The 110,245-nt window shown below is 71.6% G+C and carries 110 protein-coding genes and 1 pseudogene (1 of these 111 running past the window's edge); 62 read left to right on the top strand and 49 right to left on the bottom strand.

The genetic code is table 11. The features are described 5' to 3' along the window. Positions 1–173 precede the first annotated feature (173 nt). Positions 174–527, bottom strand: a complete 354-nt coding sequence (locus ACMATS_RS17590) for an ASCH domain-containing protein (RefSeq protein WP_414168409.1) — start codon at positions 525–527, stop codon at positions 174–176. 14 nt (positions 528–541) lie between these two features. Beyond that, positions 542–2,095 carry a tetratricopeptide repeat protein gene (locus ACMATS_RS17585; protein WP_414168408.1) on the bottom strand — a complete coding sequence of 518 codons (1,554 nt, stop codon included), beginning with the start codon at positions 2,093–2,095 and terminating at the stop codon, positions 542–544. A 339-nt stretch (positions 2,096–2,434) separates the two neighbouring features. On the opposite strand from ACMATS_RS17585, the gene ACMATS_RS17580 reads away from it, so the two are divergent. From ACMATS_RS17580 to ACMATS_RS17535, 10 genes are all read left to right on the top strand, one after another. After that, a complete protein-coding gene (locus tag ACMATS_RS17580) occupies positions 2,435–3,274 on the top strand; it encodes an aspartyl/asparaginyl beta-hydroxylase domain-containing protein (RefSeq protein WP_414168407.1) in 840 nt (279 codons plus the stop codon). Between the two features lie 51 nt (positions 3,275–3,325). Next, on the top strand, positions 3,326–4,222 hold the full coding sequence (locus tag ACMATS_RS17575) for a hypothetical protein (protein WP_414168406.1): 897 nt from the start codon (positions 3,326–3,328) through the stop codon (positions 4,220–4,222). Beyond that, positions 4,219–4,794: an LOG family protein gene (locus ACMATS_RS17570; RefSeq protein ID WP_414168405.1), complete on the top strand. Its 576-nt coding sequence runs from the start codon at positions 4,219–4,221 to the stop codon at positions 4,792–4,794. The genes ACMATS_RS17575 and ACMATS_RS17570 overlap by 4 nt, the downstream gene beginning before the upstream one ends. Then, on the top strand, positions 4,791–5,339 hold the full coding sequence (locus tag ACMATS_RS17565) for an orotate phosphoribosyltransferase (RefSeq protein ID WP_414168404.1): 549 nt from the start codon (positions 4,791–4,793) through the stop codon (positions 5,337–5,339). Before ACMATS_RS17570 ends, ACMATS_RS17565 begins: the two co-directional genes overlap by 4 nt. Then, the gene (locus ACMATS_RS17560) at positions 5,336–6,013 is read left to right on the top strand and encodes an HAD family hydrolase (protein ID WP_414168403.1); all 678 of its coding nucleotides are present in this window, start codon (positions 5,336–5,338) and stop codon (positions 6,011–6,013) included. The genes ACMATS_RS17565 and ACMATS_RS17560 overlap by 4 nt, the downstream gene beginning before the upstream one ends. 224 nt (positions 6,014–6,237) lie before the next feature. Next, the gene (gene alaS, locus ACMATS_RS17555; RefSeq protein WP_414168402.1) at positions 6,238–8,898 is read left to right on the top strand and encodes an alanine--tRNA ligase; all 2,661 of its coding nucleotides are present in this window, start codon (positions 6,238–6,240) and stop codon (positions 8,896–8,898) included. A gap of 126 nt (positions 8,899–9,024) precedes the next feature. Continuing rightward, on the top strand, positions 9,025–9,660 hold the full coding sequence (locus ACMATS_RS17550; RefSeq protein WP_414168401.1) for a hypothetical protein: 636 nt from the start codon (positions 9,025–9,027) through the stop codon (positions 9,658–9,660). Between the two features lie 38 nt (positions 9,661–9,698). Further along, on the top strand, positions 9,699–9,833 hold the full coding sequence (locus ACMATS_RS17545; RefSeq protein WP_414168400.1) for a hypothetical protein: 135 nt from the start codon (positions 9,699–9,701) through the stop codon (positions 9,831–9,833). Between the two features lie 403 nt (positions 9,834–10,236). Next, complete coding sequence (locus tag ACMATS_RS17540) at positions 10,237–11,211, top strand: amidohydrolase family protein (RefSeq protein ID WP_414168399.1); 975 nt, start codon at positions 10,237–10,239, stop codon at positions 11,209–11,211. A gap of 807 nt (positions 11,212–12,018) precedes the next feature. Next, complete coding sequence (locus ACMATS_RS17535) at positions 12,019–13,008, top strand: MBL fold metallo-hydrolase (RefSeq protein WP_414168398.1); 990 nt, start codon at positions 12,019–12,021, stop codon at positions 13,006–13,008. 177 nt (positions 13,009–13,185) lie between these two features. On the opposite strand, the gene ACMATS_RS17530 is transcribed toward ACMATS_RS17535, so the two are convergent. After that, positions 13,186–13,773, bottom strand: a complete 588-nt coding sequence (locus ACMATS_RS17530; protein ID WP_414168397.1) for a nuclear transport factor 2 family protein — start codon at positions 13,771–13,773, stop codon at positions 13,186–13,188. A 402-nt stretch (positions 13,774–14,175) separates the two neighbouring features. Between ACMATS_RS17530 and ACMATS_RS17525 the strand changes: the two genes are divergently transcribed. The 4 genes and pseudogenes from ACMATS_RS17525 to ACMATS_RS17510 all read left to right on the top strand — a co-directional run bounded on the left by ACMATS_RS17525 (position 14,176) and on the right by ACMATS_RS17510 (position 16,947). Further along, positions 14,176–14,331 (top strand): hypothetical protein, encoded by a 156-nt coding sequence (locus ACMATS_RS17525; RefSeq protein WP_414168396.1) that lies wholly within the window; start codon positions 14,176–14,178, stop codon positions 14,329–14,331. Positions 14,332–14,743: 412 nt separating this feature from the next. Beyond that, a pseudogene (locus tag ACMATS_RS17520) lies at positions 14,744–15,376 on the top strand (glycosyltransferase family 4 protein); the annotation flags it as partial. Positions 15,377–15,668: 292 nt separating this feature from the next. Then, complete coding sequence (locus ACMATS_RS17515) at positions 15,669–16,169, top strand: winged helix-turn-helix domain-containing protein (protein ID WP_414168395.1); 501 nt, start codon at positions 15,669–15,671, stop codon at positions 16,167–16,169. Positions 16,170–16,206: 37 nt separating this feature from the next. Then, positions 16,207–16,947 carry a thioesterase II family protein gene (locus tag ACMATS_RS17510; RefSeq protein ID WP_414168394.1) on the top strand — a complete coding sequence of 247 codons (741 nt, stop codon included), beginning with the start codon at positions 16,207–16,209 and terminating at the stop codon, positions 16,945–16,947. A gap of 52 nt (positions 16,948–16,999) precedes the next feature. On the opposite strand, the gene ACMATS_RS17505 is transcribed toward ACMATS_RS17510, so the two are convergent. After that, positions 17,000–17,632, bottom strand: coding sequence for a chorismate mutase (locus ACMATS_RS17505; protein ID WP_414168393.1), 633 nt, complete (start codon positions 17,630–17,632; stop codon positions 17,000–17,002). Between the two features lie 195 nt (positions 17,633–17,827). On the opposite strand from ACMATS_RS17505, the gene ACMATS_RS17500 reads away from it, so the two are divergent. Continuing rightward, positions 17,828–19,081 carry an FAD-dependent oxidoreductase gene (locus tag ACMATS_RS17500; RefSeq protein WP_414168392.1) on the top strand — a complete coding sequence of 418 codons (1,254 nt, stop codon included), beginning with the start codon at positions 17,828–17,830 and terminating at the stop codon, positions 19,079–19,081. 76 nt (positions 19,082–19,157) lie between these two features. Here the strand turns inward: ACMATS_RS17500 and ACMATS_RS17495 are convergent, their stop codons facing one another. The 8 genes from ACMATS_RS17495 to ACMATS_RS17460 all read right to left on the bottom strand — a co-directional run bounded on the left by ACMATS_RS17495 (position 19,158) and on the right by ACMATS_RS17460 (position 26,651). Beyond that, positions 19,158–19,391 (bottom strand): hypothetical protein, encoded by a 234-nt coding sequence (locus ACMATS_RS17495; protein ID WP_414168391.1) that lies wholly within the window; start codon positions 19,389–19,391, stop codon positions 19,158–19,160. A gap of 834 nt (positions 19,392–20,225) precedes the next feature. Continuing rightward, on the bottom strand, positions 20,226–20,891 hold the full coding sequence (locus ACMATS_RS17490; RefSeq protein WP_390776951.1) for a response regulator: 666 nt from the start codon (positions 20,889–20,891) through the stop codon (positions 20,226–20,228). Positions 20,892–20,996: 105 nt separating this feature from the next. Next, positions 20,997–22,148 carry a sensor histidine kinase gene (locus tag ACMATS_RS17485; protein ID WP_391152678.1) on the bottom strand — a complete coding sequence of 384 codons (1,152 nt, stop codon included), beginning with the start codon at positions 22,146–22,148 and terminating at the stop codon, positions 20,997–20,999. A gap of 70 nt (positions 22,149–22,218) precedes the next feature. Then, positions 22,219–23,817, bottom strand: a complete 1,599-nt coding sequence (locus ACMATS_RS17480; RefSeq protein WP_414168390.1) for a hypothetical protein — start codon at positions 23,815–23,817, stop codon at positions 22,219–22,221. Next, complete coding sequence (locus ACMATS_RS17475; RefSeq protein ID WP_414168389.1) at positions 23,814–24,632, bottom strand: septum formation family protein; 819 nt, start codon at positions 24,630–24,632, stop codon at positions 23,814–23,816. Before ACMATS_RS17475 ends, ACMATS_RS17480 begins: the two co-directional genes overlap by 4 nt. A 144-nt stretch (positions 24,633–24,776) precedes the next feature. Then, a complete protein-coding gene (locus ACMATS_RS17470) occupies positions 24,777–25,229 on the bottom strand; it encodes a GtrA family protein (protein WP_414168388.1) in 453 nt (150 codons plus the stop codon). Beyond that, positions 25,222–26,148: a decaprenyl-phosphate phosphoribosyltransferase gene (locus ACMATS_RS17465; RefSeq protein WP_414168387.1), complete on the bottom strand. Its 927-nt coding sequence runs from the start codon at positions 26,146–26,148 to the stop codon at positions 25,222–25,224. Before ACMATS_RS17465 ends, ACMATS_RS17470 begins: the two co-directional genes overlap by 8 nt. Then, positions 26,145–26,651, bottom strand: a complete 507-nt coding sequence (locus tag ACMATS_RS17460) for a phosphatase PAP2 family protein (RefSeq protein ID WP_414168386.1) — start codon at positions 26,649–26,651, stop codon at positions 26,145–26,147. The genes ACMATS_RS17465 and ACMATS_RS17460 overlap by 4 nt, the downstream gene beginning before the upstream one ends. A 266-nt stretch (positions 26,652–26,917) precedes the next feature. On the opposite strand from ACMATS_RS17460, the gene ACMATS_RS17455 reads away from it, so the two are divergent. The 9 genes from ACMATS_RS17455 to ACMATS_RS17415 all read left to right on the top strand — a co-directional run bounded on the left by ACMATS_RS17455 (position 26,918) and on the right by ACMATS_RS17415 (position 35,760). Next, positions 26,918–28,024, top strand: coding sequence for a hypothetical protein (locus tag ACMATS_RS17455; protein WP_414168385.1), 1,107 nt, complete (start codon positions 26,918–26,920; stop codon positions 28,022–28,024). Positions 28,025–28,174: 150 nt separating this feature from the next. Then, on the top strand, positions 28,175–29,299 hold the full coding sequence (gene wecB, locus ACMATS_RS17450; RefSeq protein WP_414168384.1) for a non-hydrolyzing UDP-N-acetylglucosamine 2-epimerase: 1,125 nt from the start codon (positions 28,175–28,177) through the stop codon (positions 29,297–29,299). A gap of 135 nt (positions 29,300–29,434) precedes the next feature. After that, positions 29,435–29,617 (top strand): LPXTG cell wall anchor domain-containing protein, encoded by a 183-nt coding sequence (locus ACMATS_RS17445; protein ID WP_390776942.1) that lies wholly within the window; start codon positions 29,435–29,437, stop codon positions 29,615–29,617. 6 nt (positions 29,618–29,623) lie between these two features. After that, entirely contained in the window at positions 29,624–30,358 is a 735-nt protein-coding gene (locus tag ACMATS_RS17440) for an archaeosortase/exosortase family protein (RefSeq protein ID WP_390776941.1), read from the top strand. Further along, positions 30,355–31,785 (top strand): glycosyltransferase, encoded by a 1,431-nt coding sequence (locus ACMATS_RS17435; RefSeq protein ID WP_390776940.1) that lies wholly within the window; start codon positions 30,355–30,357, stop codon positions 31,783–31,785. The genes ACMATS_RS17440 and ACMATS_RS17435 overlap by 4 nt, the downstream gene beginning before the upstream one ends. Beyond that, on the top strand, positions 31,778–33,049 hold the full coding sequence (locus tag ACMATS_RS17430; protein ID WP_414168383.1) for a hypothetical protein: 1,272 nt from the start codon (positions 31,778–31,780) through the stop codon (positions 33,047–33,049). Before ACMATS_RS17435 ends, ACMATS_RS17430 begins: the two co-directional genes overlap by 8 nt. A 212-nt stretch (positions 33,050–33,261) precedes the next feature. Beyond that, a complete protein-coding gene (locus ACMATS_RS17425; RefSeq protein ID WP_414168382.1) occupies positions 33,262–34,422 on the top strand; it encodes an esterase/lipase family protein in 1,161 nt (386 codons plus the stop codon). 519 nt (positions 34,423–34,941) lie between these two features. Continuing rightward, positions 34,942–35,379 (top strand): ATP-binding protein, encoded by a 438-nt coding sequence (locus ACMATS_RS17420; protein ID WP_414168381.1) that lies wholly within the window; start codon positions 34,942–34,944, stop codon positions 35,377–35,379. A 63-nt stretch (positions 35,380–35,442) separates the two neighbouring features. Then, positions 35,443–35,760: a WhiB family transcriptional regulator gene (locus tag ACMATS_RS17415; protein ID WP_414168380.1), complete on the top strand. Its 318-nt coding sequence runs from the start codon at positions 35,443–35,445 to the stop codon at positions 35,758–35,760. Between the two features lie 126 nt (positions 35,761–35,886). Here the strand turns inward: ACMATS_RS17415 and ACMATS_RS17410 are convergent, their stop codons facing one another. The 4 genes from ACMATS_RS17410 to ACMATS_RS17395 all read right to left on the bottom strand — a co-directional run bounded on the left by ACMATS_RS17410 (position 35,887) and on the right by ACMATS_RS17395 (position 40,714). Further along, positions 35,887–36,288: a hypothetical protein gene (locus tag ACMATS_RS17410; RefSeq protein WP_414168379.1), complete on the bottom strand. Its 402-nt coding sequence runs from the start codon at positions 36,286–36,288 to the stop codon at positions 35,887–35,889. A gap of 185 nt (positions 36,289–36,473) precedes the next feature. Continuing rightward, on the bottom strand, positions 36,474–38,672 hold the full coding sequence (asnB, locus tag ACMATS_RS17405; protein ID WP_414168378.1) for an asparagine synthase (glutamine-hydrolyzing): 2,199 nt from the start codon (positions 38,670–38,672) through the stop codon (positions 36,474–36,476). Positions 38,673–38,861: 189 nt separating this feature from the next. Further along, positions 38,862–40,055, bottom strand: a complete 1,194-nt coding sequence (locus ACMATS_RS17400) for a sensor histidine kinase (protein ID WP_414168377.1) — start codon at positions 40,053–40,055, stop codon at positions 38,862–38,864. Next, entirely contained in the window at positions 40,052–40,714 is a 663-nt protein-coding gene (locus ACMATS_RS17395) for a response regulator (protein ID WP_414168376.1), read from the bottom strand. The genes ACMATS_RS17400 and ACMATS_RS17395 overlap by 4 nt, the downstream gene beginning before the upstream one ends. A gap of 162 nt (positions 40,715–40,876) precedes the next feature. Between ACMATS_RS17395 and ACMATS_RS17390 the strand changes: the two genes are divergently transcribed. The 7 genes from ACMATS_RS17390 to ACMATS_RS17360 all read left to right on the top strand — a co-directional run bounded on the left by ACMATS_RS17390 (position 40,877) and on the right by ACMATS_RS17360 (position 50,854). After that, positions 40,877–41,209 (top strand): AzlD domain-containing protein, encoded by a 333-nt coding sequence (locus tag ACMATS_RS17390; RefSeq protein ID WP_414168375.1) that lies wholly within the window; start codon positions 40,877–40,879, stop codon positions 41,207–41,209. A gap of 341 nt (positions 41,210–41,550) precedes the next feature. Continuing rightward, positions 41,551–42,321 carry a PIG-L deacetylase family protein gene (locus ACMATS_RS17385; protein ID WP_390776930.1) on the top strand — a complete coding sequence of 257 codons (771 nt, stop codon included), beginning with the start codon at positions 41,551–41,553 and terminating at the stop codon, positions 42,319–42,321. Positions 42,322–42,364: 43 nt separating this feature from the next. Then, the gene (gene wecB / locus ACMATS_RS17380; RefSeq protein WP_414168374.1) at positions 42,365–44,536 is read left to right on the top strand and encodes a non-hydrolyzing UDP-N-acetylglucosamine 2-epimerase; all 2,172 of its coding nucleotides are present in this window, start codon (positions 42,365–42,367) and stop codon (positions 44,534–44,536) included. Then, positions 44,533–45,303: an HAD family hydrolase gene (locus ACMATS_RS17375; protein WP_414168373.1), complete on the top strand. Its 771-nt coding sequence runs from the start codon at positions 44,533–44,535 to the stop codon at positions 45,301–45,303. Before wecB (ACMATS_RS17380) ends, ACMATS_RS17375 begins: the two co-directional genes overlap by 4 nt. Before the next feature lie 119 nt (positions 45,304–45,422). After that, positions 45,423–47,396 (top strand): glycosyltransferase, encoded by a 1,974-nt coding sequence (locus tag ACMATS_RS17370; protein ID WP_414168372.1) that lies wholly within the window; start codon positions 45,423–45,425, stop codon positions 47,394–47,396. Positions 47,397–47,550: 154 nt separating this feature from the next. Continuing rightward, a complete protein-coding gene (locus ACMATS_RS17365) occupies positions 47,551–48,660 on the top strand; it encodes a hypothetical protein (protein WP_414168371.1) in 1,110 nt (369 codons plus the stop codon). Between the two features lie 130 nt (positions 48,661–48,790). Beyond that, positions 48,791–50,854: an ATP-binding cassette domain-containing protein gene (locus tag ACMATS_RS17360; protein ID WP_391152707.1), complete on the top strand. Its 2,064-nt coding sequence runs from the start codon at positions 48,791–48,793 to the stop codon at positions 50,852–50,854. Positions 50,855–50,862: 8 nt separating this feature from the next. Here ACMATS_RS17360 and ACMATS_RS17355 read toward each other — a convergent pair whose 3' ends face one another. Then, complete coding sequence (locus ACMATS_RS17355) at positions 50,863–51,657, bottom strand: peptidoglycan-binding domain-containing protein (protein WP_414168370.1); 795 nt, start codon at positions 51,655–51,657, stop codon at positions 50,863–50,865. A gap of 206 nt (positions 51,658–51,863) precedes the next feature. Here ACMATS_RS17355 and ACMATS_RS17350 point away from each other — a divergent pair, with 206 nt between their 5' ends. The 5 genes from ACMATS_RS17350 (at position 51,864) to ACMATS_RS17330 (ending at position 57,387) form a co-directional block, all read left to right on the top strand. After that, on the top strand, positions 51,864–52,550 hold the full coding sequence (locus ACMATS_RS17350; protein WP_390776923.1) for a response regulator transcription factor: 687 nt from the start codon (positions 51,864–51,866) through the stop codon (positions 52,548–52,550). A gap of 199 nt (positions 52,551–52,749) precedes the next feature. Beyond that, on the top strand, positions 52,750–55,014 hold the full coding sequence (locus tag ACMATS_RS17345; protein ID WP_414168369.1) for a nitrate- and nitrite sensing domain-containing protein: 2,265 nt from the start codon (positions 52,750–52,752) through the stop codon (positions 55,012–55,014). Next, entirely contained in the window at positions 55,011–55,442 is a 432-nt protein-coding gene (locus ACMATS_RS17340; RefSeq protein ID WP_390776921.1) for a roadblock/LC7 domain-containing protein, read from the top strand. The genes ACMATS_RS17345 and ACMATS_RS17340 overlap by 4 nt, the downstream gene beginning before the upstream one ends. A gap of 37 nt (positions 55,443–55,479) precedes the next feature. Beyond that, a complete protein-coding gene (locus tag ACMATS_RS17335) occupies positions 55,480–56,691 on the top strand; it encodes a sensor histidine kinase (RefSeq protein WP_390776920.1) in 1,212 nt (403 codons plus the stop codon). Positions 56,692–56,718: 27 nt separating this feature from the next. After that, the gene (locus ACMATS_RS17330; RefSeq protein ID WP_390776919.1) at positions 56,719–57,387 is read left to right on the top strand and encodes a response regulator transcription factor; all 669 of its coding nucleotides are present in this window, start codon (positions 56,719–56,721) and stop codon (positions 57,385–57,387) included. Positions 57,388–57,394: 7 nt separating this feature from the next. Here the strand turns inward: ACMATS_RS17330 and ACMATS_RS17325 are convergent, their stop codons facing one another. The 7 genes from ACMATS_RS17325 to ACMATS_RS17295 all read right to left on the bottom strand — a co-directional run bounded on the left by ACMATS_RS17325 (position 57,395) and on the right by ACMATS_RS17295 (position 64,478). Continuing rightward, complete coding sequence (locus ACMATS_RS17325) at positions 57,395–58,096, bottom strand: response regulator transcription factor (RefSeq protein ID WP_390776918.1); 702 nt, start codon at positions 58,094–58,096, stop codon at positions 57,395–57,397. Continuing rightward, positions 58,093–58,827 carry an RNA polymerase sigma factor gene (locus tag ACMATS_RS17320; protein WP_390776917.1) on the bottom strand — a complete coding sequence of 245 codons (735 nt, stop codon included), beginning with the start codon at positions 58,825–58,827 and terminating at the stop codon, positions 58,093–58,095. Before ACMATS_RS17320 ends, ACMATS_RS17325 begins: the two co-directional genes overlap by 4 nt. Before the next feature lie 332 nt (positions 58,828–59,159). Further along, complete coding sequence (locus tag ACMATS_RS17315; protein WP_390776916.1) at positions 59,160–60,476, bottom strand: ferric reductase-like transmembrane domain-containing protein; 1,317 nt, start codon at positions 60,474–60,476, stop codon at positions 59,160–59,162. Then, entirely contained in the window at positions 60,463–61,380 is a 918-nt protein-coding gene (locus ACMATS_RS17310; RefSeq protein WP_391152712.1) for an FKBP-type peptidyl-prolyl cis-trans isomerase, read from the bottom strand. Before ACMATS_RS17310 ends, ACMATS_RS17315 begins: the two co-directional genes overlap by 14 nt. Before the next feature lie 111 nt (positions 61,381–61,491). Continuing rightward, a complete protein-coding gene (locus ACMATS_RS17305) occupies positions 61,492–62,400 on the bottom strand; it encodes a hypothetical protein (RefSeq protein ID WP_390776914.1) in 909 nt (302 codons plus the stop codon). Between the two features lie 56 nt (positions 62,401–62,456). Beyond that, positions 62,457–63,533: an alpha/beta fold hydrolase gene (locus ACMATS_RS17300; RefSeq protein WP_414168368.1), complete on the bottom strand. Its 1,077-nt coding sequence runs from the start codon at positions 63,531–63,533 to the stop codon at positions 62,457–62,459. A 45-nt stretch (positions 63,534–63,578) separates the two neighbouring features. Then, positions 63,579–64,478 (bottom strand): peptidoglycan-binding domain-containing protein, encoded by a 900-nt coding sequence (locus ACMATS_RS17295; RefSeq protein ID WP_414168367.1) that lies wholly within the window; start codon positions 64,476–64,478, stop codon positions 63,579–63,581. A 281-nt stretch (positions 64,479–64,759) separates the two neighbouring features. On the opposite strand from ACMATS_RS17295, the gene ACMATS_RS17290 reads away from it, so the two are divergent. Continuing rightward, the gene (locus ACMATS_RS17290; protein WP_414168366.1) at positions 64,760–65,131 is read left to right on the top strand and encodes a WhiB family transcriptional regulator; all 372 of its coding nucleotides are present in this window, start codon (positions 64,760–64,762) and stop codon (positions 65,129–65,131) included. Here ACMATS_RS17290 and ACMATS_RS17285 read toward each other — a convergent pair. Both ACMATS_RS17285 and ACMATS_RS17280 read right to left on the bottom strand, forming a co-directional pair. Continuing rightward, positions 65,119–65,301: a hypothetical protein gene (locus ACMATS_RS17285; RefSeq protein ID WP_414168365.1), complete on the bottom strand. Its 183-nt coding sequence runs from the start codon at positions 65,299–65,301 to the stop codon at positions 65,119–65,121. The genes ACMATS_RS17290 and ACMATS_RS17285 overlap by 13 nt on opposite strands. A gap of 135 nt (positions 65,302–65,436) precedes the next feature. Continuing rightward, positions 65,437–66,048 (bottom strand): hypothetical protein, encoded by a 612-nt coding sequence (locus ACMATS_RS17280; protein WP_414168364.1) that lies wholly within the window; start codon positions 66,046–66,048, stop codon positions 65,437–65,439. Between the two features lie 73 nt (positions 66,049–66,121). Here ACMATS_RS17280 and ACMATS_RS17275 point away from each other — a divergent pair, with 73 nt between their 5' ends. The 3 genes from ACMATS_RS17275 to ACMATS_RS17265 are packed head-to-tail and all read left to right on the top strand — an operon-like array spanning position 66,122 to position 69,771. After that, a complete protein-coding gene (locus ACMATS_RS17275; protein ID WP_390776908.1) occupies positions 66,122–66,811 on the top strand; it encodes a response regulator transcription factor in 690 nt (229 codons plus the stop codon). After that, complete coding sequence (locus ACMATS_RS17270) at positions 66,808–68,220, top strand: sensor histidine kinase (protein WP_414168363.1); 1,413 nt, start codon at positions 66,808–66,810, stop codon at positions 68,218–68,220. Before ACMATS_RS17275 ends, ACMATS_RS17270 begins: the two co-directional genes overlap by 4 nt. A 60-nt stretch (positions 68,221–68,280) precedes the next feature. Then, positions 68,281–69,771, top strand: coding sequence for a cellulose binding domain-containing protein (locus tag ACMATS_RS17265; protein WP_414168362.1), 1,491 nt, complete (start codon positions 68,281–68,283; stop codon positions 69,769–69,771). Positions 69,772–69,773: 2 nt separating this feature from the next. Here the strand turns inward: ACMATS_RS17265 and ACMATS_RS17260 are convergent, their stop codons facing one another. The 7 genes from ACMATS_RS17260 to ACMATS_RS17230 form a co-directional block, all read right to left on the bottom strand. Then, entirely contained in the window at positions 69,774–71,279 is a 1,506-nt protein-coding gene (locus ACMATS_RS17260) for an MFS transporter (RefSeq protein WP_414168361.1), read from the bottom strand. Continuing rightward, positions 71,276–73,072 (bottom strand): IucA/IucC family protein, encoded by a 1,797-nt coding sequence (locus ACMATS_RS17255; protein ID WP_414168360.1) that lies wholly within the window; start codon positions 73,070–73,072, stop codon positions 71,276–71,278. The genes ACMATS_RS17260 and ACMATS_RS17255 overlap by 4 nt, the downstream gene beginning before the upstream one ends. Further along, positions 73,069–73,656: a GNAT family N-acetyltransferase gene (locus tag ACMATS_RS17250; protein WP_390776903.1), complete on the bottom strand. Its 588-nt coding sequence runs from the start codon at positions 73,654–73,656 to the stop codon at positions 73,069–73,071. Before ACMATS_RS17250 ends, ACMATS_RS17255 begins: the two co-directional genes overlap by 4 nt. Continuing rightward, the gene (locus ACMATS_RS17245) at positions 73,653–74,951 is read right to left on the bottom strand and encodes a lysine N(6)-hydroxylase/L-ornithine N(5)-oxygenase family protein (protein ID WP_391152728.1); all 1,299 of its coding nucleotides are present in this window, start codon (positions 74,949–74,951) and stop codon (positions 73,653–73,655) included. Before ACMATS_RS17245 ends, ACMATS_RS17250 begins: the two co-directional genes overlap by 4 nt. A gap of 38 nt (positions 74,952–74,989) precedes the next feature. Next, entirely contained in the window at positions 74,990–76,507 is a 1,518-nt protein-coding gene (locus tag ACMATS_RS17240) for a pyridoxal phosphate-dependent decarboxylase family protein (protein WP_414168359.1), read from the bottom strand. A gap of 277 nt (positions 76,508–76,784) precedes the next feature. After that, positions 76,785–77,630 (bottom strand): siderophore-interacting protein, encoded by an 846-nt coding sequence (locus ACMATS_RS17235; RefSeq protein WP_414168358.1) that lies wholly within the window; start codon positions 77,628–77,630, stop codon positions 76,785–76,787. A 7-nt stretch (positions 77,631–77,637) separates the two neighbouring features. Beyond that, complete coding sequence (locus ACMATS_RS17230) at positions 77,638–78,675, bottom strand: ABC transporter substrate-binding protein (RefSeq protein ID WP_414170742.1); 1,038 nt, start codon at positions 78,673–78,675, stop codon at positions 77,638–77,640. Between the two features lie 118 nt (positions 78,676–78,793). Between ACMATS_RS17230 and ACMATS_RS17225 the strand changes: the two genes are divergently transcribed. Genes ACMATS_RS17225 through ACMATS_RS17205 form a run of 5 tightly spaced genes read left to right on the top strand, consistent with a single transcriptional unit; the run spans position 78,794 to position 84,372 of the window. Further along, positions 78,794–79,861 carry a FecCD family ABC transporter permease gene (locus tag ACMATS_RS17225; RefSeq protein WP_390776899.1) on the top strand — a complete coding sequence of 356 codons (1,068 nt, stop codon included), beginning with the start codon at positions 78,794–78,796 and terminating at the stop codon, positions 79,859–79,861. Then, positions 79,858–80,886, top strand: a complete 1,029-nt coding sequence (locus ACMATS_RS17220) for a FecCD family ABC transporter permease (protein ID WP_390776898.1) — start codon at positions 79,858–79,860, stop codon at positions 80,884–80,886. The genes ACMATS_RS17225 and ACMATS_RS17220 overlap by 4 nt, the downstream gene beginning before the upstream one ends. A gap of 35 nt (positions 80,887–80,921) precedes the next feature. Further along, positions 80,922–81,755, top strand: coding sequence for an ABC transporter ATP-binding protein (locus tag ACMATS_RS17215; RefSeq protein ID WP_391152735.1), 834 nt, complete (start codon positions 80,922–80,924; stop codon positions 81,753–81,755). Further along, positions 81,752–83,833, top strand: a complete 2,082-nt coding sequence (locus tag ACMATS_RS17210) for a penicillin acylase family protein (protein ID WP_414168357.1) — start codon at positions 81,752–81,754, stop codon at positions 83,831–83,833. The genes ACMATS_RS17215 and ACMATS_RS17210 overlap by 4 nt, the downstream gene beginning before the upstream one ends. Continuing rightward, a complete protein-coding gene (locus ACMATS_RS17205) occupies positions 83,830–84,372 on the top strand; it encodes a GNAT family N-acetyltransferase (protein ID WP_414168356.1) in 543 nt (180 codons plus the stop codon). Before ACMATS_RS17210 ends, ACMATS_RS17205 begins: the two co-directional genes overlap by 4 nt. Before the next feature lie 206 nt (positions 84,373–84,578). Here the strand turns inward: ACMATS_RS17205 and ACMATS_RS17200 are convergent, their stop codons facing one another. Together ACMATS_RS17200 and ACMATS_RS17195 are read right to left on the bottom strand one after the other, a co-directional pair. Continuing rightward, on the bottom strand, positions 84,579–85,403 hold the full coding sequence (locus tag ACMATS_RS17200) for a hypothetical protein (RefSeq protein WP_414168355.1): 825 nt from the start codon (positions 85,401–85,403) through the stop codon (positions 84,579–84,581). 75 nt (positions 85,404–85,478) lie between these two features. Next, on the bottom strand, positions 85,479–86,141 hold the full coding sequence (locus tag ACMATS_RS17195) for a ScbR family autoregulator-binding transcription factor (protein ID WP_414168354.1): 663 nt from the start codon (positions 86,139–86,141) through the stop codon (positions 85,479–85,481). Positions 86,142–86,256: 115 nt separating this feature from the next. On the opposite strand from ACMATS_RS17195, the gene ACMATS_RS17190 reads away from it, so the two are divergent. Further along, positions 86,257–87,240, top strand: a complete 984-nt coding sequence (locus ACMATS_RS17190; RefSeq protein WP_414168353.1) for a ScbA/BarX family gamma-butyrolactone biosynthesis protein — start codon at positions 86,257–86,259, stop codon at positions 87,238–87,240. Here the strand turns inward: ACMATS_RS17190 and ACMATS_RS17185 are convergent. The 5 genes from ACMATS_RS17185 to ACMATS_RS17165 form a co-directional block, all read right to left on the bottom strand. Next, positions 87,230–88,000 carry an SDR family NAD(P)-dependent oxidoreductase gene (locus ACMATS_RS17185; RefSeq protein ID WP_390776891.1) on the bottom strand — a complete coding sequence of 257 codons (771 nt, stop codon included), beginning with the start codon at positions 87,998–88,000 and terminating at the stop codon, positions 87,230–87,232. The genes ACMATS_RS17190 and ACMATS_RS17185 overlap by 11 nt on opposite strands. A 126-nt stretch (positions 88,001–88,126) precedes the next feature. After that, on the bottom strand, positions 88,127–89,353 hold the full coding sequence (locus tag ACMATS_RS17180; RefSeq protein ID WP_414168352.1) for an FAD-dependent monooxygenase: 1,227 nt from the start codon (positions 89,351–89,353) through the stop codon (positions 88,127–88,129). 660 nt (positions 89,354–90,013) lie between these two features. After that, complete coding sequence (locus ACMATS_RS17175; protein WP_414168351.1) at positions 90,014–90,844, bottom strand: hypothetical protein; 831 nt, start codon at positions 90,842–90,844, stop codon at positions 90,014–90,016. Between the two features lie 234 nt (positions 90,845–91,078). After that, on the bottom strand, positions 91,079–91,261 hold the full coding sequence (locus ACMATS_RS17170; RefSeq protein WP_390776888.1) for a DUF397 domain-containing protein: 183 nt from the start codon (positions 91,259–91,261) through the stop codon (positions 91,079–91,081). After that, complete coding sequence (locus ACMATS_RS17165) at positions 91,258–92,052, bottom strand: helix-turn-helix domain-containing protein (protein ID WP_414168350.1); 795 nt, start codon at positions 92,050–92,052, stop codon at positions 91,258–91,260. Before ACMATS_RS17165 ends, ACMATS_RS17170 begins: the two co-directional genes overlap by 4 nt. 162 nt (positions 92,053–92,214) lie before the next feature. Between ACMATS_RS17165 and ACMATS_RS17160 the strand changes: the two genes are divergently transcribed. The 3 genes from ACMATS_RS17160 (at position 92,215) to ACMATS_RS17150 (ending at position 94,264) form a co-directional block, all read left to right on the top strand. Further along, positions 92,215–92,631, top strand: coding sequence for an ATP-binding protein (locus ACMATS_RS17160; protein WP_414168349.1), 417 nt, complete (start codon positions 92,215–92,217; stop codon positions 92,629–92,631). A gap of 7 nt (positions 92,632–92,638) precedes the next feature. Then, positions 92,639–92,956 carry a hypothetical protein gene (locus tag ACMATS_RS17155; RefSeq protein ID WP_390776885.1) on the top strand — a complete coding sequence of 106 codons (318 nt, stop codon included), beginning with the start codon at positions 92,639–92,641 and terminating at the stop codon, positions 92,954–92,956. 153 nt (positions 92,957–93,109) lie between these two features. Continuing rightward, positions 93,110–94,264 carry a serine hydrolase domain-containing protein gene (locus tag ACMATS_RS17150; protein WP_414168348.1) on the top strand — a complete coding sequence of 385 codons (1,155 nt, stop codon included), beginning with the start codon at positions 93,110–93,112 and terminating at the stop codon, positions 94,262–94,264. Here the strand turns inward: ACMATS_RS17150 and ACMATS_RS17145 are convergent. The 3 genes from ACMATS_RS17145 to ACMATS_RS17135 are packed head-to-tail and all read right to left on the bottom strand — an operon-like array spanning position 94,230 to position 95,999. Beyond that, entirely contained in the window at positions 94,230–95,039 is an 810-nt protein-coding gene (locus ACMATS_RS17145) for a GNAT family N-acetyltransferase (RefSeq protein ID WP_414168347.1), read from the bottom strand. The two genes, ACMATS_RS17150 and ACMATS_RS17145, sit on opposite strands and share 35 nt — an antisense overlap. Positions 95,040–95,058: 19 nt before the next feature. Continuing rightward, positions 95,059–95,136 (bottom strand): 50S ribosomal protein bL37, encoded by a 78-nt coding sequence (locus tag ACMATS_RS17140; RefSeq protein WP_390777382.1) that lies wholly within the window; start codon positions 95,134–95,136, stop codon positions 95,059–95,061. A gap of 38 nt (positions 95,137–95,174) precedes the next feature. Beyond that, positions 95,175–95,999 (bottom strand): SDR family NAD(P)-dependent oxidoreductase, encoded by an 825-nt coding sequence (locus ACMATS_RS17135; protein WP_414168346.1) that lies wholly within the window; start codon positions 95,997–95,999, stop codon positions 95,175–95,177. A gap of 523 nt (positions 96,000–96,522) precedes the next feature. On the opposite strand from ACMATS_RS17135, the gene ACMATS_RS17130 reads away from it, so the two are divergent. After that, entirely contained in the window at positions 96,523–97,596 is a 1,074-nt protein-coding gene (locus tag ACMATS_RS17130; RefSeq protein ID WP_390776881.1) for a type III polyketide synthase, read from the top strand. Positions 97,597–97,734: 138 nt separating this feature from the next. Here ACMATS_RS17130 and ACMATS_RS17125 read toward each other — a convergent pair whose 3' ends face one another. The 4 genes from ACMATS_RS17125 to rpmB all read right to left on the bottom strand — a co-directional run bounded on the left by ACMATS_RS17125 (position 97,735) and on the right by rpmB (position 100,178). Continuing rightward, positions 97,735–98,190, bottom strand: coding sequence for a tellurite resistance TerB family protein (locus ACMATS_RS17125; protein ID WP_390776880.1), 456 nt, complete (start codon positions 98,188–98,190; stop codon positions 97,735–97,737). A 103-nt stretch (positions 98,191–98,293) separates the two neighbouring features. Further along, complete coding sequence (locus ACMATS_RS17120; protein ID WP_336410713.1) at positions 98,294–99,325, bottom strand: rod shape-determining protein; 1,032 nt, start codon at positions 99,323–99,325, stop codon at positions 98,294–98,296. A 311-nt stretch (positions 99,326–99,636) separates the two neighbouring features. Next, positions 99,637–99,942 (bottom strand): 30S ribosomal protein S14, encoded by a 306-nt coding sequence (gene rpsN, locus ACMATS_RS17115; RefSeq protein ID WP_390776879.1) that lies wholly within the window; start codon positions 99,940–99,942, stop codon positions 99,637–99,639. Continuing rightward, a complete protein-coding gene (rpmB, locus tag ACMATS_RS17110) occupies positions 99,942–100,178 on the bottom strand; it encodes a 50S ribosomal protein L28 (RefSeq protein WP_390776878.1) in 237 nt (78 codons plus the stop codon). Before rpmB ends, rpsN begins: the two co-directional genes overlap by 1 nt. Positions 100,179–100,228: 50 nt before the next feature. Here rpmB and rpmG point away from each other — a divergent pair, with 50 nt between their 5' ends. The 5 genes from rpmG (at position 100,229) to ACMATS_RS17085 (ending at position 102,484) form a co-directional block, all read left to right on the top strand. Then, positions 100,229–100,393: a 50S ribosomal protein L33 gene (gene rpmG, locus ACMATS_RS17105; RefSeq protein WP_390776877.1), complete on the top strand. Its 165-nt coding sequence runs from the start codon at positions 100,229–100,231 to the stop codon at positions 100,391–100,393. Positions 100,394–100,398: 5 nt separating this feature from the next. Further along, positions 100,399–100,653 (top strand): type B 50S ribosomal protein L31, encoded by a 255-nt coding sequence (locus tag ACMATS_RS17100; protein WP_390776876.1) that lies wholly within the window; start codon positions 100,399–100,401, stop codon positions 100,651–100,653. After that, entirely contained in the window at positions 100,653–101,816 is a 1,164-nt protein-coding gene (locus ACMATS_RS17095; protein WP_390776875.1) for a CobW family GTP-binding protein, read from the top strand. The genes ACMATS_RS17100 and ACMATS_RS17095 overlap by 1 nt, the downstream gene beginning before the upstream one ends. 20 nt (positions 101,817–101,836) lie before the next feature. Next, positions 101,837–102,109 carry a 30S ribosomal protein S18 gene (rpsR, locus tag ACMATS_RS17090; RefSeq protein ID WP_390776874.1) on the top strand — a complete coding sequence of 91 codons (273 nt, stop codon included), beginning with the start codon at positions 101,837–101,839 and terminating at the stop codon, positions 102,107–102,109. A gap of 135 nt (positions 102,110–102,244) precedes the next feature. Then, positions 102,245–102,484, top strand: a complete 240-nt coding sequence (locus ACMATS_RS17085; protein ID WP_390776873.1) for a DUF397 domain-containing protein — start codon at positions 102,245–102,247, stop codon at positions 102,482–102,484. A gap of 110 nt (positions 102,485–102,594) precedes the next feature. On the opposite strand, the gene ACMATS_RS17080 is transcribed toward ACMATS_RS17085, so the two are convergent. Beyond that, the gene (locus ACMATS_RS17080; RefSeq protein ID WP_390776872.1) at positions 102,595–103,131 is read right to left on the bottom strand and encodes an ATP-binding protein; all 537 of its coding nucleotides are present in this window, start codon (positions 103,129–103,131) and stop codon (positions 102,595–102,597) included. Between the two features lie 331 nt (positions 103,132–103,462). Here ACMATS_RS17080 and ACMATS_RS17075 point away from each other — a divergent pair, with 331 nt between their 5' ends. The 6 genes from ACMATS_RS17075 (at position 103,463) to ACMATS_RS17050 (ending at position 108,955) form a co-directional block, all read left to right on the top strand. Beyond that, the gene (locus ACMATS_RS17075) at positions 103,463–104,326 is read left to right on the top strand and encodes a helix-turn-helix domain-containing protein (protein WP_390776871.1); all 864 of its coding nucleotides are present in this window, start codon (positions 103,463–103,465) and stop codon (positions 104,324–104,326) included. 87 nt (positions 104,327–104,413) lie between these two features. Then, positions 104,414–105,880 (top strand): aldehyde dehydrogenase family protein, encoded by a 1,467-nt coding sequence (locus ACMATS_RS17070; RefSeq protein WP_414168345.1) that lies wholly within the window; start codon positions 104,414–104,416, stop codon positions 105,878–105,880. Between the two features lie 116 nt (positions 105,881–105,996). Then, complete coding sequence (locus ACMATS_RS17065; protein WP_390776869.1) at positions 105,997–106,539, top strand: DinB family protein; 543 nt, start codon at positions 105,997–105,999, stop codon at positions 106,537–106,539. A 60-nt stretch (positions 106,540–106,599) separates the two neighbouring features. Continuing rightward, complete coding sequence (locus ACMATS_RS17060; protein ID WP_414168344.1) at positions 106,600–107,160, top strand: PadR family transcriptional regulator; 561 nt, start codon at positions 106,600–106,602, stop codon at positions 107,158–107,160. A 253-nt stretch (positions 107,161–107,413) separates the two neighbouring features. Next, the gene (locus ACMATS_RS17055; RefSeq protein ID WP_390776867.1) at positions 107,414–108,085 is read left to right on the top strand and encodes a DUF4232 domain-containing protein; all 672 of its coding nucleotides are present in this window, start codon (positions 107,414–107,416) and stop codon (positions 108,083–108,085) included. A gap of 111 nt (positions 108,086–108,196) precedes the next feature. Beyond that, positions 108,197–108,955: a MerR family transcriptional regulator gene (locus ACMATS_RS17050; protein WP_390776866.1), complete on the top strand. Its 759-nt coding sequence runs from the start codon at positions 108,197–108,199 to the stop codon at positions 108,953–108,955. A gap of 64 nt (positions 108,956–109,019) precedes the next feature. Here the strand turns inward: ACMATS_RS17050 and ACMATS_RS17045 are convergent, their stop codons facing one another. Beyond that, on the bottom strand, positions 109,020–109,388 hold the full coding sequence (locus ACMATS_RS17045; RefSeq protein WP_336410727.1) for a YbjQ family protein: 369 nt from the start codon (positions 109,386–109,388) through the stop codon (positions 109,020–109,022). Positions 109,389–109,599: 211 nt separating this feature from the next. Here ACMATS_RS17045 and ACMATS_RS17040 point away from each other — a divergent pair, with 211 nt between their 5' ends. Then, positions 109,600–110,245: the 5' portion of a DedA family protein gene (locus ACMATS_RS17040; protein WP_414168343.1), read on the top strand. It continues 47 nt past the right edge of the window; only the first 646 of its 693 coding nucleotides appear in the window; the start codon lies at positions 109,600–109,602; its stop codon lies beyond the right edge, outside the window.

The raw sequence follows: 110,245 nt of genomic DNA, 5'->3' as shown, positions 1-110,245 counted from the left end.
AGACCATCACATGGACAGGAGGGAATGGGAGCCCAGTGGCACTGGGCCGCGACCGATCACGGAACGGGTAGCAGGCCGGACACGCTGCTGGTTGCCCGACCCTCCGGGCAACACTCCGGCCCTTCAGCACGCGGCTGTGAGCAGGGACACGGTGAACTGCGCGCGGTGGCGCATCAGTCGGGGAGGAGCTGGAGGTGGATGGCGAGGACGCCGAGGGCTTCCTTCTCGGGCGGGTAGATGTTGCGGCAGGCGGACAACAGGTCGTCCCGCGTCATGTCCTTACTGCCGATCGTGGCGTTGTCCTCGGCGTCCAGCATGGCTTCGAAGGACCGGTACTGGTTGACCTTGGTGACGCGGGTGCGGACGGAGGTGTCGCCTGATGCGAACCGCAGCATCTGGCCCGGGGTCAGTTTGCGCATGCTGGGATAGCCGACGCGGACCTCGATGGTCTTGCGGCCTTCGGCGATCAGTTCCAGGTAGGGCTTGCGGATGTTGATCACGCGTTCGTCGGCATCCGGCTCGGCCATTGCGGGGCTCTCCTTCACTGGACGGCGGGCAGCGTGGAGCGGGTCGGCGGGGCTGTTGCGGTGAGGCGCTCGCGCAGGCCTTCCACAGCGGCCTGCTGGGGGTAGCGACGGGTGAGGAAGGCCGCGAGGTCACCGGCCCGGCCCAGGACGGAGTCGACGACGCGGGCGGAGTCCAGGGCCTGGTGCCCGAGGACCACGGCGTCGTCAGGGTCGCCGAGCTGGGCATGGGCAAGCGCGAGGTCGATGCGGGCGATGGCTTCACGGCTGGGTGAACGGGAGGCCGCGGGTGCCGATTCGTAGACGGCCAGTGCGTGTTCGGCATGGCTGCGGGCTTCCTCGGCCTGGCCGAGCCAGATGCAGGCGGTCGCCGGATACGAGGTGAGTGCGTACTCGGCCAGTGGGGCGATGTCCATGCCGAAGCGTCGGGGCGGGCGGGGTGGCAGCAGCCGATAGGCGTCCTCAGCGGCCTGGAAGGCCATGGTGAACCCGTCGGCATCGCCGTCGGCGGCGGCTGCGCGCGCTGCCTGGGCGTGCAGCCGCACGGCCAGTGGATGGTCGGCCGGGGCCTCGGTGAGGCCCTTGAGGGCGGCTTGGCGGGCTTTGACGGGGCGGTGTTGGTAGAGGTTGATGGAGGCGGCGGCGTCCATCGCCCACGCGCACAACTGCCCGTGCCCGGCCTGCTGGCCGTGAGTGAAGGCATCGGCGGCGAACGCCAGGCCGGTGCGGGCGTCGCCGAGGTCGTGAGCCAGCCAGGCAAGGAGTTCGGAGAGCCAGCCGGCGAAGGCGAACAGCTCGCGTCCCTGCCGATGGGTGTGGTTGCCCCGAAGCATGGCGTCGACTTTGCGGCGGTAGTCCAGCACGGCGTCGAACACCAGATGCGGGGGCTTGAGCGAGTAGGCGTGGTTGAACTCGGTGACAGCCAGGTCTAAATGATCGAAGGTGCCGGAGCCGAGGGCGGTTGCCTCTGCCTGGCGAGTGAACTCCATGGCCTCGGCGGCTGCCTGTTCCAAGATGAGTGCGGCGGCTGCCGGTGCGGCCAGGGCCAGTCCGGCGAGTTTCACCGCGTCACGACGCTTCGTCTCGTCCACCTCCGCCCCGGTGTTCGGGCTGGTTCCGCTGGCACTTGCCTGCCCTGCGGGGAGTGTCGCACTCGCTTTGGACCCGCTCCAAAGTGGATCAGTGGGCCTCGGTGAGTAGTCGTTGGCGAAGCCCAACTGCACGGGGTTGGTGGCGAACAGGCGGCACAGTAGGTCCTGATAGTCCGCACTGGGCGGGTGGCCGGCCTCCCAGTCCTTCCACGACCGTTCGGTCAGCCCGACCTTGGGGAGCCGTTCGCGTTCGACGAGGTCGTGGGCGGCCTCGACTGCCTGGGCGACGGTCCAGGCCATGGCCAGGCGGCGGCACTTGAGGTGGTGGTGCCCGCAATGGGCCTCGATCTCTACCGCGATGGCCGCGACCAGCTCGGGCGGCACCACTTCCGGCGAATCAGCCCGGCCGAGTGCGCGTTCCCGCAGGCGCTTCCCGCAGGAGACGTCATGGACCGGACTGCTCGGTGTCGTGCCTGTCACGTTGGCCTCCCCGCCGGGCGCGGACCAAGGTCCCGGACGCGCCGCCGAAGATTGCTTGCCTAACCCCTGTACTGGCCAAACCTTCCCGCTGCGGGCGGTCCAACCGCCCGCAGCGGGCGACAGCGCCGCCCATGAGGGGCGGGCACCTCTCACTACCAGCGCAAACGCGGCCGGACCAGTCTGATGCCCAGGCGCCGCGTCCGGCCGACGCACCTCCCCGCCGGCCGGGTTCCCTCCTACCGCGAGGCGAGGACACCGGCCGGATGCGAGCGCCCTCCACCCCCAATCTGCACCGCCCCTTGCCCACTGGACGGGGCGATGAGACGTGAGAGGGAAACGATGGGAGACCACCCGCCCACTGGGGCGCTGTCCGATCAGATCGCCCAGCTGGTGAGGCTGGAGCCGGCCCGGGTCGAGCGGCTGCGGCACGAGGCCCTGACCGCACCGGCGCCCTGGAAGGCCGAGTACGGCGACTACCAGTCGGGCGGCTGGTGGACGACGTCGCTGATGAACGCCTCCGGCCAGGCGGCCGACGTCACGATCACCGACTGCGCCGCGAAACCCACCGCTCTGCTGGAGCAGATGCCCGCCACGGCCGAACTGCTGGCCGAGCTGGGCCTCTCCTACATGTGGGTGCGGCTCGCCAGGCTGGAGGCGAACGCGTTCCTCTGGGAGCACCGCGACTACGACGAACTCACCCACGCCGAGCGGCACCGCCTGCACATCCCGCTGCACACCAACTCCTCCGCCTTCCTCGTCACCGGGGGCACGAAGGTCCACATGTCCGGCGGACAGATCTGGCGGCTCACCCCGACCTTCGCGCACGGGGTCTGCAACCTCCTGGGACCGGACCGGATTCACTTGATCGCCGACGTCTATGCGGATGACGCCTACCGGAACCTGGCCGGACCGGCCGAGCCGGAGACACCGGACGCCGAGGTGCTGCCGGAGGCGTCCCAGACGGTGCTGGCGGACCGACTCGCCGCCGCCCGACGACTGGCAGACCTCGGCTACATCGAGGCGGCCGAACGGCTGCTGCTGCGCCTGTTCTACTCCTTCGCCCTGCCCGAGGGCACCACGTACGACCTGATCGCCGAGCTGCACACCTGCCTCGGCGACACCGAGTCCAGCACCCGCTGGGCCCAGGCGAAGACCAAGCTCCTCGCGCTCACCGCCTGAACACGCGAACGGTCCCTTCATCCGCTGCACCCCTTCCTGGAAGGACTGCGCATGCCTGCCACGCTCATCACCGCCCCGCCCGACCTGCGGCTGGCCGAACTCGCCGAAGCCAACCGGCCGGCGCAGCTGCCGCTGGTCACCCGCACCGCCGAACTGCTGGTCGCCTCCCCGGCGGTGACCCACTTGCTGGTTCGCGGCTCGCTCGCCTCCGGCACTGCGGACCGGCTCTCGGACGTGGACTTCCTCGTCGGCATCCAGGACGGCGCGCTGCCCGCCTTCGTCTCGGCCCTGGACGACCTGATGGCCGTCGAGGTCGGAGCCTTGCTGCCCGGCTGGCGGGACAGCATCGTCGTGGACCTGGGCGGGATCGGGTTCGTCTTCCTGGTCCCGCACGACGGGAAACTGCACCAGATTGATCTGTATCTGGCCCCCGCGTCGCAGGTCCCCGCGATCCGCCGCCGCGTTGCCAGCGCGATCCTGTTCGAACGTGAGCCGTCGGAGACGACCACCTCGCAGATCCGTCAGGCCAGGGAGTGCGTTGCCGAGCAGAGGGCGCGGCCGAAGTCGTGCACCGAGCTGTTGATCGAGCACCTGGTGCTGGCGGTGCTGCTGCACAAGCGCATCCAGCGCGGTCAGCGGTTCATCGCGTACGCCGAGTGGCACCTGCTGCACACCGCGACCAAGGACCTCATCAAGGCCGCCCTCGCCCCCGCCTCCCGGTTCTGGGGCTGGTACCAGCTGCGGGAGGAGATCGCACTCACCCCGATCGGGCGGGCCTGCCTGGCCGACCTGGAGATGGCGGTCACCTCCCCGGCGGTCCCGGACGCGGCGGGCGTCGACGCCGCGCTGGACCGGGTGATTGCGCTGACGAAGCGGGCCTGCCCCAGTGCACTGGACGGCCTGCACGATGCCGTCACCGCGTACCGGACCTACCTGGAGCTGGCATGACACCCACACCGGAGGCGACGGGCAAGACGGCGGTGTTCTTCGGCGGGGTCGTCCCCGCGTCCGAGGACGAAGAGCGGATGGCCGAGGAGATCGGCATGGCCCTGGCCGGGGCCGGGTTCACGCTCCTGCACGGCGGCTACAACGGGCTGATGGAGGCCGCCGCCCGCGGCGCCGATGCCAAGGGCGGCCAGGCGATCGCGGTCACCCTGAAGGACAAGCACCCGGAGTGGGGCGACTTCAACCCGCACATCACCGGGGAAGTCCACCTGCCCGACCTCGGCGCCCGCCTGAACCACTACCTCGCTCGCGCGGACCTCGTCGTCGCGATGGGAGGCGGCATCGGCACCTTGCACGAACTGACCGCCGCCGTCTACTACGCGGGCAACATCCGCCCCGTTCCGGTCTGGCTCGCTGGCCCCACCGTCCTGCGCCTGCTGGCCTTCCTCAAGCGGGAGGGCTGGCTCTTCGAGTCGCCCACCAGGCCCCTGGGATTCCTCACCCCCATCGCTTCGGCGGCGCTGTTCGCCACTGAACTCGCCCACCTGTCCCCGTCCGCAAAGGGGAAAGCGTGACCAGGACCACGAGCATCACCGCTGCCCTGTCAGCTCGGATCGCCGCCGCCTGCGTGGACGGCCCCTTCACCCTCGCTGACGGCCAGGAACTGGACTCGTACTTTGACGAGTTCCGGCTCGCCAGCGACCCTCAGCTGCTACATGACGTCGCCAAGGCGATGCATGCCTTGGTCCCCGCTGGGGCCGAGGTGCTGGCCGGGGTCGAGCTCGGTGGCATCCCACTGGTCGTTGCCTTGTCGGCGGCCACCGGTCTGCCAGCTGCCTTCCTGCGGCGACTGCCCAAACGCTACGGCTCACAGCAGCAGATCGAAGGCACACAGATAGAGGGCCGCCGCGTCGTCCTGATCGATGACGTAGTCCGCTCCGGCGGCCAACTGCTGGTCATGGCCCGTGCCCTGAGGGCCGCTGGGGGCCATGTCTCCGACGCGCTCTGCATCTTGGAGCGGCCGCTGGGCGGCAAGGTCCTGCTGGAGGAGCACGGCATCGCCCTCGGCCCGCTGCTGCACGAAAGCGACCTGCCCGCCTCGACCGGGGCGGCGTCATGAGGCCCGTCGTGCTGTTCGACGTGGACGGAGTGCTGCTGGACAGCCGAGCAGCGATGCTGGCCACCCTGGCCGGAGTCGCCACCGCTGCGCTCGGGCGCCGCGTCACGGTTGCGGACCTGCCGCCGGATGCGATCACCACCCCGCGCGTCGAGGTCCTGTCCGCGCTCGGTGTCCCGAACCCGGACGAGCTGTGCGAGGTCTGGTGGGACCCGGCCCTGGCCACCGCCGCCGGCACCGCACTGTTCCCCGGAACCGTGGAAGGAATCTCTGCGTTGCGGGCGGCCGGGGCCGCCACCGGCCTGGTCACTCTCCAGACCAGAGGCCGCCTGCCCTGGCTCCTGCCGCCGGAGGTCTTCGAGCTGATGGACACCACCATCTGCCGCGAGGACGCCGAGCCCAAACCCGCCCCCGACGGCATCTTCCTGGCCCTGGCCCGCCTCGGCGCCACACCCCGCGCGGCGCTCTTCGTCGGCGACACCCTCACCGACCGGTGGGCTGCGTTCCAGGCCGGGGCCGCTTTCGCCGGAGCCGGATGGGGATACGCAGGCCGTCGCGCCCTCACCGAAGCGGGCTGTCCGGTGGTGCTGACGAACCCGGCCCAGATCGGCCCCGGCCTGCTCGACCTGATTCCCGCCGGGCGAGCCCCACAGCAGGTGACGACCGCATTCAGCTGAGCGATCTTGACTCCGTACCCGCTACAGTCGGTGGTGCAGCAGACCTACGTGTCTGCTGCACCACCTTGTGTGCGATGGATCTGGAGTCATGGTGTTCACCGTGGGGGCGCGAGCTATCTGCGTCGAGCTGGAGAACTGAGAACCCTCTCAGTCCCTGTTCTCGGCCCGGCTCGGCGTGTGATTTCCCCCCACCTTCCACGACTCTTCCGTGAGGCCATGCCGCCATGCGCTCGACGCAGATCCGCAGCACTTTCACCGACTTCTTCACCTCCCGCGGCCACCAGCAGGTCCCGTCCAGTCCACTGATCCCGGACGACCCCACCCTGTTGCTCGCCAACGCCGGGATGAACCAGTTCAAGCCCTACTTCCTCGGCGAGACCCCGCCCGCCTTCCCCCGCGCCACCAGCATCCAGAAGTGCGCCAGGACCTCCGACATCGACAACGTCGGCCGCACCAACCGGCACGCCACGTTCTTCGAGATGATGGGCAACTTCTCCTTCGGCGACTACTTCAAGGAAGACGCCATCGCCTTCGCCTGGGAACTGCTCACCCAGGGCTACGGGTTGGAGAAGGACAAGCTCTGGATCACCGTCTACGAGGACGACGACGAGGCCGAGCACCTCTGGCGCCGCATCGGCGTCCCCGCCTCCCGCATCCAGCGCCTGGGCATGGAGGACAACTACTGGTCCATGGGCGTCCCCGGCCCCTGCGGCCCCTGCTCGGAGGTCAACTACGACCGTGGCCCCGCCTTCGGCAAGGAAGGCGGCCCTGCCGTCGACGGCGAACGCTACGTCGAGATCTGGAACCTGGTCTTCATGCAGTTCCAGCGTGGCGAAGGCGACAAGAAGGGCAACTTCCCCATCCTCGGCGAACTCGCCAACAAGAGCATCGACACCGGCCTCGGCCTGGACCGCCTCGCCGCGATCCTCCAGGACGCCGAGAACGTCTGCACCACCGACCTGCTGCTCCCCACCATGGACACCGTCCAGAACCTGGCCGGCCGCGAGTACCCCGGCCAGGGCGAGGAGAAGGTCTCCTTCCAGGTCGTCACCGAGCACGCCCGCTCCATGGCCTTCCTCATCGCCGACGGCGTCCTGCCCGCCAAGGACGGCCGTGGCTACGTCCTGCGGCGCCTGATGCGCCGGGCGATCCGCCACGCCCGCCTCCTGGGCATCACCGGGCCGGTCCTCCCTGCCGCCACCGCCAGCGTGATCACCAACCTGGGTGACGTCTGGCCGGAGCTGGCCGCCCAGGCCACCCTGATCGAGCAGGTCGTCACCGCCGAAGAGGAGTCCTTCACCCGCACCCTGGCCCAGGGAACCCGGCTGTTGGACGCTGCGATCACCCGCACCCGTGAGAGCCGGTCGGCCGCCCTGCCCGGAGAGACCGCTTTCGAGCTGGCCGACACCTTCGGCTTCCCCCTCGAACTCACCGTCGAGGCCGCCCGCGACGCCGGCCTGACCGTCGACGAGGACCGGTTCGCCGTGCTGCTGGACGAGCAGAAGAAGCGCGCGAAGGCCGGAGGCAAGGCGAAGACCACCGAGGCCCTGCGGAAGATGGACACCTACCGCGAGCTGGCCGCACAACTGCCGCGCACCGAGTTCCTCGGATACGACCACCTCACCGCCGAGACCACGGTGAAGGGCCTGATCTCCGAAGGCACCGTCGTCACCACCGCCCCCGAAGGCGCCGAGGTCGAACTGGTCCTGGACCGCTCACCGTTCTACGCCGAGGCCGGCGGCCAGATCGGCGACACAGGCACACTCCGCACCAGCGACGGCACCCTGCTGCGGATCACCGACACCCGCTATGGCCTGGAAGGCTTCCGCGTCCACACCGCCCGCGTACTGGAAGGCGAGATCCGTACGGGGGATAGCGGTGAGGCGTCCGTGGACGCCGACAGGCGCAAGGGCCTGATGCGGTCGCACTCGGCCACCCACATCCTCCACGCTGTCGTCCGCGCGACGCTCGGCGACCACGCCGCCCAGCAGGGCTCACTGGTCGAGCCGGACCGGCTCCGCTTCGACTTCGCCCACTTCTCCGCCCTCAACCCCGACCAGCTCGCCCAGATCGAGACGACCGTCAACGGCCACGTTCTCGATGACCCGGAAGTGCGGGCCTGGCACGCCGACCGCGCCGAAGCCGAGGCCGCAGGCGCCATCGCCCTGTTCGGAGAGAAGTACGGCGACACCGTCCGCATCGTCGACATCGGCGACTTCTCCCGCGAACTCTGCGGCGGCACCCACGTCGTCCACGGCTCCCAGGTCGGCACCTTCCGCCTCCTTAGCGAGTCCTCGATCGGCTCCAACCTCCGCCGCGTCGAAGCCCTCACCGGCCACGACACCCTCCGCCACCTCGACACCGAACGCCGCCTGCTGAACGAACTCGCCGGCCTGCTCGGCACCACCCGGCCCACCGACACCCCCGACGCCCTGCGCAAGCGTCTCCAGGCGCTCGCCACGGCCCAGGAACAGTTGTCGAAGCTCCGGGCCGAAGAATTGCGGCAGCAGGCCGCCCTGCTCGCAGACCAGGCCGAGCCGTCCGGCCGAGGCTGGATCGTCGCCCAGCGTGTCACCGGTGTCGCCCCGGATGAACTGCGCGGTCTGGCTGCCGACGCGGTCGGCCGCATCCACCGAGGCCCCGCCGTCGTCATCCTCGGCACTGAGCACAACGGCAAGGCCCTGATCGTCGCCGCGATTTCACACAGCCTCCACCAGGAAGGCGCCGAGGCCAGCCAGATCCTCACCGACGCCGCCCGCACTGTCGGCGGCGGCTCCGGTGGACGCGGCCCCGTCGCCAACGCAGGCGGACGCCGCACCGAAGCCCTTGACCAAGCCCTCGCCATCGCTGCTGCCGAAGCCGGGCTGCTTCTGGCCGACGGCTGAGCCCCCGAACTCGTCAGGCCGGGGCGGGCACCCCGGCCTGACGAAGGACAGTGGGCGCTCATATACGCAGGTCAGCAGCAAATGCGTGATCATTGGTGAAGGGCGTGGGGTGCAGGAGTTCTGTTCATGGGTCGCCCCAACCGCGCCGTGCAGGCCGCCATCACGCAGCGTCGCACCGACGCCGTCGATCTCAGGGTCGCGGGCGTCGGCTGGCCGGCCATCGGCCGAAAGCTTGCCGCCGACCCCTCCATCAACTCCGACGGACGCGCCTACCCGCAGGGGTACGGCATAGACCGCTACAGGCAAGGGCTGACACCGCCCAGCGACAAGCGACTGATCGAGCTGGCGTGCAGGGACGTGACCAAGGCCCTTAAGGGGCGCGCTGCAGAGCTCAGCCGGAGCACCGACGAGCTACGGCAGCTGATGATGGAGCGCCTGGAGCGCCTGTTCTTCCCCATGTACCAGCTGGCGATGCGATCCGGGGACTACTGGGCCACGGACCGAGCGGTGCGCATCATCGAGCGCGAGTGCCGCCTTCTCGGCTTGGACCAGCCGGTCCGCGCGGAGCTGTCCGGTCCAGGTGGTACCCCGGTTCAGGTGGAGTCCGCGAGCATGGACGAGCTGGAACGCCTGATCGGCCTGGCCGGAGGTCTGCCGGGGCCTCCTCGCCAAGGGGCCTGCGCGCAGACCTCGTCCGCCGTGCGTTGTCAGGTCGCTGAGCGCGGGGGGCCATGTTGCAATGCTGGACAGCCGACCCGGTGAAGGTGGGGCGGCGGTCGTCGGGGGCGAAGGAGTTCGTCATGAAGTTCTCCCGACTCATGTGCGCGGCGATGCCACTTGCCCTGGCCGTGTGTGCGGCCGGTGCTCCGTCGGCCGGAGCGAAACCGCCCGTCGTGTCGCGAGGCGGCCCGGACAACCCGCTGATCGCCCTCTGACGTTCCGGGGAGCCTCCCGCTCAGAATCACAGCGGAGACACCGTCATGCGCATCGATCGGCTGGACCGTCTCGTCCTCACCGTCAAGGACATGATCTGGTGCCTCCTCCGACGAGTCCGATGCTCAGCCAACCGCATCGGAGTCGTCATCGCTGGCATCCATACCCCTCCTGACCTGCAGGAATTCAGGACGAAAGATCTCAATGTCCTGTGGCGGGTCTGCCCGCGCGTTTGCGAGCACCCGTTCGACGACGGAAGGTGGAGGACAAGGGGTGTCGCCCTGATCCACCGCCCGGCAGTGGGCAGCGACAGCCCGGTTGGTCCAACTAGCAGTCGCCCAACCTCTTCGTGATGCCGGGGAAAACGGGGCGGGGCGCGTCCTCGGCCAGCAAGGAGGCTCGGGAATGCAGAAGATTGCTCTTGAGGAAGCCATTGCCGTGCCCGGCCAGGACAAGCTTGAGCCCGGGGGGTCGGCGTCGTTCGTGTACCAGGCCCTGATGCCGGTGTACGACCAGCTCATCGATCTCACCGAAGAACGTCTGCGGCACATGGACGCCACTGGCATCGAGATCGCCGTGCTCTCCGTGACGTCCCCTGGAGTGCAGGGCCTTCCCGCGGACGCCGACGCCGCCGCGATCGCCGAGCAGTGGAACGACTACGTGGCCACGGCCATCGGCCTGCACCGTGACCGCCTCAGCTGCCTCGCGGTGCTTCCCATGCGGGACCCCGACGCCGCCATCACCGAGCTGCGCCGCTGCGTGAGCGAGCTGGGGTTCCCCGGTGCCCTGGTCAACGGCTACGACGACGGCGCCGGCACCCCCCTCTACTACGACGCACCCCAGTACCTCGACTTCTGGCGCGCCGCCGAAGAGCTGGGTGTCCCCGTCTACCTTCACCCGCGAACGGTCCCGCCGGACCGTGTCACCACCTACGACGGCTTCTTCCAGCTCGTCGGCGCCGCCTGGGGCTTCCACGTCGAGACCGCCGAACACGTGCTGCGCCTCATCCTGAGCGGGCTCTTCGACAAAGCGCCACGGCTGCAGATCATCCTCGGGCACATGGGCGAGCTGCTGCCCTGGTGCTCCTGGCGCCTGGACCACCGTCTCGCCCTCGATCCGGGTGACAAACTCCCGCTCGGCCGTACGGTGACCGAGTACCTGCGGCGCAACTTCTACGTCACCACCAGCGGGTACTTCCACACCCCCTCCCTGGAGTACGCCGTAGGCATCCTGGGTGCCGACCGCGTCCTGTACTCGGTGGACTACCCCTACGAATCCTGCGAGGAAGCCGGAACCTGGTTCGACAAACTGGACCTCCCCGAAGACCTCCTCCACAAGATCGCCTTCGACAACGCCGCCCGCCTCCTGAAACTGGGGTGAGCCGGCCCCAAACTCCTCACCCACCGCTCGGCCTGCCTCGAACACAGCAGTGGACTCCCCACCAGCGCAGGCCCCTTGGCCTGCCCCAAAGTCGGGCGCCTGCCGGAGGAACGGGAGGCGCCGCCGGAGCGGGCGGGGTGAGGGTGAACAGGCCGGGTTCGGGTACGCAGGCGGGCCGGTGCCCGGACGCCACAGGCGCAACGGACGGACTGGACCCATGACGACGGCGGGGGCGAGGGCCCCGGGGCACCCACCCCGTCGGACGCGCCCATATGCCCCGTCGCCCTGGGCAGGCACTCGCCGCATCGGGGGCCTCTCTCGCGCCGTGCGTCCATGGGGCTACTGCGGTCTCCGCCGCCCGCGTGGCGGCGTGGACCGGCCGGGGTGTCAGCCGTCGTTCAGCCAGGCGTGGGCGTCCTGGTAGAAGCGGGTGACCTCGTCGGGGCGATCGTCTCCCATGAACTCGGAGTCGACGGTGTGTAGCCGCGGCGGGAGTGCACGTAGGCCAGGAACCGGTAGGAGGGCCGCAACGGCGCGAGGTCTTCGGGGGCGGTGGGCATCCTTGGCGCCGGGTGGGCATCTCCGAAATGGTTGGTGTGTCCTTCTTGATCTGGTTCGCCATGCCTGGCCCAATGGCGGCAACATCTTGGAGGGCACCGTATGTGTGAAGGCCATGACACGGAGCTGTCGCGACGGTCGGTCCTGGGAGCGGGCGCGGGGATGACGGCGGCCGGGTTCGGACTGGGAACGCGGCCGGCCGGGGCGGTCCCGCTCAGGCACCGGCCGGGGGCGGGCAGGGGCCTGGACGTGCAGCTGATCACGCTGGGCGTGGTGGGCGGTCCGCCGCCCGTGGCCGGGCACTACGGAACCTCTTCCGCCCTGGTGGTCAACGGCAGGGCGTACGTGATCGACTGTGGCCGGGGCTCGGTATCGCAGTTCTACGATGCCGGGCTGACCATCGACGACCTCGGCGGCATCTTCCTCACGCACCTGCACGCCGACCACATCGCGGAGTACTACAACTACTTCATGCTGGCCGACAACCCGCTGGGCATGCTCGATGTCAAACCCCGGAAGATCCCCGTCTACGGGCCGGGGCCGGCGGGAGGACTCAGCAGGGACACAGCACTTGGGCAGAGGGCACCCGTGGTCGGCACCGACCCCACCCCTGGCATCAGGAAACTCACCCAGGACTGCGACAACGCCTACGCCTACACCGCGAACATCCTGGCCCGCGACGGACTGGACCAGATCCCCCAGGTACAGCGGGCCATCCACGAGATCGCGGTACCCCCGGACGCGGACTACAAGAACACCGCGCCCCTGGCGACACGGCCGATCCACGTCATGGAGACCGACGACTTCGAGGTCACGGCCGTCCTCGTCCCGCACTACAGCGTCTTCCCCTCCTACGCCTTCCGCTTCGACTTCGACAACAAGAAATCGATCGTGTTCTCCGGTGACACCCGCCGCAGTACCAACGTGGCGTACCTCGCCCACGAGACCGACATCCTCGTCCACGAGGCGTACGACCCTGACGCCATTCTCGCGGCCATCACGCCCTCCAACCCGCCGAAGGGATTCCGGCTCAATCCCGAGTACATGGAGATGTCCCACACCCCGTCGGCGGATGTCGGCAAAGTCGCACAGGAGGCAGGCGCCAAGCGAGTCGTGCTCAACCATCTGGCCCCGGTCACCGTGCCCGACAACACATGGAAGGCCAAAGTGGCACCGCATTACCGCGGACCCGTCCAGGTGGCCCATGACAACCGCCACTACCGACTGGAGACCGCCTGAGCCTCCCCCGGTATGCCGCACATAGGCATCTGACCGGGGCCGAGGCCTCACCAGACCCCCTCACTCTGTCGGCCATGCCAGTACGCGCTTGCGCCGGTCATCGAACCCTGATCACCCACACGAGTAAGAAGAGCCAATCCTCCACCCTCATATCCGGAAGACATTCCGGCCGGGGTATCAGCCGTCGTTCAGCCAGGCGTGGGCGTCCTGGTAGAAGCGGGCGACCTCCTCGGGGCGGTCGTCTCCCAGGAAGTCGGGGTCGATGGTGTAGCCGCGGCGGGAGAGCACGTAGGCCAGGAACCGGTAGGAGGGCCGCAACGGCGCAAGGTCCCCGGGGGCGATGGCCAGCTGAGTGCCGGGCAGCGTGGGAGTGAGGGTGTCGTGTGCGTACACGCCCTCCAGGTCGAGCACGAGCCAGCGGCCATCGCGCCGTACGACGCGGTAGTACAGGCGCGCGGCGGCGGCGAGATCGGCCTCGACACCGTCGATGACGGTGCGCATCTCGATCAGGGCCGGCAGTTCGACCAGGCCCCGGTCTCCGCGGACGTGGACCACGGGAGGGCTGAGCCGGTGGACAACGGCCTCACCCCGGCCGGACATCTTCTGCGACCCGGCGACGAAGTCCTCGCCACTGCCCTCGAACCAGCTCACATGCACGTGGGAGTCCTCGGCGAAGCAGGACCGTTCCTGGTCCCACCAGCCACGGTCACGCCCCTGACGCTCGTGCAGGACAAGCTGGGTGATCTCGGTGACGTCACTGCTCATGCCGTCCCTCTCCTTCTTCCTCTCGCCCTGCCTGTCTGCCGCGCAGGGCGCTACCCCGGTGAGGCAGGTTCCGTTTGCCGGGGTCGGCAGCGAAGCGCCAGCGGCGAGAGCGCCTGCCCAGCGTCCGAACCGTCGGGGGCGACGTGGCTTCTGCCGTGCCCTCAGTGGAGCAGGCAGCGCGGCCAAAGCTCATGAAGAACCGCTGGTCAGTCACCGGGTCGGGCCGCCACCACACGCATGAACCCCGTCGGCGGGCTCCGAGCGGGAGAGCATCCGCGAGTCGACGCGCGATGTGATCGATACCGTGGTCGGCAAGGGCACGCACTGCGCGGCCTCCGGTCATCGCCGACGGCATGTCGCACATCGTGCTCCTGCGCCATCCGTACGCTGCCGGTGCCTCGGATGGGAAGTGTGACGGCCCCGCCCAGGGCACTCGTACCTGGCATCCCGGTCGAAGAGGGCCCGGTGGAACGCGCCGGTGCCGCCGGCACCATGACCAGCGTCTACCTCCGTGACTCCGACAACAGCCTCATCGAGCTCAGCAGCTATCGCGAATGACCGTTCTGGCAGACCGGTGGCCTGGAAGCTGGTACGAGCGTTCCGGGCGGGAAGGCGCGCTCCGCTCAGACCCCTGTCTGTGCAGGTCAACCGCCCGTAAGCGTGAGCCCGAGGTGAGCCCCGTGTGAGCCCGGACGCCTTCGGACGGGCCGTCACCGCCTGGTCCCCAACGCACCGCCGCCCGGCGCTGACCTGCATAGACAGCCACCGGGCGGCATAGCGTGAACCCCCTCAACACGAGTGATCTTGAACTCGTAATGCGTAGGTCTCGGGTTCGAATCCCGAAGGCGGCTCTGATGAGGTCCAGGTCAGCCCCGCTGACCTGGACCTTTTTCGTGCCCGCGCAGACGCGCTGTCGCCGTGCGAGAGTTCGGGGGCGCACGGTGATGGGTGCCGCCGTCCCCTACGCCCCCGCCCCCTCCCGCAGGTGGGCGAGGACGGCAAGCGCGTGCTGGTGTGCGTCTCCCGCCTGGTGCAGCGCAAGGGCCAGGGCACCCTGATCAGGGCGCTGCCGCTGATCCGGCGTCAGGTGCCCGAGGCGGCGCTGCTCATCGTCGGCCAGGGGCCGGACGAGCGGCGGCTGCGCGGGCTGGCCCGGCAGTGCGGCGTCGAGGGGGCGGTGCACTTCGCGGGCGGGGGCCCGCACGCCGACACCCCCGCCTACTACGCGGCGGCGGACGTCTTCGCGATGCCCTGCCGCACCCGCAAGAAGGGCCTGGAGGCGGAGGGGCTCGGCATCGTCTTCCTGGAGGCCGCCGCGAGCGGACTGCCGGTCGTCGTGGGCGACTCCGGCGGTGCGCCGGACACCGTCCTGGACGGGCGCACGGGCCGCGTCGTGGACGGCGGTGACCCGACGGCGGTCGCCGGGGTGCTGACGGAGACCCTGCTCGACCCCGGGCGCGCCGCGGAGATGGGCGGCGCCGGACGCGACTGGGTGGCGCAGGAGTGGTCCTGGGACGGCTCGGCCCGGCACCTCATGGAGCTCCTGGAACCCGAGGGCGCCCACGGCTCCCGGCCGTCCCGCCCGCTGTCCGCCCGCCCCTGACGTCCCGCAGCCCCGCCGCCCGCTGCCCGCCGTTCTCACGCTCCGACAAGGAACCGCCGCCCGATGGCAATCTTCACCGAAATCCGCATCCCGGCCACCCGGCTGGTCGCCGGGCGGCACCCTGGAATCCCCGCAGAATCTGGCGGAGGCGCTGGAGCAATTCTCCGCGACGGCCGGGGAATGCGAGGGAAACGCCTTCTGTGCGGCGGCCGTCCGGCCCTACTGGAAGCGGATCGCGCTGAGCCTGGAAAAAGAGCGCACCGCGCGGGGCCGGGACGGCCTGGAGGGCGGGATGGCGTGCGCGCTGAACCGGATCCACCCCGCCGTCCGCTGGGAGGCGCCGGTGCTGCACGTCGCCGACGACGGCCCCGACCGCGAGGTGGAACTGCGGGGGCGCGGGCTCGTGTCAGTGCCCTCGCTCTTCGCCCGGCAGCCCCGGATCCTCGACCCCGCCCCGGGCCGGGACGGCACGCTGCTCCTCGTCTGCAACGTCGCGCAGGACGCCGCCACGGCCGCGTCCCTGTGGCAGGACCAGCCCGCGGACTCGGCGCTGCCGCCGCTGCTGGGACGCACGCGCGCGGACGTCATGGAATGCCTCCGCATGACGGGCACCACGGGCACCACTGGTGAGATCGCGCGCCGTCTGCGGATCTCCGACCCCGCGGTGAGCCAGCACATCGGAGTGCTGCGCCGGGCCGGACTTGTGGCGACGGAACGAAGACACAACGCGGCGGTGCATACGCTGACCCCGTTGGGCGAGGCGGTTCTGGGCCAGCGGATTCGCGCCCCGTGACCCAGGACGGCCCGCAGCCGAATCAGAAAGGGATCACATGCCCCCCAAGTCCCCCTGGCTGGTCACCCCCAAGCCGAATCCGGCGGCCCCCCGCCGCCTCGTGTGCTTCCCCCACGCCGGCGGAAGCGCCAGCTTCTACCGCACCTGGGCGCAGTACCTGGACCCGGCGGCGGTCGAGCTGCAGATCGTGCAGTACCCGGGCCGCGAGAGCCGGATCGCCGAACCGCTCGTCGGCTCCATGGCAGAACTGGCCCCCGCCGTGGCGGAGGTGCTGCGGGCGGAGGCCGGCCGCGAGACGGTCCTCTTCGGCCACAGCATGGGCGCGGCGGTCGCCTACGAGGTCCTGCGCATCCTGGAGGCGCAGCAGGTGCCGCACGTGAACCGGCTCTGCGTATCGGGCCGCAAGCTGTCCGGACACCCTGGGGAGGCCTCGGCCAGGCCCCTGTCGGACACCGAGCTCGTCGCCTCGATGAACGCGCTCGGCGGCACGCAGACCGGCGTCCTGGACGACCCGGACCTGCGCGCGATGGTGCTCCCCATCATCCGCAACGACTACCACCTGATCGACACCTACCGGCCGGACCCCGCCGCCGCCCCGCTCACCGCCGAGGTCGTCGCCCTGACCGGCGACGCCGACCCCCGGGTCGACGCGGCGCAGATGAAGGAGTGGGCCGGCGTCACCACCGGCGCCTTCTCCGTGCACGTCTTCCCGGGCGGTCACTTCTACCTCGCCGACCACGCCGCGGAGCTGGCGCGGATCGCCACCGCGCTCGGCTGACCTCCTTCTCCTCCCGCTCCTGCCTCACACCGCGTCGGGATGCCTGGGCGCTTCATGCGTTCCCGGGGCCGGGCGGGGGCGCGGTGCACAGTCCTGCAAGGGCGCGCCGCAGCCCCTGGGTGTGGAGGGGGTCGAGCTGCTCCTCCTCGGCCACGGTGTCGGCTGCACGGTCGCGGACGGCATGGCACTGGGGAGCGGAAAGGACGGGCGCGGCCTCGCCGATGGCCGTCAGCAGCTCGCCGTTGATGCGGTTGATCCGGTCACGGATTTCGCTCAGGTCCGGTGCGGTGGTGGGGGCGTCCTCGGGATTGTCCCGCCACCGGTCGTGAAGGGCGTACTGAACCAGCTTGTTCGCTTCCATCTGGTCCTTGAAGACGCGCTGCACCGTGGGGCGGTCGATGCCCAGTTCCTGGGCCTTGGCGTCCATGTCCCGCAGGACCTGCTCTTCTCTCGCAGGATCGTTGACGGGTGCGCCCGAAATCCACTTGGATGCCGCGACCAGGTCGGCGGTCATGACACGCTCGGCGGCCAGTCGCGCGAGCTGCAGGACGGCTGCTTCGGCGTGCCGGTCCGCATGCCTGCCGGTGAGCGAGGAGATCTGCGTGCCCGGGGACGTGACGGCGGCGTTGGCGGGGGAGGCGGCGATGACGGACGCGACTGCGAGGGCGGCTGCCCCCGCGGCCATGGTGAGTCGTCGGCGAGTACTGCGGCTGTGTCCGTTCGGGGAAGACAATCTTGACCCTCTTCTCTCGCGTCCCACGTCTCACGTCTCGGTTCCGAGTCTTCCCCACCGCACAGGGGGAGGCAGTCGGCAAAAGAAAGCTTGTTGCGGTCCTTTTGCCCGATGAGCCGGTGGCTGGATGCTGCTTAGGCTGGCCGAATGCTGAGTCCCGACGAGGAATTCGACGTCGTGGTGGTGGGTGGCGGCTCTGCAGGCGTTGCCGCCGCCGTGGGTGCGGCGCGCGCCGGCTGCCGCACCCGGCTGATCGAGAAGTACGCGTTCCTGGGCGGCGCCGCCACGGCCTCCTCGGTATCGATCTACTGCGGCTTCTTCGACCAGAAGCGCCGCCTCGTCGTCGGCGGGGTGGGCGCGAGCGTCCTGCGCCGGCTGCGGCAGCGCGGGGTGTACCAGGAGGGCTCGTTCTCCTGGAGCGGCAACCGGTTCGTCCTGCTGGACGTGGAGACCACGAAGGCCGTGCTCGACGAGGAGACGACCGCCGCCGGAGTGGACGTCCGCATGCACAGCGCCCTTGTCGGCGCCCGGCGGGAGGGCGGGCGCCTGCGCGAGATCGAGGTCGGCGACCCCGGCGGGCGGCGCCGCGTCAGGGCACGGGCCTTCGTCGACGCCAGCGGCGACGGAGTGCTGTGCGCCCTGTCCGGCGCGGGCGTGCGGGTGGCCCCGCTCGCCGACCGGCAGACCAGCACCCTCGTCTCCCGCTACGGCGGGGTGGCCCCCGATGCGGACCTCTCCCGCGAAGGCGTACGGGCCGCCGTCACCGCCCACAACCGCTGCTCGTCCCGGCCTCTGCTGCGCGAGCAGGGCGTCCTGGCCCGCCTCCCGGTCACCGGCGAGGTCGTCGCCCTCCTTGCCGACGAGCACGTCGACACCCTCGACGCGGCCGCGCTCACCGCAGCCGAGATCGACGCCCGCCGTCAGGCCGCGGACTACCTCGCCGCCTTCCGCGCGCACCTGCCCGGCTGGCAGCACGCCCATCTCCTGGCCACCGGACCCCAGTTGGGCATCCGCGAGTCGCGGCGGCTGCGCGCCCGCGAAGAGGTGCGCAGCGACGACGTCCTCACCGCCCGCAAGCGGCCCGGCGAGTCCATCGCCCGCTGCGGCTGGCCCGTCGAGGACCACGCGGGCCCCGGCGTCACCCGGTACGTCCCCATCGAGGGCAAGGGCTGGTACGACATCCCGTACGGCGCGATCTGCTCGGCGGACACGGACAATCTGTGGGCCGCCGGCCGGCTTACCGGTTCCGACGACGACGCCTTCGCGTCACTGCGGGTCATGGGCACGGCCTTCGCCACCGGCCACGCCGCGGGGGTGGCCGCGGCCCTCTACGTGCAGGGCACGGAGCACGACGTTCGTGCGGTGCGTGTGGAGCTGCTTCGCCAGGGAGCCCTGGTGTGAGGACGGCACAGCGGTACGTCAACTGCGGGCTGGTCGTGGCTGTTCGCGCAGTTCCCCGCGCCCCTTTGGGGCGCGATCACGCACCGCACTTCGCCAAGCCCGCCCAGGAGGCTTCGAGGCCGGTGGAGGCCCCGGGCTCGGCCGGCTCCTCCGACTCGGCCGGCTCCTCCGATGTGGCGGACTCGTCCGCCTTGGCAGGCTGCTCAACCGCCTCGTCGGGCTTCTCCGCCTCGGTGGCGTCCCCTTCCGCAGGCTCTCCCGTCTCGCCGACAGCCACCTGCTGCTCGGCCTGTGCGTTCCGCTCGGCCATCAGCCGGCCGTACGCCGGCGTGTCACTCGGCACAGTGTCCGGGGCGGCGGCTTCCGGGGCGGCTTCCGGCGCGGTGTCCGTGGCGGTGTCCGTGGGGGCCTCCGGCGCGGTGTCCGGCGCGGTGTCCTCCCGCCCGTCCGTGTTCCGCTTGGCCCTGACGTCGTGTCAGTTCGGCTTGCCCCCACACTCTCCGGCCGCCGGCCCGGAACTCGTCCAGGGAGATCTGGTCCAGTTGGCAGCCGCCTGCCGGGTGATCTGGAGAGCCTGCTCCTGACAGACCTCGGCCCGGCTCTTGCGGAGGGTGCCGAGTCGGTCGTCCAGGGCCTTCCGGGTCTCCGCTGCCGACGTTCTGATGCGGTTGCGCTCCTCGTCGGAGGCGGCGTTGCCGAGGGCCTTCTCGGCCGCCCTGTCGACGGCGTCCTTGTGCGCCTGGCCACCGCTTGTTCCGCTCGGCCAGCAGATCCTGGGGAGCCCGGTCCAGCGTGGCCCGGTCCTTCTCCAGCCGGATCTCGGCCAGTTGCCGCTGCCGGTAGGAGTCGTAGACCGCCTGTGCGCCCTGGTCCACCCACAGCAGCGGTTCCGTCACCGGCGACAGCTCCGGTGCCGCGACCGTGGCGCTCTGGAGGCCGGTGGCGACGCCGTCGAACACCGCGTCCCCGTATTCGCCCGATTCGATGTCCTGGTCCAGCGCGGCCGAGCTCGCCGCGATGCCCTGCCCATTGCCCCACCGATTTTCCGCCGCCGCACAGGCCGGGGACGGGCCGGAAGTCAGCAGTGTTCCCCGACTCAGGTCGTGGCGTACTCCCGGCATCGGTCGGGGAGCGCCGCCGGGGTTCAGCGTTCGAGTCCGGCGCGGTAGGCCAGCCGCGCGGCCTGGACCCGGTTGTCGGCGCCGAGTTTCATCAGCAGGCGGCTGACCTGTCCCTTCACCGTGCCCTCGGTGATGTGGAGCAGCCTGCCGATGTCGGCGTTCGACAGGCCTCGTCCCACCAGGCGCAGGACGTCCAGTTCCCGCTCGGTCAGCGAGGCCAGCGCCTTCTCCTCCCGGGGGTCCAGCCGGGGCGCCTGGTGGGCGAGGGCGTCCAGGACCCTGCCGGTGACGGCCGGGTCCAGCGTCGCTCTGCCCGCGGCGACGTCGCGGACCGCCCGGATCAGGTCTTCGGGCTGGGTGTCCTTGAGGAGGAAGCCGCTGGCGCCTGCGCGCACGGCCTCGTCCACGTACTCGTCCTCGCCGAACGTGGTGAGGATGACCACGCGCGGCGGATGCGGCAGCGCCCGCAGTTCGCGCGTGGCCTTGAGCCCGTCCATTCCCGGCATGCGGATGTCGACCAGCGCGACGTCGGGCGAGTAGCGGCGGGCGGCCTCCACGGTGCTGTGCCCGTCCCAGGCCTGGGCCACCACGTGCAGGTGCTCGCTGGTTTCGAGCACGTCGCTCAGCCCACGACGCACGATCTCGCTGTCGTCGGCCACCAGGATCTGGATCACCCTCGCGGTGTTCATCGCCGAGTCCCCGTCTGTCGTCGCACGGCCGGTCCCGCCCTGCGGAGCTGCGTTCCACGGCCTACGCTACGGCTCGCCCGGCGATCGATCGAACGCACCGGGCTTTCACGGGTGCGGCGGAATGCGGGCCTCGACCTTGAAGCCGTTGCCGTGGGGGCCGGCGGTGAAGGTGCCGCCGAGCAGGGCGGTGCGCTCCTCCAGGCCGATGAGGCCGTTGCCGCCGCCGGGGGGCGCGTCGGGAGTGGCCGCCCGGGTGGGCGGGCCGTTGACGACCGTGATGCGGACGCCGTCGAGCCGGCAGCCGACGGTGACGGTGACCGTGGCTCCGGGGGCGTGTTTGGCGGCGTTGGTGAGGGATTCCTGGGCGATGCGGTAGATCGCGCGCTGGACGGGGGCGGGCAGGGTCTCCGGGTGCCCGTTCACCTCCAGCCGGGCGTCCTGGCCGCGGGAGGCGGCGCGTTCGACGAGCCGGCCCAGCTGCGAGGCGTCGGGGGCGGGCGCGCGGGGAGCGCGCCTGCCGTCCCGCTCCGGGGTGAGGATGCCGAGGATGTCGCGCAGTTCCTCCAGCGCGTGGTGGCCCTCGTCGCGCACCTCCTCGGCGGCGCGGGCGACCTCGGGTGACGAGCTGGCGGCCGGACCGACCTTGAGGGCACCGGCCGAGAGCACGATGTTGCTGATCCTGTGCGCCACGATGTCGTGCATCTCGCGGGCGATGCGGGCGCGCTCGTCCACCTGCGCGCGCTCCACCAGCAGGTGCTGCTCGCGTTCGAGTCCTTCGGCCTTCGCCCGGGCCTCTGCCGCGAGGTCGCGCCGGACGGCGACGGTCTGGCCCAGGACCAGCATCCCGAGGACCAGGGACAGGACGTACAGGGTCTCCCGCAGGCTGCTGGGCGGATGGCCGGTGAGCAGGACCAGGAAAGCCGCGGCGCACGCCGCCAGGGCGTACAGGACCAGGGTGCGTACCCGGCGGTAGGCGGTGCCGACGGTGTACATCGCCACGGCCAGCGACGTGGGGGTGAAGGCGATCACGAAGCCGACCATGACCGCCACGGCCACCGGGCCCGGCAGGCGCCGCCGCCACCACAGCAGGGTGCCGACCGCCCCCGACACCGCCGCGATGACGGCCGCGGGAGCGTGGCTGAGGAGGCCGTTGCTGCCCTTGACCCAGCTGTTCAGGACGCTGACGGCCACGACGGCGGCGACCAGGACCGCATCGGCCGTCCGCGGTGACCAGCGGGGATGTCTCTCGTGCGCCACCAGACCACCGTAAGGCGAGCGCACGCTGCGCGGTGTGCGGGACCGCGTCCGGACGTATCGACGAGGAGGATCACGAGCGACGGGCACGGGCCAGGGCGCCGCACATGGCGGCGAAGACCGGGATGCCGAGCATCATCATGAAGCCGATGAAGATCAGGTGCTTGTTGAGGTCGGACTGCCCCATGGTCAGCATCTGCATCCAGAACTGCCCGATGCAGCCGCCCGCCAGGAGCAGGGCGAGGACGCCGAGCCCCCGGTCGGCCGTGGGGAGATGGCGCCGGGTGGCCACGACGGCTCCCGTGGCACCCATCAGCAGTCCGCCCAGGGGTATCACGATCAAGACGTTGCCCAGGGCCTTGAACAGCCAGCCGCCCAAGGGCCAGCGGTGCTCCTTGGCGTGTTCCGGGTGGCCGGAGTCTGGTGGGTAGCTGCCCAGGAAGTCGAGTTGGAGGCTGACGACGCCCACCAGGCCGCGGCGCTGCTTGTCCAGCAGCGAGGCCGGGTCGGTGAGCTGGGCCAGCACGATCTTCAAGGGGGTCACCTTCTTCCGGTAGTCCTCCCAGTGGGGCGAACGGGCCGCGGAATCAGGAGAGATGATGTTGGTGTTCGCAGCGTCCACCAGTGACGGGTCCGCTCCCAGGGCCTTCAGCTTCGCCTCGGGATCCTTGCTGTGGGGCAGCATCTCCATGAACACCGCGTCGTACCAGACCATGTCGTTGAGGCGCTTGGGCTGCTCGGCGGTGAACCACAGGGCACACATGCCGAGAACACCGCACAGCAGCAGTGCCGGTACGCGGCGTCGGAGCGCGGCGCCGAGCCGGGCGGTCCGGGAGGGACGCTCGTCCGCGGCCGCGTCGGATGCCGGCGCTTCCGCCGGGCCGGGGCCGGGGAGCCACAGCATGACGGCCATGACGAGGGGGAGGAACACCATCAGCTGGGTCTTCGCCATGGTGGTCCACAGGGCCGCCGCGGTGAGCGCCAGAAGGGCGCCCCAGGTCGCGCACCCCTTGCGCGCCAGGTGGAGGACGGCCACGCACAGCGCGAGGATGCCCAGCAGACCGCCGGGTTCGCTGTAGGGGGACACGAAGAATCCGGCGAAGAGGGAGTCGCACATCACGAGGCCGACCGCGCAGACAAAGGCGGCGCGGACCCAGAGACGTCCGGTGAGGACGGCGCAGAGCAGTCCCAGGAGCACGCCGACGGCGACGGCGTGGACCACGCCCAGGGCTTTCAGGTCGAGCCCGTCCCCCATCCCCAGCACGGGAGTGAGCTGCTTGGCCAGCCAGAGCGGAAGCAGCTGGGAGGAGGGGTAGGGCTCGCCGGAGCCGGCGGCCCCGCAGGCTTCGCCCGGCATCCGGTAGGGAATCCAGCGGGTGTAGACGTAGCCGGTGGTGTCCGAGGCCCACGGCCGGTCGTTGCCCACGCCGAGTTGGCAGACGAGCCGGTTGCCGTCCTGCTGGTCCGCCAGACCGATGGGGCCACCGGCAAAGAGGTGGACGAGCATGAGCCCCGTCCACAGTGCGCCGAGGGCGAGCGAGACGAACGCCGTTGCGCGCCGGGTCGGTTGTGGACGGCACAGTGCCGGAGACAGCCGGGGCCGGCCTCCGGGAGGGAGGAAGCCCGGCTTGCGCGAGTCCGTCGCGCTGCGGCGGGCCGTGCGGGTGCTCATCGGGTCAGGCCTCCCTTGAGCGTCCCTTCGGCGGGTTTTCCATCGGCCGGGGACACCCCGCACTTGACGACGTGCTGTCCCTTGTTCCACTCCGACTCGTCGGGGATGCGCGGCGAGTTGGCCGCGTCGGTGCCGGACAGGTATTTCTCGACGAAGGGTGCGCACTTCGACTTCGCCTCCTTCGCCAGGCGTTCGGCGTCGTAGCGGCCGCTGAGTGTGAAGGCGGCATTGACCGCTTCCCAGGTATGCGTCCGGGCGCAGGACGTCTCGGCTCCGTGGATCATGCAGAGCCGGACCTCGGCGCCGGCCTTCGTCTTCGCATAGTCCTTCCACGTGTGGGTCACCAGCGTGTTGCCGTGGTCGTCGGTCCTGGGCCCTACGAGATCGCAGCGCACGGTGCGCACCCCGAGCTCCCATTCCGCGCGGGTGGGGATACGGGTCCACACGCTCATCCCGTGGATCACGTCCACGTCGTCCTGCCCCAGGTAGTTCCGCAGGTCCTGTCCCGCCTCGTCCGTATGGCAGAGATCGACCGCCAGTTGCTCGGGGTCGGGGCGCGCCGAAGAGCGGGCGAGGGGCCCGGTGACGGTCTTCCGGGCGAAGGTCTCGGCCTGGTGCGGGCGTTCGCAGGACACCGGGGCTCCGATGTCGCTCGGCTGCACCATCTGCTGGTCGGTGAGGAAGAAGTGGCAGGTGCCGGGCTTCTGGTCCACGGTGGGGACGGTTCCGGCGTATGCGTCCGTGGTGACCTGGGAGCTCATGACGGTCAGGGTGCCCAGGGCGACGGAGACGAGGGCGGTCAGGGCTCCACCCACGGTGAACGAGCGTGTGCGGGCCGGGAGTCCGGGGTCTCGGGCCGGTCCGGGACGTCGCTGCGGTTTCGGGCGTGGAGGCATGGGGTGTCCGTCGGTCGGGGTGTGGGGGCGGTCGCGGGGCGTCGGGCCTGGAGCCGTGGTGGCTCAGGTGTCGGGCAGGGGGCGCGGGGCCGTGCGGCGCACGGTCACCGCGTGCCGGTGGATCAGGAAGGTGAGGGGCATGGTGATGATCACGGCGAGTTCCGGGGTGACCGACGGCGGTGTGCCGAGGAGGCGGACGCCGCTCCACGCCAGCGCGCTGCTCAGCACGAGGGAGACGCCGCTGCCCGCGGTGAACCGTACGAACCCCTGGCCGTGGGGCTGTACGTGATAGGTGAAGCGGCAGTGCAGCAGATAGGTCACCACGAGATTGAGGCAGAAGGCCGTCACGTGGGCCCGGAGGCAGCCGAGCGAGGTGCGCAGGAGGAGGTAGAGGGCGCAGTAGACGAGGTAGGCGGTACCGCCGACGATCACGAAGCGTACGGGCGGGGGGAGTCGGCGCCGCTCCGCGCCTGCCGGCGGGGCGCCGTCGGCGGGTGCCCCGGACGGCTCAGACACCGAACGTCCCCAGCGCGAAGAACACGAGCCAGCTGCCGCCGAGGGCCAGCAGGCCCCGGTCGTGGAGCACCACGTCTTCGGGGGCCTGGGCGTCGCCGCGGTCGATGTGCATCGCGTAGGCGAGGGTCGCCAGCAGGAAGGGGACGGAGGAGAGCCGGGGCCACGGGGCGCTGAGGCCCTCGGTGTCGAGGGAGAAGGCCCACAGGCAGTACGCCATCAGCACGCTGCCGCACGCCACTTGCCACAGCATGCGCAGATAGCTCGCCGAGTACGATCCGAGCGAGCGTCGGGTGCGGGACCGCCCCTCGCCCTCCTGCACCGATTCCGAGTAGCGCTTGCCCGCCGCCATCATCAGGGCCCCGGATCCGGCGGTGACCAGAAACATCGGAGTGACGTCGATGCCGGCCGCGGCGCCGCCCGCGATGGCGCGCAGCGTGAAGCCCGCGGCGATGGCCGCGAGGTCGTACAGCGGCTCGTGCTTGATCCGCGTCACGTAGAGGATCTGGACGAGGAGATACGCCACGAGGACCACGGTCAGCGTGCCGGTGCCGGCGAGGCAGGAGACGAGGACGGCCGTGGCGGCGCCGAGCGCGCCCGCGGTGTACGCGGCGGAGAGCGGGACGACTCCGGCTGCGACCGGCCGTCGGCGTTTGACCGGGTGGGCGCGGTCGGCCTGGACGTCCAGCGCGTCGTTGACGAAGTAGACGGCGGACGCGGCCAGGCAGAAGAGGGCGAAGGCCAGCGTCGCGCGGGCGGCCACGTCCGGCCGGTTGAGCTGCCCTGCGGCCAGGGGCGCGGCGAAGACCAGGACGTTCTTGACCCATTGGCGTGGGCGCGCGGTGCGCAGGAGCCCCTTGAGGCGGGCGGACGTGCCCATGGTGTCCGCGGCGTCGGAGGGGCCCAGTGCGGTGGGGTTCATCGCCGGTCACGGCCGCGGGGTCGTCCCGCGCCGCCCACCAGGGTTCCGAGGAGGGCACCGGCGACCACGTCGGAGGGGTGGTGGGCGCGCAGCGCCAGGCGCGACCACATGACGCCGCCCGCCACGGCGGCGACCGCCGGTGCCGGCAGCAGCCCGCGGAAGGCGACGGCCGCCGCGGCGGAGGAGGCGCTGTGGCTGCTGGGGAAGCTCCACGTGCCGCGGACGGCACGCGAGGCGGCCGGACGGGGGCGGCGTACCACCTGCTTGACGGCGGACGAGCCGAGGTGGGCCGCCCCGACGCGGGCGACGGCGGCCGCCCACTCGTGGCGCCGGCCGGGCTGCAGCACCGCCCCCACGGCACCCACGGCGATCCACACACCGGCGTGTTCCCCGAGGAAGGACAGGGCGCAGGCCGCGGCCCGGACCGGGCGGGAGCGGGGGTCCCGGCACCACGGGCGGCCGGAGCCCTCCGGCCCGGGGAATTCCGACGAATTGCTCAGCATGCCCACACCGTAGGCGCCGGTGAAATCCCTCCGGTCGCCCGAAAGTTGAGGACGCCGCATCCGGGTTGTCGGACGGCGGGCGGAAAGTTGAGATTGGCCGTCGTACCGGTCCGTCGGGTGGGCCGGGCAGGCCATTGGGACAACCAGGGTGTCATCTTTCGGAATTGGCAGTCGACATTGCCCCGGAGGAACCGGGGCCGTCGGTCCTCAGACTCGTCTCAGACGCGGCCGTGACCGCGATGATGCGAACCGAAAGGAACCTTCAGGTGAGTGTGAAGTACCGACGGACGCTGATGGCCGGTCTCGGCGTCGCGATGGCAATGGGCTCACTGGGCCTGACCAGTGCGTCCGCAGCCGTGGCGGACACCTCCTCCGGATCCGCCAAGACGAAGGGGGCCGCCGAGGACGTCATCACCCTCGGTTTCTCCAACCGGCCCAACAGCCTTGACTCCGAATTCCGTTACGACGGCATCGTCACCGCCCCCAAGGGCGTCGGCATCCAGGGGATCCGGTACTCCTTCAACGGTAACGGAATCGCCAATGTGCAGGCGCGCGAGGTCTCCCGCGGCAAGGGGGGCATGGGCGAGGAGTACGAGATCGTCGGCACGACGACCGAGGGCGGCAAGGACAAGATCGACTTCACCCTGCGCGGCGACTTCGGGCCCGGCGGCTCGAAGTGCCCCACCACCGAGTACCCGGTGCGGGTGGAGATCACCCTGACGGACGGCACCAAGCAGGTCGTCACGCCGGTGATGGACATGCGGTACTTCAACAAGTGCGACGGCCAGAGCACCGCGGAGGGCGGCCGTCCCGTGGCCCGGCTGCCCTGGGACAACGCCTGGCGCAGTCCGAGCGGCAACAGCCAGGACGGCTGGGGCTACATCACCGACACCGGCAAGGTGCCGGGCGACAGATTCATCATCGACGCCTCCAACCCCCGGTACGGCAGCGGCCTGCCCTGCGACATCACCGACAAGGTCTACTACCAGTGGGTGAAGTGGAACGGCGACGGCACGTACTCGGCGACGCAGCTCACCCCCAAGCCGGAGCCGCTGAACGTCACCCCGCACGGCAACGACTGGACCAAGAAGATCGAGTTCCAGAACGCGACGGACTTCACCAAGGACGGTGAGGGCTACTACAAGCTGCTCGCCTGGCCGCAGGCCAGCAGCAGCAAGGGCCAGGCCTGCCAGGCGAGCTGGGACTACAACGACCAGGCCCAGGGCTTCCAGGTGGGCAGCGTCTTCTACAAGTCCTCCAAGGGCACTCCGCTGGCCGACCCGCTGATCCTCGGCGGGGCGGCGGCTGCCGCCGCGGTCGGTGGCGGCGCGGTGTGGTACATGCGCCGGCGCCGCGCCGAGGCGTCCGGCTGAGCGGTGATCCGCATGGCGTTCGGCCCGAGCGCCGGAAGGGCCCGGGCCGTTCGCCGTCCAGCGTTCGGTCCGGGCCCCGCGGGGCCGTGATCACCGCTGTCGACTCGTCGTCTTTTTCCGTGTGTTGAATGAAAAGGGAAGGGGACTCGCGTGCGCGAGGTCGTCCTCGTGGCCGGAACGCGGCCGGAAGCCATCAAGATCGCACCGCTGGCGCTCGAACTCGCCGCCTCCGACTGGGCGCGCCCGCGCGTCGTGGTCACCGGACAGCACGGCGAGGTGGTGCTGAACACCCTCGGCCAGTTCGGTCTCACGCCGTCGGACTCCCTGGGTGCCGGTCACGAGGGCGGGCTGCCGGGGCTGGCCGGCGCGGTGATGCGAGGCCTGGGAGAAGTGCTCTCGCGGCGGCCCGCCGATCTCGTGGTGGTCCAGGGCGACACCGTCTCGGCCGCCGCCGGGGCCTACGCGGCGTTCCTGCAGGGCGTACCGGTCGCCCACCTGGAAGCAGGCCTGCGCACCGGCGACTTGACCAGCCCGTTCCCGGAGGAGGGCAACCGCCAGCTGATCGCGCGGATCGCCGCCGTCCACCTGGCGCCCACGCACCGGTCGGCGGCCCATCTCGTCGCCGAGGGCATTCGCCCCGGTACCGTCCACGTCACCGGCAACACCGTGGTGGACGCGGTGCGGTGGATCGCCGGTCTGCGGGCGCCGTTCCCCGACGGATCCGCGGCGCGGGTGATCGCCGGCGGGCGCCGCATCGTCCTGGTGACCGCCCACCGGCGGGAGTCGTGGGGCGAGCCGATCCGCCGTGTCGCCCGCGCCGTGGACACCCTGGCCGCACGCCATGGCGACACGGACTTCGTCGTGGCAACGCACATGAACCCGGCCGTACGGGAGGCGGTGGCCGCGGAGTTGAGCAGCCGGGAGAACATCCACCTGCTCGGCCCGCTGCCGTACGAGGTCTTCGTGCGGCTGCTCTCGCTGTCCACGCTGGCGATCACGGACTCCGGCGGCATCCAGGAGGAGGCACCGGTGTTCGGCGTCCCCGTGCTGGTCACGCGCGAGACCACCGAGCGCATGGAGGCGGTGGAGGCCGGGGTGGCCGCCCTGGTGGGCACGGACCAGGACCGCATCGTCACCGAGGCCGGGCGGCTGCTGTCCGACGAGGAGGCCCACGCCGCCATGGCGCAGGCGGCGAGCCCGTTCGGCGACGGCACGGCCTCGACGGCCTGCGCCGCGGCCTTCCACAAGTTTCTGGCCGGCCGCCCGGCGGTGTGAGGCGAGGGGCCGGCGCACCGCGCAGGCCCGTCCGTCACGCGGGGCCGTTCGCAAGGGCGCCTCGCCGCGCGAGTGCGCCCACGTCGGCGCGAGGCGGCGCCCGGCCGCCTCTCAATCCCCATGGAGGTCTTGGACATGTATGGTTCCGGTTCTGTCTCGGGCGGCATCGCCGCCGGCGGCGGCGGAGTCGCGACAGGCGCGGTGCTGGCCCAGACCGGTGCCGGACCGGCGTTCGCCGTACTCGCCGGCGCAGTGGTGCTCTGCCTGACCGGTCTGCTGCTGTACCGGCGCGGCCGGGTCAAGAACTCCCGCGGCTGACGGCCCATGAACCACTCCGCCGACCTCCCGGGCCCGAACTCCACGGACCCGTACGAGCGCCGCACCTCGCCGGCGAACTGGGCGGCGGTCCTGCTCTTCCTCGGTACGGCCGGGTGGCTGATCGCCGGCCAGGAGCAGGTCCGCCACCAGGAGGCCCGTCTGGCGTCCGTGCTCTCCCAGTTCTTCCTCGGGACGGGGACGAAGTGGGAACAGGGCACCAGCATCTTTGTGTTCGGCCTCGGGACGCACCACGTCCAGGGCCTGAACATCACCTTCGGGTGTTCCACCGTCCTGCTGCTCGTCCCCCTGCTGCTGGTCGCCGGCGGTTTCGCGATCACGGGGCGGGCCCGGCCGGGACGGCTGCTGGTCGTGCTGGCGGTGAGCTCACTGCTCCTGATCGGGGTCAACGCGGTGCGGCTCGTGGGCATCACGGGCTTCACCCTGCACTGGGGCATGAAGGGCTTCGGCTGGTCCCACACGGTGCTCGGCTCGCTGTGGGTGCTCTTCGGCCTGGTCGGGACCCTTGTGCTGTTCGTGCGCTGGGTGACCGGAGGCAAGAAGGGCGGTGGGCGCACGGGAGCCAGGAGGAACGGCCGGAGAGCGGACCGCGGGCGTGGCGGCCGACACGCCCCGGCCGGTGGACGGACGGCCGGACACCGCCGCTCCTCCGGAAGCCGCAAGAAGGGCCGCCGCAAGGCGGGTTCACCCATCACCGCACGCGAACACGGGCAGATCCAGTGACCTTCACGACGATCCTCGGTATATGCACCATCGTCTCGCTCGTCATGAGCGCCTCGTTCCTCGCCTACGTCGTGGCGATCATCGTCCCCTTCGTGCGGGACAAGCCACTGCCCGAAGGGGACCCGGGCCCGTTCTTCTGGCACTTCGTCGTGCCGTGCCGGGACGAGGAGGCGGTGATCGGCGGCACCGTCGACTACCTGCGGAAGACCTTTCCGCAGGCCCACGTCTGGGTGATCGACGACGACTCCGACGACGCCACCGCGGCCCTGGTGCTGGAGCGGGCCCGGCGCGACGAGGGGGTGCACCTGATCCAGCGGCGCCGCCCCGAGGCCAGGACCGGCAAGGGCGACGCCCTCAACCGCGCCTACCGCGACCTGGACGCCTGGATGCCCGGCCACGTCTCCCGCGACCGGATCGTCGTCTGCGTCGTGGACGCCGACGGGCGGCCCTCGGAGAACCTGCTGAGGGTGTGCGCGGGTCCGGACCTGTACGGCGATCCGCGCATCGCGGCCGTCCAGGTCGAGGTCCGCATGATCAACCGGCACGACCGCAGCCCCCTGGACTCCGGGCGCAGAGTGGTCTCGCGCCACAGGGCGGGCGGCAGCAGGCGCCGTCGCCGCGGCCCGTGGCAGCGGGGCCGGAACCTGGTGGCCCGCACCTTCGTGCGGATGCAGGACCTGGAGTTCCGTGGCCCCATCTCGGCCATCCAGACCGCCCGCCGGCACAGCCGTACCGTGAACATCGGCGGCAACGGCCAGCTCACCCGGCTCTCGGCGCTGGACGAGATAGCCGGGGCGGACAAGGCACCGTGGCGCGGCTCACTGCTGGAGGACTTCGAGCTCGGCCTGCACCTGCTGCTGGCCGGCTGGCGCAACGGCTACACCACGGCGGCCTGGGTCGACCAGGAAGCCCCCTGGAACCTCGCCCGCTTCCTCACCCAGCGCGCCCGCTGGGCCCAGGGCACGATGCAGTGCATGCGCTATCTGCCCCGGATCTGGCGCTCCACCAAGCTGGGCAACCTCAGCGTCCTGGAGATCACCTACTTCCTGATGCAGCCCTGGCTGCAGATCCTGGGCACCCTCATCTACCCGCTGCCCATCCTGGTGTTCGCCAACAACGCCTTCTACTACCCGGAGTTCATGGCGGACTACCTGCGCTCGGGCGGGGCCGTGGCGATCGCCCTGTATCTCGTCGTGGGCACCGGCGAGTTCACGATCTGGGGATTCCTCTACCGCAGCAAGTGCGAGGCGGGCGCGACCCGTCGGCAGGCCCTGGGCTGGGGCCTGTCCTTCACGGCGTACGTCTTCTTCACCTACGTCATCGCGTGGAAGGCGTTCGGGCGGCTGGTCACCGGCCGGTCCGGGTGGGCCAAGACGCGCCGCAACGCGGAGACCCGGTCCATCGGGGCGGTGGCGCTCGATGCCTGAGCCGGCGCCGGTGCCGCCCGGCCGTCCGGGCCCCTGTCCATCGTGCCACGCCTCCGCGAGCGCCACGGACCGGTGGATCTGCCGGTGGCGCACGTGGCTGCGGCCGGGGTGGCTGTGCGGGCTGGCCGGGACGGAGCCGTGGGAGCAGGTCCGCAGGGCCGGCAGCGGTACGGAGGAGCCCCGCGCCCCCGGCCGCGGGCGGCTGGTGCTGCTGCTCGTGGTCGGCGTGCTGGCGGGCTCCCAACTGGTGCTGCTGGCCACCGGGTTCGTCGGCGGCGTCACCTCGCTGTTCGGCTCCGGCCAGACCCCGGCCGGGCAGCGGTACGCCCCCGCGCCCGCGACGGGCCTGCTGCCCTTCCACCGCGACGGCCGCACCTATCTGCTCAGCGCCGGAGAGGCGGCCCCCTCCCTCGGCGGGAGCTACGCCGATCCGGGTGCACCCGACGCGCGCTCGGGCTCGGTCGCCTACTCCGCCCCCGGCCTGGCCATGATCGGGCTCGGCCCGGCCGGCGCTCCGCCGCTGCTGCGCATCGCCAACGGGGACGAGGCGGCCCTTCCCGGCGGGCGGCCCGCCCTCCCGTCGCCCGCCGTGATCTCGGCGGCGGCCACCGGGACCGCCCGGCCGGACGGCGGCGCCGACCTGCCGCGCGGAACGCTGCTGTGCCGGTCCGGCGTCTCGCAGCAAGCCCGGCAGGGCCCCGGTTTCGGCTGCGGCGAACTCACCGAGGACTGCACGGCCGAGTGGACCGAGTGCCGGCTGCGCACGATGCGGCCCGGGCAGCCGGTCGCCGGCCCGGGTGATGTCTCCGGCCCGGTGTGGCAGCCCATGGCCGACGGAACGGTACGGGCCGTGGGCGTCGTGCGGCAGGCGGACGGGAACCGGGACGGCCGGCCCGGCGGGCTGCTGAGCTTCGTCCCCGTATGGGAGTTCACGCGCATGCCGTGGGGCCCGGAGCAGGTGGCGGGGGGCCACCCGGCAGGCGCCGGCGGTCTCCCCGTCACCGCACCGCAGGCGCCCGTGGATGTGACGGTACGTCAGGACAGGGCCGGTGGCGTCGTGGTGGAGTGGGCGGCGGGATACGAGTCCCCGGCCGACCCCGTGATGTCCTTCCGGGTGTACCGGGGGAAGGAACTGATCGGCTCGCCCGGCCCCCGGCAGGGCTCCCTCCGCGACCCCGCCGGGCGGACGGACGAGACCTACCGCGTGGCCGCCGTCGACGGCTGGGGGGTCGAACGCGGCAGCCCGGCCAGGACCGCGCACTGACCGGCCGCATCGTGCACCCCCGGCCTCCTGCCCGGGTCGGCCACGCCGGCACAGGGAACCGTGGATTCTGCCCGTCGGCATCTCAAGACGTCGGAATCCAGCGGCGTTTGTCAACTCTCGGCACCGGGGGGCGGGGTGCCGTCCTGCCTACGGTCCTGGGGCGGGAGCGTGCGCTCCCGCCCACCGTCTGCACTTCCGCGAATCGAGATGCCATGTCCACCTCGCCCGCCGCATCCACGTTCCCCCGGCACAGGCCCCGCCTGCGCCGGGCCGCCGCCCTGACCGTGACCGGCCTTGCCGCCGCGGCGATGACCCTGCTGCCGGCCGGCTCGGCCACGGCGGACCAGAAGCCGGCCGTCGACCGCGCGAAGGCACTGGCACTGCCCGACGTCAGCAGCGACATCAACGACTGGTCGTGCGTTCCGTCCGGCGGACGGAATCCGGTGGTGCTGGTGCACGGAACGTTCGGCTTCAAGAGCGGGCTGCTGGCGGAGGACCGCTGGGGCGCAATGGCCCGCCGACTCAAGAGCGACGGGTACTGCGTCTACGCACTCGAGTACGGCAAGAACTTCTTCGGCACCCCTGCCACCGGCGACATCACGAAGTCGGCGGGGCAGCTCAACACCTTCGTCAACGGGGTGAAGGCCGCGAGCGGTTCCGGCAAGGTCGACCTGGTCGGCTTCAGTCAGGGCGGGCTCGTCTCCCGCTACTACCTCAAGAACCTCAACGGGGCCGCTTCGGTCGACAGGATGATCGGCCTCGTGGTCCCCAACCGGGGCACGGAGGTCACCAGGGCGTGGTGGGGTTCATGGATCTACGACGCCGTCGACCAGATGCTCCCGAAGTCCGACTTCCTGCGGAAGCTCAACGCCGGGGGCGACCTGATGCCGGGGGTCTCCTACACCATGCTCGCCACCCCCGACGACGACACGGTGCAGCCCTACACCAGCGCCTACCTGAACGGCCCGAAGGACCGGCTCACCGTCGCGGACGTGCCGGGCATCCCCGGCAGCAAGGGGGACCCGCACGAAGAGTTCCCCTTCAACCCGGCAGCCATCGCCTGGGTGCGCGAGGCCCTCCGCTCGAACGGGCCTGCAGACCCGTCGTTCGAGCCGGGAAGCAGCAGTGGCGCAACGGGCGGCGAGAACAGGCCCGTTGAGCATGCGAGCGACCGGAATGACCAGCCCGCCGAGCCTGACGCGCCCGCCGCGCCCGCCGACGAGAAGCAGTCGTCGGTCGGTGAACAGGTCTCCGAGATCGAAACCCCGCTCACCGGTCCGTACGTCTTCGCCGGGGCGGCGTCGGTGCTTCTCGCAGGCGGGGCCTTCGCATACGTGCGCAACCGTCGGCGCCCGCGCGGGGAACGCCCCTGACAACGCACTACTTTCGTCGGGAACGTGCCCCGACGAAAGGGCGGCGATCCGTCGACCCTCCCTGCGTCACTGACCACTTCCGGCAATGCCCTCGGCCGGGCGGGATTCCTAGGTTTGAGCCATGAGGAAGCGACGACACCTGGTACGGATGGCGACCATGGCGGGCGCCGGCCCGGAGGCCCGCACCACCTACGACCGGGTCCTGAAGTACTGGGACACGATCCGCGACAAGCACCAGAGCACCGTCGCCGACCTCCAGTCGCGCTACACCCCCGCCACCGGACTGCTGCCGGACCAGGACGGGCTACCGGCTGGACGGCACCGCCCTCCGGAACGGTTCCTCGGCCGCCTTCATCGCCCCCTTCGCCGTGGCCGCCGCGACCGACCAGGGCAGCCAGGCGTGGCTGGACGCGCTGTGGCGCAAGCTGAACACCCTGCCCCTCGACGCGAAGAACCACTACGGCTCCACCATCCAGCTCCAGGCCGTGATCGCGGCCGGAACCCCCGGGAGTCCTGCTCATGTGCGCCGTCGACTTCACCAGCACCCGTGCCACCGTCGTCCTGCTGCGCAACGCGCGTGCCGCGGCGCAGGCCCGGCGCGTTCTGGCAGCCGTCTGTACCGGGGACGCGTTGTCGGAGGACGCTGCGGCGCTGCTGCTCTCCGAGGTGGTCTCCAACGCCGTGCGCCATGCGAAGGGTTCCACGATCAAGGTGGTCGTCTCCCGTGACGAGGTCTGCGGCTCGGTCACCGGGGCGGTGTTCGATTCCACGGCCGGGATGGGGGAGGGGCAGCGCCGTGGCGACGGGCCGCTGGACGAGCTGGAGACGGGCCGTGGCCTGGACATTCTCGACGCGCTGGCCGACGAATGGGGCGTGACCAGAGTCGGTGGGAGCGGCAAGTGGGTCTGGTTCCGCATCGCCGGCCGCGGCCGGTCCCGGACCGCAGCCGCCTCTTGACCCAACGGAGTCCCGGACGTCCGGAGCGCCCCGCAACTCCGTGATCAAGGAGGTCACTTCGTCATGAACCGTGCTTCGCCCGCGAGCAGCGTACTCGCGCAATCGGCCCCGGTCCTGTTCCCCGGGATCGATCCCCGCCGGCTGCCCTGTACGCGCAAGCCCGACCTGTGGCACTCGACCAGATGCGGGGACAAGGAGCGCGCCCGCGAGCTGTGCGGGCGCTGCCCCGCCCTCGTCCAGTGCCGCCAAGCCGGCCGCGAAGGCCGTGAGTTCGGTATCTGGGGCGGCGAGGACGAGAGAGACCGCAACCGGCTGGGCCGGGCACCGCTCTGCTGGCGCCCCGGCAAGTACGACATCGACAGGCGCGGGCTGCCTCGGTGATCTCTGAGGAAGGAGCACCTCGCCGGGGAGGAGAAGGAGCTCGAACAGCTCTGCAGGACCCGGCAGTAGCCCGTTGCGGCGCGGCCCCGGCAGGGGCCGCGCCGCAACGATTCACCCGCGCGTCCGTCAGTAGCGCGGCCGTTGGTTCTGGGCGGCGCGGTCCACTTCGTCCAGCTGCTTGGAGATCTGTGCGCGCCGCTCCGGGCTCTGGCTTGCGAGCCACTTGAGGATCTCGGCGTCGGAAATCCCCCGCTTCGCGCGGCTGTTGGGCTGCGAGCTCTCGCCCTGGACGGACTCGCCCTCCGCGACGAACGGCGCTCCGTAGGCCGTGGCCTGGTTGGCGCCGTAGGACAGAACGTCGAACAGCCCGCCTCCGCCCTGGCCGGCAGCGCTGTGGGCGAGACTGTCGGTCGGCACCTCGGCGGCCGATGCGCTGCCTGCGACACCGAGAGCGATGACGGGCACCGCGGCGAACGGCAGCATGCGCAGGGCGGTCTTGTTGGTGCGGGGACGGGCATGTTTGGCCATGGATTCCTCCTGGTGCGCCGGTTGGCTGTGATCTTGAGAAAGAGCCTAGGAACGCCCCGGGCTCCGCACCGGCTGCAAAGGACGGAGTCCACTGGCAGAACGTTCAGCCTTCCGGGCCCGGGAGTTGACCCCGAAAGTAGGGGCGCGGGCGAGACTTCCTGCCACACCACCGCGGCCCGGCGCTGTCAGCGGTCCGATCCGGCGTCCGTCAGCAGCCCGGCCTCCAGCGCATCGGCCACCACGTCCTCCAGTTCCGCCAGCTCCACGTCGGCGTCGGCCGCCACCTCGGCGAGCGTGCGCCGGCCGTCCAGCGCACGCAGCAGCGCCAGCCAGTCGGCGTCCTCGACCGGGTCGATCACGTACGTCAGGGTCCGGTCCACGGCGACGAACCACGCGCCGCCCGCCTGCGGTGCGTTCAGCAGCAGGACGTTCTCCGCCCGTGCGAGGACGGCCCGTTGACTGACGGGGGCGTCGTGCAGGACGGCGTCCTCGATCTCCTCGGCCTGGCCGTCCCAGTCGGTCACCGGAACGGACCGCGGCAGTGCCGCCCGCGGCGCGTCCGCGTGCGGGCCGGGCAGCTCGCGGCACATGGCGTCGAGCAGACCGAGGTTGACGACGCCGAGCAGGAACTCCACATCCCCGCTGCCCGGGTCGGCCTCCAGCCCCCGGAGCGTGCTGCGCACATGGTCCGCGTCCAGGTAATCCCGGGCGCGCGGACTGCTCAGGGCCTCCTCCACGAGCGCGTCGCCCTGCTGAGCCAGCATGGCGGCGAACGACCGGCACGTATGGCGCAGGCCCTTCCCGAGAAAGAAGGGGATCTTGGGACGGGTGATGAACTCGGGGGGCAGCACGCCGGCCAGGCCCCGCCGCAGGATCTGCTTGTCCCAGATGAGGGACGGCCGCAGTTCCTCGGGTACCGCGGCGGTCAGTTCCACCAGGCGGTGGTCGAGGAACGGGACCCGGGCCTCCATGCCGTTGCCGGCCGCCGTCCGGTCCTCGTGCCAGCAGTTGTACATCTGCAGCTCCCGGTACTTCCAGCGGAACAGCCCCTCGTACGGGTCCGGGCCGGTGCCGCCCGCGGCCGCGCGCAGGGCCTCCGTCCGCACCAGCGACGGCCCGGACCGGTCCCACCAGGCGCCCATCCCGGGGGCCAGCCGCCGGTCGGAGCGGACGCCCCTGCGGTGGAGGCCGGCCATGAAGTCCGCCCACCGGCCGCCGGGGGCGAGCATGTGCGAGTAGCCGCCGTTGAATTCGTCGGATCCGATTCCCAGCAGCATCGCCTTCATGCCGGGGTATTGGGCGCGCGCGTACCGGTACAACTCGTGCTTGTAATAGGCCTCGGGGCCCGCCAGCGGTGTCTCCAGCAGCCACAGCAGGCGTTTCCACTCCGCCACGCCGGGTACGGCGGCGGTGTCGAAGAGCACCTGGTGGTTGTCGAGACCGGCGAGCCGGGCGAAGCGGTGTGCGTACTCGGCGTCGGTGTTGAGCAGAGTGCTGCCGTTGAGGGCGGTGAAGGTCGGCAGCCTGCTTCCGGCGAGCGCGGCGATCGCGACGGAGTCGATGCCGCCGCTGAGGAAGAGCCCGATCCCGGCGTCTCCCGTCCGGCACTCCTGCACCGAGGCGGCCAGGATCCCGGCGTAACGGCCCACCAGTTCACTCTCGGAGCCGGTACGGGCCCCGTCGAAGGCGGGGAACTCCCAGTAGCGATGGACCGTACGCGCACCGGTGCCGAGGTCGAAGACGAGGACGGAGGCCGCCGGGACCGGCTCGACGCCCTTGAACCACGAGTGCGCCGGGCTGTCGTCCAGCACCGGGTCGCACGTCATCATCTGGTCGGCCAGCGCCTGCTCCCAGTCGAGTTCGCGCGGGCAGTCCGGGTCGTCGAACAGCGCCTTGATCTCGGAGGCGAGGACGATCCGTTCGGCGTTCGCGTGGAAGAAGAGGGGCTTGACGCCGAACCGGTCGCGGGCGACGACGAGACGGTTGCGGTCGCGGTCGAAGAGGACGACGGCGAACATGCCGCGTACCCGGTCCAGGAAGTCCAGCCCGTCGCGGCGGTACAGCTCCAGTAGCACCTCGCAGTCGGAGCCGGTACGCGGCCGGGCGCCCGCCGGCAGCCCGGCCGCGAGTTCGCGGTGGTTGTAGATCTCCCCGTTGGCGATGAGGACGAGCGAGCCGTCCGGCGTGCTCAGCGGCTGCCCTCCGCCCTCGGGGTCGACGAGCGCGAGCCGCACGAATCCCAGCCCCACCGGGCCGGTTCGGGCGTACGCCGTCTCGTCCGGGCCCCGGTGCGCCAGCGTGCCCGTCATCCGCCGCAGCAGCCCTTGCGACGATTCCGGCAGCTTCCGCCCGCCGATCGCCGCGATTCCCGCCAGCCCGCACATGTCAGCCCCTCTCCAGGTTCGCTTTACGCCTGCTCAGCGTAGGAAGGGCCGGGGAGTCGTCCTTGCGCGTCCGGAGGACAATCGGTCGCCATCCGGGCAGAGTTGCGCCCCGTGGATGTCTCCGTCCGGCTGTCACCGCCATACTTTCGAGGTCCGGGGGAGCAGCCAGTCCTGTCATGCCGACGTCGGTCAGGAATCGGCCGGTCCCTTTGCAGGGGCCGTGCCGGCGCCGTGGGGGATGGCGGCGCTGGTGCGGAAGCCGCCCTCCGGTGTGGGGGCGGCGGTGAGGGTTCCGCCCAGGAGGCGTACGCGCTCGGTCAGTCCGATGATTCCGGAGCCGCTGCCGGGGACGTCGGCGTGCCCTGCGCGCCGGGGCGGTCCGTTGGTGACGGTGGCGACGACGGTGCCGTTGCCGATGCGGACGGTGATGGTGACCGGCGCCCCGGGGGCGTGTTTGATCGCGTTGGTCAGCGATTCCTGCACGACGCGGTAGACGGTCCGCTGCAGGGTCACGGGCAGGGCGGCGACGCCGGGCTGGACGGAGTGGGAGATGTCCATCTGCCCTGCCCGCCCTGCGGAGTCGATCATGCTGGGCAGATCGTCGAGGGTCGGCTGCGGGGCCCGGGGAGCCCTGCCGGACGGGCCGGCGGCGTTGAGGACGCCGAGGATCTCGCGCAGTTCGGTCAGCGCCTGCTGCCCGTAGGAGCGGATCTTGGCAGCCTGGTCGACGACGTGGCCGGGCTGCCGCCGGGCGGTGACTTCGAGGGCGCCGGCGGTCAGCACGATGTGGCTGACGCGGTGGGAGACCACGTCGTGCATCTCCCGTGCGATGCGCCCGCGTTCGTGCTCCCGCGCTTTCTCGGCCGTCAACCGCTGCTCGCTGTTGAGGCGTTCGGCTTCGTGGCGCAGGCTCTCCGTCAGGTCGTGGCGCAGCCCGGCGGAAGAGCCGACCGCCAAGGGCCCGATGACGAAGGCGAGTGTGTAGGCGGTGGCGCCGGGGTCACCGGCGCAGAGGGCGACAGCGGTCAGATGGACGGCGAGGCCCAGGACGGCGGCGGCCGACAGGGCGAGCCGGTGCCGGCGACAGCGACGGCCCAGGGTGTACATGGCCACCACGAACGCCGCCGGAGTGAAGGCCAGCAGATGAGCCGCGCCGACCGCACACCCCATGGCCAGGGGGAGGACCCGGCGCGCGACGACGACGGCGCCCGCCAGCCCTCCCACGGCCACCGCCGCGGCGTGGTGGTGCGTGAGCAGTCCGTCCCGCGTGCCCCCTATCCCGTCGAGCACACCGACGACGGCGCAGACCGCGGCCACGGCCACGTCGGTGGTCGCCGGACGTGAGGCGGCGAGCGCGGTACGCGACCGGGACGGGAACGTCATGTCACCGAGTCCCTGGCCAGCCCGGCCCTGTACGCGATGATGGCGGCCTGCACCCGGTTCTGCACCTCGAGCTTGTCCAGGATCCGGCTGACGTGCCCCTTGACCGTGGCCTCGCCGAGGAACAGCGCGGTGGCGATGTCCGCGTTGGACCGCCCGCACCCCAGCAGCGCCAGTACCTCCCGCTCCCGTAGCGTCAGCGATTCGATGCGGGACCGGTCGTCCGCGTCGAGCACCGGCACCTGCTCCGCGAAGGCGGAGATGAGCCGTCGCGTCACGCTCGGTGCCAGCAGTGCGTTCCCGTCCACGACCGCCCGCAGGGCATCGATCAGCTGCTGGGGCCCGCTGTCCTTGAGCACGAAACCCACCGCGCCGGCCCTCAGCGCCGCGGCGACGTATTCGTCGAATTCGAAGGTCGTCAGCATGACGACCTTCGGACGGTGCGCGAGCCGGCCGATCTCGCGGGTTGCGGCGAGACCGTCCATCCCGGGCATCCGGATGTCCATGAACACCACGTCCGGCTTCAGGCGCTGCACGGCGGCGACACCGGAGGCACCGTCGGTGGCCTCGGCGGCCACGATCACGTCGGGAACCGATTCCAGAATGGCCCGCATGCCCTGTCGGACGATCGCATCGTCGTCGACCAGCACCACCTTGATCACCGGTTTCTGCCTCTCCGCGAGAAGGGAACGCACCGTGCGGCAGCCAGCCGCCTCGTTTCCAGCCTGACGGTCGGAAACGGGCGCCCCGACCGTCTTTGGTCGGGTTGCGGCCCTGACGAAAGTGGGGTGTTTGCACAGAGCGACGGCTCCTGGCATTTCCGTATGGAATCGCGTTCACTCGTGCTCGGCGGTCCTCCACGGCCCGCCCCGGTGCCCCCGCCTTGCCGGCGTACCGAGGCGCTCGCGGGCCTCGGGGCCTCCACCTCCGTGGGGCTCGGTCCGGTCCCGCCCGGTCTGCCCCCGGCCGGCATCATGGTGATCCTGTTCGTCCACTGCCTGCGCGACATCCCGCTGACCCGGCCGCGCGCAGCCGCACCGCTGGGGGCCTTGGCCGTCACCCTCGGGTTGCACCTGTGGCGCCGTAACGCTCTGCTGAGCATCCTCGGCGGATCGGCCGCCAGTGTGGCCCTGGCCGGCACATTCTTCGCCTCCTGACGCCGAGTTGCCCGGCGGCGACGGTGAACCACCGCCCCGGCACGGCTGAATTCCGTTCCGGTGCTTCTCCGGTGCCGACCAGAAGGTGGATTCCGTTCTAGACCTTGGTCGATCCTGCTGTGCGCAAATTACGGCAACTGCCCTGCGGGACATGCCTAGAGTGAGCAATGGCGCTGCCAGTGGTGTCCCGCGCTTCCGGTCCCGCTCCCCCGGCGGGTGCGCGGTCGATGCCGAGAGAATTCGCGATGGAGTCCCGAACGGGAACATCCGGCCGCCATCGGCCCTTCGGTGAGGGTTCCGAATTCATGAATCACTCCTGCAGGGCGGAAGAAGGGCTGGACATGCTGGTCATTCCCGGTGCGGCACCGCACGGCCGGAACACCGCCGACGGCGATCCGGAGCAACGCACCGTGCTCGCCGTCGGCGCCCACCCGGACGACATAGAACTGGGCTGCGCCGGAACGCTGGCGGCTCATGTGGACGCGGGCGACCGCGTGGTGATGCTGGTGATGTCCGCGGGCGAGCGCGGGCCCGGCGCCACCGTGGCGCAGCGCCGCGCGGAGCAGAGCCTGGCCGCGCGCATCATCGGGGCCGAACTGTACTGGGGCGACTTCCCGGACGGCCGGATCCCGGACGGTGCGGACACCATCGGCACGGTCGAGCGGCTGTTGGCGGAGACTGCACCGGACGTCGTCTACGTCCATGCCCCCGAGGACTCGCACCAGGACCACCGGGCCGTGTCCCGGGCCGTCGAGTCGGCCGCCCGCGAAGTACGGACCCTGCTCTTCTACGAGTCGCCGACCGGACTCGGCTTCACGCCCACGGTGTTCGTGGACGTTGCGGGGACGGCCCGGCGCAAGCTTTCCGCCCTCAAGGCACATGCCTCACAGGTCGCCGCGAGCCGGCGCGTGGACCTCCGGGCGGTCGAGGCGCTGATGCACGTGCGCGGGGCGCAGGCCAGGTGCAGTCATGCGGAGGGGTTCGCCGCGCGGCGGCTGGTGCTGCCGACGGCCGTGCCGGCCGCGCCCGGGCGTGCTGTCCGGACCGACTCCTGCTCCCGCCTGGCTGAGCTGTCGGCCATCGGCACCGTGGTGCGCCCCTCCATCGGTTAGGCGACCGCGCGGCAACTGCACGACGAGAGAGAGAACGAGACGAATGGCGAGGGTCCTTGTGACGGGCGCGGGCGGGCCTGCCGGCGTGGCCGTGATCGAGCACCTGCGGGCGGGGCACCACATGGTGGTGGCCGCCGACGCGGAGCCGGACACCGCAGGTCATCGCATGGCCGATGCGGGCGCGCACCTTCCCCCCGGAGACGATCCGCTGTTCGGGGAGGAAGTCCTGCGGCTGGTCGTCGACGAGCGCATCGACGTCCTGGTGCCGACGGTCGCCGAGGAGCTCCTCGCCCTGCACGCGCAGGCCGGGAGGCTGCGCGAGGCCGGGTGTCACGTCCTGCTGCCCGGCCCCGAGGCGATCGCCCTCTGCTGCGACAAGTACGCGTTCGCGCAACTGTGTACGCAGCACGGCATACCGGTGCCCGGGACGTCGCTTCCCCATACGCCGATGCCGCCCGGCCCGTGGATCGTCAAGCCGCGCGAGGGGCGCGGATCGCGCGGTGTGCACCGGGCGGACGCCGCGGCGCAGGCCGGCCGGCTGGCGGCCGAGTCGCCCGGCAGCATCGTGCAGACCCGCCTGACCGGGCGGGAGTTCACCGTCGATGTGCTGTGCGGCCCGGACGGCGAGGTCGTCGTGCAGGTGCCGCGCTGGCGCGAGCAGGTCCGCGGTGGCGTCTCCACCGCGGGAACGGCCTTCCGGGCGCCGGGGATCGAGCAGCAGGTCGAACGGCTCGTCAAGGCGCTGGGCTACCGCGGAATGGCCAATGTGCAGGGATGCCGGACGGAGGACGGGACCTTCGCGTTCTTCGAGATGAACCCGCGGTTCTCCGGCGGGCTGCCCATCTCGCTCGCGGCCGGGGCCGATTTCGTCGAGGCCTACATCGCCCTGGCGACGGGGCGGCCGGTGCCCGGAGAGCTGCGTGCGTGGGAGCCGGGCCGCCGTGTGGTGCGCTATCTCACCCAGACCCCGGGTGCCCGGACCCCCGTCCGGCAGCCTGTTCCGGTGTCGACAGGACCGGAACAGCCCTCTGCCCCCGCCGCCCCGCGGCGCATCCTCGTCCCGCTCGGCACCCGCCCCGAGATCGTCAAACTCGCCCCGGTCGTCGCGGCACTGAGCCCGCGGCATGACGTCCAGGTCGTGTTCACCGGCCAGCACGTCTCGGCCGGACTCGGCGACGCGATCCTGGCGGAGTTCGGGATGGAACCGGCCGAGCGGTGGGACGTCCGCACGGCGGCCGCCGGGTCCGGCGCCGCACGCCTGGGCACGCTCATGGCCAACGCGGCCCGGAGCCTGGAGCGTTGGCGTCCGGATGCGGTTCTGGTGCTGGGCGACACCCACACCGTGCCCGCGTTCTGCCTGGCCGGGGTCGATGCCCGGGTGCCCGTGGTGCACCTGGAGGCGGGCCTGCGCTCGTACAACCCGCTCTCCCGCGAGGAGGCGAACCGGCGCGTGGCCGCCGCCCTCGCCGCCCTGCACCTGGCGCCGACCGGCCGGGCCGCCGAGGTCCTGCGCGCCGAGGGAGTCCCGGGCGACCGCATCGAGGTCGTCGGGAACCCCGGGCTCGATCCGCTGCGCGCCCTGGGCGTCCGGGCGGTTCCCGCCGGGGAGCGGCAGGGCGTGCTGGTCACGGCGCACCGGCCCAGCACGGTGGATTCGCCCGAGCGGCTCGCCGAGGTCGTCCGTATCGTGGCCGCGCTGGTGCAGGGGGCCGGGCCGGTGGTGTTCCCGGTGCATCCCCGCACAGCGGACCGGCTCCGGGCCTTCGGCCTGACGGACCGGCTCGCCGCCACCGGCGCCGAGATCCTCGGCCCGCTGCCGTACGCGGAGCTGCTGGAGCGGATGCGGCACAGCCGGGCGGTGGTCACCGACTCCGGCGGGCTCCAGGAGGAGGCCGCGTGGCTGCGTGTCCCCACCGTGGTGATGCGCGGCTCGACGCCCCGCTGGGAGGGGATCGAGGACGGACTGGCCCGGCTGAGCCCCGTCCGGCGGGATGCGGTGTGCCGCGCCGTCGCCGAGGTCACCGCCCCGGGACCGGTGAGGCGCTTGCTCGACAGCGACTGCCCGTACGGCGACGGCCGCACGGCCGGCCGGGTCGCTGTGATCCTCGGCCGCGAGAGCACCTGGCGGCGGATCCGGCTGCGCGAACCGGACTTCACCGACGGGCGGGTGCCCTCGGTCCGGGCGTCGGCCGGGGAAGGGGCGATGGCCGGATGAACGGGAACCTGTGCCCCGACTGCGCCGGGACGGACGTCGAAGGGTTCTTCGCGGCACCGGGAGCACCCCGGCTCGCCGCCGTCTCCGTCGATCTGGACGACACGCTCTACCCGCAGGAGGCGTGGCTGGACGGTGCGCTGCGGACGGTGGCGCACGAGGCCGCACGCCGGTTCGGCCTCCCGGCGCAGCGGCTGTACGAGGCGCTGGCCGGGCAGGCCGGCCGGGGCAGCGACCGGGGCGGGATCATCGACCGGGCCCTGGCCGGCATCGGTGCCGACGTGCCGGTGGAACCGCTGGTCGAGGCGTTCCGCTCGCACCGGGTCGGCTGTCTGTCCCCCTATCCCGGGGTGGAGGCCGCGCTGCAGAACGTGCGCCGCGCCGGAATTCCGGTCGCCGTGGTGACCGACGGATTTCCGCCCCAACAGCGGGACAAGCTGGCCGCGTTGGGACTCGACCACCTCTTCGACGCGATCGTGGTCTCGGACGAGCTCGGTACGCGGGAGCTGCGCAAGCCCCGCCCCGAGCCGTTCCTGGTGGCCGCCCGGCGGCTGGGCGTCCCGCCGCGCGGGATGGTCCATGTGGGAGACCGCCCGGAGAAGGACGTGGCGGGAGCGCGGGCCGCCGGTCTGCTCGGTGCGATCCGGGTCCGCACCGGGGAGTACCGGCACCGGCCGTGCGGCGCGCCCGGGTTCGGCTGCTTCCCCGACGCGGCGTCGGCGCTGGTCCACCTGACGTGGGCGGCGCGCGTTCCCCGGCACCGGCCGTGAGGGCCGCCCCGCCCCGGCGGCGAGGCGGCGCAAGTGCCGGTGCCGGCCGGCCTGTTGCCGGCCCGGACTCCGAACACGGTGTCCGGCCGCCCGGCAGACGGGCGGCACCCCGCGCGGCGGTGGGCGAACTCGGCCTGTGGGCCTTGAGCGCCGTCCTGGTCACGGTCCTCGGCCTGTGGCTCATCGGCCCGGCAGGCCCGCTGACGATCGTCCTCGCCGTGTGCCTGTTCTGCTTCGCCGTGTCCGGGCTGCGCACGCTCACCCTCGTGAACGCCGCCACCAAGTCGGCCGTGCGACGTGCCGGCCGGCGCCGCTCCACACCGGAGGCACGGCACCGGGTGACCGTCGTCGTCCCGTGCCACAACGAGGCGGCCGTGGCGGACCGGATGGTGCGCAGCCTGCTGGAGCTCGACTACCCCCGGGAGCTGCTCCAGCTGATCGTCGTCGACGACGGCTCGCAGGATGCGACGTACGAGATCCTCCAGGGCTGGCGGCGCCGCCACCCGGACCGGCTCCTCGTGCTGCGCCGCACGGCGGGCGCGGGCGGGAAGAGCGGCGCGCTCAACCACGCCGCCCGGCACGCCACGGGCGACGTCATCGTCGTGTACGACGCCGACCACGCCCCGGAGCGCAGTGCGCTGCGCTACCTGGCGGCGTGCTTCGACGATCCCCGGGTCGGCGCCGCCCAGGGCCGGTGCGTCATCGCCAACGGCGACGACAGCCTGCTGGCCCGGCTGGTCGCGGTGGACTACCTCGGCGGCTACATCGTCGGCGAACAGGGGCGCAGCGCGTACGCGGGCATGCCCTCCTACGGCGGCGCCAACTGCGCGGTCCGGCACAGCGTGCTGCGGGACATCGGCGGCTGGAACGAGCGCTCGCTGACCGAGGACACCGACCTGACGCTGCGGGTGCTGCTCGCAGGCCATCAAGTGCAGTACGAGCCGGACGCGTTGGACTACGAGGAGGCGGTCACCACCGCCCGGGCCTACTGGCGCCAGCGCCGCCGCTGGGCCATGGGCCACCAGCAGGTGTGCCGCGACTACCTCCGGCCGATCCTGCGGCACAGGGGGATCTCCCTGCCGCGGAAGACCGAGCTCGTCTACTACCTGGTGATCTACCACCTGCCCCTGCTGAGTCTGCTCGGCCTGGTCGGCGGCACGTTCCTCACCGCGTATCCGCAGGAACTCGTGCCGATCTCGGTCGCGTTGTGGCCGGTGCTGTTCTACGGACCGCTGATCCAGCTGGGGGTGGCGCTGGTGGCCACCCGTGCACCGGCCCGTCGATACCTGCTGCTTCCCGCCTATTTCCCGCTGTACGTCTTCGGCCTGCTGGTCGTGGCGAAGGCGTGGTTCGACGGGGTGACGGGCCGGGCCGGCGGCTGGGCGAAGACCGCCCGGGTCGATCGCGGCGGGCAGGGGCAGGAGGGCCCGGGTGACGAGCCGGACGACGGTGTGCCGATGCAGGAGGCGGGCGTTGCGGAACTGCCGGCCGCGCCGCGCGGGGAGCTGCGGGACCGTTTCCTGCGGGCCCACGGGCGGCAGCCGGGCAACCGCTCGCGGGCGGGCCTCGCGTCCAGCGTGCGCTGGGCGCCGGTGGCGACGCTGGCGCTGCTCGGCGTGGGGCTGGTCGCCTACTTCCTGACGAAGGATCCGGTGCGCGAGTTCGAGGGGGCGGTGAGCGTGTGGTTCGCCCACCTCTTCGCGCCGTCGCTGGACGCCTGGGTGGAGGGACCGGGGCTCTTCGTCCGGCGCGACGCGGATGCGGGGTCGTCCTTGCTGTACTTGCGGATCACCGCGAGCTGTTCGGCCGGACCGCTGTTCATGGCGGCGGCGGCCATCGCGGTGACGATGCGCAGCATCGTCCGCCCGCCGCGGCTGGTGCTCGGGGTCCTGGCCTGTGCCGTCCTCATCCTCACGGGAAATGTGCTGCGCATTTCCCTTCTCGCGCTGCTCGCCAGAAATTTGCCGACCCGTGACGTGGTCGTGATTCACGATACCGTGGCCTCGCTCTTTTCCTTCGGGTTCGTATTGGCGGGCCTGCTGGTGCTGTTCGTGGTGAGCGGGCCCGGCAGCCGGGTCCGGCTGGCCTCGTGAACATTCCCCGGCGGGCCGGACGGCCGATGCGGTACTTGAGTCTATTCCGATGTCACCCTTGAGGAATTCTGATCCACTTTGCCGAGGGACGCGGGCGGCCGGGAGCCTGCAGGATTCACCTGTCGCGAGAATGTGAATCGAAAGGATCTGGCACATGACTGTCAAGCTGCGGCGGTCGCTGATGTCCGGTGCGGGCATCGTGGTGGCGGTCGGCTCCCTGGCGCTGGCCGGCTCCCCCGCCGCTTCGGCCGCGGACGCACCGGCCTCGAGTGCGTCGAAGGCCGGGACGCGGGGCGCGGCCGAGCCCGTCTACACGCTGGGTTTCTCGAACCGGCCGAACAGCATCGACTCCGAATTCCGCTACGACGGCATTGTCACCGCGCCGAAGGGGGTGGGAATCAAAAGTATTTACTACTCGTACAGCGGCAACGGAATCGCCAATGTGCAGGCGCGCGAGGTCTCCCGCGGCAGGGGTGGAATGGGCGAGGAATACGAGATCGTCAGCACGAAGACGGTCGACGGTCAGGACAAGATAACCTTCACGCTGCGCGGTGATTTCGGTCCGGGCGGAACGGGGTGCCCCACCACGGCATATCCGGTCAGGGTCGAGATCAATCTGGCCGACGGCACCAAGCAGGTCGTCACGCCGACGATGGACATGCGGTGGTTCGACAGGTGCGACGGGGCCGGCAAGGAGGGCGGCCGCCCGGTCGTCCGGCTGCCGTGGGACAACGCCTGGGGCAGCCCGGACGGGAACAGCCAGGACGGGTGGGGCTACATCGCGGACAACGGCAAGGTGCCCGGGAACAAGTTCATCATCGACGCGTCCAACCCGCGCTACGGCTCCGGCCTGCCCTGCGACATCACCGACACCGTCTACTACCAGTGGGTCCGGTCCGACGGCACTCCCTCCCGGCTGACGCCCACCCCCCAGCCGCTGAACGTGACGCCGCACGGCAACGACCGGTCCAAGAAGATCGAGTTCACCCAGGAGACCGACTTCACCCAGGACGGCCCGGGCTACTACAAGCTGCTCGCCTGGCCGCAGGCCAAGAGCCTCAAGGGGCAGGCGTGCCAGGCAAGTTGGGACTACAACAAGATGTCCGACGCCTTCCAGGTGGGCAGCGTCTTCTACGGTGAGGCCGACGAGGTCGACTCCCCGATGATGTCGGCCACCGCGATCGGTGCGGCCGGTGCCGCGGCCGCGCTGGCCGGCGGCGGGGTCTGGCTGGCCCGGCGCCGGCGCGGGGCACAGGCCGGCTGACCGCCCCTCCGGGCACCCGGTCGTCCTCGTCTCCCGCCCCCGTCGGGGTCCGAGGGCGACCGGGTCCCTTCATGCATCACGTCCTGCCGTGCGAACACGTCATGCGCACCGCACTGTTGAGAGGCTGCACGTGTCCGATTCCTTGCTCGTACCATCGGCGGCACGGGACACCGTCCCCCCGGCCGCCGGGCGGGCGCTGGTCACGCGGGTGGGAAGCGCGGCGGACAACGACGTCGTCGTGCCTTCCGGCGCCGTGGGCCGCCACCACGCACGGCTGTGGCGGGCGGCCGACGGCACGTACGAGATCGAGGACCTGGACAGCCCGGGCGGCACCTGGGTCAACGGCCGCCCGGTGCGGCGTGCCAGGGTCGGCCGGCGCGATGTCGTCCACATCGAGCACGCCGAGTTCCGGCTCGTGGGCGGCCGGCTGGCCCGGGTGGTCCGCAGCGCGGGGGACATCTGCCTCACCGCCCGGTCGCTGAGCACCTCCCTGCGGCAGTACGGCAGGCGCAAGACGCTCCTCGACGACGTCACCCTGAGCCTGCCCGCCAACTCCCTGGTGGCGGTGATCGGTCCGTCCGGTGCGGGGAAGTCGACCCTGCTGCGTGCGCTGACCGGATACGAGCCCGCCGGCCAGGGCGAGGTCCGCTACCAGGGCCTCGACCTGTACGAGAACTTCTCCGCCCTGCGCCGGGAGATCGGTTTCGTGCCGCAGGACGACATCCTGCACACCCAGCTGACCGTGCGCACCGCGCTGCGGTACGCGGCGGAGCTGCGCTGTCCGAGCGGCACCAGCAGGAGCGCGCGTCACCGGCGCGTGGACGAGGTGCTGGCCGAGCTCAGCCTCACGCACCGGGGCGGGACCAGGATCGACGCCCTCTCCGGGGGGCAGCGCAAACGGGTCTCGGTCGCCCTGGAGCTGCTGACGAAGCCGTCCCTGCTGTTCCTGGACGAGCCGACGTCGGGGCTCGACCCGGGACTGGACCGGCAGGTCATGCAGATGCTGCGGGACCTGGCCGACGGGGGCCGCACGGTGGTGCTCACCACGCACTCCGTCACCAACCTGGCGCTCTGCGACCGGCTCCTCGTCCTGGCGCCCGGCGGGCGGACCGCCTACTTCGGCCCGCCCGCCGAAGGGCTGGAGTTCTTCGGCAGGGACGACTGGGCCGACGTCTTCCAGGACCTCGAACTCTCCCCGAACCGCTACTGGGCCGACGGCTACCGGGAATCCGCGCAGCACCGGATGTACATCTCCGAGGCGGCGCGCGCGGTCGCGCCGCAGGCCGCCCTGCGGCGGAGCGAAGGCGGCCCGCGGCCGCCCCGCTGGACCTCCCAGGTGCGCACCCTCGTGCTCCGGCACCTGTCCGTGATCGCGGCCGACCGCGGGTACGCGGTGCTGCTGGTCTGCCTGCCGCTCCTGATGGGCGTCCTGAGCTGGGCGGTTCCGGCCCCCGACGGGTTCATGACGGCCAATCAGGACGGCATCGACGCAAAACTCTGCCTGCCGCGTTTCAACACGGACGCCTCCCGCGTGGTGGTGATGCTGGCCATCGGTGCGTGCCTGACCGGAATGGCCAACTCGGTACGGGAGTTGGTGCACGAGCGGGTCATCTACCAGCGGGAGCGTGCGACCGGTCTGTCGCGCTCCGCCTATGCGATGTCCAAGGTCGTGGTGCTGGGCACGATCACCGCGCTGCAGGGGCTGTGCATCGCCGGGATCGGGCTGCTGGGGCGTCCCCTGCCGAAGAACGGGGTGGTGCTTTCCTGGCCCACGGCCGAGTTGCTGCTCGTCATCGCGATGCTCTCGGTGGCCTCGATGATCCTGGGGCTGATGGTCTCCGCGCTGGTGCGCACCGTGGAGAAGACCATGCCGCTGCTCGTCGTGGCGACGCTCTTCCAGATCATGGCCACCAGCGCGGTGTTCCCGATATTCAACCGGCACGTGCTGGCGCAGCTGGCCTGGTTCGCCCCCTCCCGGTGGGCCGTCGGGGCGCTGGCCGCGACGGTGGATCTCGGAAAGGTCGGTCCCCCCGCCGATGCGGCGGATCCCGGGCTGGCGGACACCGTGTGGAAGCACCAGGCGGTGCAGTGGTGCCTCGACTTCGGCATCCTCTTCGCGATGTGCGCGGCCGGTGCCCTGCTGGTGGTCGGGATGCTCCGCCGGCATGAGCCTGCGGCGCTGCGGAGGAAGTAGTGGCCTCCCTACGCGGCCGCGACCCGCTCCAACGCCCGCCGGGTGGCCGGGCCGTAGACGCCGCGCGGATCCTCGCGGCACTCGGCGGCCACCGCGCTCCACTCCTGGAACTTCTGGACCGCGGCGGTGGTGTCCGCGTCGTAGGTGCCGAAACGCCAGCCGTGGTAGATGCCGATGCCGTAGAGGAGTTGCTGCATCGCGGTGACCGCGGAGCCGCTGTCGCCCGGGCGGAGCGCCGGGTCGGAGGGGGTGTCGGGGACACCGTCGTTCGGGGGGTCGGCCGGCGGGCGGCCGGTCTCCGGGGCGGACGGCGGCGGTGGGGGGTTGTTGCCGTTCCCTCCGCCGTTGCCCGGCGCGGTCGTCGGGGCCGAGGGGTTGCGGTCGCCGGGCGGCGCACCGGAGCCCGAGCCGGAGTCGGAGCGGGAGCCGGAATCCGAGCCCGGGCCCCTGTCGGAACCGGAACCGGAGTCGGAGCCGGGGGTCGCCGTCCCGCCCGGTGACGCTTCGGGAGACGCGCCGCTTCCGGGCGAGGAGGAGGCGGACGGACCGGAACTTCCGGGGCCGGCGGCCGTGTTGCGGCCGTCGCCGCCGCCCGACAGGCCCAGGAAGTCGGCGGCGCCCGCCGCTCCGGGCAGCCGTGAGATCAGCCCCTGGGGGCCGCCCGTCCCGAGCAGGGCCACGACGGACAGGGCGCAGCATGCGACGCCGCAGCCCACGAGGACCCAGGTGCGGCGCGCGCGGCGCCGGGCGGGCTGCTCCGGGAATTCACCGGAATCCGGCCGTTCTTCGGTCTGGTCGCGCACGGGACAACGCTCCGATGAATTTCTTGCGGACGGAATCCCCGGAAGTCTAACCGGCAGGAACGTGATCTTCTGCGGACGCGGACTCCGGCCGGCTCCGGCGGCTTAATCGTTCCTTATGGTTCGGCTACGAGGCCGTTAAGTGCGGTCGTGGCAGGTTGGACGTGTCCCCGGAACCCCCGGCAAACCCGCCCAGGAGAAACAGCCTCATGACGATTTCCGTGTTGATCGCCGATGACCAGGACATCGTCCGCTGCGGCCTGCGGGCGCTGGTGGAGGCCTGCCCCGGCTTCACCGTCGTGGCCGAGGCGGCCGACGGCGCACACGCGGTGTCCCAGGCCCGGCGCCACCGTCCCGACGTGGCCCTGGTGGACCTGGACATGCCGTACGTGGACGGGATCACGGCCACCGTACGGCTGCGGGCCCTGGACTCTCCCGCCGCGGTCGTCGTCCTCACCGACGGCAGTGCGGTGGCCGACGCCCGGGCAGTCGACGCTTTCGACGCCGGGGCCAGCGGGTTCCTGGCCAAGGAGATGCTGCCCGGGCAGCTGCGGAGCGCCCTGCGGGCCGCGGCCGCCGGCGGGATGGTGGTCTCCCCGGAGGCGCTGGACGGCATCGTCCGCACGATCACGGGGCCCGGCGCCTCGCAGTTCGCCGACGCGTGCGCGCTGCTGCCGGAGCTCAACGAGAGCGAGTCGAAGGTGCTCACGCTGCTCGGGTCGGGCCTCTCCAACCTCGACATCGCCCGGCGGCTGCACCTGTCCTCGGCCAGTGTGAAGACGTACGTCTCGCGGCTGCTCGGCAAGCTGGGCCTGGAGAACCGCACCCAGGCGGCAATTCTGGCCTACGAGGCCGGCCTGGTCGGAGGCGGGCGCATCCTGGAGCCCGCGGCCTGAACCGGGCTACGGCGGCCGCGAATTCTATTCGACCGTACGCCGGTTTCTCCCCCCTACGAACGTCTTGCCCGTGCGGAGAAAGTGTCTACTTTGGTAGCGGAAGAATCAGTCTTTCTCCGCGATTTGGTCGACCCTCTTTCTACTAATGTTTACTGCAGGAATGCGGTCCGAGAATCACGCAGAGGCTGGTGAGTGGGAATTGGATCCCGAATCCGTGGGCGGGCCGCGCCGCCGCCGTGCCTGGCGGCTGACCACGCGGCTGGCCGTGGCGCTCGCCGTCCCGGCCGTCCTGTGCGCCTCCCTCGTCGCCGTCCACGTCGCCGACGCCCTGGCCCTCGCCGACCGCAAGGCCGCGGCCGAGCGCAAGACACGGCTCGTCTTCTCCGCCACGGTCGCCGCGCACTCCCTGCAGAACGAACGCGACGTCGCCGCACTCTCCTCCGGCCGCACCACCGACGACGTGACCAAGCACCGCAACGCGACGGACGAGGCGCTGCGGGACTTCCGCGCCAAGGCCCGGGCGGTCGGCGGCGGGCGCGAGTTCACGGAGCGGCTGGCCGCCGTGGAACGGGCTCTGGACGACCTTCCCGCGCTGCGGCGCGAGGCCTACGGTCCGCACTCCGGGCCCGTGCGGACGCAGCGCTCGTACGACGACATCGTCACGCCGATGCTGGCCCTCGACACCGAGCTGGACTTCGGGGACGAGCAGCCGATGGCCGAGGGCTGGGCGCTGCACGCGCTCTCCATGGAGAAGGCGGCGCTCTCCGGGCAGCGGGCCCTGCTGAACGCCGCACTGGCCGACGGCGGCCTCAAGGCCGACGAGGAGGCGGCGGTCCGGGAGCTGAGCGGTGTGCAGCAGCGTTCCCTGCAGGAGTTCCGCTTCCTGGACCTCGGTGAGGACCGGGCCAGGTACGACCGGATCGTCCACGGCGCCGAGGTCGGCAAGCTGCTCGACCGGGTGCTCGCCGACCGGAAGAAGGCGGGCGGGGTGACCGTCCAGGAGTGGCACCGGGCCTCGACGGCGATGATCGACCAGATCCACGAGGTGGAGACCGCTGCGGCCCAGAGGCTGCTGAACCATGCGGCCGAAGGGAAGCGGTCCGCCGAGCGGGCGGCCGTCACCGGTGCGGCCGTCGCGGTCCTGGCGCTGCTGGCCGCGATGGCGGTCGCCGTGCTGATGGCGCGCACCCTGGTCCGGAGGCTGAAGCGGGTGCGCGATGCGGCACTCCAGGTCGCCGACGTCCAACTGCCCTACCTGGTGCAGCAGATATCGGACCGGGGCGGCGCGCAGCCGGTGACGCTGGAGGCCGCGCCCATCGATCTCGGGGTCGGGGACGAGATCGGGGACGTCTCCCGCGCTTTCGACGCGGTCTTCCGCGAGGCCGTGCGGCAGACGGCCGAACAGGCCGTCCTGCGCACCAGCATCAACGCCATGCTCGTCGCACTGTCGCGGCGCAGCCAGGGACTGGTCCACCGGCAGCTCGAGGTCATCACCGCGCTGGAGAGCACGGAACGCGAACCGGCGACCCTGGCCGAGCTGTTCCGGGTGGACCACCTGGCGACCCGCATCCGCCGGCACGGGGAGAACCTGCTCGTGCTCGCCGGGGAGGAGCCCGGGCGCAGGCGGTCCGAGCCGGCGCCGCTGGTCGACGTCGTCCGGGCTGCCGCCGCGGAGGTCGAGCAGTACACCAGGATCGTGCCGGTCGGGATCCCCGAGGTCGCCGTGTGCGGTCCCGTCACCCATGACATCACGCACCTGCTGGCGGAGTTGCTGGAGAACGCGACGCAGTTCTCCCGGCCCGACACCCCGGTCCAGGTCTCCGCCGCCGGGGCACCGGACGGCGGGCTCGCCCTCGAGATCCACGACAGCGGCGTCGGCATTCCGCACGAGCAGCTGGACGCGCTGAACTCCCGCCTGGCGAGGGACGCGGCGGTGGACATGGCCGTCACCCGCTGCATGGGGCTCTACGTGGTCAGCCGGCTCGCGTCCCGGCACGGCATGCAGGTCCTGCTGCGCTCGGGCCACGGGGGCACGACCGCGGAAGTCCTCCTGCCCGCCCGCCTGTTGACCTTCCCCGCGCCCCCGGCGCCGCACGTTCCGCGGCCGTCGCCACAACCGGTGACCCCGGCCTGGGCGGTCGCGGAGCAGCCGCCGCCGACGCAGCCCGACCCGCCGGCCCCCGAGGCCGCTCCCACGGTGGCGGCCGGTCCCGTCCCGGCTGCCACCGGGCAGCAGGTCGCGCCGTCCGGCCTCCCCGTACGGGTGCCCAAGGCCGCACTGCGGCCGGGTTCGGCCGGAGGGGCGGCGGCCGGGCCGGCCGGGGCCGCTCCGGTGCAGGCGGACGAACTGCGGCAGCGGGCGGCGAGCTTCTGGCACGGCGCACGGCGGGCCCGGGACCCCCACCCGCCCCCGGACACGCCCCGCCCCCCGCACCGACCGGAGCCCCAGGAGGAACCCTCATGACCGCGGCCATGGCCGCCAACGTCGGTTGGCTGATCGCCGAGTTCGCCGAGCGCACCCCCGGGGTGCGGCACGCGCTCGTGGTCTCCTCGGACGGACTGGAGCTCGCCTCGTCCCCGGGGCTCGACCGGGCCGGCACCGAACAGCTCTCGGCCGTGGCCTCGGGCCTGGTGTCGCTGACCCGGGGCGCTGCGGAGCTGTACGGCTGCGGACGGGTCAACCAGACGATGATCGACATGGAACAGGGCTGTCTGTGCCTCATGGCCATCGCCGACGGATCGTCCCTGGCCGTGCTGGCCGACGCCGGATGCGACATCGGGCTCGTGGCCTTCGAGGCGGCGCGCCTGGTCGACCAGGCCGGCGCCGTCCTCACCCCCACCGTGCGGGCGGAGATGCGCAAGAAGCTCCTGGAGTGGCACCAGTCGGCATGAACCAGGGTGCGAGGCAGGCGAAGTGAAGGACTGCAGAGTGGCGTGGCACAAGGCCCTCCACGCGCTGGGGCCGCCGGGCTCGCAGCGCCGCGAGCGCTGCCTCGACTGGCTGATCGTCGTGCTCACCGCGGGGGCCGCGTGCCTGGTGCTCCTCGACCATTCGGTGGCCAGCACGGGTCTGGTCATGAGCTATCCGGCGAACTGCCTCATCGCCGTGCTGGCCTCCGGGACCCTGTTCTGGCGGCGCAGCCGCCCGGAAATCTGCCTGTCCGCGGGGCTGTTGGCCAGCCTCGTCTCCGACGAGCGCACCGTTCTGGCCGTCGGCGCCTACTCGGTCGCCCGGTACGGCGGCGTGCTGCGCTTCTGGAGCTACGGAACGGCCATCGCGCTCTACCTGTTGAGCCGCACGCTGACCGGCACGTCCGCGCCCAGCGTGCAGATGTTCCTGTACGCGGCGCTGCTGATCATCGTCGTGCCCGCCCTGTTCGGCGCGCTGGTCCGCCGGCAGCGCATGCTCAACGAACTGCTCCACCGGCAACTCGCCCAGGTGGAGGACTCGATGACCCACGCGGCGCGCTTCGCGGCACTGGAGCAGCGCACCCGGCTGGCCTTCGAGGTGCACGACAACGCCGGCCACCAGGCCACCGTGCTGACCCTGTACGCCGGTGCGCTCCAGCAGCGCACGGACCTGGCCCCGGAGGCCCGCCGCATCGTGGACGCGATGCAGCACGCGGCGAGGGAGGTGGCCCATGAGCTCCGGCGGGTCGTCGACACGCTCTTCGCCCCGGAGGAGGGCGGCGAACGGCTGGGCGAGCGGATCCCGTGCGCGGAGTTCCTGCAGAGCCTGACGCGGAACATGGCGGCGGTCGGCATGGACATCGACTACCGGTCGGCCGGCCGGCCGTGCCCGCTGCCCGCGGAGACCGAACGGCTCCTGCGCCGGATCAGCCATGAGGGGCTCACCAACGCCGCCAAGCACGCCTCGGGAGCACCGGTGGGGATGACGCTGACGTTCGCCGGGAACACGGTGTCCCTCTCTGTCCGCACCGGGCCGAGCCGCGGCATCTCCATCGTGAAGGACTCGGGAGGCCTGGGCCTGCGCGGCCTGCGCGCGGCGGTCGCCGCCGCGGGCGGCTCCTTCACCGCCGGTCCGGTGCCCACCGGCGGATTCCTGCTCGAAGCGACGCTTCCGTGCCAGGACGACGACGTCCCGGCCGGTACCGCCCGGGGGGACGACCACCGGGCATGACGCGCCCATTGAAAGAGAGGCCGTTCCATGGCTCACCGCATACTCATCGTCGACGACCAGGTGATCATCCGGTCCGGACTGCGCCTGCTCATCGAGGCGTCCGAGGACTTCGAGGTGGTGGGCGAGGCCGCGGACGGCGCCGAGGCCGTCTCCCGGGTGGCCGAGCTCCGTCCCGACGTGGTGCTGATGGACCTGCACATGCCCCGGACCGACGGTGTCGAGGCGACCGTACAGCTGATGCGGATGCCCGACCCGCCGAGTGTCCTCGTGCTGAGCACGTACGACACCGACGCGCGGGTGATCGAGGCGCTGGAGGCCGGCGCCAGCGGTTTCCTGCTGAAGGACCTCTGCCCGCAGGAGCTGTCCTCGGCGTTGTACGCGGCGGCCAAGGGCGGCCGGGTGTTCACGCCTTCGGTGCTGCAGGCCCTGGTGCGCCAGGCCATCCGCCGCACCCCCATCCGGGTCGGCGCGGTCCACGAGAAGCTCGCCGCTCTGGGGGAGAGCGAGCAGCGCGTCCTGGCGCTCCTCGGCGCGGGCAAGACCAACGCCCAGATCGCCGAGGACCTGCACCTGTCCGCATCGAGCGTGAAGACGTACGTCTCGCGGACGCTGGTGAAACTCGGCCTGGAGAACCGCACCCAGGCGGCGATCGTCGCGTACGAGGCGGGACTCGTCGACGCCGACGGCCCGGGCTGACACGCGGTCAGCCGTCGTACCGGCCCTGTGCACGGGGGTGGCCCCCGCTCCCGCTCTCGCCCATGATCCCGGTTTCGTGGGCCAGGATCGCGGCCTGCGTGCGGTTGTCCACACCCACCTTGGCGAGCAGCCGGGACACGTACGTCTTGATGCTGGCCACGGACAGATGGAGCTGGTGGGCGATCTGCACGTTGGAGAGGCCGCTGCCGATCAGTTCGAGCACCCGTCGCTCGCTCCGGCTCAGCGCGCCGACCCGGTCGTGTGCGTCGGGGCCGGACAGGGAGCCGTGCTTCCCGGCCCGGGCGAGGACCAGGGAGACGACGTCGGCCGAGACGATCTGCCCGCCGGCCACCACGACGTCGAGCGCCGGCCGGAGCTCCGCGGGCGGCGTGTCCTTGAGCAGGAAGCCGCAGACGCCCGCCTGCAGCGCGTCGAGGACCCTGCTGTCGACGGGGTGGGAGGTGAGGAGCACCACCTTCGGCGGGGTGTGCAGGCGCAGGAGCTGCCGGGCCGCCTCCAGGCCGTCGATCCGGGGCATGTGCAGGTCCATCAGGATCAGGTCGGGCTGTGCCGCCCGGCCGACGGCGACCGCCTCTGCGCCGTCCGCGGCCTCGCCGACGACGATGTAACCGGGAAAGCCGTTCACCGTCATCCGGAGTCCGGCTCTGACGATCGCGTGGTCGTCGACGATGACGACCCGGGCGGTCACGGGCGGATCCTTTCCGCCGTGACGCGCAGCATGACGCCGAGCTGCTCCGCGACGGCCGAGCACTTCTCGCACGGGAGCACGGCGTGACGGCCCTCCGCCGCCGGGTTCGCCACGATCCTGAGGAAGCCGGAGAGATGGCCGCGGCATTCCGGCGCGGCCTGCTCCAACTGCCTGCGCACGTAGGCCCGGCGCAGGGCGCCGCGGGCCCGGTAGAGGCGTGCCGTCATCACCCCGGCGGTGACCCCGAACAGGGCGCTCACCTCCACCACCGTGAGCCCGTCCAGGTAGCGGAGCCGGAGGGCCTCCCGGTGCGAGGGGACGAGCTCTGCGAGCAGTTCGGCCATCTCGTCGGCCTCGGCGGGGGAACGCTCCTCGAAGCCGTCGGCGCCGCAGTTCTCGTCGATGGTGTCGACGAGGTACTCGCGGTGGCGGCGCACGTACGTCCGCTGGCAGTGGCTGCGCGCCACGCTGAAGAGGTAGGGGCGCACCTCGTCCTGGGGCCCGTGGCCGTTGAGAAGCGCCTTGAGCGTGGACGTGAACGTGTCGGCCACCACGTCCTCCACCTCGTCGGCGGACAGCCGGCCCACGCGTGCGGTGTACCGGTGCACGGCCGTGCAGTGGTCCTGCCAGACGTGCCGGAAGGCTTCCCGGTCACCTGCCCTGATCCTGTCGCACAACTCCCGGTCGGCGGAGCGGACGGACGGTGCCCTGTGCGCACCGACAGACGCCATAGAGATTACCTGCTCTCCGAATTCGGTGGACACGACGTCGAATTGACGGCCCATGGAAGGAATTCTTTCGGGGAGTCCGGCACCGGGATATTGCCGGAGGTGGATCCTCGATGGAGGAGAGTGGCAAGAGGAATCACCTCTCGGGCGCCCCGGGGTCCGGGCGGTGCGGCGGGCGTCCCGCGGTCGGCGATCAGTGTGGCGAGCTGGGCACCCGCTCCGAGGAGCGCACAGGCCAGCGCGGCGCGCGCGGCGGGGGACTGCCGTGCGGGCGGCCGGGGCTTGCGGTGTCTTCCCATGGTGGTGCGTCGTCTCCGAGGACTGCCGGGGGCGGGTCAGAGCATGAACGACTCGGAATGGATGCGCCGTTCGGGCACCCCGTTCCGGGCCAGGGCGGCTTTTACGGCGTCGACCATGCCGGGCGGGCCGCACAGGAACACCGTGCGCTCCGCCAGGTCCGGGACCAGCGAGAGCAGCGCCGCCGGTGCCAGTGGATCGGCCTCGGAGCGCCGGCCGAGCAGGTAGTGGAGCTCGGCACCCCTCCGCTCGGCGATCGCTTCGAGTTCCCGGCGCAGCACCAACTGGCCCTCGTACGATGCCCGGTAGAGGAGCGTGAGTCCCCCCGGGGGCGTGGGCATCGTCTCGAACAGTGCACGCAGGGGGGTGATGCCGATTCCTCCGGCGAGGAGCAGCGCCTTGCCGCCGTCGTGCCGGCGGGCGGTCAGCGCCCCGAACGGTCCCGTGGCGAACACCCGGGTGCCCGGCCGGAGTCGGCGCAGCCGGCGCGTGTGGTCGCCGGCCGCCTTGACGGTGATGCGCAGCCTGTCGCCGTCGGCGGGAGCGGACAGGGACAGCGGCAGGGCGGTGCGCCACAGTCTGCGGTCGGCGAAGCGCCAGCGGCAGAACTGGCCGGGTGCGATGCCCAGTTCCCGCACCCGGCGCCCCGCCATGACGACGGTGACGACGCCGGGGGCCTCGACGAGGACCTCCGTCACCCGCAGCCGGTGCCGCAGTGCCAGGGCGACCGGCACCACCGCCCGGTACCAGACGAGGACCACCGCGACGACCGAGTGCAGGAGCGACCACACCCACAGGTTCACGTCGGAGGCCGAGACGTCCGGTCCGGCGAGCTGGTGGAGGAAGCCCAGTGCGCCGCCCGTGTAGCTGAAGAGGTGGACCAGGCTCCACGTCTCGTGGCTGACCCTGCGGCGCACGGCCCGGGCGGACACGGCGCCCACGAGCAGCAGGAGGAGCGTGCCCACGGAGGCGGCGGCGATCGCCGGGTAGCGCTGCAGGGCGACGGCGGCCTCGACGGGGCCGAGGCCTGCGGCCGCGGCGTGGCCCAGGGCGGCGAACACCGCGTGCGCCACGCACAGCGACAGCACGGGGCGGCCGCCCCGTGCGTGCCAGCGTGCCAGCCGGTCGGCCCCCACACCGTGTTCCACCGCGGGGACCCGGGCCATGAGGAACAGCATGACCAGGATCCCGTAGCCCCCGAGCAGGCCGCACCAGCGGGCCGCCGCGGACCACAGCGCGTCGGCCCGCCACACCGGCTGGACACCGGCCGCCCACAGCCCGGACACGGCGACGGCACCGGCCGCGAGAGCGGTGCCCAGGACCCTGGGGGAGACGGCCGGGTCAGCGGCTGCCATGGGGAATGGAGTCGATGATGTCGATGACGTACGCCCCGCCCTTGTCCTCGGGGTTCTGCGGATCGCCGGGCTCGGCGACGACGAGGCGGCTGCCGACACGGGCGCCGGCCACGAACTTCTTCCAGGAGGCGGGGACGCCCTCTCCGTCGAGGTTGAAGGAACGGGGCGCCCTGGGGCTGTACGAGGTCTGGTCGGGCGTCGGGGAATCCCACGGCTGGTGGGAGAACTGGACGACGACGGCGTCGTGTTCCCCGGTCTTCTTCCCCTTGCCCTCGATGAGGGTGCCGGCAGCCGGCTCCTCCGGGGCGGGCCCGTCGGGGAATTCGAGGGTCGGCACACCGGCGGAGTCGTAGGAGACGGACGGGAGGTGCGGTTCTTCCCGGTCCTCCACCGCTTCCCCTTCGGCCGCCGCGGTGGGGGCGTACGACCCGTGGATGTCGAAGACGACGATGAGGGTGTCGGCGGCGGTGGTGCCCGTGGGCGGCAGCTGGTTGGGGCCGAAGCCCTCGCTCGCCGGGGAGGTGAGCACGACGCGGCTGCCCGCCTTCTTGCCGATCAGCGCCTTGTCCCAGGTGCGGCTCACGTGGGTGCCGTCCAGGATCACGCTGTTGGGGTGGCCGTTCTCCGAGAACGTGGTCAGGTATTCCCGGTTGTCCTTCCAGACGTGTATGTCGATGTCGGCGATGACGATCTCGCCGCTCACGACGGATCTGCCGTTGCCGTCGCTCACCACGTCGATCTGCGGGGACTTGGGGGGAGTGCCCTTCCGTTCCACGGCCGGACGCTCTCCGTACGCGCCGGTGACGGTGACGTCCGCGCGCCCCGTGCCCTGCCCGGCGCAGCCCGCGAGCAGCGAGACGGCGAGCCCGGCGCCGATGAGTCCGCCGATGACACGGTGTTGCATGACACTCTCCGAGTTCGATGGGTGTGCCCCGGTCGCACGGTCGCGCCGGGACAGGGATGTGCCCGGGGCCCGGGCGACGCTGCCCGGGCCCCGAGCACACGGTGCGCGGACCTACTGGGCCGCGCCGGTGGTGACGGTGCCCCGGGCGGCTGCCTGGCGCTTGCGCTTGAGCGCGACGGCGCCGCCGGCCAGCCCGGCGGCCGCAGCAGCCGCTGCCGCGGTTGTGCTGATCAGCGGGACCGGAAGGTCGCCGGGCTTCTCGCCGGCGATCACGGCGCCGTGGCAGCAGGAGATCTCCCCGGCGATGCCGCCCAGCGCCGACGCCCGGAAGGCGTTGAAGTACCCGTGCTCGGACGGCTTGTTGTCCGTGGTGGGCTTGCCGTTCTTGTCGGTGTAGATCGTCTCGGCGTAGACGCCCTCGACGACGTTCGGGATGCCGACCTTGACCGTGGAGCCGACGGAGAGCTCGTTCTTCGTCTCCCACTCGCCCGCCGAGTTCTTCTGCTGGAACTTCGCGCCGAGGATGTGGTGGCTGGTCTCCAGGTCCTTGCCGGGCTGGGCCTTCAGGCTGTAGTCCAGCCCGCTCGCCACGAACCGGACGTTCGCCAGGCCTGCCGGGACGGTGAGGTCGAGCTTGCCGACGGTCCCCTCGTACGAGGCGGTGCCCTTGGTGTCGTCGTGCTTCAGCGTGAAGCTGGGGGAGCTGGCCTCGACGACACCGAGGATGCTGACGTCCAGGTCGGGCTTGTACGAGTCGTTCGGGTACTTGCCCGGGATGGTCGGCGAGTGCGCGGCACCGTAGGTGATGCCGGTCTCGAAGAGGGGGGCCTTGACCGCCACGAGGTGGCCGTACGCCTGCGGCAGGTTGCCGCCGCGGTCCTGGACGTAGCCCCAGCCCGACTGGTAGTCGAACGTGGGCCAGTCGAAGGCCTGGGCGGTGCCGGCCGAGAGCAGTCCGATGATTCCGGCCGCTCCCGTCAGCGCGAGCGAGCGTCGGACGAGGTGGTTCCGCTTCGACATGGGATCTCCAGCAAGAGGGCGTTGACGATGCTTCTTCGGGAAGGGGAAAGCTGTGCTCAGCGGCCGGACCGGGAGCGGCGGTTGCCCAGGCGGGCGAAGGCGGCGCCGGCGAGGAGGACCACGGAGACCGCGGCGGCCAGCACGGTGGGCTCGGCGAGCGGCGCGTCGATGGTGTCGCCGCCGCCGGAGCCGCCGGAGCCTTCGCCCGGGGCGGCCGAGGGGGTGCCCGACGGCGTTGCCGAGGGAGTGGCCGAGGGCGTGCCGTCAGGGGTGTCCTGCCCCGGGCGGAAGGAGGGGGAGGCGGGCCCGTCGGAGCGCACCGCTTCCCTGACCCAGGCGATCGCCTCGGCCGAGTTGGGCAGGTAGTCGTGCGACGGCGGGTTCTTCCCGCCGAGCGTCACGTTGGTGAGCTGCGAGGCCGGCCCCTGGAGGTGCGCGCTGGTGTAGGGCGTCACCGTCTCGTCGGCCTCCGTGGCGATCATCGTGTACGCCACTCCGGGCCGGAGGTCCCCGCCGCTGTTCAGTTTCTTGAGGAAGTCCGAGTCCGGCAGCATCTGCTTGACCGCCGGATAGACCAGCGCCCCGACCTTTGCGGCGAAGTACTCGGTGCCCCTGTTCGGAGTGCCGAGCCCGATCAAGGCGTTGGCGGAATCCGTACCGCCGAGGTCCTTGAGGTAGTAGCGGGAGACGAGTCCGCCCTGGCTGTGCGACACCAGCTTCACCTTGGACGCACCGCTGGACTCCTTGACCCCGTCCACGAACGTCTTCAGCTGCGCGGCCGACTTCTCGATCTCGGTGACGCCGGGCGTGTCCAGCAGTCCGACCCCGTACTGCAGCGCGTAGACGCAGTGCCCGTCCTTCTTCAGCGGCTCGGCCATGCGGCCCCAGCGGTCGAGGGGGTCCTCGTCGCTGTAGCTGGTGAGACCGAAGGTGCCGTGCACCATCACGACGGGTTCCTTGCCCGCTTCGGCGCGGCAGGACCAGTCGTTGATGTCCTTGGTGACATCGGGCAGTTGGAGTTTCCTGGCCTCGGCGACAGCCGGGCTGTCCGCCGCCGAGGCCATGGGTGCGGCGACGCCCTGAACGGCCAGGCCGAGGAGGACGGCGGTGATTCCGCCGCTGACGAAGCGCATGGTGAATCCGTGCTTTCTCTGGGATCCGAGGAGGGGGGCGAGTGTTCAGAGAGCGGGTGCGGCATCCGGGCCGGCGGCCGGGCTGTCCACGGGACGGGCAGCGGGCGGATTTCCGGGATCGGCCGGAGCGGTCGGCTCACCGGGCTTTTCCGGCAGCGCGGCCACCTTCGTGGTGAGCGCTCGGTGCGTGTGGGGGCCGTAGACCCCGGGTGCGTCACCGCTCACGCCTTCCTGCTCCTGGAAAGTGCGTACGGCCGCCGCCGTCGTGTCGCAGTACTCCTCGGACGGTTCGATGGAGAGCAGGCTCAACGCCCGCAGATTGGTGTGGAGTTCCCGGACCTGCGGACCGATATCGCCCTTGGCGAGCGTGACGTGGTCCGCGGGGACCTCCGGCGGGACGGCCGGGGCGGGCGGAGCCGGCGGGGCCACCGGGGCGGGCGGTTCCGGCAGGGACGGGGACGGGGGTGCCGGAGGGGCCGGAGGGGCGGGAGGCTCCGGGTCCTGCACGGGCGCCGACGGGGGTGCGTCGCCGGCCGGCCGGACCACGGCCACGGGCGCGCTGCGGCCGTTCCTGGATGCACTGGACGCACTGGACGCGGTTCCGCCTGCCTGCTCCGCGCTGCCGGCCGCGCCGCCTGCGGGCTGCACCCTGCCCTCCGACTGCTCCCGGGTGCTCCCCGCCGGGCCCCGGTCCCCGCCCGTGTCGGCGTCGGCCGCCGTCATCAAGTCCGGCTGGGACAGCGCCGGTTCCGTCCGCCGGCCGTCGGCCTTGTTCCCGGGGCCGGACAGCAGCGTGTGCACGCCGGCGCCGGTCAGTGCGCACACTGCGACGGCGGCGGTCCACCAGCGGCGGGGCTTCCTCCTGAGGACGTTCCTGCGGTGGGCGCCGGACGAGGCGGGCACCACGGTGACCAGGTGGGCCGGTATGCCGGGGAGTTCGGACATGGAAACCTCTGTCGGCGGATCGCGGATGGGGACTTCACACATAAGAAGCCGATGAGCCCGGGAAATATGACGGGCGGCGCAGAAGCGAATTCAATTGCCTGCGAAGGATGACCGCCCGTTGACGAAAGGTTGCAATCGGCGCGAAACCGCCGCCTTAGGCTGCCGAGTGCGAGTGCGAGTGCGAGTGCGAGTGCGAGTGCGAGTGCGAGTGCGAGTGCGAGTGCGAGTGCGAGTGCGAGTGCGAGTGCGAGGGCAACGGACATCGGAAATGGAGGCCGCACATGGTTGCCGAACGGCCGGAAAGGACTTCCGCCGATACGGGCGGCAGGAATGAACTCGGGGTTCTGCTGCGCGGATTCGCCGGGAGGCCGCCGTGTGCGGAACGGCCGGAGCTCTGGTATGCCGAGGATGCGACATCACGTGCGCGGGCCATCGCGCAGTGCAGCCGGTGCCGGATCTGGGAACCCTGTCGTGAGGCGGGCCGCGCGGGACGCGAGTACGGGATCTGGGGAGGGGAGACCGAGGCCGGACGTGCCGCGGCCGGCCACCCGCCCGCCATCCGGAACCGGTCCGGCCCGCACCGGGTCACGGGGACCCGGCCCGGGCGGACGGGCGCGCAGCAGCTGCCGGGTACGCCCGGTCAGGCCGCGTAGGAGGGCAGGTACCCCAGTGAACTCTCCCGGTCGAGCTCCGGCGGCTCGATCGGGATGGGGTCCATCCGGGGATCGCCCAGGGCGGTGAGGAGTTCGTCGTAGATCGGTGTCTCGCTGAACGGGGCGGTGGGAGCGTGCTGTTGGACACCGTGGAAATCGGATGCGTGCATGGCCGTGCCTTCGACAGGGTCGGGGTCGGGATCGAGCACACGGTAGGCAGGCGCTTCCGATCGCCGGGACGCCCGGAAGTCGACGCGGATCCCGTTATGTTGATGCGGGGTTGACGGGCCGCACGGCGGCGGTCGTCATCCGCCGTCGACCGTGACCATCGGCGCGTGGTCGTGCCACGTGCAGAAGACGGAGACCGCGTCCTCGCCCCGGCTGAACATGACCCGGATCCACTTGTCCTGTTTCCAGTGCTGCATCTGCCAGCCGGGCGCCGGTGTCGCCGACACCAACTGTGCCGAATCGGCGTGGAGTTCGAGGACGACCCGGCCGCCCGTGACGTCGTAGGCCTCCACCTTCCCCGGCGCGGCGGGCGGCGCGGGAGGTGCGGGCGGGGACGGATCGGTGGCGTCCGGTGCCGTGCCGTCTCCCCGGCCGGGCCGGGGCGTGCTCCCGTTGCCGGGTGCCGTCGCCGCACCGGAGGGCTGCCGGGACGGCGGCCCTCCGGGCAGCGGGGAGCCGGATGCGTCCGTCGCCGTCGGCGCCGGGGTGGTGCCCCGGCCGCCGGGGAGTCCGGGGAGGGGGGACGGTGATCCGGCAGCGGCGCGGTCCGAGCTCGTGAGCGGGACCGCCCCCGGTTCGTCGTACGCCGTGCCGGCCATGACCGTCCGCACGCTCCACCAGGAGAGGGCGGCCGCAGCCGTGGTGGCGAGCGACCACGACAGCACGGATATCAGTGTTCTGCGCATCATGTCCACATCACCCCGAACGGTCCCGACTTATGGCTCTGGTGCCGATTGACCCGGTCAGCGTACGGTGCGAGCCATGGCAAGCCTGCTCGTGGTCGAGGACGATCCGTCCGTGCGCTCCGCCCTCATCCGGCACCTCACCGAGGCCTCGCACGCCGTGCGGAGTGTCGGCACGGCGCTGGAGGCGCTGCGCGAGGTGGCCCACCACCGCTTCGACGTCGTCGTCCTCGATCTCGGGCTGCCCGACCTCGACGGGGCGGAGGCGCTGAAGATGCTGCGCGGGATCACCGACGTGCCCGTCATCGTCGCGACCGCCCGGGACGACGAAGCCGGCATCGTGCGGCTCCTCAACGACGGCGCCGACGACTACGTGACCAAGCCCTACTCCGTGGAGCACCTCTCGGCCCGGATGGCCGCCGTGATGCGCCGGAGCCGGGCGGCGGCCGGCACCGGGCAGACCGTGCCCCACCTCCGCGTCGGCGGTCTCACCGTCGACCCCCTGCGCCGCCAGGTGGAGCTCGACGGCGCTCCGGTGGAGCTGACCCGGCGCGAGTTCGATCTGCTGGCCTTCCTCGCCGGGCGTCCCGGTGTCGTGGTGGGGCGCAAGGAGCTGCTGACCGAGGTGTGGCAGCAGCCCTACGGCGACGACCAGACGGTGGACGTGCATCTGTCCTGGCTGAGGCGGAAGCTCGGGGAGACCGCGGCCGCGCCCCGCTATCTGCACACGCTCCGGGGGGTCGGCGTCAAGCTGGAGCCACCTCGGTGAGATGGGCGCTGGTCCGGGTCTGCCTCGCGGTCACGGCCATGGTGGTGATCGCCTTCGCGGTGCCGCTCGGCCTGGTCGTGCAGGAGATGGCCCGGGACCGGGCGTTCACCAACGCCGAACGGCAGGCGGCGGCCATCGGCCCCGCCCTGAGCGTGACCACCGAGCGGAGCGCGCTGGAGAAGGCCCTTGCCGCGACCGGGGCCGGCGCCCGGGGGCGGATCGGGGTGCACGTTCCCGGCGCCGGGGCGCAGGGGGACGACGTCCGGGTCGGGACCCTGCGGTCGGCGCCCCGGGACCAGGAGGCCGCCCGCCGCAACGGGCGGACGACGCGGGCCGGGGTGCCGGGCGGATGGGCGCTGCTCCAGCCGGTGCTGCTCGGATCCGGGGCGGTCGCGGTCGTCGAGGCGTTCGTGCCGGCGGCGGAGGCCACCCGTGGCGTCACCGCGGCGTGGCTCGCGCTTGCGGGCGTCGGAGCCGCCCTCGTCGTCGGATCGGTCGCCGTCGCCGACCGGCTCGGCACCCGGCTGGTCGGTCCGGCCCGGCGGCTCGCGGCAGCGGCGCACGAGCTGGGAGGGGGGCGGCTCGGTACCCGGGTGCCGGAGGAGGGGCCGGTCGAACTGCGCTCCGCCGCCGTCGCGTTCAACGCGATGGCCGGGCAGGTCGTCCGGCTCCTGGAGAACGAACGGGAACTGGCGGCGGACCTGTCGCACCGGCTGAGGACCCCGCTGACCGTGCTGCGGCTCAACGCGGCGTCGCTGGGCGGCGGTCCCGCCGCCGACCAGACGCGGTCGGCGGTGGAGCAGCTGGAACGCGCGGTCGACGCCATCATCCGGACCGCCCGCGAGACCCGGCCGGCGGCCGGGCCGGCCGCAGCCGGTGCGGGCTGCGATGCATCGGAGGTCATCCGGGAGCGGATGGCGTTCTGGTCGGCGCTCGCCGAGGACGAGGGGCGTGCGGCCCGGACGGCAGGCGTGGACCGCCCGGTGCACGTCCCCGTGGCCCGGTCGGAATTGACCGCAGCCCTGGACGCGCTGCTCGGCAACGTCTTCCGGCACACCCCGGAGGGCACGGCCTTCGCGGTCGACGTGCACCGTGCCGACGAGGCGGTGATCGTGCTGGTGTCGGATGCGGGCCACGGCATCGCCGATCCGCAGGCAGCACTGGCCCGGGGCAACAGCGGTGCCCAGGACGGCTCCACCGGTCTCGGCCTCGACATCGCACGGCGGGTGGCCGAGTCGACCGGAGGCGACGTGCACGTCGGCCCTTCCGTGCTCGGCGGCGCGGAGATCCGGGTCCGGCTCTGCCTGCAAGGCGCCGGCGGCGGGCGGGAAACCGGCCGGGGGCACGGACGGAGCATGCGCAGCAGACGGCGGGCACGGAGAAGGCACCTTTGGCGATCGCCGAATTGACATCGGACTTCCTAGCCTTGCGGGCGGCTGGACGTCACGAGGCGATCGAGGAGCTCCCCCATGTCGAAGTCGAAGAAGCCCGCGCTGCACCGGGAGAGGCGTTCCCGGAAGGCAAGGGTGATCGGCGGTTCACTGACCGCCCTGGCCGTCGGGGGCATGGCGCTGCTCGTGCCGGCGACCGCGAACGCGTCGGCGCCGGGCGTCGCGTTCTCCAAGTCCTCGGTGTGGGACACCGGTTACACAGGGGTCTACGAGATGGCCAACGGGACCGGATCCGTGCAGTCCGGCTGGAAGCTGGAGTTCGACCTTCCGGCCGGATCGAGCATCCAGTCGCTGTGGAACGGCAAGTACACCGTCGACGGCCGCCACGTGGTGGTGACCCCGGAGAGCTGGACCGAGAAGATCCAGCCCGGCGGGAAGGTGACCATCGGCTTCAGCGCGGCGCACGGCAGCGGCTCGGGGGCCGATCCCACGGGCTGCCTGATCAACGGCGACAAGTGCTCGGCGGGCACACCGCCGACCACACCCCCGGCCACGCCGCCCACCACTCCCGTCCCGACCCCGGATCCGACCCGACCGACCACGCCGCCCACCACACCTCCGACCACGCCTCCGACCACACCGCCGCCCGGCAACGGCAGTCAGGCGCCCTTCACCCCGTACGTCGACACCTCCCTCTACCCGCCCTTCGACCTCGCCGCCACGGGCAAGGAAGCCGGGGTCAAGGAGTTCAACCTGGCGTTCGTGGTCGCCGCAGACAACTCCTGCACCCCGAAGTGGGGCGGTGTCACCGGCCTCGACAAGGACGCGGTGGCCGCCCAGATCGGCGCGTTCCGCAAGAACGGCGGCGACGTGCGGGCCTCCTTCGGCGGCGCCAACGGCATGGAGCTGGGCCAGGCGTGCACCAGCGCCGGTGCGCTCGCCGACGCCTACCAGAAGGTGATCGACGCCTACGGCCTCACCAAGGTCGACTTCGACATCGAGGGCGGCGCCCTGGCCGACCGCACCTCCAACACCCGCCGTGCGCAGGCCGTCGCCGAGCTGCAGAAGAGAGCGGCGGCCAAGGGCGGGAAGCTCGACGTCAGCTTCACCCTGCCGGTCATGCCGGAGGGCCTGACGAACGACGGCACGGAGCTGCTGAAGAACGCCAGGGCCAACGGCGTCAGCGACCCGACCGTCAACATCATGGCCATGGACTACGGCCCCGCCTACAACGGCAACATGGGCGACTACGCCATCAGCGCGGCCAAGGCGACCCAGTCCACGGTCAGGAGCGTGTTCGGGCTGAACGACGCCCAGGCGTGGAAGAAGCTGGCCGTCACCCCCATGATCGGCCAGAACGACGTCCAGGGCGAGGTCTTCCGTCCCGCCGATGCGAAGAAGCTCGTCGACTTCGCCCGGCAGAACAAGCTCGCCTGGCTGTCCATGTGGTCCGGCACGCGGGACAAGCAGTGCCCGCAGGGCGAGACGCAGTGGGCCGACGCCACGTGCAGCTCGATCCTGCAGAATCCGCTGGAGTTCAGCAAGGAGTTCGCCCGGTACACGGGCTGACGTCAGCCGTCCTCCCCCCGCTCCGCCCGCCACAGCAGCAGTGCCGCCACACACCCGCCCAGCAGCACGGCTGCAGCGCCGACCAGTTGGGCGGTGCGGACGGCCGAGGCGAAGGCGTCGACGACGGCCGCGCGGTCCGCCTCCGTGGGGGCCGCGGCCCGGGCCGCGGGGAGGGAGGCGGCGCCTGCGGCGGCGGCCGGGAGGAGGGCGGTGAAGCGGGAGTTCATGACGGCGCCCAGGACGGCGACGCCCAGGCTGTTGCCGACCTCGGTCATGGTGCCGTCGACGCCCGCGCCCGCGCCGGCCTTGTCCTGGGGGATGGCGCTCATGACCGCCTCGACGATGGCGGGGTTGGCGAGGGCACAGCCCACGCCCATGAGGAGCAGGCCGAGCAGGAGGGCGGGATAGGCGTCCGTCGTCAGGCAGGCGACCACGGCGAAGCCGGCCGCGAGCAGGGCCATGCCCGCGGCGATGGACACCGGCCGGCCCAGGCGCGCCCCCACGCGCGGGGCGATGCCCGTGAAGTTGAGGGCCACGATGGTGAGGGCGAACGGCACCATGCGCAGGCCCGCTTCCAGCGGGGTGTGGCCGCGGACGAACTGCAGCTGCTGGGTGAGCAGATAGAGCACGCCGCTGCTGCCGAAGGTGATGAGGACGACGCCCGAGACCGCTCCGACGAACCTGCGGTTGCGGAAGAAGTGCAGGTCGAGCATGGGGTGGGGGACCCGGCGTTCCCACAGCACGAAGGCGGTGAGGGCGAGTGCTGCTGCCGCGGCCGGCACGAGCACCCCGGCCGAGCCCCAGCCCGATTCGGGCACCTGGATGATCGCGTAGACGAGCGCGGTCATGCCGGCGGCGGAGAGGAGGGCGCCGGGCAGGTCGGGCGGGCCGCCGCCCGGGTTCTTCGACTCCGGGACGAGGATCTTGACGGCGATCAGGCCGACGACCACGACCGGCAGGTTGAGCAGGAAGAGCGAGCCCCACCAGAAGCGGTCCAGCATCAGGCCGCCGATCGGCGGCCCGGCGGCGAAGCCGAGGGCACTCACCGCGCTCCAGATGCCGATGGCCCGGGGGCGCTCGTCCGCGTCGAAGACCTGCATGACGACGGCCAGCGTGGTCGTCAGCAGCAGGGCCCCGCCGACGCCCATGCCGCCGCGGGCGGCGATCAACTGGGCGGTGGAGTCCGCGAGTCCGGCCGCCAGCGAACCGGCGCCGAAGAGCGCGAGCCCCGCCATCAGCAGCCGTTTGCGCCCGTAGCGGTCGGCTGCGCTGCCCGCGGCCAGCAGCAGGCCGGCCTGGACGAGCGAGTAGGCGTTGATGACCCACTGGATGTCGGCGTTGGCCGCGCCCAGCTCCCGGGAGAGGGAGGGGATCGCCACGTTCAGGACGGTGTTGTCGAGCATCACGACGAGCTGCGCGAGGCAGATCACCGCGAGCACCAGCCACCGGGCCGGGAGCCGGTGTGCGGCTCCCGGCCCGGTGGCGGTGCCGGCCGTGGTTGCGGTCACGGGGCGAAGGGGGCGATCGGGTTGCGGAGGGTGCCGACGAACTGGAGTGCCGCCGACGGGTCCGACAGGTCGACCATCTGCTGGTTGTTGCGCAGCTGGAGCCGGTTGAGGCAGGACAGCGCGAACTCCTCGGTGAAGATGTCGAACCGCTCGAACTTCTCCGCGAGCTGCGGCACGGACTCCCGGTAGGCGGTGACGCACTCGGCGACCGTCCGCCAGAAGGCCTCCTCGCCGAGGACGTCCGCCTCCGCCAGGCCTGCGCTCAGGAAGCGGAAGAAGCAGTCGAAGACATCGGTGAAGATCGAGAGGAGCCGCTCCTCCTCGGGGATGGCGGCCCGGACCCGCTGGACCTGCTCGGGCAGCTCCGCCTCCGGGTCCATGACGACGATCTCCTCGGCGATGTCCTTGAAGATCACCCGCTCGACCGTGCCGCTGTCGTCGAGCACCATGATGACGTTCTCGCCGTGCGGCATGAAGGCCAGGTCGTAGGCGTAGAAGCTGTGCAGCAGCGGGACCAGGTAGGCGTCCAGGTAGCGGCGCAGCCACACCTCGGGGGCCAGGCCCGACTGTTCGATCAGCGCGGCCGCGAAGGAGCGGCCCTCGGCGTCGGTGTGCAGCAGCGAGGCCATGGTGGCCGGGCGCCGGCCGGGCTCCAGGTCCCGGACGGGGCTCTCGCGCCACAGGGCGGCGAGCATCTTGCGGTACGGGGAGTACCGGTCGGTGGCGGCCTCGTACTGGCGGTGGCGGTAGCCGATCGCGGCGCGCTCACGGATGATCGTCAGGCCGGTCCGGGCGAACACCTCGTCGGACGCGATCAGTTCCGCCAGCCAGTCGTTGATGGCCGGGGTCGCTTCCATGTAGGCGGCGGACAGGCCCCGCATGAAGCCCATGTTGAGGACGGAGAGCGCCGTCTTCACGTAGTGCTTCTGCGGCGCGCTGGTGTTGAAGAAGGTGCGGATCGACTGCTGGGCGAGGTACTCGTCGTCGCCCGGGCCGAGCAGGACGAGGCGCTGCGTGGCGACCTCGGAGGCGAAGGTCACCGACAGCTTGTTCCACCACTGCCAGGGGTGGACGGGCAGCAGCAGGTAGGCGTCCGGGTCGAGGCCGAGCCCGGTGAGGGTCCGCGCGAAACGGGAGAGGGTCTCCTCGCCGAGCTCCTCGCGCATCAGCCGGCCGTAGTCGATGTCCGCGGCCGAGGTGAACGTGGTGTGGTCGCGGTGCGCGGCCAGCCAGACGAGATGGACCGGGCTCGCGGCCTCGGGGGCGTACGCGTGGAACTCGTGCACGCCGAAGCCCAGCCGCCCGTTGTTGGCGACGAAGCACGGGTGGCCCTCGGTCATGTTCGTCTCGACCGTCTGGAAGTCGGCCTTGGCCAGCTCCGCCGCCGTGATCTGCGGCTTGGCGGCCTTGTAGGCCGAGCCCGACAGGGTCGAGCTGATCTCCTCCAGGTAGACCGGGAGGATCTGGTCGCTCAGGCCGAGCGTGCCGCGCATCTCGATGCAGAAGTCGACGGCGTCGAGGGGCAGTTCGGTCTCCCCGCCGGAGGCGTCCCCGCGGTGGCGGGTGATGCTGTCGGCGTCGATCTGCCAGTGGTCGAGCGTCAGCAGACGGGCGGTGAAGCGGTACTCCACACCGCCGTCGTCGCTGCGGAGCGCGTACCGGCCGTCGTCGAGCCGCTCCGGGGCGAACAGCCGCTCGTGGGCGAACTCGGCGAGCGCCTTGCGGACCAGCTGGCGGTTGGCGCGGTCCCAGTGGGCGGGGGTCAGATGGGCGATGGCGTCGTGCGGGTTCACTGCGCGGCTCCTCGGGTCACTGCGGCCTCGAACTGCTCCCGGGTGCAGAAGCTCAGCAGTGCGTCCTTCTCGGGCTTGGCGATGGTGGCGGCGGGCTCGAAGCCGACGGCCAGGTTGAGCCCGTGCACGGCCGTGTTGCGGACGTCGGGCTCGACGACCACGCGCCGGTGGGCGGGGTCGGCGAAGAGCCACGCCATCACCGTGGTGATCACGGCGCGGGTGAAGCCGTGCACCGGGGTGTCGGTCGGCGCGCACAGGAAGTGCATGCCGACGTCGCCCTCCTGCGGCTCGTACATGCCGACGAGCTCGGCGCGGGCGGGGTCGTAGCGCTCGACGAGGAAGCAGGGGGTGCCGTCGACGAGGCCGACGAAGGCGTCGTGGTGGGGGTTGTCGGCGATCTTGCGGTACTCGTGGGCGACCGTGGCCACGTCCGCGTCCTGCATCATCCAGTACGCGGCCTTGGGGTGCGTCACCCAGGGGTGCAGCAGGGCGGCGTCGGCCTCGGGGTCGAGGGGGCGCAGGGTGAAGGTGCCGATGCGGTCGTCGGTGCGGGAGAACTCCGGGAATGCAGTGAGCGCGGTCATGCCAGGTCCCCCTGCGGTGCGCCGAACTCCTGGAAGGCGATGGACTTCTCGACCGGGTAGACGTCGCGGCCGAGCAGCTCGCGGAGGATCCAGGAGTTGCGGTAGGGGCCCATGCCCAGGTCGGGGGAGGTGACGCTGTGGGCGTGGGTGGCGGCGTTCTGCAGGAAGATGCCGCGGCCGGTGGTGTCGATGCTGTAGTTGCGGGCGACGTCGAAGCGGCCGTGGCGGTCCCAGCGGATGCGGTCGTGGACCGGCTCCAGGAAGGCGGGGACGCGGTAGCGGTAGCCGGTGGCCAGGACCAGGCCCTGGGTGGCGAGGGTGAAGTCCCGCTCCTGCTCGGCGTGGTGGAGGCCGAGCGTGTAGGTGCCGCTCTCCGCGTCGTACGAGGCGGTGTCGAGGGCGGTGTTGGTGAGCAGCCGGGTGGGGACCGGGCCGCGCAGGCTCTTCTGGTAGAGCAGGTCGTAGATGTTGTTGATGAGGTCCGCGTCGATGCCCTTGAACAGGCCCTTCTGCTCGGCCTCCAGGCGGTAGCGGGTGTCCTCCGGGAGGGCGTGGAAGTAGTCCACGTACTCGGGGGAGGTCATCTCCAGGGTGAGCTTGGTGTACTCGAGCGGGAAGAACCGCGGGGAGCGGGTGACCCAGTTGAGCCGGTAGCCGTGGGCGTCGGTGTCCGCCAGCAGGTCGTAGTAGATCTCGGCGGCGCTCTGGCCGCTGCCGACGACGGTGATGCTGTCCTTCGTCTGCAGGTTCGCCTTGGCGTCCAGGTAGCCGGAGTTGTGGATCAGGTCGCCGCCCAGGCCCTCGCAGGCCTCGGGGACGAACGGCGGGGTGCCGGTGCCCAGGACGAGGTGCCTGGCCTGGTGGCGAACCGTTTCTCCGGTGCCGGCCACGGTCGAGTGGACCGTGTAGAGGCCCTCGGACTCGTCGTACTCGACGGAGGTCACCTCGTGGCCGAAGCGCACATTGTCGAGCTTGGCCGCGGCCCAGCGGCAGTAGTCGTTGTACTCGCTGCGGACCGGGTAGAAGATCTCGCGGATGTAGAAGGAGTACAGCCGGCCCGATTCCTTCAGGTAGTTGAGGAAGGAGTACGGGGAGGTGGGGTCGGCCAGCGTGACGAGGTCGGCCATGAAGGGCGTCTGCAGCGTGGCGAAGTCCAGCAGCATCCCCGGGTGCCAGTCGAACTCCGGCTTGCTCTCCAGGAAGAGGCCGTCGAGTTCGTCGAGGGGTTCGGTCAGACAGGCCAGACCCAGGTTGTAGGGGCCGAGTCCGATCGCGATGAAGTCATGGGTGGACATGCGTGGTCTCTCGTACTGGGGGAGCGGAGGAGGGGTGTTCAGCCGGCCTTGCGGCGCAGCTCGGGGTCGGACTTCTCGTCGACGAACCGTCCCGCGTGCTCGGCGAGCAGTTCCAGGACGTGCGCGATGTCGTCCAGCGACGTCTCGGGGTTGAGCAGGGTGAACTTCAGGTAGTGGCGGCCGTCGACCTTGGTGCCGGCCACGACGGCGTCGCCGGAGGCGGCGATGGCCTCGCGGGCGTGGAGGTTGGCGTCGTCGGCCAGTTCGCGCTCGGGGCCGGCCGGGGGCAGGTAGCGGAAGACGACGGTGCTCAGCTGCGACTTGGTGACGACCTCGAAGCGGGGGTCGTCGGCCAGCAGGTCATAGGCCTGGGCGGCGCGATCCACGACCTCGTCGAAGAGCGAGCCGATCGCGTCGGCGCCCATGATGCGCAGGGTCAGCCAGAGTTTGAGGGCGTCGAAGCGGCGCGTGGTCTGGATGCTCTTGTCGACCTGGTTGGGGATGCGCTGCTCGGCCATGCGGGCCGGGTTGAGGTAGTCCGCGTAGTAGGTCGCGTGCCGCAGCACGGACCCGTCGCGGACCAGGACGGCGCTCGAACTGACCGGCTGGAAGAATGACTTGTGGAAGTCCACGGTGACCGAGTCGGCGCGCTCGATGCCGTCGAGCAGGTGGCGCCGGGTGGGGGAGGCCAGCAGGCCGCAGCCGTACGCGGCGTCCACGTGGAACCAGGCGCCGGCCCAGGAGCACAGGTCGGCGATGCGGGGCAGCGGGTCGATGGAGCCGAAGTCGGTGGTGCCGGCCGTGGCGACGACGGCCATGACCACGAGGTCCTCGGTGCGGCAGCGTTCGAGCTCGCGGGCGAGCGCCGCGGGCCGCATGCGCCGGTCCTGGTCGGTCTCGACGGCGATGACGGCGTCCGTGCCGAGGCCGAGCATCTTCGCGGACTTCTGGACGCTGAAGTGGCCCGCCTCGGAGGCGAGGATGCGCAGCCGGGGGAGGAAGTCGTGTTTGGAGAGCGTGTCCCCGGCGTACGCGGCCGCGGCGGCGGCCCGGGCGAAGGCCTCCTCGCGGGCGAGCAGCAGGGCCTGGAAGTTGGACTGGCTGCCGCCGCTGGTGAACACGCCGTCGGCGTCCTCGCCGAGACCGATGCGCCCGGCCGTCCAGTCGATCAGCCGGCGCTCGATGAGGGTGCCGCCCGCGCTCTGGTCCCAGGTGTCCAGCGAGGAGTTGACGGCCGTGAGGACGGCCTCGCCGAGCAGGGCGGGGATGACGACCGGGCAGTTGAGGTGCGCCAGGTACCGGGGGTGGTGGAAGTAGACCGCGTCGCGCAGGTAGACGCTCTCCAGCTCGTCGAGGGCCGCGGCGGGGTCGCTCAGCGGCCGCTCCAGGTCGATCCCGGCTATCTCGGGGGCCAGTCGGTCCGGCGTGACGCCGGAGAACGGGCGCTCGGTGCGGGCGATCCGGGTGGCGACGCGTTCGACTCCGTCGGTCAGGGAGCGTCGGTAGTGGTCGACGTTGCGGTCGTTGAACAGGTGCGAACGCCCCTGGAAACTCATGGTCAGTCCTCAACGGTTCGTCGGGCTGGCTGAACTTAGGCAAGCCTAACCTAAGTTGATCCCGAATGGGGCACCCCCTGTGTCCCTGTGCCCCGTCGGGGCCGCGCCCCGTGTGACCTGCGCCCCGTCAGGGGCGCGGGGAACTGCGCGACCAGCCACGACGCACCCGCAGTCGAGGTTCTCGGGGCTTCGCCCCGGACCCCTGGGGTAGTGCGTCGACTGCAGGCCGGTGGGGGCTTGTCGCGCAGTTCCCCGCGCCCCTGACGGGGCGCACCGCCTACGCCGCCGCGAGGGCCTCGGCCCGCAGGTCCTCCTCGGAGGCGCCGAGCCGCCAATACCCCGAGAAGTGCACCTTCTTACGGTCGAAGTCGCGCTCAGCGACAAGATGGCGCCGCACCGCCTTCACGGCCCCCGACTCGCCCGCAACCCAGGCGTACGGCATCCCGCCAGGGAAGGCGGCGTCCCGGACCGCGTCCACGAGGAGGGCGGGACGCGGTCCGGGGGCATGGTCGCGGACGAGCCAGGTGATCTCGGCGTCGCCCGCACAGGGCAGGTCCATGACGTCCTCGGCGTGCGGGACCTCGATCCAGACCCGGGCGCGCATGCCGGCGGGCAGCCAGTCGAGGATGGCGCCGACGGCGGGGAGCGCGGTCTCGTCGGCCGCGATGAGCACCCAGTCGGTGCCCAGCGGCGGACGGAAGCCGACGCTCCTGTTGTCCTCGACGGCCGGGCCGAGCAGGACGACGTTCTCGCCGCCCGCGGCCTCCCCGGCCCAGCGGGACGCAGGGCCCAGGTCTCCGTGCAGCGCGAAGTCGACGTCGACCTCGGCCTGTTCGCGGCGCTGCTCGCGCACGGTGTACGAGCGCATGACGGCCCGTACCGCCGGGTCCATGGCCCGCCATTCCGCGAGCCGGCCCTCGCCGTGGGTCTCGGGCAGCACCGGGGAGTCCTGCCCCGGCTGCGGCAGGAACAGCGAGAAGCTCTGGTCGCGGCCGCCTCCGGCGAATTCCCTCAGCTGTTCTCCGCCGAAGGTGATCCTGACCATGGAGGGGCCGAGGCGCCGGCTGCGGACGACATGGGCGTCGAAGAAGCGGAACTGTCCGGCGACGGTGGCGGTCGTCATGGGAACGTCAGCTCACTTTCTTGGCATCCTGGATGGCCTTGGCGAGGTTTTCGAGCAGCGGGGCGGCGCCCGCGTACGAGAAGCGGGGCACGGAGTCCCACGGGGTGATCTGGTTCGCCTTGACGGCGGGGAGCTCCGCCCAGGCGGGCTTGTCGGCGAGGGCCTTGGGCTGCAGCTGGCCGTCGCGGTTGTCCAGCAGGATCAGGTCGGCCTTGTACTTGCCGGCGTTCTCCCAGCTGAGGCCCTCGAAGTAGCCGCCCTCGTCCAGCTTCTCGGGGACGATCAGGTCGACGCCGAGCTCGGCGAAGTACATGAGGTCCGAGTTGGACTTCGGGTTGGAGACGTACATCAGGTCCGGACTGGCCGACGCGGCCATGACCTTGAGCCCGCCGCTCGCCTTGGCGGCCTTGCGCAGGGTCTCGGCGGCGGCCTCGAAGCGGGCCTTGGCGTCGGTGACCTTCTTGGCCTTCAGGTCGGCGCCGAGGGACTCGGCCAGCTCGGCGTAGCGCTTGATGGGCTCGGTCATGGGGACGCGGGCGGTGCGGATCGCGACGCTGGGGGCGCCGAGGCCAAGGATCTTGTCCTTGCTCTCGTCCGGCACGTACCAGAGCGCACCCTCGTTGAACATGTGCGTCACGAGCAGCTCGGGGCGCAGGGCCGCGTACTTCTCGATGCTGAACTCGCCCCAGGCGTTGCCGAGCACGGTCACCTTGTCGACGTTCAGGTCCCCGGCCTGCGGGACGGCCTTGCCGTCCTTGTCCTTGGTCTCGCCGAAGACGCCGACGATCTGCTGGCCGAGACCGAAGTCGACGAGGGCGGCCGCGGTGCCGGTGAAGGCGACGATGCGCTTCGGCGTCGCCTTGGCGGAGACCTTCTTCTTGCGGTCGTCGGTGAAGGACCAGCTGCCGCCGCCGTCGCCCTCCTTGGCGGAGGAGCCCGAACCGCCGCTTCCTCCGCAGGCGGTGAGGAGGGCGCCGAAGGCGGCGACGCCGCCCGCGGTGAGCAGGCCGCGGCGGGAGAGGCGGGTGGGGCTGTTGTGCGGCATGGGTGTGTCTCTCACGCGTCGGGGGTGGCCCTGAGGCCCGGAGCGATATTAGGTTAACCTAACCTAAACTGCTGTCCAGTGGGGGTGGCCACCGCTCCCCGTGACCCGGAGCACGCCCGTGCCTCTCACCAAGTCACCGCAAGCCCCAGGGGCTTCGACGGCGTCACCGCCCTCCCGCGGCCGCCCGCCCGGCGGCACCCGCGCCTCCGTGCGCGCCGCCGGACTGGCCGGATCCGTCCTGGTGCTGCTGGCCGTCGTGGTGCTCAGCATCGGGTTCGGCGCCAAGCAGCTCTCGCCCGCCGAGGTCTGGCACGGGCTCTTCGACAGCGGCTCCCCGGCCTACACCGTGGTGCACCGGATGCGCCTGCCCCGCACGCTCCTCGGCCTGCTGGCCGGAGCCGCCCTGGGCCTGGCCGGCTGCGTGATGCAGGCGCTGACCCGCAACCCCCTCGCCGACCCCGGCCTGATGGGCATCAACGCGGGCGCCTCCGCGGCCGTGGCCTCCGCGGCCTCCTTCCTCGGCGTGGCCACCTTCAACGGCTACGTGTGGTTCGCCCTCGCCGGAGCGGGAGCCGTCGCGGCCCTGCTCTACGCGGTGGGCGGCGGCCGCGGGGCGACCCCGGCCCGGCTGGCGCTCGCCGGCGCGGCACTCAACGCCACGCTCTACTCGTACGTGAGCGCCGTGATGCTGCTGGACACCGCCTCGCTCGACAAGATGCGCTTCTGGACGGTCGGTTCGCTCGCCGACGCCCGGCCCTCGACCGTGCTCAAGGTGCTGCCGTTCGTCGCGGCGGGCCTGCTGCTCGCCCTCGCCCTGGCCCGGCCGCTCAACGCCCTGGCCCTCGGCGACGACTCGGCCCGCGCCCTCGGCGCCCGCCCCGCCCTCACCCGCGCGGCCTCCGTCGCCGCCGTGACGCTCCTGTGCGGAGCGGCCACCGCGGCCTGCGGGCCGATCGTCTTCGTAGGACTGATGGTGCCCCACTTCGTCCGCACCCTGACCGGCCCCGACCTGCGCTGGATGCTGCCCTACTGCGCGGTGCTCGCGCCCGTGCTGCTGCTCGGCGCGGACGTGCTCGGCCGGGTCCTGGGCCGGCCCGGCGAACTCCAGGTGGGCATCGTGACGGCCGTCCTCGGCGGGCCGCTGTTCCTGTACTTCGTGCGGCGCGGAAAGGCGGTGCGCGCATGAGCGTCATCCGCTTCGCCGGCGGCCGCTCCGTCCGCTTCCGCCCGCGGGCGCTGGCCGCGGGCGCCGGATGCGCCGTACTGGCGCTCGTCCTGGCCGTGTTCGCCCTCGGCAGCGGCGACTACCCGATCGGCCCGGCGGACGTCGTCCGCAGCCTCGTCGGGGACGGCGACCCCGCGCACGACTTCATCGTCAACGAACTGCGCCTGCCCCGCGTCGTCACCGCCCTGCTCGTCGGCGCCGCCCTCGCGCTGGCCGGCGCGCTGTTCCAGTCGGTCGTCCGCAACCCGCTCGGCAGCCCGGACGTGCTCGGCTTCACCCAGGGCGCGGCGGTCGGCGCGCTCGCCGTCGTCGTCGCCGGGGGCAGCAGCCTCGCCCTCGCGACGGGCGCGGTCACCGGCGGCCTGGCCACCGGCGTCGTCATCTACCTGCTCGCCTGGCGGCAGGGCGTGCACGGGCAGCGGCTCGTCCTCATCGGCATCGGAACCGCCGCCATCCTCACGGGCGTCAACGGCTACCTGCTGACGCGCGGACAGCTCATGGACGCGGCGCGGGCCGTGCTGTGGCTCACCGGCAGCCTGGACGGCCGCGGCTGGAAGGACGTGCTGCCGCTGCTCGTCGCGATGGCCGTGCTGGTCCCCGTCGTGCTCCTCGGCTGCAGCCGCCCGCTGCGGATGATGGAGATGGGCGACGACGCGGCGAGCGGCCTGGGCATCCCGGTCGAGCGGCTGCGGCTGGTGCTGCTGGCCGCCGCCGTCCTGCTCGCCTCCTTCGCGGCGGCCGCCGCCGGCCCGGTGAACTTCGTCGCCCTCACCGCACCCCAGCTGGCCAAACGGCTGACGAAGTCGCCGGGCCCCAACCTGCTCGCCTCCATGTGCACCGGCGCGGCCCTGCTCGTCGGCGCCGACCTGATCGGGCAGCAGGCCTTCCCCGGGCATCAGCTGCCGGTCGGCGTGGTGACGGGCGTCCTCGGCGGCGGCTACCTCGTCTGGCTGCTCGCCGCCGAGCGCAGGGCGGGCCGGATATGAGCGCCACAACGACACCTGAGAACGGAGCACGGACGATGGCACCCCACGGCGCACCGCGGCTGAGCGGCAGCGACCTGACCCTCTCCTACGAGCAGCGGACCATCGCCGAGGGCCTGACCGTCGCCGTTCCCGACCGGTCCTTCACGGTGGTCGTCGGCCCCAACGCCTGTGGCAAGTCCACCCTGTTGCGCGCCCTGTCGCGCACGCTGAAGCCCGCCGCCGGGACCGTCCTGCTGGACGGTCAGGACATCGCCTCCCTGCCCGCCAAGCAGGTCGCCCGCACCCTGGGTCTGCTGCCCCAGTCGTCGATCGCCCCCGACGGCATCACGGTCGCCGAACTCGTCGCCCGCGGCCGCTACCCGCACCAGAAGCTGCTGCGCCAGTGGTCGCCGGAGGACGAGCGCGTCGTCACCGAGTCCATGGAGGCGACCGGGGTCGCCCAGCTCGCCGACCGGATGGTCGACGAACTGTCGGGCGGCCAGCGGCAGCGCGTGTGGATCGCCATGGCCCTCGCCCAGGAGACGCCGCTGCTGCTCCTCGACGAGCCCACGACCTACCTCGACATCGCCCACCAGCTGGAGATCCTCGACCTGTGCGCGCGTCTGCACGAGGAGCAGGGCCGCACGCTGGTGGCCGTCCTGCACGACCTCAACCAGGCCGCCCGCTACGCCACCCACCTGATCGCCATGCGCGACGGACGGGTCGTGGCCGAGGGCGCACCGGGCGACGTGGTGACGGCCGAACTGGTGGAGGCGGTCTTCCGGCTGCCCTGCCGGGTCATCGACGATCCGGAGACGGGCACGCCGCTCGTCGTCCCGGCGGCCCGGCGCCGGGCCCTCGCGACGACGCGGACGGGAGGCACGGCATGACCTTCGCGACGTACCGGGACCCCTGGGGCATCCCGCACCTGCGCGCCGGCAGCGCGGAGGAACTCGCCTTCGCCCAGGGCCACAACGCCGCCGTCGACCGCGCCTGGCAGCTGGAGACCGAGCGGCACCGCGCGCAGGGCACCTCGGCGTCCTTCCTCGGCGCCGAGGCCGTGGGCTGGGACCGCCTCGCCCGGCAGACGCGCCTGGACGACACCGCACGGCGCTGCTTCGAACGGCTGGACCGCTGCGATGCCGAGACCGCTGCCTGGGTCCGGCGCTACGTCGACGGCGTCAACGCGGGCCTGGCCGAAGGGGCCGGGCGGGCACCGGAGTTCGCGGCCACCGGGCTCGTCCCCGGAACGTGGCAGCCGTGGACGCCGCTCGCCGTGTGGCTGTCCCACCACCTCCTCTTCGCGGGCTTCCCCGCCAAGCTGTGGCGCGAACGGGTCGCCCGCACGCTAGGGCCCGAGGCGATCGGCCTGTTCGCCACCGACGGCCACCGCACGTCCGGGAGCAACGGCTGGCTCGTCGCGGGAGACCGCACCGCCACCGGCGCCGCCGTCGTCGCGGGCGACCCGCACCGCTTCATCGAGGACCCGGGCATCTACCAGCAGATCCGGCTGTCCTGCCCGGAGTTCGACGTGGTGGGCCTGGCCGTCCCCGGCGTTCCCGGCACCGGCCACTTCGGCCACACCGGGACGGTGGCCTGGGCCATCACCAACGCGATGGCCGACTACCAGGACCTCTACCGCGAACGGCTCCGCAGGACCGGAACCGGGGTCGAGGCGCTCGGCCCGGACGGCTGGCGGCCCGCCGCCGCGCACGTCGAGACGATCGAGGTGGCCGGGGGAGACCCGGTCACCGTCGAGGTGGTCGAGACCGAGCGCGGCGTCGTCGTCATCGGCGACGCCGACGGCAGCGACGACGACGGCGACGTCGTCAGCCTCCGCTGCCCGCCGCGCGTCCGCGAGGACCTGGGCTTCGCCACCCTCCCCGCACTGCTGCGGGCGAGGACGGTCGCCGACGTGGACCGGGCGTTCGACGCCTGGGCGGAGCCCGTGAACGTCGTCCTGGCCGCGGACACCGAGGGCGGCCTGCTGCACCGCGTCGCGGGCGCCGTACCGGTGCGGCACCGGGACAACGGCCTGCGGGTCGTGCCGGCCTGGGAGCCGGACCACGCCTGGCGCGGCTGGCACGAGGAGCTGCCGCGCGAGCCGGTCGACGACGTGGCCGTGATGGCGAACGCGCGCGGCATCGCGACGCCGCTGGGCGTCGAGTTCGCCGCACCGCACCGTGCCACGCGCATCCGGCAGCTGCTCGACGAGCGCAGGGCGTGGGCGGCGGAGGACATGGCCGCCGTGCACACGGACACCCATCTGGCATCGGCAGAGCCGCTGTTGGAGCTGCTGGACGGGCTCGACGGGCTGACCCCCGGGGCCGCGGCGCTGCGCGACCGGCTCCTGTGCTGGGACCGGCACATGGACGCGGACAGCACCGACGCCATGGCGTACGCCGCCGTGCGGTCAGCGGTCGTGCGCCGCCTGGCCGCCCATCCGGCGCTGGCCCCGCTGGCCGAACTCCCGGAGTGTCCCGAGGTGTTCCTGCCGTGGCTCGCGCTCGTCCCGCGCATCGCCTACGCCCTGGAGGGCCTGCTGACCGCCGGGCCGCTGCCCGCCGCCGACCGGGCCGAGGCCGTCAGGGCCGCGGTCGAGGAGACCGCGGCCGCCGGGGAGCCCACGGGCACCTGGGGCGAGGCGCACCGCCTCGCGCCCTGGCAGGCGCTGCCCGGCGCCGTGCCCGAGGAATGGCCCGGGCTCTCCGGCGACCACGACTGCGTCCTGTCCACGTCGAGCGTCCCCGGCTTCACCGACCGCAGCGCGCGGGCCTCCGCGGCGCGCTACGCCTGGGACGTCGCGCGGCGCGACAACAGCCGCTGGATCGTCCCGTTCGGCGCCTCCGGCGTGCCCGGCGACCCCCACCACCGAGACCAACTGCCGCTGTGGCAGCGCGGCGAGCTCGTCCCCGTGATCACCGACTGGGACCGGCTGACCCTGGAACGGGAGAACACCACGTCATGAACTTCGTGCACGAGCAGAAGGCCGAGGGCTTCGGCACCGTCGGCATCCGCCCGGTCGCCCCCGCGGCGGACGCCGACCTCCTCCACGCCTGGGTGAGCGAGGAGCGCGCCCGCTTCTGGGGCATGCGGGAGGCGGGCCGCGAGCGGGTCCTGGAGATCTACGAGTACCTGGACTCGCTGAGCACGCACCACGCGTATCTGGTCCACCGGGACGGCCGTCCCGTGGCCCTCTTCCAGACGTACGAACCGGAGCACGACCCGGTCGGCGAGTGCTACGCCGTGCAGCCCGGCGACTTCGGCATCCACCTGCTGGTGGGCCCGATGGACGGCGCCCCGGAGCCGGGCTTCACGGAGGCGCTGCTGTCCGTGTTCCTGGACTGGGTCCTGGCCGAGGACCCGGCACGGCGGCGGATCGTGGCCGAACCGGACGCGCGCAATGCGAAGGCCATTGCGCGCTTGGAGCGGACGGGGTTCGAGCGGGGGCCGGAGATCGAACTTTCGGAGAAGCGGGCGCGGTTGATGTTCCTGGACAGGCCCTAGCGCCCCGCAGGGGCGCGGGGCTGTGCTGCATCATGCGGCTTCGCCGCGTGGGCGCGACCAGCCACGACGCGCCCGCAGGCGACGTGCTGCCCCGGGGCTGCGCCCCGGAACCCGGGATCGTGTGTCGACTGCGGGTCGGTGGGGGCTTGTCGCGCAGTTCCCCGCGCCCCTGCGGGGCGCAGGCGGCGCGCCGGCCCCGGTGTTCCCTACCGCTGCCCCCGCGGGGTGTCCTTGCGGCTGACCGCCAAGTAGCCGATCAGGCACAGGATCGGGACCAGCAGCGCCAGCGTCACCGGGCCCGTCCCCCACCCGAGCCCGCCGCGGGCGCCCGGTACGCCCATCCAGTCCGCGAACGACGCGCCCAGCGGCCGCGTCAGGATGTACGCCGACCAGAACGCCGCCACCGGGTTCATCCACGCGAAGCGCCCGGACAGCGCCGGCACGGCGATGGCCACGGCGAAGAGGATGCCGGACGGCAGATAGCCCAGGTGCAGCGTGCCCGCCGTGAGGTCGCCGATCGCGGTGCCGAGGGCGAACGTGGCGAGCACCGTCGCCCAGTAGAACGTCTCGCGCCGGCGGGTGCGGATGCTGTGGACGGCCAGGGTCTTCTCGGACGCGTACCAGCCGGCCAGGATCGCGGCCAGTGCACCGCAGAACGCCACCGCCGAGACGGTGTAGGGGACGCCGGCCACGACGTGGACGACGTCGGCGGCCATGGTGCCGAAGACGCTGACCATGACCACGGCCGACCAGTAGATCCACGGCCGGTACCGTGCCGAGCGGAACTGCAGGGCCAGCAGGGCGGCGAAACCGGTGAGTCCGAGACATCCGGCGGGTATCGGGCCGAGCGTCCGGCCCAGGTAGTCCGAGGCGGTCTCGCCCATACCGGTGGTGAGGATCTTCACCACCCAGAACAGGGCCGTCACTTCGGGCACTTTGCCGAGGCCCGCCTGCGGTGCCCGGCTCCGGTGCCGGGCACCGGATGTCTGCTCGGCCAGTGCGCCACCGCTGGAACTGCCGGATATCGGCATGGTTCCGCCGCCCCTCTCCTCGATGAATGTCTACAGAACTGTAGACAGTGGGGGAGGGGCTTTCTCACGCTTCTTTCATGTCGCGGCGTCGCCGTTCGCCACGTCCGCGTCCTCCGCGGACGACATCAGCCGCAGTGGCCGGTCCGGCGCCATGTCCAGCCGGGCCAGCACGCCCGGCACCGCGATGTTGGGCATCATCAGCTGGTAGAGCAGGGAGATCTCGTCCGCGAGCTCCGGCGGCTCGGGCATGGCCTCGGAGATCAGCTGGACGCCCGTCCAGGCGCCGACCATGAGGCGCGCGACCTCCTCCGGGACGACGTGCGGAAGGGTTTCGCCCTGGTCCTTGGCGTCCTGGACCAGCGCGGCGGTCACCGTGATCCAGTCGGGCCACCGGGTGCCGAACATGGCCCGGGCCCGCTGGTCGACGGACAGCCGGATCGAGGCGCGCAGCAGCGGCTCCCGCTGGACCCGGTACGCGAGCAGCAGCGAGGTGTCCACCAATTCCTGCAATTTGAACGGCTGGGGCGAAACGCCCTCGGTTGTCACTGCTTCGTCGAGAACGCCCCGGGCAAGATCCTCTTTTGAGCTGAAGTGGAAATACAGGGCACCCCGGGTCACCTTGGCGCAGGCAAGGATGTGGGCAATCGTGGCGGCCTCGTACCCGGACTCGTCGAAGACTTTTCCGGCAGCCTCCAGAATCGCCTGCCGGGTCCGGATCGCGCGCTCCTGCTGCGCCACGGCAATCCCCTCCTTCTGCTCCGTCCCCCCTGGTGATAAGTACCGATTAGTAGGTATCTTGGCGCAACGTCCTGCCCCACTCGAGCGTTCGAGTCAGGCATCCCAGGGGGGGATCATGTCCGCAACGGTGTACCAATCCTGCACGCTGGCCCCGGAAACCCCGAAATCGGAGTCCGGCCGGCCGCAGGTCATGGCCGCCTGCCTGCGGAAATCCGCTGTTCCCGAGGAGGTGCCGCGGCTGGTTCCCAAGGAGCTGGTCCATCTCAAGGACCAGAGCGGCGTTCTCGTCACCGGCTGGACGCGCCCGTCGCCCGAGGTATTCCTGGTCGGCGCCGAATGGCCCGGCGAACCGGAGGGACCGGGCGGCGCCCGGCCCGCGGCCGGAACGGCCGCCGGGCTCGTCCGGCAGTGCGGGCTCGCCGTTTCGCATGCCGCGTTCGGGGTGCCGCTGGAATACCAGTCGCTCCTGAAGAAACTGAACTGCACCCTGACCGGGCCGGCGCCGGAATGGCGGGACGGGCGCACGCCCGTCACCGTGGAGCTGAATTGCTCGCAGATGATCCGGCGCGGCGGGCGGGTGATCGGCGCCGAGATCATGGAATTCACGGTCCGGCACGAGGGCCGGGTGGTGTGCCGGGCCGACTCGCGGTCCCAGTGGATCTCCCCGCAGGTCTACCGGCGGCTGCGCGGCGACCACCTGACGGCGCCCTGGGGCGGCTGGGACGTGCCGGAGCCGGTGGCGCCGGAACTCGTGGGCTGCTCCTCGGCCGAAGAGGTCGCACTGTCCGCCACCGGCCGCCCGGACCGCTGGCTGCTGCGCAACGACCCGGCGAACACCGAGATGTTCGACCACCCCGTCGACCACGTCCCCGGCCTCGCCCTGCTCACCGCCGCCCACCAGGCCGCCCGGGCGGCCTGCGGCCCGCTGTGGACCGCGCCCACGGCCGTGTCCACCTCCTTCGGCCGGTACGTCGAGTTCGACGCGCCCTGCCTGCTGGACGTCCGGACCTCGGGGAACGGCGTCGTCGAGGTCGCCGGGAGCCAGTACGGGCTGCCGGCCTTCCGGATCGTCCTGAGCGGCCGGCTGCCTACTGGTTGACGAAGCCGCCGTCGACCGGCACCACCGCGCCCGTCAGGAACGGCGACCGGTCGCTGAGCAGCCACGCCACCGTCTCGGCGATCTCCTCCGGGGCGGCCGTGCGGCCCTGCGGCGTCATGGAGTGGGCCGTGGCCTCCAGGCCCGGGTTCCGGGCGAACCAGTCCACCGTGATCTCGCTGCGCGTCGTGCCGGGCGCCACGGCGTTGACCCGGATCCCCTCCCGGGCGTATTCGTCGGCGGCGGCCCGGGTCAGGCCGACCACGGCGTGCTTGGAGGCGACGTAGGGGGCGGCGGCCGGGATGGCGACGAGCCCGCCGACGCTGCTGTTGTTGACGATGGCGCCGCCGCCGTTTTCCAGCATGGCCGCTATCTCGTGGCGCAGGCAGTTCCACACGCCCCGGACATTGGTCTCCATGATCGCGTCGTAGACGTCGTCCGCCATGAGGTGCAGCGGGGTCCGGTCGCCGCCGATTCCCGCGTTGTTGAATGCGGCGTCCAGCCGGCCGTACTTCTCGACCGTGAACGCGATCGCCGTGCGCGCCGCTTCGGGGCGGGCGACGTCGGCGACGATGTACGAGGCCTCGGCGCCGGACTCCCGCAATTCCTCGGTGACGGCGGCCAGCCGGTCCTCACGGCGGCCGGCCAGCACGACGGTTGCACCTTCCCGCGCGAAGACGCGGGCCGCGGCGGCGCCTATGCCGGAGCCGGCGCCGGTGATGAAGGTGACTTTTCCGGGGAGCAGCAGATTCGCGGTCGTCATGGGGTGCGAGTTTGCCAGGCAGCGGCCGGGTACGGGAAAGCACCCTTGCCGCCCGGGAATCCCCGGGCGGCAAGGGTGAGCGGCCCTCCATCGGAATAAAACATACCGTTTGTTCGGTATGGCTTCTCAGCCGGGGTGGACGGGGGTGAGATCGCTGTACTCCGGCAGCGCAATATCCCCGGCCTTGGCGAACTGCGCAGCCATCGCATTCCGCAGCGGCCACCGGGTCATCCACCGCATCGAGGCGGCCCGCATACGGATGGCGAGTGCACTGCGCGGCGCATATCCCCCGGTGCCGCCGGGCGGCAATTGCTGCGACGTGGCGACGTACGGCCGCATGAGCCGCTCGTACGCGGCGAACGCGGCCCGGTGGTCGCCACGGGCCGCGGCCAGTTCGCCGGCCAGCAGGTAGCCGCCGACCAGCGCGAGGCTCGTCCCCAGGCCGGTGAGCGGCGTCGGGCAGTAGCCCGCGTCGCCCAGCAGCACGACGCGGCCGCGGGACCAGCGGTCGAGGTGCACCTGGCCCAGGGAGTCGAAGGCGAAGTCCGGCGCGGTCCGCATGCCCGCCAGCAGCCGCGGCACCTCCCAGCCCGTGACGTGCGCGAAGCGCCGTGCGACCAGCTCCCGTTGGGCCTCGGTGTCACGCCGGTCGTAACGGAGCGGCTCCGCCGACCGGAAGGCCAGCCCGGCCTTGACCTCACCCGGCAGCCGCCCCGGCCGGGCGGACGCGACGAGCCCGCCGGGGGCGTTGTACATGAGAAACCAGCCGTCGAGGTCCATGTCCTCGCTGTCGACCGTGAACCAGGATATGAAGCAGTCGAGTTGACGCACGCACTGCTCCTCCGGCCCGAACGCCAGACCGCGGACGGCGGAGTGCAGCCCGTCCGCCCCGACGACGAGGGCGAAGCGGCGTGGGGCGGCCTTCTCGAAGGTGACGGTGACGCCGTCGGCGTCCTCGTCGAGCGCGGTGGCGGTGTCGTCGAAGAGGTACTCCGTGTCCGGCGCCGTTGCGTCGTACAGCACGCGCGCGAGGTCGCCGCGCAGGATCTCGATCTCGGAGACGATCCCTTCGCCGCCGAAGGCGTCCACGGGCATGCGGGCGGTGATCCGCCCACGGCCGTCGACGAGCGCGAGCCCGCGCTGGTCGACGGTGACGGCTCGGGCCTGGGGCATGAGCCCCATGCGCTCGACGACGGTGCGCCCGGCACCGCGCAGATCGACGGTCTGCCCGCCGGGGCGGGGCGCGGGGGCGCGCTCGACGATGGTGGGGGTGAACCCGGCCCGGTGCAGCCAGTGCGCGAGTGCGGTGCCGGCGATGCCGGCGCCGGAGATGAGGACGTCGGTGGTCTCCATGTCGCTGAATGTACGGCGTACGCGCTCAACATCGCAATGATGGGCAGGAGTTATGTGGCGTGCTGCACTAGCGCACTAGGGCGGGAGTGCGGGGTGGGAGGGGTGCACTAGGGCGGTCACGCCGGAGGGGTGAGGTTGTGTACGCCGGGGTGGTGTTCCGGGTACGGTACGGGAGCGGCCCCCGCCATGGACCGGTAATCCACAACGAGGGCCAGACCGTATGGCCTACTTGTCAGTCCTCAGCGTGGTGGAGGACTGACAAGTCATCGGCCGCGAAACCACCCCCGAACCTTCTGCGCGATGCGCTTCCAGGCCGACGGGCGGATCTTACGGTGACGCCCCACTGGCGCCCCCCTTCATGCAGTGCGGCCAAGTACCGGTGACCGCTACCGGAGGAACCCGGGATCGGGTCCTCCGCGAACCCGACGTCGTCGGCTCCTCTTTGAAGGGGGGCGCGCTCGGCGCGCCGTTGTGAACTGTACACGTTTGGCGGGTACTTGGTGTGCCGGTGGCGCTACGTGCGGTATTCGGTACGCGGGGGCGGTGTTTCCGATACGGTGTGGGTGGACCGGGTATCCACAACGAGGGCCCAGACCGGATGGCCTGTCTGTCAGTCCTCAGCTTCTCGGAGGACTGACAGGGTCATCGGCCGCGAATCCGCTACATGGGCTGTCTGTTGCTCCGCATCGCCGCCCGGACTCGGGCCGCGTTCGCGCGGACCACGGCCGCCGTGCCGGCCGTCGGGTCAAGTGGCCTTTCCTCGCCCCGGCATTGGCGGCACAGGCCGCCGGGCAGGGCCTCCGGGTGGCCCGGGACGCGGCATGCGGTGCACTCCATGATGCGGGCGGCGGGCTGCCGGACCGGCTGTTCCGGCGGCAGCTTGTCCGTCAAGCGCCTGCGGGCGAGCGCACCCGGCGAGTGCACCGGGTTCGGGAGGCCGCTCGTGAGGGCGGCGGTCAGTTGCTCCCTCGTGACCCCTCGGGCCAGCCATTCCGCTGCCAGCGGCTCCAGTTGGGCGCATTCCGCCGCGGAGAGTGTCATGCGGGGCGCGGTGCGGCCGACGGCCGCCAGCGCCTCGTACGCCTCGCTGCGGGCCGCCTTGGTGGGCGGCGCCTCGTCGTGGTTCAGGTAGTGGCTCCACCACGCGTCGTCCCGCGCGGTGCGGGAGAAGTGGGTGCGGGTCACCCACTGGGTGCCGACCGGCTCCCTGAAGCGGCGCAGGTGGCCCGCCTTCGAGAGGTTCTCCAGGGCCTTGGCCACCGCCTGCTGGCCGTATGCGGCCAGCTCCCTGGCCAGCGTCTTGATGTCGACCGCGGCGCCGTCCGGGAGCCGGTCGATGTGTGCGGCGACCGACGCCTCGCGTTCGGGCAGGTGAGCGAAGTCGCCCGCGCGGTGCGGTGCTTGGTCCGGTGCGGACTTTTTTCCGTACCCCGGACGGGCCATCGGGGGCGCGTACGCGGGCGCGGCAGGGGTAAGCTCGGCGGTAGCCATTGAGATCCACTTCTGCGTAGTGATCTGGGTGGTAGACCCCCGTTCGGTGTTCCTACGCACCGGCGGGGGTCGCTTGTTGCTGGGGACGCTACACGGTCGCCGCGCGCCGTGACGGCTCGCTCGGGAAATGTCATCCGGACGTGTGCGCACGGGAGTTGGGAGGGTGGGTGGGTTATCACCACCACCCATTCCTTGCATACAGCGCTCGGATCTCGGGCCCCGGGTCTCGGGCCCCTACGGTGCGGCTATGTGCCCTATGAACACCGCCCAGGAGGCCGTGGGGAAGGCGAGCCGGGGCGCCCGTATTCGCCCCGAGTCTCGGACGTGAACGGCGTCGGGTGTGGAGCGCACCTCGACGCAGTCACCGCCCGCTCCGCCGCTGTAACGCGACTTGATCCAAGTTGATTTGGCAATCACAACTCTTCCGCCAACTTTCTGATGAAACGCGCGGACTCGTCCGGGCTGAGAGCCCGCTGGGCGAGCATGACATGGCGATGGACCATGATTCCGATCTTCTCCGGTTCGGAATAGAGCACGCCTGACTGCTGGCCCTCCTCGTAGACAAGACGGTCGTGATCGGGCATCTCAAGCAGGACGAATGGCCCGTCGAGCCCTGGATGCACACCGCCTGTACGCAGGACCTGAATGGTGACGTTGCGCCGTTTGCCGGCTGACAGCAGATGCAGGAGCTGTCGCTTGTGTGCTTCCCTGTCGCCCAGGGTGGTACGCAACGCTGCTTCCCCGACAATGAAGTTGAAGACCTTGGTCGCCTTGTCCAGCATGGCTTGGCGTGCAAGCCGGGCGGCGACGCGTTCTTCGATGATCTCGTCGTCCAGCGGCGGCCAATGCCCATTGAACAGGAGCCGCATGGTCTCCTCGGTCTGCAGTAGCCCCGGGATGAGTTGCGGCTGGTAGGAGCTGAGCGCAATCGCATCCGCTTCGAGCAGCATGAAGTCCTGCGCATACGAGACGAATCGCTCCGGCCTCAGGTAATCCTTGGCCGCCACCAGCAGTTCGCCCGCGCCGCACAGCTGGTCTGCGATCTGGAGCAGATGCAATGTCGGTCGCCGACGCCCCTGATCCATCGACTTGATCGTCTCGTACTCGTACCCCGCCTCCTTGGCGAGCTCCTCCCGGCTCACTCCGGCCCGCGTCCGCCAGAGCTTGATCTGGTTGCCGCAGTACCGCCAGGCCATCGGCGACGTCATGCCGCACCCCACCCTCCCCGGGGCCATCGCAGGTACAACCCGGCACCGTACCCGCCTCGCCCCTGCCCGGCATGTTCCCGCGAAGCCCACGCTGTGACCCCTCGGCGGGTGCAAATGCCCCGCTCCCGAGTGACGGCGCTGAGCAACAAGGGATACGCACTCATGACAAACCCCCTCCCCGACCGGTTCGCCGGATGGTGCCTCCCGCGGCACCCGCGCAGCGTGGGCCGGTCCCGCATGCTGCTGCGCGAGCAGGCGCAGGAATGGCAACTCCCCGAGCCCGAGGCCGAGACGGCCGTCCTTCTCCTCAGCGAGCTGATGACGAACGCGTGCCGGCACGTACGCGCCGCCCCCGGCCGGGAGATCAGCGCCCGGTGCGTCATCGTCGGTAAGACGCTCCGGGTCGAGGTGTCGGACGCGGGCGACGGCCTGCCGCGCGAGCGCAACGCCTCGCCGGGCGACGAGTCCGGCCGCGGCCTGGCCCTGGTGGCCGCGCTCGCCACGGCCTGGGACGTGCGTACCAGGCCGCACGGGATCGGCAAGACGGTCTGGTTCGAGCTGGAAACGCACCGGCCATAATTGGGCCATGCTCAACTTCTGGCCTTCGAACCGCCCGTTGCTCCCCGACCTGACGCCGGTCAAGGACGCCCTCCGCACCGCGCTCGGCGAGGCCGACGAGGCCGAACGGCCCGGCCTGCGGCGCGCGCTCGCCATCGTCGAGGAGTTCGCCTCCGCCGACCAGGCTGCCACCCAGGACTGGGCGCGCAAGACCCTCGCCGTCGCCGGGGTCGACCCCGTCACGCACGAGGTCAAGGCCGTCCGGGCGCTCCGGCAGGCACGGTCGGGCCTCGGCCTCAAGGAGGCCGTCGACCTGGTGAAGTCGCTCACCCCCGGGGACTCGTAGGGGCTGCCTCCAGGGCGTGTCCGGCGGATCTTCGCGCCCCTTCAGGGCGCACCCTAGGGGGCGCCCCCACTCACATCCTCCTCAATCATGATCCACATCGGAGCACTCCCGCCTATGGTGATGAACACGTCAACCAAACGGGAGGAAGCCCCGATGTCCCGCACGTCCACCGCACTCGTCTCCGCGCTGCTCGCCGCAGCGGCCGTCGTCCCCGCGGCGGCGGCCCCGGCCGCCGCCGCGACCCCGGACCGGGCCGGAGGCCGCACCGCGCTCCAGCAGTCCCTGGACGCGGTGGTCGCCGCGGGCGTGCCCGGCGCCATAGCCGAGGTGCGGGACGAGCACGGCACCTGGCGGGGCAGCAGCGGGATCGCCGACATCGGCAGCGGGCGTCATGCACAGGCTGGGGACAAGTTCCGCGCGGGGAGTGTCACCAAGAGCTTCGTCGCCACCGTCGTGCTGCAGCTCGTCGCCGAGCACAAGCTCGGTCTGGACGACGCCATCGAGCAGCACCTGCCCGGCCTCGTGCCCAACGGTGAGCACATCACCGTACGGCAGTTGCTCGCGCACACCAGCGGACTGGCCGACTATCTCACCGACGTCCTGATGAAGAGGGAGAACGCGGTTCGGGATCTGCAGACCGCCACCTACACCCCGCGGGACCTGGTCGCGATCGCGGCCGAGCCCGGGCCCAAGTTCGCGCCGGGCACCTCATGGTCGTACTCCAACACCAACTACGTCGTCCTGGGCCTGCTGATCGAGAAGACGACCGGTCACTCGCTCGGCCAGGAGATCGGCCGGCGCATCGTGCGACCGCTGCACCTGACCGGTACGTCGTTCCCGACCACGCCGAAGATGCCCGGTGCGCATCTGAACGGCTACGAGTGGTTCAACGGTCCGTCCGCGGCGCCGACCGACACGACGGAGTTCAGCCTGTCCGTCTACTGGGGCGCAGGGACGCTCATTTCGACGACCCACGACCTCAACACGTTCTACAGGGCGCTCGGAAAGGGCACGTTGCTGCCGCCCGCTCTGCAGCACGAGATGTACACCATGCGCCCGGACGGCGCCGACCGGCCCGGCCGCTCGTACGGTCTCGGCCTGGAGGGCAGCGTCAACTACTGCGCGGGGAGCGGGCAGGCGCCCGTGTGGGGCCACACGGGCAGCGTCGCCGGATACAACACCTTCAGTTTCACGACGGCCGACGGCAAGCGGCAGGTCACGCTCTCGCTCAACCAGAACATCAGCAAGACGGAGAAGCAGGACCAGGCCGCCATCAAGGTGCTGTCGACCGCACTGTGCCGCAAGTAGCAGGAGCAACCGCCCGGCCGGCCGCGTAGTGCACGTACTCGCGGACGAGCCGGAAGCCCGTCGCGGCGGCGAGGGCGCGGCTGGGGTGGTTGTCGCGGGAGCAGGTCCAGCTCGCGGTGCGGCCGCGGGAGGCGACGTCCGCGCAGAGGGCGTGGACGCACGCGCGCGCCAGGCCCCGGCCGCGGGCCTCCGGCGCGGTGGCGACGGCGATGTCCTCGTAACGGCTGCCGAGGAAGTACGTGCAGGCCAATGACAGCAGTCGGCCGTTGCGGAAGGCGCCGCGGCAGTGGCCGGAGACGGCCAGGGCGTGCGGACCGCCCCAACTCTCCGCGATCCAGGCGAGGTCCGGGCCCAGGGCGCGGACGGCCTTCGCGTCGGCGGCGGTGAGGCGGCGGATCCGGATGTCCGGCGACGGTACGGGCGCGCGTCCCGCGCCGCCGTCCCGGACCCACACCATGCGCTCCCACGGCACGATCCGGTCGAAGGCGGCCCCGAGCAGGGGCAGGAAGCGGTCCGGTGCGGCGAACCAGCTGTGGGCCAGCGGGGCCAGGTCCTCGGGGCGCAGGGCCCGCGGGTCGCCGCCCAGCAGGACGTGGCCCGCGCAGCCGACCGCTCCGGCCCGCGGTGCCCGCGGGTCGTCGGCCCACCAGTGGCCCGTCCCGGTCGACCGGATGTGCTCCGTGAGGGAGCCCAGCCCGGGGCGTCCCGACGGGAACCAGGACTCCCAGGGGGCGCCGGCCGGGACGGGCATGGTGTGACGCGTCGGTGCGGCCATGATGCTGTGTCGGCGGCGCCTAGCGGCCGCCGGCCTTCTTGCCGTGGTTGGCGGGCTTCTTGCGACGGGCCTTCTTCTTGCGGGCGCGCTTGGACATGGACGGGTTCCTTCTTTCCAGTGATGAGTGGCCGGGTTTCAGGCGGCGTTGCCGACCAACTGGTCGGCGAGCTTGCACAGGCGGCGGACCGTGCGGTCCTCCATGGCGACCGGTGCGGCGGGGGAGAGCGCCGTGCGGTCGTAGTAGCCGCCCGGGACGACCTCGGTCGCCGGGTCGCACAGGCGCACCACGCGCTGCGCGCCCTCGGTGGCGGAGTCGCCCTCGTGCGCGTAGAGGGGCATGAGCGCGGTCTCGCAGATGCCGGGGTGCACGCTGACGGAGGTCCAGCCGGCCCCGGCGGGGGCCCCGGCGCGGGCGAAGATCGTGAGGGCGAGCTGGGACTGGGCGTAGGCGGCGAGCCGGGAGTAACGGCGGGCGCGGTGGGGGTCGTTCCAGGCGATGGACGCGGTGCGGTGCATGGAGGACGACACGTTGACGACGCGGCCGCCGGGGCGGGCGGACAGCGCGCCGGAGAGCTCCTTGGTGAGCAGGTAGGCGGCCAGGAAGTTGACCTGCAGGGAGAGTTCGTTGCCGTCCCCGGTCATCGTGCGCCGCTCGGGCGCGGCGACGGCGGCGTTGTTGACCAGCGCGTCCAGGGCGGGGTGCGCGTCGGCGACGCGGGCGGCCATCGCGCGGACCTCGTCGAGCCGGGAGAAGTCGGCGACGACGAGCCGCAGTTGGAGCGGGTTCGCACCCGTGGCCACGAGCCGGGCGACGGCATCGTCGCCGGAGGCCTGGTCCGGTGCGTGCAGGACGACGGTGTCGCCCTGTCCGGCGAGCAGCCGGGCGGTCTCCCAGCCGATGCCGGAGGTGGCACCGGTGACCAGCACGGTCCGGGGGGCGGGCGAGACGGCGGAAGACATGATCCACTCCGGGATTGGGGAAGGCGGGAGCGCCCCGCCGGGCGCGACAGGGCGCACCGGGGGAGGGGGCGGTGTTCCGGCGGTGCCGGGTGATGTGAGGGACGGCCGGAGCCGGAGGCGGCTACGGCAGGCGGGACGGCGCGGGGCTCAGCCGCGCGGCGCCGGTATCCCGGCCGGACGCGAACAGCGCGCAGGACGCGGCGTCGCCGTATGAGGCGGCCGGTCGTTCTCGCGCAGAGGGCTGTTCACGGGATCCATACAAGGAGTCCGGCGGCCCGGGCTCAAGAGGACGCGGGCACTCCTGACGCCCTTCTGATGCGTACCGGCGCACGCCGCCGACGATCGGGTGAATCTTTCACATCATGTTCGACGCATGTTCGTTTGGTTTACTCCGAATGGTCCACTATTCGGGTGAACTGCCGGACTAGAGGTGTGGCGCGCTTTTTGTTGCGGGAGACGTGGAGATAGGCTGCCGCGCCAGAGGGGCGGCCTTGCTCTGGCAACGGGAAAACGGGAGGCCGCCATGGCGACACTGTGCAGACCGGCCATCGCGGTACCCGAGCATGTGATCACGCGGGAAGAGACCCTGGAGCTGGCGCGCACGCTGCACGCCGACCACCCGCAGCTCGACCTGGCACTGCGGCTCATCGGCAACACGGGCGTCCAGACGCGCCATCTGGTGCAGCCGATCGAGGACACCCTCAAACACCCCGGCTTCACCACGCGCAACGCGCGCTACGAGGCGGAGGCCAAGGCGAGGGTGCCCGACGTCGTGCAGCGGGCGCTCGACATGGCCGAGGTGACCGTCCGCGACATCGACATGATCGTGTACGTCTCGTGCACGGGCTTCATGATGCCGTCGATGACGGCGTGGCTCATCAACACCATGGGCTTCCGGAACGAGACCCGCCAACTCCCCATCGCCCAGCTCGGATGCGCGGCCGGCGGCGCCGCCATCAACCGCGCGCACGACTTCTGCATGGCCTACCCGCGGGCCAATGTGCTCATCGTGGCCTGCGAGTTCTGCTCGCTGCTCTACCAGCCGACGGACCTGGGCGTGGGCAACCTGCTCTCCAACGGCCTCTTCGGCGACGGCATGGCGGCGGCCGTGGTGCGCGGCCAGGGCGGCAACGGGGTGCACCTGGAGCGCAACGGCTCGCACCTGGTGCCCGATACGGAGGCCTGGATCTCCTACGGGGTCCGGGACACGGGCTTCCACTTCATCCTGGACAAACGGGTGCCGGGCACGATGTCGATGCTGGCGCCCGCGATGCGCGAGATGGCGAAGCCGCACGACTGGGACGTCTCCGCCCTCGACTTCTACATCGTCCACGCGGGCGGTCCGCGGATCCTCGACGACCTGTGCCACTACCTGGGGCTGACCCCCGAGATGTTCCGCTACAGCCGGGCCACGCTGACGGAGCGCGGCAACATCGCCAGCGCGGTCATCTTCGACGCGCTCGACCGGCTCTTCGAGGACGGCGGCGCGGGCCACGAGGCGCGGGGCGTCATCGCGGGGTTCGGGCCGGGCATCACGGCGGAGATCGCCCTGGGGACGTGGGTGGGGACCCGCGAGGCGGCGCCGGTGCGGGTGTGAGCGGGCTTTGACCGGGCCCCGAAGGGGCGCGGGGCTGTATCGATATGCGGCTCCGCCGCGTGGGCGCGACCAGCCACGACGGGCCCGCAGCCGAAAGCGCTCCGGGCCGCTCCAGGACGGAGCGGCCCGGAAAGGCCATCAGAGGTCGAACTCACCCGGGTTGATGCCCAGGGCAAAGCACGCCTCGCGGACGACGGCCTGCTCCGACTTGTCGAAGTCGCCGTCGGCGCCGCCGATCACGATGCCGATCTGGATCACGGCACGCGCCTCGGTCGGCTTCTTGTGCACCTTGCCGATGGTCTGCAGCACGCTGACCTTGCCGAAGTCGAAATCGGTCGTCAACTTCTGGCAGTAGTCGTGGAATCGCGCCTGCAGGTCGTCGACCGGGAAGTTCCGCAGGACGTCGTTCGTGGCGATCAGCGACGCGACGCGCTGCCGCTCGGAGGCGTCGATCGAACCGTCGGCAGCCGCCACCAGCGCACACATCGCCATGCTCGCGTCCCGGAACGCGCCGCTCTGCAGCTCGTTCTTCTTCGCTATGAGCTGGCCCTGCATCGTCGTGGCCGAGTCCTTGAGTCGGTCCCAGAGCGCCATGTGCGTTTCTCCTCGTTTCTCGGGGTGCACATGGAGAACGGATCCGAAAGGTAAAGAAGTTCCCAAGGGGGCGGACAGGAACCGAGGAGCGGCTGATGCGGTCTCAGTTCGCCAGCGGCTCCAGGCCGAGCGGCTGCAGCTTGCCCTCGATCATCGCGCCCAGCCCCTCGACCGCGCAGACGTCGGGGTGTTCGGCGATCTGCACCATCATCCCCGTCGCCCGCTCGATCATCGTGTCCAGGCCGGGCAGCATCGCGCTGCCGCCGGCGAGCATCACGCCGCGGTCGGCCAGGTCGGCCACCAGGTCCGGCGGGCACTCGCGCAGCACCCGCCCTATGGCGTCGAGGATGGCCGTGAACGGGGTGTTGATGGCCTCGCGGACGTGCGCGGTGTTCACCAGGACCGTACGGGACAGCCCCGTGGCCACGTCCCGGCCGCGCACCTCCGTCTCCGTGCCGACGACCGCCGGGTCGGAGTAGAGGGCCAGGTGCAGCGGGTGCAGGCCCTGGGAGGGCAGCATCAGCTCGTGCTCGCTGCGCAGGTGCTGGACGACGGCGTAGTCGATGGCGTCCCCGCCCACCTGGACCTTCTCGGCCGCCACGATCGAGCCCAGCGACAGCACCGCGACCTGGGTGGACGCCGCGCCGCACACCACGATCATGGTGGCCTCGGGCCGCTCGACCGGCAGCCCGCTGCCCACCGCGGCGGCGATGAGGGCGTCCACCAGCTCGACCCGGCGCGCCCCGAGGGCGCTGAGCGTCTCCACGGCGGCCCGCTGTGCGATGGGTTCCGCGTCGTGCGGCAGGCAGACCGCGGCGCGCAGCATGGGCTTGCGCCGCCAGGCGCGGCGGATCTTGTCGTTGACCAGGAAGCGGAGCATCCGCTGGGCCATGTCGATGTCGACGACGGTGCCGCCGGAGATGGGCCGCACGACCCGGATGTGACCCGGTGTCCGGCCGGCCATGCCCTCGGCGAGGGAGCCGACCGCGATCAGCGAACCGGTGCGGGTGTTGACCGCGGCGAGGCTGGGTTCGTCGACGACCAGCCCGGTGTTCTTGAGATAGACCCGGGTCCTGGCGGCGCCCAGGTCGACGGCGACGGTGCAGCGGCTCAGCTGATCGAGACTGAGGGTCATGGCCTCCATCCTGTGTGGCCGGACCCGCACTTGCCTGTTGGGCTGCGCCGTGCGGGGCACTGCGCGTGCGGCGGTGCCGGGGTGAACACCCCCGTCGCCCACCCCGGCCGCCACTCCGAAGAGTCTTGCAGGGGGGTCTGACAACGGGGGCTTCGCGCCCCGTCAGGGGCGCGGGGAACTGCGCGCTCAGCCACCGACGGCCTGCAGCCGACGCACCACCCCGGGTCCCTCGGCTGCGGGTGCGTCGTGGCTGGTCGCGCAGTTCCCCGCGCCCCTGACGGGGCGCTGCATCCCCGGTGCGGTGCCCTTTGTTACCAGCTCGCCTTCCGCACCCCCGGCAGGAACCCCGCATGTGCGGCGGCCCGCACATTGATCCGCGACAGGCCGAAGGCCCGCAGGTGGCCGCGCGGGCGGCCGTCCACCGAGTCCCGGTTCCGCACCCGCGTCGCACTGGCATCGCGCGGCTGCCGCGCCAGCTCCGCGAGGGCCGCCGCGCGCTCGTCCTCCGGTGCCTGCGCATCGCGGATGACGGCCTTGAGCACGGCCCGCCGCGCGGCGTACCGCGCCACCGTCAGCCGGCGCTTCTCGTTCTTCGCGATCTTGCTCTTCTTCGCCATCAGACCTTCACCCCTCGCGCGCGGATGCGTGCCACCGCGGCCTCGATCCCGATCGTGTCCACGGTCCTGATCCCCTTCGTGCTGAGCACCAGCCGGACATATCGCCCCTCGCTCGGCAGCCAGTACCGCTTGCGCTGCACGTTGGGGTCGAAGCGGCGGGCGGTGCGCCGGTGGGAGTGGGACACGGAGTTCCCGAACCCCGGCTTGCGGCCCGTGAGTTGGCAGTGGGCGGACATCGTCAGTCCCTCCTGATGAAAATGGAAACCATTTCTGTATAGTAGCCCCCATGGCCCGCAACGACCTACGTCCCGTCATCAAGCTCCGGTCCACCGCCGGGACGGGCTACACCTACGTGACCCGCAAGAACCGCCGTAACGATCCCGGCCGAATCGAGCTGCGCAAGTACGACCCCGTCGTCGGCCGGCACGTCGTCTTCCGAGAGGAGCGCTGACCGTCATGAAGCCCGGAATCCATCCCGCCTACGGCCCCGTCGTCTTCCGCGACCGCGCCGCCGGCTTCGCCTTCCTCACCCGGTCGACCGCCACGAGCGACAAGACGATCGCGTGGGAGGACGGCAACACCTACCCCGTGATCGACGTGGAGATCTCCTCGGCGAGCCACCCCTTCTACACGGGCACCACGCGCGTCGTGGACACCGCCGGGCGCGTGGAGCGCTTCGAGCGCCGTTACGGCAAGCGCGGAGCACGCTGATGACCACCGCGCAGCTGCCCGTGGTGCTGGTCGGCGGACTGCACGGCGACGCCCGCCGCGCCGCCGTCGAGCGGCTGCTGCACACCGTCCCCGGGGCCGTCGCCCTGCACCACGACCTGGCGACGGCCCCCGTGGGGACCGTCCGCCGGACCGTGCGCGACCGCACGGGGATGCTCGACGAGGGCGAGGCGCCGCTGGTCAACGACTGCGCCTGCTGTGCCCTGCGCGAGGACCTGGTGCCGGAGCTGGAGCGGATCGCCGCGGCCGGGACGTACCGGCTCGCGGTCGTGGAGCTCTGGGACTCCGTCGAACCGAAGGCCATGGCCGAGGTCGTGGCCGCGCACGGCGGCCCGGACGTGCGGCTGACCGGGGTGTTCACGGCCGTGGACCCGGTCCTGGTGCTGCCGTGCCTGGGCAACGGGGACGACCTGGCCGAGGCCGGCCTGGCCGCCGCGGCGACCGATCAGCGGACCGTCGCGGACACGTTCGCACGGCAGTTGGAGTACCCGACGGTGCTGGCGATCGCGGAGCCGGCCGACGCAACAGAAGCAGCCGACGCCTCCGACCACACCATCCTCGCCCAGCTCACGCCCGGGGCCCGCCGCATCCCCGTCGGCTCCGTCGAGCTCGCCGCGGCCGCGGTGGCCGGCTTCGACGTCGAGGCCGCGGCCCTGCGGCAGCACCCCGCCTGTGCCCTGCTGCCGCAGGAGGCCGACGCGGACGGGGTCGGCACGCTCGTCTGGCAGGGCCGCCGCCCCTTCCACCCCGGGCGGCTCCACGCGGCGCTGGAGGACCTGACCTGCGCCGCGGCCCGCAGCCGGGGGCGGTTCTGGCTCGCCGACCGGAGCGACACCCTGCTCTCCTGGGACGCGGCGGGCGGCGCCCTGTGCGTGGAGAACGCCGGGCCCTGGCTGGCCTCCCTGCCGGACGCCGCCTGGGAGTTGGTGCCCCCGGCCCGCCGGGTGGCCGCGGCGCTGGACTGGCACCCCGAGCACGGCGACCGCGCGCAGTACCTCACCTTCACCTCGCCCGGGCTCGACGCCGACGGACTGCGCTCGCTGCTGGAATCGTGCCTGCTCACCGATGCGGAATATGCCGCGGGCCCGGCCGCCTGGCGCAGTCTTTCGCACGCCTTCGACGAACTCCTCGACCCCGTTTCCTGATCCGAAAGGACGGCCCTCCCGTGAACGGCCGGCACAAGAACCGCAAGGCCCTCAGGCCCCGCCGCAATCCCCTGGACGCGGCGGGAATCACGTACGTCGACTACAAGGACACCGATCTCCTGCGGAAGTTCATTTCGGACCGCGGGAAGATCCGCAGCCGCCGGGTGACCCATGTCACCGTGCAGCAGCAGCGACAGCTGTCCAGGGCGATCAAGAATGCCCGCGAGATGGCACTCCTGCCCTATTCCTCCGCGGTTTCCGCTGGACGTCCGTCTTCCGGTCGGAATCCGTGAGGTAGCGACCGGAACACCCAACGTGCACGTGCATCGGCTCATGCATGAGCACATGAACGCAGCTATGATCCGGAGCAGTTGTCATCCCTGAATCCACGTCCTGGGATGCCCCCTGCAATCATCCGGGAGAGCCCAGTGCCCCACGCGTACAACGGCATGGCTGCATCGGACATCGACGGCGCCGTCTGGAGAAAGAGCCGCCACTCCAACTCCCAGGGCTCCTGTGTGGAGTTCGCGAAACTGCCGGGTGGCGGGGTTGCCGTGCGCAACTCCCGCCACCCGGAGGGCCCCGCTCTCGTCTACACCCCCGCCGAGATCGAGGCCATGCTGCTGGGAATCAAGGACGGCGAATTCGACTACCTGATACGGGACTAGACCCCGTGCCGGGCCGTCGTCCCGTCGGCCGGCCGTACGACTCCCCTCCAGCCGTACGACTTTCCGTCGGAATTCCGCCGTGTGCGGGCAGTGCGCCGCGCAGCCGCCGGCTAGAGCGGGAACCCGTCGCGGAGCCCCCCGTCGCCCCCGTCGGGCCCGCTCTCGCGCGGCAGTCCGAACAGCGCCCACACCACCTTGCCCCGCAGCGCCCCCGCCAGCGGGTGCCATCCCCAGCTGTCGCTGAACTGCTCCACCAGAAACAGCCCGCGGCCGCACTCGTCCCCCGCGGCGGCCCGGCCCGCGACGGGGCCGGCCTCGCTCGGATCGCGTACGGCACACACGAGTCGCGTCGTCCAGCGCATCAGATGGAGGCGTACCGGAGCCTCGTACCCGTCACCCGCACGGTCGCCCGGTGCGGCGTAGCGCAGGGAGTTGGTCACCAGCTCGGAGACGACGAGCGCCACGTCGTCGAACAGGGCGGCGAGGCCCCACTGGTCGAGCGTGGCTGCGGTGAACTTCCTTGCGCTGCGCACTGCTTCGAAGCGAGGTGGCAGGGAACAGGATGCCGAGCTGGAGACGACGGATGAGTCGATCGCGGGCAGCCCTCTCCATAACGGCGAGAGCACAGTCGATCCTTCGGTACCCATCCGAGGCACTCCTGGCAATCGAGGACGTGACGTGACGTGCACGTGTGCGAGCTCCATGGTTCCCAATGCGCAGGGCGGATGCAAGGGCAGATGCACGTGCACGAGAGGGATTTGGGGGCGCACAGGGTGGTTGGGGACCAATTCTCCCTGCGCCTCCTGACGTAGGGACTCCGCCTATGGCTCATCTGGGTAACCACACCTGCACGCAACGGAGCCCGGAGGTGGCAGACTTCGGCGCCGAGGGCTGCGGGGGTCGCCCTCAGGAGGGTGCGGAAGCGACGACACCACCACACAGCCCTGACACAGGACCGGAAGAGGAAGGGTCGCAGAGATGGCCACGAACGAGTCGAGCGGTTCCGTGGTGCGACGCATACTGCTGGGCTCCCAGCTCAGGAGGCTGCGGGAGTCGCGCGGCATCACGCGCGAAGCAGCCGGGTACTCGATCCGGGCGTCCGAGTCGAAGATCAGCCGCATGGAGCTGGGCCGGGTGAGCTTCAAGGCTCGGGACGTGGAGGACCTGCTCACGCTGTACGGGGTCACCGACGGGGCCGAGCGCGAGGCCCTGCTCGGGCTGGCCCGCGAGGCCAACGTGGCGGGCTGGTGGCACAGCTACGGTGACGTCCTGCCCGGCTGGTTCCAGACATATGTAGGACTCGAGGGAGCCGCCTCGCATATCTCGGTCTACGAAGTGCAGTTCGTCCACGGCCTGTTGCAGACCGAAGGATATGCGCACGCCGTGGTGGTCCGGGGCAACCCGAAGGCCGACGAAGCCGAGATCGAGCGCCGGGTCTCGCTCCGCATGGAGCGCCAGAAGCTGCTCTTCTCGGAACGCGCCCCGCGCTTCCACGCCGTGCTCGACGAGGCGGCGCTGCACCGCCCGTACGGCGGGCGGGAGGTCATGCGCGGACAGCTCCAGCACCTCGTCGACATCTCCGAACAGCCCAACGTGACGCTGCAGGTGATGCCGTTCGCGCACGGCGGCCACTCGGGCGAGAGCGGCTCGTTCGCCATGCTGCGGTTCCCCGAGTCGGACCTGTCGGACGTGGTGTACCTGGAGCAGCTCACCAGTGCGCTCTACCTCGACAAGGGGGAGGATGTGGCCCAGTACGAACGCGTGATGGAGCAGCTGCACGCCGAGAGCCTGCCGCCAGCCGAATCGCGCGAACTGATAGGCCGCCTCCTTCAACTCCTCTGACACATCAGTACGATGACGTCCCATCAGGAGGCCTCCATTCGATAAGGGCGTCACGGGCGCCCCGCTTTTCGCAGACAGGGATGGCGTATGTCCTACTGCTCCTTCTTCAACGAGCTGGCATTCCAGTACATCGACGGCGAGTGGCGGGCCGGCAGCGGCTCCTGGGACATCGTCGACTTCAACCCGTACGACGGGGAGAAGCTCGCCTCCATCACCGTGGCCACCGTGGCCGAGATCGACCAGGCCTACCGGGCCGCCGAGCGCGCCCAGCCCGGCTGGGCCGCGGTCAACCCGTACCGCCGCCGGCTCGTCTTCGAGCGGGCGTTGCGCATCATCGACGACACCGAGGAGGAGCTGACCGCGGCGATCACCGCGGAATGCGGCGGCACCGCCGTCAAGGCGGCCTTCGAACTGCACCTGGTACGGGAGTTCCTGCGCGAGGCGATCCAGCTCGCGCTGCGCGCCGAGGGCCGCATTCTGCCGTCCCCCGACGACACCAAGGAGAACCGCCTCTACCGGGTGCCCGTCGGGGTCGTCGGCGTGATCAGCCCGTTCAACTTCCCGTTCCTGCTGTCGATCAAGTCGGTGGCCCCGGCCCTCGCCCTCGGCAACACGGTCGTCCTCAAGCCCCACCAGAACACGCCCATATGCGGCGGCGGTCTGGTCGCCAAGCTCTTCGCGGACGCCGGGGTCCCGGCCGGCGTGCTCAACGTCGTCGTCACCGACATCGCGGAGATCGGCGACGCCCTCATCGAGCACCCCGTCCCCAAGGTGCTGTCCTTCACCGGCTCCGACAAGGTCGGCCGGCACGTCGCGACGGTGGCCGCCTCGCACTTCAAGAAGGTCATCCTCGAACTCGGCGGCAACAGCGCCCTGATCGTCCTCGACGACGCGGACGTCGACTACGCCGTGGACGCGGCGGTCTTCAGCCGGTTCGTCCACCAGGGGCAGGTCTGCATGGCCGCGAACCGGGTGCTCGTCGACCGTTCCGTGGAGCGCGAGTTCACCGAGAAGTTCGTGGCGAAGGTGCGCACCCTGAAGGTCGGCGACCCGGGAGACCCCACCACGCACATCGGCCCCCTCATCAACTCCGGCCAGGCCGAGGCGATCACGACGCTCGTGGAGCAGACGGTGGCGGGCGGGGCGACCGCGCTCGTCCGGGGCGAGACGGACGGCACGCTCGTCGGCCCGTCCGTCCTGACGGGCCTCAAGGAGGACGCCCCCATCCTGGGCCAGGAGATCTTCGGCCCCGTCGCCCTGATCATCCCCTTCGACGGCGAGGACGAGGCCGTGCGGCTCGCCAACGCGACCCCGTACGGCCTGAGCGGCGCCGTCCACACCGGGGACGTCGAGCGGGGCGTGCGGGTGGCCAAGCGCATCGAGACGGGCATGGTGCACGTCAACGATGCGACGGTGCACGACGAGGCGATCGTGCCGTTCGGTGGCGAGAAGCACTCCGGGGTGGGGCGGCTCAACGGGGACGCGATGGTGGACGCGTTCACGACGACGAAGTGGATCTCGATCCAGCACGGCCGGAGCAGATTCCCGTTCTGAGCGCGCGTGTGGCGTATCGCGTGCCGCGTATCGCGTGCCGCGTGTAGGACAGGAACTGACCTCCTTCGGCCCTACCTTGGAGCCGTTCGCGAGGACGAGACCGAAGGAGAGCTCCCATGCCCATCCACGTGACCGAACCGGACCCCTCCGACGAGCGCGGCACCCTGCTGGCCTTCCTGGAGGCGCAGCGCGGCGGCATCCGCCGTGCCGTGCTCGGCCTGACGGAGGAGCAGGCCCGGCAGAAGCCCAGCGCCAGCGAGCTGTCCCTGGGCGGCCTGCTCAAGCACGTCGTCGAGGTCGAGCACAACTGGCTCCGCATGGCCCAGCAGCTGCCGCCGGAGGTCCAGCGCGACGAGTCCAGCTGGCCGGACAGCTTCCGCCTGGTGGAGGGCGAGACCGTGGCCGGAAGGCTCGCGCACTGGGAGAAGGTGCGGGCGGAGGTGGAGGAGTACATCCGCGGCCTGCCGAACCTGGAGCAGACCTTCCCGCTGCCGGAGCGGCCGTGGTTCCCGCCGCAGACCCGGGTGTCGATGCGGTGGCTGCTGCTGCACCTGATCGAGGAGACGGCCCGGCACGCGGGCCACGCCGACGTGATCCGCGAGTCGCTCGACGGCAAGACCGCGTTCGAGCTGGTGGACGAGGAACGCGCGACGGCCTGAGGTGAAAGGGTGGGCCCCGCCCACCCGTTCCCCGGCCCCTCAGCAAGGAGACCGCACCCGATGTCGGCGATCCGCCTCCTGGTCCTGGGCGCAGTGCGCCAGCACGGACGTACCCACGGCTACCAGGTCCGCGCGGACCTGGAGATGTGGGGCGCCCACGAGTGGTCGAACGCCAAGCCCGGCTCGATCTACCACGCCCTGAAGTCCATGGCCCGCCAAGGCCTGATGGTCGAGCACGAGACGGCCCCCAGCGAGGCCGGCGGCCCGCCCCGCACGGAGTACGAACTGACGGCGGCGGGCGAGACCGAGTTCCTCGTCCTCCTCCGCGCCGCCCTGACCTCGGCGGCCCCCCAACTGGACGTCCTCACCGCGGGCATCGGCTTCCTCGCCGACCTCCCGCGGGCCGAGGCCGTCTCCCTGCTGCGGCAGCGCGTGGCCGCCCTGGAGGCCTGGCGCGCCGACATCCGCGCCCGCTGGACCCCGCCCGAGGGCGACGACTGGGGCCACATCGCCGAGATCGGCGGCATGTGGGAGCACCAGGCGGAGAGCGGGGAACGCTGGACGCGGGGCCTGATCGCACGGCTGGAGGCGGGGGCGTACGAGATGGCGGGGGAGGAGTAGGAGGACCTGGCTCCGGCAGCGGAAACCCCGGATTTCCGGGTGCAGAAATCAGGGTTTCCGCTGTCGGTCTGCTCCGGGGAGCGTTCCAGGGCGGCGTTCCAGGGGGCGGCGTTTTCGCAGGTCAGGGGGGCTTTTTTGTTCCGGCGTCCCGTTCTCTCGACAAGGCGTTGCGGGGTGGGGTTACGGCTCGCAAGGTGGGTTCCGCCGGCCGGTCAGCCGGCTCGTACCGTCACCCGGGGAGAACCGAATCACCATGCGCAAGCACCGCATCCGTACCGCCGCCATCGCCGCCGCCGCATTCGCCGGGGCGCTGTCGCTGGCCGCTTGCAGCGAAGGCGCCTCCGCCGCGGGCGGTGCGTCCCCGGTCCCGGCCGCGTCCGCATCCGTCGCCGCGTCCGCTCCTGCCGCCGCCCCCGCCCCGTCCCACGGTGGCGGCGCGCGTACCGCGCAGCCCGCGAGCGGCCACGGGCACGGCAAGACGCACACCGCCGCGCCCTCCGGCGGTGCCGACAAGAGCGGTCACCACGGCCAGGTCTGCGGCGCCGACGACATCATCTGGGGCACCCGCTCGGAGACCCAGGCCGGCGGCTACATCCTCGTCAGCGCCAAGGCCAAGCCCGGCATCACCTGCACCCTGCCCGCCGGTCTCCCGACGGTCTCCTTCGGCTCGGACGGCACCATGGCCGGCCCGGCCGAGCAGGTCGCGGGCGATGCGGTGACGCTGAAGGGGAACACCACCGTCTACGCCGGTGTGAACCCGAGGACCGCCAACGACGACCACGGCAAGGAACTCGACAGCATCATCGTCAGCGTGGGCACCGAGGACCCGAACCCGGTGAGCCTGAAGGTCGGCACGATCCTCGTCGACAAGCCGAGCGTCACCGACTGGCACACCGACCCCAAGGACGCCGTCCCCTTCGGCTGACATCTTCGCCCGGCATCTTCGCCCGACATCGGTCCGGTCCTCCTTCCGGCTTGCACCTCACGCAACGTGAGCCCCCATCGTGGAGTGCGTACAGAGAAGGGAGCGGGGGAGATGAGCCACTCCGTGGGACAGGTCGCCGCATTTGCAGGTGTGACCGTCAGGACGTTGCACCACTACGACGAGATCGGGCTGCTCGTGCCGTCCGGCCGCAGTCACGCCGGGCACCGGCGGTACGAGGACGCGGATCTCGACCGGCTGCAGCAGATCCTGTTCTACCGGGAGCTCGGCTTTCCGCTCGACGAGGTGGCGGCGCTGCTGGACGATCCCGGCGCCGATCCGATGGCGCACCTGCGGAGGCAGCACGGCCTGCTGACCGACCGGATCGAGCGTCTCCAGCGGATGGCCGCCGCCGTCGAACACGCCATGGAGGCACGGAAGATGGGTATTCAGCTCACGCCGGAGGAGAAGTTCGAGGTCTTCGGCGACTACGACCCCGACGAACACGCGGCGGAGGTCGAGGAGCGGTGGGGCTCCACCGAGGCGTATGCGCAGTCGCAACAGCGAACGGCGGCGTACACCAAGGAGGACTGGAAGCGGATCAAGGCCGCGACCGACGACCTCGACGCGCGGATCGCCGCGCTCGTGGCATCCGGCGCCGCGGCCGACTCGACCGGGGCGATGGACCTCGCGGAGGAGCACCGGCGGCAGATCGACGAGTTCTACTACGACTGCTCGTACGAGCTCCACAGCTGCATCGGCAGGATGTACGTCGACGACGAGCGGTTCACCGCCCACTACGACGCGATCAAGCCGGGGATGGCCCTGTTCCTGCGGGACGCCATCCTGGCGAATGCGGCCCGGCACAGCTGAGCGATGACCGGCAGGCGGGGGCGGTGCGGGGGACCGTCCCCGCACCGCCCCCTCACCGGCAGGGTCACTGCTGCGGGGCGATCACCACGGCCGTGCCGTACGCGCAGACCTCCGTGCCGAGGTCCGCGGCCTCCGTCACGTCGAAGCGGAACGCCAGGATGGCGTTGGCGCCGCGGGCCCGGGCCTGCTCGACGAGCCGCTCCATGGCCTGGTTGCGGGTCTCGACCAAGGTCTTGGTCAGGCCCTTGAGCTCGCCGCCGATCAGGGACTTCAGGCCCGCGCCGATCTGGCTGCCGACGTTACGGGAGCGCACGGTGAGGCCGAAGACCTCGCCGATCACCCGCTCCACCCGGTGGCCGGGCACGTCGTTCGTCGTCACCACGAGCACATCCGACTGCGCCTGCTGACCGCCGCCGAACTCATTGATGCTCATTGCATCCACCTCCGTCTGTGCAGTTTTGCCGGTCGACGATCGAGACGCACGCCGAGGTCGGGGGGTTGCCACGCACGGGGTGTGCGGTCCCGGTCGCCCTCCGGAACCGGGCGGTACCCGGGTCCGTTGCATACTTGGTGGCCGCACCGCCTCCCCGCCTGTGCCCGGGCCTCGCACGAGCCTGTGCCCTCGACCCAGGAGCCTGTCACCCGTGACCCCGACCACCCTCGCGCTCGGCCCCCAGTGGCTGGACTCGGACTATCTGATCGGCCAGTTCGGCCTGCTCGGAGTCCTGGCCATTGTCTTCGCCGAGTCGGGCCTGCTCATCGGCTTCTTCCTGCCGGGAGACTCGCTCCTGTTCACCACGGGCCTGCTGGTCACCACGGGCAAGCTGAACCAGTACCCGCTGTGGGCGGTCTGTCTGCTCGTCGCGCTCGCCGCGGTCCTCGGCGACCAGGCGGGCTACCTCTTCGGCCGCAAGGTGGGGCCGGCGCTGTTCCGGCGCCCCGACTCGAAGATCTTCAAGCAGGAGAACGTCCAGAAGGCCCACGAGTTCTTCGAGAAGTACGGGCCGAAGTCGCTGGTGCTGGCCCGCTTCGTGCCCGTCATCCGGACCTTCACGCCGATCATCGCCGGCGTGAGCAGGATGAACTACCGCTCGTTCATCACCTTCAACATCATCGGCGGCACGCTCTGGGGCGCCGGTGTGACGCTGCTGGGCGCCGTGCTCGGCCAGATCGACTTCGTCCGCAAGAACATCGAGGCGATGCTGGTCGCCATCGTGCTCATCTCGGTGGTGCCGATCGCGATCGAGTTCCTGCGGGCCCGCTCGAAGGCGAAGAAGGCCGGGGACGACG

Origin of the sequence: Streptoverticillium reticulum, assembly GCF_047456005.1 — a bacterium.
GTDB classification, from domain to species: Bacteria; Actinomycetota; Actinomycetes; order Streptomycetales; family Streptomycetaceae; genus Streptomyces; species Streptomyces reticulum.
This window is presented reverse-complemented; position numbering and strand designations above follow the sequence as displayed.

What these genes read in the sequence shown, in the direction of transcription:
- ACMATS_RS17590 (WP_414168409.1), bottom strand. Translation starts at nt 527, where the DNA reads ATGGCCGAGCCGGATGCCGACGAACGCGTGATCAACATCCGCAAGCCC.
- ACMATS_RS17580 (WP_414168407.1), top strand. Translation starts at nt 2,435, where the DNA reads ATGGGAGACCACCCGCCCACTGGGGCGCTGTCCGATCAGATCGCCCAG.
- ACMATS_RS17575 (WP_414168406.1), top strand. Translation starts at nt 3,326, where the DNA reads ATGCCTGCCACGCTCATCACCGCCCCGCCCGACCTGCGGCTGGCCGAA.
- ACMATS_RS17570 (WP_414168405.1), top strand. Translation starts at nt 4,219, where the DNA reads ATGACACCCACACCGGAGGCGACGGGCAAGACGGCGGTGTTCTTCGGC.
- ACMATS_RS17560 (WP_414168403.1), top strand. Translation starts at nt 5,336, where the DNA reads ATGAGGCCCGTCGTGCTGTTCGACGTGGACGGAGTGCTGCTGGACAGC.
- alaS (WP_414168402.1), top strand. Translation starts at nt 6,238, where the DNA reads ATGCGCTCGACGCAGATCCGCAGCACTTTCACCGACTTCTTCACCTCC.
- ACMATS_RS17550 (WP_414168401.1), top strand. Translation starts at nt 9,025, where the DNA reads ATGGGTCGCCCCAACCGCGCCGTGCAGGCCGCCATCACGCAGCGTCGC.
- ACMATS_RS17545 (WP_414168400.1), top strand. Translation starts at nt 9,699, where the DNA reads ATGAAGTTCTCCCGACTCATGTGCGCGGCGATGCCACTTGCCCTGGCC.
- ACMATS_RS17540 (WP_414168399.1), top strand. Translation starts at nt 10,237, where the DNA reads ATGCAGAAGATTGCTCTTGAGGAAGCCATTGCCGTGCCCGGCCAGGAC.
- ACMATS_RS17530 (WP_414168397.1), bottom strand. Translation starts at nt 13,773, where the DNA reads ATGAGCAGTGACGTCACCGAGATCACCCAGCTTGTCCTGCACGAGCGT.
- ACMATS_RS17525 (WP_414168396.1), top strand. Translation starts at nt 14,176, where the DNA reads ATGGGAAGTGTGACGGCCCCGCCCAGGGCACTCGTACCTGGCATCCCG.
- ACMATS_RS17515 (WP_414168395.1), top strand. Translation starts at nt 15,669, where the DNA reads ATGGCGTGCGCGCTGAACCGGATCCACCCCGCCGTCCGCTGGGAGGCG.
- ACMATS_RS17510 (WP_414168394.1), top strand. Translation starts at nt 16,207, where the DNA reads ATGCCCCCCAAGTCCCCCTGGCTGGTCACCCCCAAGCCGAATCCGGCG.
- ACMATS_RS17505 (WP_414168393.1), bottom strand. Translation starts at nt 17,632, where the DNA reads ATGGCCGCGGGGGCAGCCGCCCTCGCAGTCGCGTCCGTCATCGCCGCC.
- ACMATS_RS17500 (WP_414168392.1), top strand. Translation starts at nt 17,828, where the DNA reads ATGCTGAGTCCCGACGAGGAATTCGACGTCGTGGTGGTGGGTGGCGGC.
- ACMATS_RS17495 (WP_414168391.1), bottom strand. Translation starts at nt 19,391, where the DNA reads ATGGCCGAGCGGAACGCACAGGCCGAGCAGCAGGTGGCTGTCGGCGAG.
- ACMATS_RS17490 (WP_390776951.1), bottom strand. Translation starts at nt 20,891, where the DNA reads ATGAACACCGCGAGGGTGATCCAGATCCTGGTGGCCGACGACAGCGAG.
- ACMATS_RS17480 (WP_414168390.1), bottom strand. Translation starts at nt 23,817, where the DNA reads ATGAGCACCCGCACGGCCCGCCGCAGCGCGACGGACTCGCGCAAGCCG.
- ACMATS_RS17465 (WP_414168387.1), bottom strand. Translation starts at nt 26,148, where the DNA reads ATGAACCCCACCGCACTGGGCCCCTCCGACGCCGCGGACACCATGGGC.
- ACMATS_RS17460 (WP_414168386.1), bottom strand. Translation starts at nt 26,651, where the DNA reads ATGCTGAGCAATTCGTCGGAATTCCCCGGGCCGGAGGGCTCCGGCCGC.
- ACMATS_RS17445 (WP_390776942.1), top strand. Translation starts at nt 29,435, where the DNA reads ATGTATGGTTCCGGTTCTGTCTCGGGCGGCATCGCCGCCGGCGGCGGC.
- ACMATS_RS17440 (WP_390776941.1), top strand. Translation starts at nt 29,624, where the DNA reads ATGAACCACTCCGCCGACCTCCCGGGCCCGAACTCCACGGACCCGTAC.
- ACMATS_RS17430 (WP_414168383.1), top strand. Translation starts at nt 31,778, where the DNA reads ATGCCTGAGCCGGCGCCGGTGCCGCCCGGCCGTCCGGGCCCCTGTCCA.
- ACMATS_RS17425 (WP_414168382.1), top strand. Translation starts at nt 33,262, where the DNA reads ATGTCCACCTCGCCCGCCGCATCCACGTTCCCCCGGCACAGGCCCCGC.
- ACMATS_RS17420 (WP_414168381.1), top strand. Translation starts at nt 34,942, where the DNA reads ATGTGCGCCGTCGACTTCACCAGCACCCGTGCCACCGTCGTCCTGCTG.
- ACMATS_RS17415 (WP_414168380.1), top strand. Translation starts at nt 35,443, where the DNA reads ATGAACCGTGCTTCGCCCGCGAGCAGCGTACTCGCGCAATCGGCCCCG.
- ACMATS_RS17410 (WP_414168379.1), bottom strand. Translation starts at nt 36,288, where the DNA reads ATGGCCAAACATGCCCGTCCCCGCACCAACAAGACCGCCCTGCGCATG.
- asnB (WP_414168378.1), bottom strand. Translation starts at nt 38,672, where the DNA reads ATGTGCGGGCTGGCGGGAATCGCGGCGATCGGCGGGCGGAAGCTGCCG.
- ACMATS_RS17400 (WP_414168377.1), bottom strand. Translation starts at nt 40,055, where the DNA reads ATGACGTTCCCGTCCCGGTCGCGTACCGCGCTCGCCGCCTCACGTCCG.
- ACMATS_RS17390 (WP_414168375.1), top strand. Translation starts at nt 40,877, where the DNA reads ATGGAATCGCGTTCACTCGTGCTCGGCGGTCCTCCACGGCCCGCCCCG.
- ACMATS_RS17385 (WP_390776930.1), top strand. Translation starts at nt 41,551, where the DNA reads ATGCTGGTCATTCCCGGTGCGGCACCGCACGGCCGGAACACCGCCGAC.
- wecB (WP_414168374.1), top strand. Translation starts at nt 42,365, where the DNA reads ATGGCGAGGGTCCTTGTGACGGGCGCGGGCGGGCCTGCCGGCGTGGCC.
- ACMATS_RS17375 (WP_414168373.1), top strand. Translation starts at nt 44,533, where the DNA reads ATGAACGGGAACCTGTGCCCCGACTGCGCCGGGACGGACGTCGAAGGG.
- ACMATS_RS17365 (WP_414168371.1), top strand. Translation starts at nt 47,551, where the DNA reads ATGACTGTCAAGCTGCGGCGGTCGCTGATGTCCGGTGCGGGCATCGTG.
- ACMATS_RS17350 (WP_390776923.1), top strand. Translation starts at nt 51,864, where the DNA reads ATGACGATTTCCGTGTTGATCGCCGATGACCAGGACATCGTCCGCTGC.
- ACMATS_RS17340 (WP_390776921.1), top strand. Translation starts at nt 55,011, where the DNA reads ATGACCGCGGCCATGGCCGCCAACGTCGGTTGGCTGATCGCCGAGTTC.
- ACMATS_RS17330 (WP_390776919.1), top strand. Translation starts at nt 56,719, where the DNA reads ATGGCTCACCGCATACTCATCGTCGACGACCAGGTGATCATCCGGTCC.
- ACMATS_RS17320 (WP_390776917.1), bottom strand. Translation starts at nt 58,827, where the DNA reads ATGGCGTCTGTCGGTGCGCACAGGGCACCGTCCGTCCGCTCCGCCGAC.
- ACMATS_RS17315 (WP_390776916.1), bottom strand. Translation starts at nt 60,476, where the DNA reads ATGGCAGCCGCTGACCCGGCCGTCTCCCCCAGGGTCCTGGGCACCGCT.
- ACMATS_RS17310 (WP_391152712.1), bottom strand. Translation starts at nt 61,380, where the DNA reads ATGCAACACCGTGTCATCGGCGGACTCATCGGCGCCGGGCTCGCCGTC.
- ACMATS_RS17305 (WP_390776914.1), bottom strand. Translation starts at nt 62,400, where the DNA reads ATGTCGAAGCGGAACCACCTCGTCCGACGCTCGCTCGCGCTGACGGGA.
- ACMATS_RS17300 (WP_414168368.1), bottom strand. Translation starts at nt 63,533, where the DNA reads ATGCGCTTCGTCAGCGGCGGAATCACCGCCGTCCTCCTCGGCCTGGCC.
- ACMATS_RS17295 (WP_414168367.1), bottom strand. Translation starts at nt 64,478, where the DNA reads ATGTCCGAACTCCCCGGCATACCGGCCCACCTGGTCACCGTGGTGCCC.
- ACMATS_RS17290 (WP_414168366.1), top strand. Translation starts at nt 64,760, where the DNA reads ATGGTTGCCGAACGGCCGGAAAGGACTTCCGCCGATACGGGCGGCAGG.
- ACMATS_RS17285 (WP_414168365.1), bottom strand. Translation starts at nt 65,301, where the DNA reads ATGCACGCATCCGATTTCCACGGTGTCCAACAGCACGCTCCCACCGCC.
- ACMATS_RS17280 (WP_414168364.1), bottom strand. Translation starts at nt 66,048, where the DNA reads ATGATGCGCAGAACACTGATATCCGTGCTGTCGTGGTCGCTCGCCACC.
- ACMATS_RS17275 (WP_390776908.1), top strand. Translation starts at nt 66,122, where the DNA reads ATGGCAAGCCTGCTCGTGGTCGAGGACGATCCGTCCGTGCGCTCCGCC.
- ACMATS_RS17265 (WP_414168362.1), top strand. Translation starts at nt 68,281, where the DNA reads ATGTCGAAGTCGAAGAAGCCCGCGCTGCACCGGGAGAGGCGTTCCCGG.
- ACMATS_RS17250 (WP_390776903.1), bottom strand. Translation starts at nt 73,656, where the DNA reads ATGACCGCGCTCACTGCATTCCCGGAGTTCTCCCGCACCGACGACCGC.
- ACMATS_RS17245 (WP_391152728.1), bottom strand. Translation starts at nt 74,951, where the DNA reads ATGTCCACCCATGACTTCATCGCGATCGGACTCGGCCCCTACAACCTG.
- ACMATS_RS17240 (WP_414168359.1), bottom strand. Translation starts at nt 76,507, where the DNA reads ATGAGTTTCCAGGGGCGTTCGCACCTGTTCAACGACCGCAACGTCGAC.
- ACMATS_RS17235 (WP_414168358.1), bottom strand. Translation starts at nt 77,630, where the DNA reads ATGACGACCGCCACCGTCGCCGGACAGTTCCGCTTCTTCGACGCCCAT.
- ACMATS_RS17230 (WP_414170742.1), bottom strand. Translation starts at nt 78,675, where the DNA reads ATGCCGCACAACAGCCCCACCCGCCTCTCCCGCCGCGGCCTGCTCACC.
- ACMATS_RS17220 (WP_390776898.1), top strand. Translation starts at nt 79,858, where the DNA reads ATGAGCGTCATCCGCTTCGCCGGCGGCCGCTCCGTCCGCTTCCGCCCG.
- ACMATS_RS17215 (WP_391152735.1), top strand. Translation starts at nt 80,922, where the DNA reads ATGGCACCCCACGGCGCACCGCGGCTGAGCGGCAGCGACCTGACCCTC.
- ACMATS_RS17210 (WP_414168357.1), top strand. Translation starts at nt 81,752, where the DNA reads ATGACCTTCGCGACGTACCGGGACCCCTGGGGCATCCCGCACCTGCGC.
- ACMATS_RS17205 (WP_414168356.1), top strand. Translation starts at nt 83,830, where the DNA reads ATGAACTTCGTGCACGAGCAGAAGGCCGAGGGCTTCGGCACCGTCGGC.
- ACMATS_RS17200 (WP_414168355.1), bottom strand. Translation starts at nt 85,403, where the DNA reads ATGCCGATATCCGGCAGTTCCAGCGGTGGCGCACTGGCCGAGCAGACA.
- ACMATS_RS17190 (WP_414168353.1), top strand. Translation starts at nt 86,257, where the DNA reads ATGTCCGCAACGGTGTACCAATCCTGCACGCTGGCCCCGGAAACCCCG.
- ACMATS_RS17185 (WP_390776891.1), bottom strand. Translation starts at nt 88,000, where the DNA reads ATGACGACCGCGAATCTGCTGCTCCCCGGAAAAGTCACCTTCATCACC.
- ACMATS_RS17180 (WP_414168352.1), bottom strand. Translation starts at nt 89,353, where the DNA reads ATGGAGACCACCGACGTCCTCATCTCCGGCGCCGGCATCGCCGGCACC.
- ACMATS_RS17175 (WP_414168351.1), bottom strand. Translation starts at nt 90,844, where the DNA reads ATGGCTACCGCCGAGCTTACCCCTGCCGCGCCCGCGTACGCGCCCCCG.
- ACMATS_RS17165 (WP_414168350.1), bottom strand. Translation starts at nt 92,052, where the DNA reads ATGACGTCGCCGATGGCCTGGCGGTACTGCGGCAACCAGATCAAGCTC.
- ACMATS_RS17160 (WP_414168349.1), top strand. Translation starts at nt 92,215, where the DNA reads ATGACAAACCCCCTCCCCGACCGGTTCGCCGGATGGTGCCTCCCGCGG.
- ACMATS_RS17155 (WP_390776885.1), top strand. Translation starts at nt 92,639, where the DNA reads ATGCTCAACTTCTGGCCTTCGAACCGCCCGTTGCTCCCCGACCTGACG.
- ACMATS_RS17150 (WP_414168348.1), top strand. Translation starts at nt 93,110, where the DNA reads ATGTCCCGCACGTCCACCGCACTCGTCTCCGCGCTGCTCGCCGCAGCG.
- ACMATS_RS17145 (WP_414168347.1), bottom strand. Translation starts at nt 95,039, where the DNA reads ATGGCCGCACCGACGCGTCACACCATGCCCGTCCCGGCCGGCGCCCCC.
- ACMATS_RS17140 (WP_390777382.1), bottom strand. Translation starts at nt 95,136, where the DNA reads ATGTCCAAGCGCGCCCGCAAGAAGAAGGCCCGTCGCAAGAAGCCCGCC.
- ACMATS_RS17135 (WP_414168346.1), bottom strand. Translation starts at nt 95,999, where the DNA reads ATGTCTTCCGCCGTCTCGCCCGCCCCCCGGACCGTGCTGGTCACCGGT.
- ACMATS_RS17130 (WP_390776881.1), top strand. Translation starts at nt 96,523, where the DNA reads ATGGCGACACTGTGCAGACCGGCCATCGCGGTACCCGAGCATGTGATC.
- ACMATS_RS17125 (WP_390776880.1), bottom strand. Translation starts at nt 98,190, where the DNA reads ATGGCGCTCTGGGACCGACTCAAGGACTCGGCCACGACGATGCAGGGC.
- ACMATS_RS17120 (WP_336410713.1), bottom strand. Translation starts at nt 99,325, where the DNA reads ATGACCCTCAGTCTCGATCAGCTGAGCCGCTGCACCGTCGCCGTCGAC.
- rpsN (WP_390776879.1), bottom strand. Translation starts at nt 99,942, where the DNA reads ATGGCGAAGAAGAGCAAGATCGCGAAGAACGAGAAGCGCCGGCTGACG.
- rpmB (WP_390776878.1), bottom strand. Translation starts at nt 100,178, where the DNA reads ATGTCCGCCCACTGCCAACTCACGGGCCGCAAGCCGGGGTTCGGGAAC.
- rpmG (WP_390776877.1), top strand. Translation starts at nt 100,229, where the DNA reads ATGGCCCGCAACGACCTACGTCCCGTCATCAAGCTCCGGTCCACCGCC.
- ACMATS_RS17100 (WP_390776876.1), top strand. Translation starts at nt 100,399, where the DNA reads ATGAAGCCCGGAATCCATCCCGCCTACGGCCCCGTCGTCTTCCGCGAC.
- ACMATS_RS17095 (WP_390776875.1), top strand. Translation starts at nt 100,653, where the DNA reads ATGACCACCGCGCAGCTGCCCGTGGTGCTGGTCGGCGGACTGCACGGC.
- ACMATS_RS17080 (WP_390776872.1), bottom strand. Translation starts at nt 103,131, where the DNA reads ATGGGTACCGAAGGATCGACTGTGCTCTCGCCGTTATGGAGAGGGCTG.
- ACMATS_RS17075 (WP_390776871.1), top strand. Translation starts at nt 103,463, where the DNA reads ATGGCCACGAACGAGTCGAGCGGTTCCGTGGTGCGACGCATACTGCTG.
- ACMATS_RS17070 (WP_414168345.1), top strand. Translation starts at nt 104,414, where the DNA reads ATGTCCTACTGCTCCTTCTTCAACGAGCTGGCATTCCAGTACATCGAC.
- ACMATS_RS17065 (WP_390776869.1), top strand. Translation starts at nt 105,997, where the DNA reads ATGCCCATCCACGTGACCGAACCGGACCCCTCCGACGAGCGCGGCACC.
- ACMATS_RS17060 (WP_414168344.1), top strand. Translation starts at nt 106,600, where the DNA reads ATGTCGGCGATCCGCCTCCTGGTCCTGGGCGCAGTGCGCCAGCACGGA.
- ACMATS_RS17055 (WP_390776867.1), top strand. Translation starts at nt 107,414, where the DNA reads ATGCGCAAGCACCGCATCCGTACCGCCGCCATCGCCGCCGCCGCATTC.
- ACMATS_RS17050 (WP_390776866.1), top strand. Translation starts at nt 108,197, where the DNA reads ATGAGCCACTCCGTGGGACAGGTCGCCGCATTTGCAGGTGTGACCGTC.
- ACMATS_RS17045 (WP_336410727.1), bottom strand. Translation starts at nt 109,388, where the DNA reads ATGAGCATCAATGAGTTCGGCGGCGGTCAGCAGGCGCAGTCGGATGTG.